Annotated in this window: 108 protein-coding genes, 1 tRNA gene, 1 pseudogene and 1 riboswitch (1 of these 111 cut by a window edge); of the genes and pseudogenes, 66 read left to right on the forward strand and 44 right to left on the reverse strand. The window is 66.5% G+C overall.

Features of this window, described 5'->3' with window-relative positions:
• Window positions 1–78: 78 nt before the first annotated feature.
• A complete protein-coding gene (locus tag QRN53_RS21795; RefSeq protein ID WP_350224171.1) occupies window positions 79–231 on the reverse strand; it encodes a hypothetical protein in 153 nt (50 codons plus the stop codon).
• Between the two features lie 14 nt (window positions 232–245).
• The gene (locus QRN53_RS12890) at window positions 246–752 is read right to left on the reverse strand and encodes a hypothetical protein (protein ID WP_350224172.1); all 507 of its coding nucleotides are present in this window, start codon (window positions 750–752) and stop codon (window positions 246–248) included.
• A gap of 202 nt (window positions 753–954) precedes the next feature.
• Here QRN53_RS12890 and QRN53_RS12895 point away from each other — a divergent pair, with 202 nt between their 5' ends.
• The 7 genes from QRN53_RS12895 (at window position 955) to QRN53_RS12925 (ending at window position 11972) form a co-directional block, all read left to right on the forward strand.
• Window positions 955–2091, forward strand: coding sequence for a GuaB3 family IMP dehydrogenase-related protein (locus QRN53_RS12895; RefSeq protein ID WP_285244241.1), 1137 nt, complete (start codon window positions 955–957; stop codon window positions 2089–2091).
• Window positions 2092–2192: 101 nt separating this feature from the next.
• Entirely contained in the window at window positions 2193–3932 is a 1740-nt protein-coding gene (locus QRN53_RS12900; RefSeq protein WP_285244242.1) for a glycerol-3-phosphate dehydrogenase/oxidase, read from the forward strand.
• Between the two features lie 40 nt (window positions 3933–3972).
• On the forward strand, window positions 3973–4461 hold the full coding sequence (locus tag QRN53_RS12905) for a PTS sugar transporter subunit IIA (protein ID WP_285244243.1): 489 nt from the start codon (window positions 3973–3975) through the stop codon (window positions 4459–4461).
• 77 nt (window positions 4462–4538) lie between these two features.
• A complete protein-coding gene (locus QRN53_RS12910) occupies window positions 4539–5417 on the forward strand; it encodes an SURF1 family protein (protein WP_285244244.1) in 879 nt (292 codons plus the stop codon).
• Window positions 5414–5923 (forward strand): DUF3817 domain-containing protein, encoded by a 510-nt coding sequence (locus tag QRN53_RS12915; RefSeq protein ID WP_285244245.1) that lies wholly within the window; start codon window positions 5414–5416, stop codon window positions 5921–5923. Before QRN53_RS12910 ends, QRN53_RS12915 begins: the two co-directional genes overlap by 4 nt.
• Before the next feature lie 86 nt (window positions 5924–6009).
• On the forward strand, window positions 6010–7599 hold the full coding sequence (gene guaA / locus QRN53_RS12920) for a glutamine-hydrolyzing GMP synthase (RefSeq protein WP_285244246.1): 1590 nt from the start codon (window positions 6010–6012) through the stop codon (window positions 7597–7599).
• A gap of 128 nt (window positions 7600–7727) precedes the next feature.
• Window positions 7728–11972 (forward strand): AAA family ATPase, encoded by a 4245-nt coding sequence (locus QRN53_RS12925; protein ID WP_285244247.1) that lies wholly within the window; start codon window positions 7728–7730, stop codon window positions 11970–11972.
• Between the two features lie 62 nt (window positions 11973–12034).
• Here the strand turns inward: QRN53_RS12925 and QRN53_RS12930 are convergent, their stop codons facing one another.
• The 3 genes from QRN53_RS12930 to QRN53_RS12940 all read right to left on the reverse strand — a co-directional run bounded on the left by QRN53_RS12930 (window position 12035) and on the right by QRN53_RS12940 (window position 13862).
• Entirely contained in the window at window positions 12035–12766 is a 732-nt protein-coding gene (locus tag QRN53_RS12930) for an RcpC/CpaB family pilus assembly protein (RefSeq protein ID WP_285244248.1), read from the reverse strand.
• A 111-nt stretch (window positions 12767–12877) separates the two neighbouring features.
• Complete coding sequence (locus QRN53_RS12935; RefSeq protein ID WP_285244249.1) at window positions 12878–13129, reverse strand: FmdB family zinc ribbon protein; 252 nt, start codon at window positions 13127–13129, stop codon at window positions 12878–12880.
• 112 nt (window positions 13130–13241) lie between these two features.
• Window positions 13242–13862, reverse strand: coding sequence for a 5-formyltetrahydrofolate cyclo-ligase (locus QRN53_RS12940; RefSeq protein WP_285244250.1), 621 nt, complete (start codon window positions 13860–13862; stop codon window positions 13242–13244).
• A gap of 104 nt (window positions 13863–13966) precedes the next feature.
• Here QRN53_RS12940 and galU point away from each other — a divergent pair, with 104 nt between their 5' ends.
• From galU to QRN53_RS12985, 9 genes and pseudogenes are all read left to right on the forward strand, one after another.
• The gene (gene galU / locus QRN53_RS12945) at window positions 13967–14872 is read left to right on the forward strand and encodes a UTP--glucose-1-phosphate uridylyltransferase GalU (RefSeq protein ID WP_285244251.1); all 906 of its coding nucleotides are present in this window, start codon (window positions 13967–13969) and stop codon (window positions 14870–14872) included.
• A 4-nt stretch (window positions 14873–14876) separates the two neighbouring features.
• Entirely contained in the window at window positions 14877–15497 is a 621-nt protein-coding gene (locus tag QRN53_RS12950; protein WP_285244252.1) for a GNAT family N-acetyltransferase, read from the forward strand.
• 105 nt (window positions 15498–15602) lie between these two features.
• Window positions 15603–16517: a hypothetical protein gene (locus tag QRN53_RS12955; RefSeq protein ID WP_285244342.1), complete on the forward strand. Its 915-nt coding sequence runs from the start codon at window positions 15603–15605 to the stop codon at window positions 16515–16517.
• A 131-nt stretch (window positions 16518–16648) separates the two neighbouring features.
• A tRNA-Ala gene (locus tag QRN53_RS12960) sits at window positions 16649–16721 on the forward strand.
• Between the two features lie 329 nt (window positions 16722–17050).
• Window positions 17051–17332, forward strand: coding sequence for a hypothetical protein (locus tag QRN53_RS12965; RefSeq protein ID WP_285244253.1), 282 nt, complete (start codon window positions 17051–17053; stop codon window positions 17330–17332).
• A 211-nt stretch (window positions 17333–17543) separates the two neighbouring features.
• Window positions 17544–18206 (forward strand): nicotinamide riboside transporter PnuC, encoded by a 663-nt coding sequence (gene pnuC / locus QRN53_RS12970; protein ID WP_285244254.1) that lies wholly within the window; start codon window positions 17544–17546, stop codon window positions 18204–18206.
• Window positions 18207–18468: 262 nt separating this feature from the next.
• Window positions 18469–19314 (forward strand): annotated as a pseudogene (locus QRN53_RS12975) (AAA family ATPase).
• The gene (locus QRN53_RS12980; protein WP_285244255.1) at window positions 19311–20060 is read left to right on the forward strand and encodes an NUDIX hydrolase; all 750 of its coding nucleotides are present in this window, start codon (window positions 19311–19313) and stop codon (window positions 20058–20060) included. Before QRN53_RS12975 ends, QRN53_RS12980 begins: the two are co-directional and overlap by 4 nt.
• Before the next feature lie 102 nt (window positions 20061–20162).
• Window positions 20163–20315 (forward strand): hypothetical protein, encoded by a 153-nt coding sequence (locus QRN53_RS12985; RefSeq protein WP_285244256.1) that lies wholly within the window; start codon window positions 20163–20165, stop codon window positions 20313–20315.
• A gap of 78 nt (window positions 20316–20393) precedes the next feature.
• On the opposite strand, the gene corA is transcribed toward QRN53_RS12985, so the two are convergent.
• A complete protein-coding gene (corA, locus tag QRN53_RS12990) occupies window positions 20394–21389 on the reverse strand; it encodes a magnesium/cobalt transporter CorA (RefSeq protein WP_285244257.1) in 996 nt (331 codons plus the stop codon).
• Window positions 21390–21884: an Lrp/AsnC family transcriptional regulator gene (locus QRN53_RS12995; protein WP_285244258.1), complete on the reverse strand. Its 495-nt coding sequence runs from the start codon at window positions 21882–21884 to the stop codon at window positions 21390–21392.
• A 170-nt stretch (window positions 21885–22054) separates the two neighbouring features.
• On the opposite strand from QRN53_RS12995, the gene QRN53_RS13000 reads away from it, so the two are divergent.
• A complete protein-coding gene (locus QRN53_RS13000; protein ID WP_285244259.1) occupies window positions 22055–23302 on the forward strand; it encodes an MFS transporter in 1248 nt (415 codons plus the stop codon).
• 42 nt (window positions 23303–23344) lie between these two features.
• Here the strand turns inward: QRN53_RS13000 and QRN53_RS13005 are convergent, their stop codons facing one another.
• On the reverse strand, window positions 23345–23848 hold the full coding sequence (locus tag QRN53_RS13005; protein ID WP_018760349.1) for an Lrp/AsnC family transcriptional regulator: 504 nt from the start codon (window positions 23846–23848) through the stop codon (window positions 23345–23347).
• A gap of 140 nt (window positions 23849–23988) precedes the next feature.
• Complete coding sequence (locus QRN53_RS13010; RefSeq protein WP_285244260.1) at window positions 23989–25227, reverse strand: MFS transporter; 1239 nt, start codon at window positions 25225–25227, stop codon at window positions 23989–23991.
• A gap of 155 nt (window positions 25228–25382) precedes the next feature.
• Here QRN53_RS13010 and QRN53_RS13015 point away from each other — a divergent pair, with 155 nt between their 5' ends.
• Both QRN53_RS13015 and QRN53_RS13020 read left to right on the forward strand, forming a co-directional pair.
• On the forward strand, window positions 25383–26357 hold the full coding sequence (locus QRN53_RS13015; RefSeq protein ID WP_285244343.1) for a LysR family transcriptional regulator: 975 nt from the start codon (window positions 25383–25385) through the stop codon (window positions 26355–26357).
• Window positions 26358–26453: 96 nt separating this feature from the next.
• Complete coding sequence (locus tag QRN53_RS13020) at window positions 26454–27401, forward strand: N-acetylglucosamine kinase (RefSeq protein ID WP_285244261.1); 948 nt, start codon at window positions 26454–26456, stop codon at window positions 27399–27401.
• On the opposite strand, the gene QRN53_RS13025 is transcribed toward QRN53_RS13020, so the two are convergent.
• Window positions 27398–28417, reverse strand: coding sequence for a pirin family protein (locus QRN53_RS13025; RefSeq protein WP_285244262.1), 1020 nt, complete (start codon window positions 28415–28417; stop codon window positions 27398–27400). The two genes, QRN53_RS13020 and QRN53_RS13025, sit on opposite strands and share 4 nt — an antisense overlap.
• Window positions 28418–28646: 229 nt before the next feature.
• Between QRN53_RS13025 and QRN53_RS13030 the strand changes: the two genes are divergently transcribed.
• The 6 genes from QRN53_RS13030 (at window position 28647) to QRN53_RS13055 (ending at window position 34446) form a co-directional block, all read left to right on the forward strand.
• Window positions 28647–29747 (forward strand): ABC transporter ATP-binding protein, encoded by a 1101-nt coding sequence (locus QRN53_RS13030; protein WP_285244263.1) that lies wholly within the window; start codon window positions 28647–28649, stop codon window positions 29745–29747.
• Window positions 29747–30472 carry an ABC transporter permease gene (locus QRN53_RS13035; protein ID WP_285244264.1) on the forward strand — a complete coding sequence of 242 codons (726 nt, stop codon included), beginning with the start codon at window positions 29747–29749 and terminating at the stop codon, window positions 30470–30472. The genes QRN53_RS13030 and QRN53_RS13035 overlap by 1 nt, the downstream gene beginning before the upstream one ends.
• On the forward strand, window positions 30469–31215 hold the full coding sequence (locus QRN53_RS13040; protein WP_285244265.1) for an ABC transporter permease: 747 nt from the start codon (window positions 30469–30471) through the stop codon (window positions 31213–31215). The genes QRN53_RS13035 and QRN53_RS13040 overlap by 4 nt, the downstream gene beginning before the upstream one ends.
• The gene (locus QRN53_RS13045; RefSeq protein ID WP_285244266.1) at window positions 31212–32174 is read left to right on the forward strand and encodes an ABC transporter substrate-binding protein; all 963 of its coding nucleotides are present in this window, start codon (window positions 31212–31214) and stop codon (window positions 32172–32174) included. Before QRN53_RS13040 ends, QRN53_RS13045 begins: the two co-directional genes overlap by 4 nt.
• Before the next feature lie 145 nt (window positions 32175–32319).
• Complete coding sequence (locus tag QRN53_RS13050; protein ID WP_285244267.1) at window positions 32320–33540, forward strand: pyridoxal phosphate-dependent aminotransferase; 1221 nt, start codon at window positions 32320–32322, stop codon at window positions 33538–33540.
• A gap of 51 nt (window positions 33541–33591) precedes the next feature.
• Window positions 33592–34446, forward strand: coding sequence for a polyphosphate kinase 2 family protein (locus QRN53_RS13055; RefSeq protein WP_285244268.1), 855 nt, complete (start codon window positions 33592–33594; stop codon window positions 34444–34446).
• A 35-nt stretch (window positions 34447–34481) separates the two neighbouring features.
• Here QRN53_RS13055 and QRN53_RS13060 read toward each other — a convergent pair whose 3' ends face one another.
• Window positions 34482–34718, reverse strand: a complete 237-nt coding sequence (locus QRN53_RS13060) for an exodeoxyribonuclease VII small subunit (protein WP_285244269.1) — start codon at window positions 34716–34718, stop codon at window positions 34482–34484.
• Entirely contained in the window at window positions 34715–36049 is a 1335-nt protein-coding gene (gene xseA / locus QRN53_RS13065) for an exodeoxyribonuclease VII large subunit (protein WP_285244270.1), read from the reverse strand. Before xseA ends, QRN53_RS13060 begins: the two co-directional genes overlap by 4 nt.
• Before the next feature lie 162 nt (window positions 36050–36211).
• On the opposite strand from xseA, the gene QRN53_RS13070 reads away from it, so the two are divergent.
• Together QRN53_RS13070 and QRN53_RS13075 are read left to right on the forward strand one after the other, a co-directional pair.
• Complete coding sequence (locus QRN53_RS13070) at window positions 36212–37063, forward strand: hypothetical protein (protein ID WP_285244271.1); 852 nt, start codon at window positions 36212–36214, stop codon at window positions 37061–37063.
• A gap of 9 nt (window positions 37064–37072) precedes the next feature.
• Window positions 37073–38152 carry a 4-hydroxy-3-methylbut-2-enyl diphosphate reductase gene (locus QRN53_RS13075; RefSeq protein WP_285244272.1) on the forward strand — a complete coding sequence of 360 codons (1080 nt, stop codon included), beginning with the start codon at window positions 37073–37075 and terminating at the stop codon, window positions 38150–38152.
• Between the two features lie 122 nt (window positions 38153–38274).
• Here the strand turns inward: QRN53_RS13075 and QRN53_RS13080 are convergent, their stop codons facing one another.
• A complete protein-coding gene (locus QRN53_RS13080; RefSeq protein WP_285244273.1) occupies window positions 38275–39501 on the reverse strand; it encodes a DNA recombination protein RmuC in 1227 nt (408 codons plus the stop codon).
• A 90-nt stretch (window positions 39502–39591) separates the two neighbouring features.
• Here QRN53_RS13080 and ychF point away from each other — a divergent pair, with 90 nt between their 5' ends.
• A complete protein-coding gene (gene ychF / locus QRN53_RS13085; RefSeq protein ID WP_285244274.1) occupies window positions 39592–40677 on the forward strand; it encodes a redox-regulated ATPase YchF in 1086 nt (361 codons plus the stop codon).
• Between the two features lie 105 nt (window positions 40678–40782).
• Here the strand turns inward: ychF and QRN53_RS13090 are convergent, their stop codons facing one another.
• The 4 genes from QRN53_RS13090 to QRN53_RS13105 form a co-directional block, all read right to left on the reverse strand.
• Window positions 40783–41547, reverse strand: a complete 765-nt coding sequence (locus QRN53_RS13090) for an SCO1664 family protein (RefSeq protein ID WP_285244275.1) — start codon at window positions 41545–41547, stop codon at window positions 40783–40785.
• Complete coding sequence (locus tag QRN53_RS13095) at window positions 41547–42092, reverse strand: DUF3090 domain-containing protein (protein WP_285244276.1); 546 nt, start codon at window positions 42090–42092, stop codon at window positions 41547–41549. The genes QRN53_RS13090 and QRN53_RS13095 overlap by 1 nt, the downstream gene beginning before the upstream one ends.
• A 24-nt stretch (window positions 42093–42116) precedes the next feature.
• Window positions 42117–42809, reverse strand: coding sequence for a histidine phosphatase family protein (locus tag QRN53_RS13100; RefSeq protein WP_285244277.1), 693 nt, complete (start codon window positions 42807–42809; stop codon window positions 42117–42119).
• Between the two features lie 115 nt (window positions 42810–42924).
• A complete protein-coding gene (locus tag QRN53_RS13105) occupies window positions 42925–43389 on the reverse strand; it encodes a hypothetical protein (protein WP_285244278.1) in 465 nt (154 codons plus the stop codon).
• An 86-nt stretch (window positions 43390–43475) separates the two neighbouring features.
• Here QRN53_RS13105 and QRN53_RS13110 point away from each other — a divergent pair, with 86 nt between their 5' ends.
• From QRN53_RS13110 to QRN53_RS13135, 6 genes are all read left to right on the forward strand, one after another.
• Complete coding sequence (locus QRN53_RS13110) at window positions 43476–45083, forward strand: cryptochrome/photolyase family protein (RefSeq protein ID WP_285244279.1); 1608 nt, start codon at window positions 43476–43478, stop codon at window positions 45081–45083.
• A gap of 116 nt (window positions 45084–45199) precedes the next feature.
• Complete coding sequence (locus QRN53_RS13115; RefSeq protein WP_285244280.1) at window positions 45200–46960, forward strand: ABC transporter family substrate-binding protein; 1761 nt, start codon at window positions 45200–45202, stop codon at window positions 46958–46960.
• 291 nt (window positions 46961–47251) lie between these two features.
• Window positions 47252–48934, forward strand: a complete 1683-nt coding sequence (locus QRN53_RS13120; RefSeq protein ID WP_285244281.1) for a peptide ABC transporter substrate-binding protein — start codon at window positions 47252–47254, stop codon at window positions 48932–48934.
• A gap of 124 nt (window positions 48935–49058) precedes the next feature.
• Complete coding sequence (locus tag QRN53_RS13125; RefSeq protein WP_018760325.1) at window positions 49059–49988, forward strand: ABC transporter permease; 930 nt, start codon at window positions 49059–49061, stop codon at window positions 49986–49988.
• Complete coding sequence (locus QRN53_RS13130; RefSeq protein ID WP_285244282.1) at window positions 49978–50922, forward strand: ABC transporter permease; 945 nt, start codon at window positions 49978–49980, stop codon at window positions 50920–50922. The genes QRN53_RS13125 and QRN53_RS13130 overlap by 11 nt, the downstream gene beginning before the upstream one ends.
• Before the next feature lie 11 nt (window positions 50923–50933).
• Complete coding sequence (locus QRN53_RS13135; RefSeq protein ID WP_285244283.1) at window positions 50934–52640, forward strand: dipeptide ABC transporter ATP-binding protein; 1707 nt, start codon at window positions 50934–50936, stop codon at window positions 52638–52640.
• A 61-nt stretch (window positions 52641–52701) separates the two neighbouring features.
• Here QRN53_RS13135 and QRN53_RS13140 read toward each other — a convergent pair whose 3' ends face one another.
• Entirely contained in the window at window positions 52702–53586 is an 885-nt protein-coding gene (locus QRN53_RS13140) for an SGNH/GDSL hydrolase family protein (protein WP_285244284.1), read from the reverse strand.
• A gap of 273 nt (window positions 53587–53859) precedes the next feature.
• Between QRN53_RS13140 and typA the strand changes: the two genes are divergently transcribed.
• Entirely contained in the window at window positions 53860–55788 is a 1929-nt protein-coding gene (typA, locus tag QRN53_RS13145) for a translational GTPase TypA (protein ID WP_285244285.1), read from the forward strand.
• Between the two features lie 147 nt (window positions 55789–55935).
• On the opposite strand, the gene QRN53_RS13150 is transcribed toward typA, so the two are convergent.
• Entirely contained in the window at window positions 55936–56175 is a 240-nt protein-coding gene (locus QRN53_RS13150; protein WP_285244286.1) for a putative acetyltransferase, read from the reverse strand.
• Between the two features lie 135 nt (window positions 56176–56310).
• On the opposite strand from QRN53_RS13150, the gene fdxA reads away from it, so the two are divergent.
• From fdxA to QRN53_RS13165, 3 genes are all read left to right on the forward strand, one after another.
• On the forward strand, window positions 56311–56637 hold the full coding sequence (gene fdxA / locus QRN53_RS13155) for a ferredoxin (RefSeq protein WP_009356972.1): 327 nt from the start codon (window positions 56311–56313) through the stop codon (window positions 56635–56637).
• Window positions 56638–56651: 14 nt separating this feature from the next.
• A complete protein-coding gene (gene dapC / locus QRN53_RS13160) occupies window positions 56652–57803 on the forward strand; it encodes a succinyldiaminopimelate transaminase (RefSeq protein WP_285244287.1) in 1152 nt (383 codons plus the stop codon).
• A 238-nt stretch (window positions 57804–58041) separates the two neighbouring features.
• Complete coding sequence (locus QRN53_RS13165) at window positions 58042–59328, forward strand: citrate synthase (RefSeq protein ID WP_056334606.1); 1287 nt, start codon at window positions 58042–58044, stop codon at window positions 59326–59328.
• Between the two features lie 167 nt (window positions 59329–59495).
• Here QRN53_RS13165 and galE read toward each other — a convergent pair whose 3' ends face one another.
• Entirely contained in the window at window positions 59496–60509 is a 1014-nt protein-coding gene (gene galE / locus QRN53_RS13170) for a UDP-glucose 4-epimerase GalE (RefSeq protein ID WP_285244288.1), read from the reverse strand.
• A gap of 101 nt (window positions 60510–60610) precedes the next feature.
• Here galE and QRN53_RS13175 point away from each other — a divergent pair, with 101 nt between their 5' ends.
• Both QRN53_RS13175 and QRN53_RS13180 read left to right on the forward strand, forming a co-directional pair.
• On the forward strand, window positions 60611–61216 hold the full coding sequence (locus QRN53_RS13175) for a TetR/AcrR family transcriptional regulator (protein WP_285244344.1): 606 nt from the start codon (window positions 60611–60613) through the stop codon (window positions 61214–61216).
• 120 nt (window positions 61217–61336) lie between these two features.
• Window positions 61337–61948, forward strand: coding sequence for a hypothetical protein (locus tag QRN53_RS13180; RefSeq protein WP_285244289.1), 612 nt, complete (start codon window positions 61337–61339; stop codon window positions 61946–61948).
• A gap of 10 nt (window positions 61949–61958) precedes the next feature.
• Here the strand turns inward: QRN53_RS13180 and QRN53_RS13185 are convergent, their stop codons facing one another.
• Window positions 61959–62816, reverse strand: coding sequence for a hypothetical protein (locus tag QRN53_RS13185; RefSeq protein ID WP_285244345.1), 858 nt, complete (start codon window positions 62814–62816; stop codon window positions 61959–61961).
• Window positions 62817–62838: 22 nt separating this feature from the next.
• Complete coding sequence (gene dapD, locus QRN53_RS13190) at window positions 62839–63861, reverse strand: 2,3,4,5-tetrahydropyridine-2,6-dicarboxylate N-succinyltransferase (RefSeq protein WP_285244290.1); 1023 nt, start codon at window positions 63859–63861, stop codon at window positions 62839–62841.
• A gap of 51 nt (window positions 63862–63912) precedes the next feature.
• On the opposite strand from dapD, the gene dapE reads away from it, so the two are divergent.
• Window positions 63913–65049 (forward strand): succinyl-diaminopimelate desuccinylase, encoded by a 1137-nt coding sequence (dapE, locus tag QRN53_RS13195; protein ID WP_285244291.1) that lies wholly within the window; start codon window positions 63913–63915, stop codon window positions 65047–65049.
• A gap of 102 nt (window positions 65050–65151) precedes the next feature.
• Here the strand turns inward: dapE and QRN53_RS13200 are convergent, their stop codons facing one another.
• The 4 genes from QRN53_RS13200 to QRN53_RS13215 all read right to left on the reverse strand — a co-directional run bounded on the left by QRN53_RS13200 (window position 65152) and on the right by QRN53_RS13215 (window position 68421).
• Window positions 65152–66003 carry an amino acid ABC transporter permease gene (locus tag QRN53_RS13200; protein WP_285244292.1) on the reverse strand — a complete coding sequence of 284 codons (852 nt, stop codon included), beginning with the start codon at window positions 66001–66003 and terminating at the stop codon, window positions 65152–65154.
• Window positions 66000–66647: an amino acid ABC transporter permease gene (locus QRN53_RS13205; RefSeq protein ID WP_285244293.1), complete on the reverse strand. Its 648-nt coding sequence runs from the start codon at window positions 66645–66647 to the stop codon at window positions 66000–66002. Before QRN53_RS13205 ends, QRN53_RS13200 begins: the two co-directional genes overlap by 4 nt.
• Window positions 66648–66709: 62 nt before the next feature.
• Window positions 66710–67612, reverse strand: coding sequence for a glutamate ABC transporter substrate-binding protein (locus QRN53_RS13210; RefSeq protein WP_285244294.1), 903 nt, complete (start codon window positions 67610–67612; stop codon window positions 66710–66712).
• Between the two features lie 53 nt (window positions 67613–67665).
• Window positions 67666–68421, reverse strand: a complete 756-nt coding sequence (locus QRN53_RS13215; RefSeq protein WP_285244295.1) for an amino acid ABC transporter ATP-binding protein — start codon at window positions 68419–68421, stop codon at window positions 67666–67668.
• A 104-nt stretch (window positions 68422–68525) separates the two neighbouring features.
• Between QRN53_RS13215 and QRN53_RS13220 the strand changes: the two genes are divergently transcribed.
• The 4 genes from QRN53_RS13220 to QRN53_RS13235 all read left to right on the forward strand — a co-directional run bounded on the left by QRN53_RS13220 (window position 68526) and on the right by QRN53_RS13235 (window position 71493).
• Complete coding sequence (locus QRN53_RS13220; protein ID WP_285244296.1) at window positions 68526–69308, forward strand: LOG family protein; 783 nt, start codon at window positions 68526–68528, stop codon at window positions 69306–69308.
• Between the two features lie 73 nt (window positions 69309–69381).
• Entirely contained in the window at window positions 69382–69831 is a 450-nt protein-coding gene (locus QRN53_RS13225; protein ID WP_285244297.1) for a DivIVA domain-containing protein, read from the forward strand.
• Window positions 69828–71093, forward strand: coding sequence for a putative hexosyltransferase (locus tag QRN53_RS13230; RefSeq protein WP_285244298.1), 1266 nt, complete (start codon window positions 69828–69830; stop codon window positions 71091–71093). The genes QRN53_RS13225 and QRN53_RS13230 overlap by 4 nt, the downstream gene beginning before the upstream one ends.
• Before the next feature lie 232 nt (window positions 71094–71325).
• On the forward strand, window positions 71326–71493 hold the full coding sequence (locus QRN53_RS13235) for a DUF3117 domain-containing protein (RefSeq protein WP_009357720.1): 168 nt from the start codon (window positions 71326–71328) through the stop codon (window positions 71491–71493).
• Window positions 71494–71547: 54 nt separating this feature from the next.
• On the opposite strand, the gene QRN53_RS13240 is transcribed toward QRN53_RS13235, so the two are convergent.
• Window positions 71548–72180, reverse strand: a complete 633-nt coding sequence (locus QRN53_RS13240; protein ID WP_285244299.1) for an O-methyltransferase — start codon at window positions 72178–72180, stop codon at window positions 71548–71550.
• Window positions 72181–72409: 229 nt separating this feature from the next.
• On the opposite strand from QRN53_RS13240, the gene sigE reads away from it, so the two are divergent.
• The 3 genes from sigE (at window position 72410) to QRN53_RS13255 (ending at window position 74342) form a co-directional block, all read left to right on the forward strand.
• Window positions 72410–73024, forward strand: a complete 615-nt coding sequence (gene sigE, locus QRN53_RS13245; protein WP_285244300.1) for an RNA polymerase sigma factor SigE — start codon at window positions 72410–72412, stop codon at window positions 73022–73024.
• 7 nt (window positions 73025–73031) lie between these two features.
• Window positions 73032–73868 (forward strand): anti-sigma factor, encoded by an 837-nt coding sequence (locus QRN53_RS13250; protein WP_285244301.1) that lies wholly within the window; start codon window positions 73032–73034, stop codon window positions 73866–73868.
• Window positions 73869–73937: 69 nt separating this feature from the next.
• Window positions 73938–74342 (forward strand): twin-arginine translocase TatA/TatE family subunit, encoded by a 405-nt coding sequence (locus QRN53_RS13255; RefSeq protein ID WP_285244302.1) that lies wholly within the window; start codon window positions 73938–73940, stop codon window positions 74340–74342.
• A gap of 9 nt (window positions 74343–74351) precedes the next feature.
• Here QRN53_RS13255 and QRN53_RS13260 read toward each other — a convergent pair whose 3' ends face one another.
• From QRN53_RS13260 to QRN53_RS13270, 3 genes are read right to left on the reverse strand one after another with little or no spacing between them, the layout of a single operon-like run.
• Complete coding sequence (locus tag QRN53_RS13260; protein ID WP_285244303.1) at window positions 74352–75509, reverse strand: Mrp/NBP35 family ATP-binding protein; 1158 nt, start codon at window positions 75507–75509, stop codon at window positions 74352–74354.
• A gap of 57 nt (window positions 75510–75566) precedes the next feature.
• Window positions 75567–76265, reverse strand: coding sequence for a DUF1003 domain-containing protein (locus tag QRN53_RS13265; protein WP_285244304.1), 699 nt, complete (start codon window positions 76263–76265; stop codon window positions 75567–75569).
• Window positions 76249–77532: a magnesium transporter MgtE N-terminal domain-containing protein gene (locus tag QRN53_RS13270; RefSeq protein WP_285244305.1), complete on the reverse strand. Its 1284-nt coding sequence runs from the start codon at window positions 77530–77532 to the stop codon at window positions 76249–76251. The genes QRN53_RS13265 and QRN53_RS13270 overlap by 17 nt, the downstream gene beginning before the upstream one ends.
• A gap of 77 nt (window positions 77533–77609) precedes the next feature.
• On the opposite strand from QRN53_RS13270, the gene QRN53_RS13275 reads away from it, so the two are divergent.
• A complete protein-coding gene (locus QRN53_RS13275) occupies window positions 77610–78590 on the forward strand; it encodes a YflT domain-containing protein (protein WP_285244306.1) in 981 nt (326 codons plus the stop codon).
• Between the two features lie 122 nt (window positions 78591–78712).
• Here QRN53_RS13275 and QRN53_RS13280 read toward each other — a convergent pair whose 3' ends face one another.
• Window positions 78713–80287: an aminopeptidase P family protein gene (locus QRN53_RS13280; protein ID WP_285244307.1), complete on the reverse strand. Its 1575-nt coding sequence runs from the start codon at window positions 80285–80287 to the stop codon at window positions 78713–78715.
• A gap of 79 nt (window positions 80288–80366) precedes the next feature.
• Here QRN53_RS13280 and QRN53_RS13285 point away from each other — a divergent pair, with 79 nt between their 5' ends.
• Window positions 80367–81215 (forward strand): PHP domain-containing protein, encoded by an 849-nt coding sequence (locus QRN53_RS13285; protein WP_285244308.1) that lies wholly within the window; start codon window positions 80367–80369, stop codon window positions 81213–81215.
• On the opposite strand, the gene QRN53_RS13290 is transcribed toward QRN53_RS13285, so the two are convergent.
• From QRN53_RS13290 to thiE, 4 genes are all read right to left on the reverse strand, one after another.
• Complete coding sequence (locus QRN53_RS13290) at window positions 81212–82084, reverse strand: DNA-methyltransferase (protein ID WP_285244309.1); 873 nt, start codon at window positions 82082–82084, stop codon at window positions 81212–81214. The two genes, QRN53_RS13285 and QRN53_RS13290, sit on opposite strands and share 4 nt — an antisense overlap.
• Before the next feature lie 8 nt (window positions 82085–82092).
• Window positions 82093–83784 carry a DEAD/DEAH box helicase gene (locus QRN53_RS13295; RefSeq protein WP_285244310.1) on the reverse strand — a complete coding sequence of 564 codons (1692 nt, stop codon included), beginning with the start codon at window positions 83782–83784 and terminating at the stop codon, window positions 82093–82095.
• A 290-nt stretch (window positions 83785–84074) separates the two neighbouring features.
• Window positions 84075–85553: an RNB domain-containing ribonuclease gene (locus QRN53_RS13300; RefSeq protein ID WP_285244311.1), complete on the reverse strand. Its 1479-nt coding sequence runs from the start codon at window positions 85551–85553 to the stop codon at window positions 84075–84077.
• Window positions 85554–85582: 29 nt separating this feature from the next.
• Window positions 85583–86275, reverse strand: a complete 693-nt coding sequence (gene thiE, locus QRN53_RS13305; protein ID WP_502934846.1) for a thiamine phosphate synthase — start codon at window positions 86273–86275, stop codon at window positions 85583–85585.
• 27 nt (window positions 86276–86302) lie between these two features.
• Window positions 86303–86422, forward strand: a riboswitch (TPP riboswitch).
• On the opposite strand from thiE, the gene thiO reads away from it, so the two are divergent.
• The 3 genes from thiO (at window position 86417) to QRN53_RS13320 (ending at window position 88756) form a co-directional block, all read left to right on the forward strand.
• Complete coding sequence (gene thiO / locus QRN53_RS13310; RefSeq protein ID WP_285244312.1) at window positions 86417–87706, forward strand: glycine oxidase ThiO; 1290 nt, start codon at window positions 86417–86419, stop codon at window positions 87704–87706. It overlaps the preceding riboswitch by 6 nt.
• The gene (thiS, locus tag QRN53_RS13315; RefSeq protein WP_285244313.1) at window positions 87703–87939 is read left to right on the forward strand and encodes a sulfur carrier protein ThiS; all 237 of its coding nucleotides are present in this window, start codon (window positions 87703–87705) and stop codon (window positions 87937–87939) included. The genes thiO and thiS overlap by 4 nt, the downstream gene beginning before the upstream one ends.
• A 4-nt stretch (window positions 87940–87943) precedes the next feature.
• Window positions 87944–88756: a thiazole synthase gene (locus QRN53_RS13320; RefSeq protein ID WP_285244314.1), complete on the forward strand. Its 813-nt coding sequence runs from the start codon at window positions 87944–87946 to the stop codon at window positions 88754–88756.
• 67 nt (window positions 88757–88823) lie between these two features.
• On the opposite strand, the gene QRN53_RS13325 is transcribed toward QRN53_RS13320, so the two are convergent.
• Genes QRN53_RS13325 through QRN53_RS13335 form a run of 3 tightly spaced genes read right to left on the reverse strand, consistent with a single transcriptional unit; the run spans window position 88824 to window position 90088 of the window.
• Window positions 88824–89126 (reverse strand): hypothetical protein, encoded by a 303-nt coding sequence (locus QRN53_RS13325; protein ID WP_285244315.1) that lies wholly within the window; start codon window positions 89124–89126, stop codon window positions 88824–88826.
• A gap of 27 nt (window positions 89127–89153) precedes the next feature.
• Window positions 89154–89378, reverse strand: coding sequence for a DUF3107 domain-containing protein (locus QRN53_RS13330; protein ID WP_285244316.1), 225 nt, complete (start codon window positions 89376–89378; stop codon window positions 89154–89156).
• 44 nt (window positions 89379–89422) lie between these two features.
• The gene (locus tag QRN53_RS13335; RefSeq protein ID WP_285244317.1) at window positions 89423–90088 is read right to left on the reverse strand and encodes a TetR/AcrR family transcriptional regulator; all 666 of its coding nucleotides are present in this window, start codon (window positions 90086–90088) and stop codon (window positions 89423–89425) included.
• An 84-nt stretch (window positions 90089–90172) separates the two neighbouring features.
• Between QRN53_RS13335 and moeB the strand changes: the two genes are divergently transcribed.
• Window positions 90173–91372 (forward strand): molybdopterin-synthase adenylyltransferase MoeB, encoded by a 1200-nt coding sequence (gene moeB / locus QRN53_RS13340; RefSeq protein ID WP_285244318.1) that lies wholly within the window; start codon window positions 90173–90175, stop codon window positions 91370–91372.
• A 246-nt stretch (window positions 91373–91618) separates the two neighbouring features.
• On the opposite strand, the gene QRN53_RS13345 is transcribed toward moeB, so the two are convergent.
• Window positions 91619–92947, reverse strand: a complete 1329-nt coding sequence (locus tag QRN53_RS13345) for a glutamyl-tRNA reductase (protein WP_285244319.1) — start codon at window positions 92945–92947, stop codon at window positions 91619–91621.
• A gap of 158 nt (window positions 92948–93105) precedes the next feature.
• Between QRN53_RS13345 and hemE the strand changes: the two genes are divergently transcribed.
• Complete coding sequence (gene hemE / locus QRN53_RS13350) at window positions 93106–94200, forward strand: uroporphyrinogen decarboxylase (protein ID WP_285244320.1); 1095 nt, start codon at window positions 93106–93108, stop codon at window positions 94198–94200.
• A 2-nt stretch (window positions 94201–94202) separates the two neighbouring features.
• Complete coding sequence (gene hemG, locus QRN53_RS13355) at window positions 94203–95651, forward strand: protoporphyrinogen oxidase (protein ID WP_285244321.1); 1449 nt, start codon at window positions 94203–94205, stop codon at window positions 95649–95651.
• A gap of 116 nt (window positions 95652–95767) precedes the next feature.
• Here the strand turns inward: hemG and QRN53_RS13360 are convergent, their stop codons facing one another.
• Window positions 95768–96454 (reverse strand): hypothetical protein, encoded by a 687-nt coding sequence (locus QRN53_RS13360; RefSeq protein ID WP_285244322.1) that lies wholly within the window; start codon window positions 96452–96454, stop codon window positions 95768–95770.
• Window positions 96455–96671: 217 nt separating this feature from the next.
• On the opposite strand from QRN53_RS13360, the gene hemQ reads away from it, so the two are divergent.
• The 7 genes from hemQ to hemL are packed head-to-tail and all read left to right on the forward strand — an operon-like array spanning window position 96672 to window position 103972.
• Complete coding sequence (hemQ, locus tag QRN53_RS13365; RefSeq protein WP_285244323.1) at window positions 96672–97373, forward strand: hydrogen peroxide-dependent heme synthase; 702 nt, start codon at window positions 96672–96674, stop codon at window positions 97371–97373.
• Window positions 97370–98611 (forward strand): ferrochelatase, encoded by a 1242-nt coding sequence (locus tag QRN53_RS13370; protein WP_285244324.1) that lies wholly within the window; start codon window positions 97370–97372, stop codon window positions 98609–98611. Before hemQ ends, QRN53_RS13370 begins: the two co-directional genes overlap by 4 nt.
• Window positions 98608–99606: a hydroxymethylbilane synthase gene (gene hemC, locus QRN53_RS13375; protein ID WP_285244325.1), complete on the forward strand. Its 999-nt coding sequence runs from the start codon at window positions 98608–98610 to the stop codon at window positions 99604–99606. Before QRN53_RS13370 ends, hemC begins: the two co-directional genes overlap by 4 nt.
• A 7-nt stretch (window positions 99607–99613) precedes the next feature.
• The gene (locus QRN53_RS13380; RefSeq protein WP_285244326.1) at window positions 99614–100507 is read left to right on the forward strand and encodes a uroporphyrinogen-III synthase; all 894 of its coding nucleotides are present in this window, start codon (window positions 99614–99616) and stop codon (window positions 100505–100507) included.
• A 59-nt stretch (window positions 100508–100566) separates the two neighbouring features.
• Window positions 100567–101550: a porphobilinogen synthase gene (gene hemB / locus QRN53_RS13385; protein ID WP_285244327.1), complete on the forward strand. Its 984-nt coding sequence runs from the start codon at window positions 100567–100569 to the stop codon at window positions 101548–101550.
• Window positions 101547–102623, forward strand: a complete 1077-nt coding sequence (locus tag QRN53_RS13390) for an LLM class flavin-dependent oxidoreductase (RefSeq protein WP_285244328.1) — start codon at window positions 101547–101549, stop codon at window positions 102621–102623. Before hemB ends, QRN53_RS13390 begins: the two co-directional genes overlap by 4 nt.
• Before the next feature lie 17 nt (window positions 102624–102640).
• The gene (gene hemL / locus QRN53_RS13395) at window positions 102641–103972 is read left to right on the forward strand and encodes a glutamate-1-semialdehyde 2,1-aminomutase (RefSeq protein WP_285244329.1); all 1332 of its coding nucleotides are present in this window, start codon (window positions 102641–102643) and stop codon (window positions 103970–103972) included.
• A 74-nt stretch (window positions 103973–104046) separates the two neighbouring features.
• Here the strand turns inward: hemL and QRN53_RS13400 are convergent, their stop codons facing one another.
• The 4 genes from QRN53_RS13400 to QRN53_RS13415 all read right to left on the reverse strand — a co-directional run bounded on the left by QRN53_RS13400 (window position 104047) and on the right by QRN53_RS13415 (window position 107546).
• The gene (locus QRN53_RS13400) at window positions 104047–104784 is read right to left on the reverse strand and encodes an amino acid ABC transporter ATP-binding protein (RefSeq protein WP_285244330.1); all 738 of its coding nucleotides are present in this window, start codon (window positions 104782–104784) and stop codon (window positions 104047–104049) included.
• Window positions 104781–105545 (reverse strand): amino acid ABC transporter permease, encoded by a 765-nt coding sequence (locus tag QRN53_RS13405; protein ID WP_285244331.1) that lies wholly within the window; start codon window positions 105543–105545, stop codon window positions 104781–104783. Before QRN53_RS13405 ends, QRN53_RS13400 begins: the two co-directional genes overlap by 4 nt.
• Before the next feature lie 12 nt (window positions 105546–105557).
• Window positions 105558–106505: an ABC transporter substrate-binding protein gene (locus QRN53_RS13410; protein ID WP_285244332.1), complete on the reverse strand. Its 948-nt coding sequence runs from the start codon at window positions 106503–106505 to the stop codon at window positions 105558–105560.
• Window positions 106506–106835: 330 nt separating this feature from the next.
• Entirely contained in the window at window positions 106836–107546 is a 711-nt protein-coding gene (locus QRN53_RS13415; protein ID WP_285244333.1) for a 3'-5' exonuclease, read from the reverse strand.
• 63 nt (window positions 107547–107609) lie between these two features.
• Between QRN53_RS13415 and QRN53_RS13420 the strand changes: the two genes are divergently transcribed.
• The 3 genes in view from QRN53_RS13420 to QRN53_RS13430 are tightly spaced (at most 26 nt apart) and all read left to right on the forward strand, a layout consistent with a single transcriptional unit that may run on beyond the window.
• Window positions 107610–108026, forward strand: coding sequence for an MGMT family protein (locus tag QRN53_RS13420; RefSeq protein ID WP_285244334.1), 417 nt, complete (start codon window positions 107610–107612; stop codon window positions 108024–108026).
• A 26-nt stretch (window positions 108027–108052) separates the two neighbouring features.
• Window positions 108053–111352 carry an ATP-dependent helicase gene (locus QRN53_RS13425; RefSeq protein WP_285244347.1) on the forward strand — a complete coding sequence of 1100 codons (3300 nt, stop codon included), beginning with the start codon at window positions 108053–108055 and terminating at the stop codon, window positions 111350–111352.
• Window positions 111349–113509: the 5' portion of an ATP-dependent helicase gene (locus QRN53_RS13430; protein WP_285244335.1), read on the forward strand. 1358 nt of this gene lie beyond the right edge of the window; 2161 of the gene's 3519 nt are visible here — the first part of the coding sequence; it begins with the start codon at window positions 111349–111351; its stop codon lies beyond the right edge, outside the window. The genes QRN53_RS13425 and QRN53_RS13430 overlap by 4 nt, the downstream gene beginning before the upstream one ends.

Here is a 113509-nt window from a genome sequence, read left to right on the forward strand (position 1 = left end):
CTCGCCTTTTTACTTCAGGCCACGCTCACAATCTCCGTGGGAAGAACACCTAGGCATCGGCTGCGGCGATGGGGAGTTCTATCGGGCATCCGTGCCGCCCACGATGGTGGTTCGCACGCGTGCCACACTTGGCCGCGGCGGCACGCTGCTGAAGCCGAACGTGACGGCGGGCCGGATGGGGGCCAGCGCCCCGGTGTCCGCCCCATGCCAGCTGACGACGGCGGACGCCACGTGGTGCAGGTCCGTCAGCCCATAGAACTCCGACCTTCCACTGCCGGCAGTTCCGTACGTGCGGGCGCCGGGTGCCGCGAGGGCAGCGAACGGATTGACCGCGGCGAGCCAGCGGGGATGGACGGCAAGGCGCCTGGGTACTGCCGCAAGGCTGTTCCCAGCAGGGTCCTCGCACCGGTGACGGCCCGAATTGCCAGCGGACCGGCGTCGACCGTCAACGTCTGCTCGGTGAGCGAGGCAGCAACGTCCAGCACCCGCACTTCATCAAAGGTGTAGGTGGCGGCAATGAAGCCGGCCACCTCGGGTGTTGGTGCCAGCAGCAGCCGGTGTCCCGAAGGCTGTTGCACCATGACATCTGCGAACGACCCAAAAGGGGACTCCTGCCACATGCCCACGACGGCGCGCAGCCCGGAGGAAGTGCCAATCCCGGCAATGTGCCCGTCAAATGTCCAGCGGCTGCCCATCAGGCCACTGTAGCGGGAAGGGTGCGCCTCACAGGCGTCCGTAAGACGCGGTGCCATTAGGGTCACGCCACCTGGCCAGGTCTTCCTCAAGAGCCTTGCGGAGAGCGGGATGAACGCCGACGCGCCGCCTGAATGATTCCCTTGCCCGGCCCAGGACCGTGGATGGGACAACGATGCACGCGACCAGGTGGGGAGTGGCGGGTAGGGCGCCACTCCCGTCCCGGCCTGTACAGGATGCCTGCTGGGATAACCTAGAGCAGTGACTTATGAGATCGAGATCGGCCGTGGCAAGCGTGGGCGTCGTGCCTACTCCCTGGATGACATTGCAATCGTCCCCAACCGTCGCACCCGTGACCCCAAGGATGTCTCGGTCTCCTGGCAGATCGACGCGTACCAGTTCGACATGCCGGTGATCGCAGCGCCGATGGATTCGGCCATGTCCCCGGCCACTGCAATTGCCCTGGGCAAGCTGGGCGGCCTCGGCGTGCTGGACCTCGAAGGCCTGTGGACCCGCTATGAGGATCCGCAGCCGGTCCTCGACGAGATCGCTGCCCTGGAGGATGAAACCAACAGCCCGGCCGTGACCGGACGGATGCAGGAACTGTACCTCGCACCCATCCAGCCCGAGCTCATCACGTCCCGCCTGGCCGAGATGCGCGAAGCCGGTGTCACCGTGGCCGGGTCCCTGACCCCGCAGCGCACCCAGGAACACTACAAGACAGTCGTGGCCGCCGGCGTCGACATCTTCGTCATCCGCGGGACCACCGTGTCCGCCGAGCATGTCTCCAAGAACCACGAGCCGCTGAACCTGAAGCAGTTCATCTATGAACTCGACGTCCCCGTCATCGTCGGCGGCGCCGCCGGCTACACGCCCGCCCTGCACCTGATGCGCACCGGTGCGGCCGGTGTGCTGGTGGGCTTCGGCGGCGGCGCCACCACCACCACGCGGCGCGCCCTGGGCATCCACTCGCCCATGGCGTCAGCCATCTCCGACGTCGCTGCCGCCCGCCGTGACTACATGGACGAGTCCGGCGGCCGCTACGTGCACGTGATTGCCGACGGCGGGATGGGCACCTCGGGTGACATCGTCAAGGCCATCGCGATGGGCGCCGACGCCGTCATGCTGGGCAGCGCACTGGCCCGGGCGGAGGAAGCACCAGGCAAGGGATGGCACTGGGGCCAGGAAGCGCACCACACGGAACTGCCCCGCGGCGACCGCGCCAACGTCGGCACCGTGGGCCCGCTCGAGGAAGTCCTCTTCGGCCCGGGCCACCACACCAACGGCACGTCAAACCTCATCGGTGCGCTGCGGCGCTCCATGGCGACCACCGGCTACTCGGACCTGAAGGAATTCCAGCGGGTCGACGTCGTCGTGTCGCCTTACGAGGGAAACTGACCCGGAGGCAGGGCAGCGCGGTCCGCGCTGCCCTGCCCAAAGGACGCCGGTTGCAAGTAGTGTGGGCTTACTGGCGGCACTAGAGGCACTGGAGGCGTTCAATGAAGAGTGTTCCTGTAAACGGCGGGGTCCTCGGACCGGAAGCCCGGGAAGCGGCGATCGAGCGGCTGCGGGCCACCACCGAACCGGGTCGGGAACTGGACATCCTGATCGTCGGCGGCGGCATCGTCGGCACCGGAGCAGCGCTGGACGCCGTGACGCGAGGACTGAGCGTTGGCATCGTCGAGGCGAGCGACTGGGCGGCCGGCACCTCTTCGCGCTCTTCAAAACTGATCCACGGTGGCCTGAGGTACCTGGAAATGCTGGACTTCGCCCTGGTCAAGGAAGCCCTGCAGGAACGCGGACTCCTGCTGTCCGAGATTGCTCCCCACCTTGCCCGGCCGGTGCCCTTCCTGTATCCGCTCACCAAGCCGTTCATCGAGCGTCCCTACGTGGGCGCGGGCATCGCCCTGTACGACGTGATGTCAGTTTCCGCCGGCCACAGCCGGGGGGTGCCGTTCCACAAGCACCTGAGCCGCCGCGGTACCCTGCGCGCCGCCCCCAGCCTGAAGGATGACGCCTTCGTGGGGTCCATCCGTTACTACGACGGCCAGGTGGATGACGCCAAATACTGCGCCAATCTGGTCCGCACGGCTGCCTACTATGGCGCCCATGCCGTGAACCAGATGAAAGTGGTGGACTTCCTCCGCGAAGGTGAACGGGTAGTGGGCGCCAAGGTGGAAAACCGGGAGGATGGGACGCAATTCAGCATCCGCGCCAAGCAGGTTATCAACGCCACCGGCGTGTGGACTGACGAAACCCAGGCCATGGTCACCGACCGCGGCCAGCTGAAAGTCCGCGCCTCCAAAGGCATCCACCTGGTGGTTCCCCGCGACCGCTTCCAGTCCACGGTGGGTCTGATCCTTCGGACGGAGAAATCTGTCCTGTTCGTCATCCCGTGGGGACGGCACTGGATCATCGGCACCACGGACACTGACTGGCACCTGGACAAGGCCCACCCGGCCGCCTCAAGCAAGGACATCGACTACATCCTCGAACACGTCAACAAGGTGCTCAAGCGGCCGTTGACCAGGGAAGACGTTGAAGGGGTCTACGCCGGACTGCGGCCGCTGCTGGCCGGAGAGAACGACTCCACCGCCAAGCTCTCCCGCGAACACGTGGTGGCGCACCCTGTTCCCGGGCTGGTGGTGGTGGCCGGCGGCAAGTGGACCACGTACCGGGTCATGGCCAAGGACGCCGTGGACGAGGCCACCCGCACCATGGATGAACGGGTTCCGCCCAGCTGCACCGAAACCATTCCGCTCCTTGGTGCCAGCGGCTTCCGGGCCGCCTGGAACCGGCGGAACCGCACCGCCGAGGAATCGGACGTGCACGTGGCCCGGATCGAACACCTCCTCAACCGGTACGGGTCGATGGCACCCGAGGTCCTGGCCATCATCGAGCAGGACAAGGAGTTGGCCGAACCCATCCCCGGGGCCGATGACTACCTCCAGGCCGAAGCCGTTTACGCCGCCACCCACGAGGGCGCCCGGCACGTACAGGACGTCCTGACCCGCCGTACGCGGATTTCGATCGAGGCGTGGGACCGGGGCGTGTCCGCTGCCCCCGTTGTCGCTAAACTGATGGGTGACGTTCTTGGCTGGAGTGACGCGCAGCGCGAAAACGAAGTCCGCCACTACATTGCCAGGGTGGAGGCCGAGCGCCTCAGCCAGCAACAGCCGGACGACGAATCCGCGGACGCCGCCCGCTTGGGCGTGGAAGACATCGTGCCCTTGCGCTGAGGGGCCGTTCACCCCGCACTGCTGACTGAAGGGATACGCCTTGGCGGAACCACTTGACCCGTATGACGCCGAACTCACCACCCCCGAGATGGTGATCCTGGAGCTGGAGGCGACGGATAAGACCGACGCCACCAACCAGTTGGCCGAACGGCTCTACGCCGCCGGGCGGATTTCCGACCTCGACGGATTCCTCAAGAACGTCAACGCCCGCGAGCACCAGCTGGCAACCGGCCTTCCCGGCGGGGTCGGCCTGCCGCACGCCCGCAGTGAGTTCGTCTCCCGCACGTCGATCGCCGTCGGAATCACCAAGTACGGCCATGCCCTGGACTTCGGCGCCACGGACGGTCCGGCCACCGTCATCCTGCTGATCGCCACCCCCGCCAGTTCGTTCTCGGACCACTTGGAGGTGCTGGCAACGCTGGCCCGGTCGCTGTCCAAAGAATCCTTCCGGGAATCCCTGAGGCGGGCCTACGACGCAGAAGTCATCGCCGAGCTCATCAATTCCAGCCTGGTGTTCTTCGACCACTAGGACGGCCCGGACCCCCGCAGCAACCGGACCCACCAGGCGTTTAGTTGTTCTACAGAAGTACGAAGTACGGTTAAGACGTGTGGAAAACAGCCCTTAAACCCCGATGGATCGCAGGCTTCATCTTCGCGATCGCACTCTCCGGGGTCTTCGTGCTGCTCAGCCAGTGGCAGTTCGGCCGTTCCACCCAGCCCGAAGCGCCGGTCAACCCCGCCAGTGAACAGGTCCAGCCGCTCACCGGCACCCTCCAGCCCGGGGAGTTCTTCCACGGCAGCGCCTCAGACCAGATGGTCACCGCCCAAGGAACCTACAGTCCCGACAAGCAGGTGCTCGTCCCCGGCCGGCTCCATGACGGAAAAACCGGATACTGGGTCGTTTCCGCTTTCGCCGTCAACGGCGCCCCCACCCTGACGGGCGCGGCTGCGTCCCCGCAAACCTGGATCCCGGTGGCACGAGGCTGGGTCGCGGACCCTGCCGACGCGGCAGCCCCGCCGTCGGGCCTTGTGGAACTGACCGGACGCCTGATTCCCTCTGAAGCGCCGGTTCCCGGGAAGGCTCCCAAAGCCGGGGAGGCCTCGGCAGTTTCTGTCGCAGAACTCATCAATTACTGGGGCGTCAGCAGCTACCCTGGCTTCGTCTCGGCCACGGCCGAGGTGGTGGGCGGCAAGGATGTCAGCGCCGCGTCAGTGCCCGGCAGCCTGCTGCCGCTGAACATCGGCCCGCAGCCGCCGTCGCAGCAGATCAACTGGCTGAATCTCTTCTACTCCATCGAGTGGGTGGTTTTTGCCGGTTTCGCCATCTTCATCTGGTGGCGGCTGGTCAAGGACGACTACCACCGGGACCTTGAAGAAGCCCTCGACGACGCCGAGGACTCCGATGCCCCGGACCAGCACCAGAACGACCAGCAGCAGAACGAACAGCAGCAACCTGATCAGCACCAGCAGAAGGTACAGCCATGATTGATCCGAAACCGGCCACCCCCTCGCCGCAGGCCACCGGCGCCAAGACAACCGGCAAGAAGCGCCGTTTCGGCGGCACCGAAGCGCAGATCCGGTCGGCCCTGAAGTTCTACAAGGTCATGGCCTACCTGACCGGCACCATGCTGCTCCTGCTGTGTGCGGAACTGGTGGTCCGATACGGCTTCGGACAGTACCTGTTCGCCGGCGGCACCAGCGCACTCACCGGCCAGCCCTTCGGTTTCGGATTCGCCGACGCCGAACCGCCCGCCGTCCTGAACGGTGTCAACATCTCCGTCACGGTCCTGATCGTGCACGGCTGGATGTACGTGGTGTACCTGATCTCCAACTTCCGGCTCTGGTCCCTCATGCGCTGGCCGTTCCTGAAGCTGGTCCTGCTGGCCCTCGGCGGCGTGGTGCCGTTCCTGTCCTTCATTGTCGAGAAGAAGTTCCACGCAGAGGTGGAGGCCGAACTCGCCGCCAACCCGCAGGCGCCGCAGCGCTATTAGGAGTTTCGGCCCTTAAGGACGTCTGCTCCGTCACAGGGAGGCTTCTCAAGGTGCGTCGGTGCAACGGCGCAAAGTAGGCTATTACGGTGACTACTCCCACTGCATCCCAGACTTCCCAGAAGCCGGTGCTGGTTGTTGATTACGGTGCCCAGTACGCGCAGCTCATTGCCCGCCGCGTCCGGGAAGCGAATGTGTATTCGGAAGTGGTTCCGCATACCTACACCACCGAGCAGCTACTGGCCAAGAATCCCGCCGCCATCATCCTGTCCGGTGGCCCCTCCAGCGTCTATGCCGACGGCGCTCCGAGCGTCGGTGCCGACCTCTTCGAAGCGGGTGTGCCCGTCTTCGGCATCTGCTACGGCTTCCAGGCCATGGCCAACGCCCTGGGCGGCAAGGTGGACAAGACCGGGCTGCGGGAGTACGGATCCACCGAAACCACCATCCTGGGCGACGGTCGCTCCGTGCTGGAAGGCATGCCGCAGCACCAAAAGACCTGGATGAGTCACGGCGACTCCGTCCACGAGGCTCCCGAAGGCTTCGACGTCCTGGCCACGACCGCCGGCGCGGAAGTCGCGGCGTTCGCCAATGAGGAAAAGTGCCTGTACGGCGTGCAGTGGCACCCGGAGGTCAAGCACTCTGCCTACGGCCAGCAGGTCCTGGAGAACTTCCTTTTCAAGGGCGCCAAGCTGGAACCCAACTGGACCACCGGCAACATCCTCGAAGAGCAGGTGGAACGCATCCGCCAGCAGGTGGGGGACGCCCGGGTCATTTGCGGCCTTTCCGGCGGCGTCGACTCCGCCGTGGCCGCTGCCCTGGTGCAGCGCGCCGTGGGCGATCAGCTCACCTGCGTCTTCGTTGACCACGGCCTGCTGCGCGAAGGCGAAGCAGAGCAGGTGGAGCGCGACTTTGTCGCCGCCACCGGCGTGAAGCTGTACGTCGCCAACGAACAGGAGCGTTTCCTTTCGGCGCTGGCGGGCGTCAGCGATCCCGAAACCAAGCGCAAGATCATTGGCCGTGAATTTATCCGCGCCTTTGAGGAAGCGGAACTGGCCATCATCGCCGAGGCAGCCGCCCATGGCGAGAAGATCAAATTCCTGGTCCAGGGCACCCTGTACCCGGACGTCGTCGAATCCGGCGGCGGCGAAGGTGCTGCCAACATCAAGAGCCACCACAACGTGGGCGGCCTGCCGGAGGACCTGCAGTTCGAGCTCGTTGAACCGCTCCGCGCCCTGTTCAAGGACGAGGTCCGTGCCGTGGGCGCGCAGCTCGGACTGCCGCAGGAGATCGTCGGCCGCCAGCCGTTCCCGGGCCCCGGCCTGGGTATCCGGATCGTCGGCGACATCACCAAGGAACGGCTGGACCTGCTGCGCAAGGCGGACGCCATCGCGCGTGCCGAACTGACCGCCGCCGGACTGGACGACGAGGTCTGGCAGATGCCCGTGGTGCTGCTTGCCGACGTCCGCAGTGTCGGCGTGATGGGCGACGGCCGCACCTACGGCCACCCGATCGTGCTCCGTCCCGTATCCTCCGAGGACGCGATGACGGCGGACTGGTCGCGCCTGCCCTACGACCTCCTGGCCCGGATCTCCAATCGGATCACCAACGAGGTGGACGGCGTCAACAGGGTGGTGCTGGACGTCACCAGCAAGCCGCCGGGAACCATCGAATGGGAATAGCCCCTTGAGTGGCCGGCCTCCGCCAGCGGAGGCCGGCCACTGTTTTTCCCGGGAGAATCCCCCCAATTTCCTGTGCTCCAGTGTTGCGGTCGCCAAAGTCCGGCACCAGAGCGGCTACTCTCGAATCTATGCCGGTATGGTCCAGGACGTCACGTGCAAACGCAGAAAAGAAGGCAGAAGTGTCAGTTGGTCAAGGCCACCCGGAAGGCTCGGAAGAGCTTCGCAAATGGCTGTCCGGGCTTAAACCCGTCACTGGCGCGGACACGATGCTGCGCTTCACGAAGACTCCCGAAGGCTCCATCGACCTCACATCGGCGCATCCCTCGGGCCTCGCCCAACTCATGGCAGGGCGCCGCACACGCCTGTCCACGCTGATCCGGGACCGCCAGCAGTACGTGGTCGCGGCCAGGGCATCGCGCAACATCCGGTCAAAGATTTTCGAGCTCTCCAACGACCGCGGCATCGACGCCGGATACCTGTCCGCAGGCACCGTCGTGTGGACGTCCGCCGTCGGGGGCAAGCCCCAGCGTGTGTCCGCCCCCGTCATGCTGACCGCCATCTCCCTCACCGTCCGTCCGGGGGAGGACGACTTCGAGCTGCAGCTCACCGAGCAGGCGCACATCAACCCTGCCCTGGTGCGGCACTTGAAGAACATCCACGGGATCGTCTTTGACGTCAACGCCGTAACTCGCCTCGCCTACAGCACCGCCCGGTTCGACCCCCAGCCCGTCCTGGACCGGCTGGCCGCGCTGATCCGGCCCATCCACGGTGCCGAAACCCAGCACAACCTGCTTGTCTCGACCTTCGCCGATCTCTCCGGCAACCTGGACGACCCCTGGATCAACGACTCCCACCCCATCGTGTCCGCGTTGGCCACTGCGGCCGGGGGCGAGGTGGTGGACGTCCAGGATCCGGACCCCTCGCGTTTCCCGCACCTGGACAACAGGCATCCCAAGGATGAGCTGCTGCTGCTGGACGCGGACACGGACCAGCAATATGTGATCGATGCTGCCCGTGCCGGGGACTCCCTCGTGGTCAGCGCCCCGCCGGGTACCGGCCAGACCCAGACCGCCATCAACACCATCGGTGCCCTGGTGGACGCCGGGAAGACGGTACTGGTGGTGGGTGACCGCCGGGCCAGCTTGAATGAGGTCTCCGGCCAGCTGGAATCCTTGGGGCTGGAGTCCATCCTGTTCCAGCTCACCGGGAACGTCACTGCCCAGCAGCTGAAGGGGCAACTGGTGCGGGCGATCGTCCGCAACGAAAAGTCGCTGGAACCGCAGCTTGGCAACCTCCACACCACGCTGACCGGGCACCGGCATGCACTCATGGACCACGTGGCGTCGCTCCACAACGTCCGCGAGCGATGGGGCTGCTCGCCCTACCAGGCCATGCAATCACTCGCGGAGCTCACCTCAATCCACCCGGCACCTGCCACCACCGTCCGGTTGAAGCGAAGTGTCCTGGACAGCATCCGGGACCGGGAGGAGCTGGCCGGCAGGCTGCGCCGTGCCGCCGAACTGGGAAGCTTCAGCAAGGCCGCCACTACCAGCCCATGGCATGGAGCGCGGTTGCTGACCCGCAAGGAAACCGAGGAAGCCCAGGACCTGGTCCGCTCCGTTGCCAAGAGCCTCCCGGCCTTGCGCGAGCGGATGGATGCCGTTGCCGAGCACGCCGAAATCCGCCTGGGGGAGTCCTTTGCCGAATGGGGTGAGCAGCTGGAGCTGCTGGTTGCCGTCCGCGGAAGCCTGGACAAGTTCACGCCGGACATCTTTGACCGGCCCGTGACGGACCTGATTTCCGCCACGGCCCCGTCGGCGTGGCGCCGTGAACGCGGCATCGAGATGACCTCGATGCAGCGCTCCAGGCTTCGCCGGGTGGCCAAGGAATATGTCCGCCCGGGCGTGCACATCGCGGACCTGCACACCTCCCTGGTCCTGGTTCAGGAGCAACGCGCCCTCTGGGCGGGGTACGCCACCACCCAACGCCATCCCGCAGTACCGTCCGGCCTGGCCGAAATGAACGCCATGTACCGGTCGCTGGACGGGGAGCTGGCGCAGTTGGGACAGGCACTCCGGCACACGGAAGCCGGCGGATCCCTCGCCGCTGCGCCGTACGGGCAGTTGATGGACCGGCTGGAACGCCTTGTGGCGGACACCGACACCCTCAAGACGCTGCCGGAACGTACCCTCCTGATCGAAAACATGCGTGAGCACGGCCTCGGTGAACTCCTCGCCGACCTCGCGGAGCGGGAAGTCCCGGAACGGTCCGTTGCCGCCGAACTGGAACTGGCCTGGTGGCAGTCCGCGCTGGAGGCAATGATCAGCGGCGATGACTACCTGGCCATGTCCGACGGCGACGCCCTCCGCCAGCTCGAAGCCGAGTTCCGGTTGGCGGACAACGCCCACATCGCCAGCGGCGCCGCGCGCCTCCGCTGGGACCTGGCGGAACGCTGGCGCGGAGCCATCGCCGAACAGCCGCGCCAGGCCGGTCTGTTGCGCAGCCTGCTCAAGGACGGCCGGGTATCGCTTCCGTCCCTGACCGCCCAGGCCCCTGACCTGATCGGCACGCTGGTTCCGGTGTGGTCTGTCAGCCCCTACCTGATGACCGGGCTGCTCCCGGCGGAACAGCACTTCGACGCCGTCGTGATCCTCGATGCCGAGGCCACGTCGCTGCAGGCCGTCCTGCCGTCCATCGCCCGCGCACGCCAGGTGATTGCGTTCGGCGACCCGCGCATCGCGTCGCCCCGGACCTTTACCGTCGGTGTGGAGCGCCTCGCCGCCGGTGAGTCCGCCCATCACCGGGTGGAGAGCGCGTTCACCGCCCTCTCTGCGGTGCTTCCGGTATGGCGGCTCAACGTGGTGTACCGGGCTGTGGACGAGGACCTCGTCCTGCAGTTGAGCAAGAATTTTTACGACGGCGGCCTGCGCCGGCTCCCGGAAGGCCAGTCGGCCACGGGCCTGGACCGGTCGCTGCTCGTGGAGTACCTGCCCGACGGTACCGGCCTGCCCAGCGCTGACCACGAAGGCGTGGAGTCCGTAGTGGCTGAGGTCAACCGGGTGGTTGAGCTCGTATTCGAACACGCCCGGCTGCGTCCGCGTACCTCGCTTGCCGTGGTCACCGCCAGCCTGCGGCACGCCGCCAGGATCGGCGAGTCCATCCGCCTTCAGCTGTCCAACCAGCCCGGGATGGCGGGGTTCTTCGGTGCCGGCCCTGAGTCCTTCAGGGTTGTGGATCTGGAACGGGCCCAAGGGTTGGTCCGCGATCACGTTATTTTCTCGCCAGGCTTCGGACGCACCCCGCACGGCCGGGCGCTCCACAACTTCGGTCCGCTCTCCGCGGAAGGTGGCCGGGAGAAGTTCGCCCTGGCCATGACGCGGGCGCGCCGGTCCATGCACGTGCTCACCTGCTTCCGGCCTGAGGACCTGGACCACACCAGGCTCACTCACGGGGCGGTGGACCTGTACACGCTGCTGAACCGCGAAATTTCCGGTAACACCGACCTGGGCACACCGGCGTCCCGGGCCGCCGCCAGCGAACAGGCGCTCGGTGCGGACCCCCTGGTCGCCGACCTGGGCGACCGGTTACGCGCCCGCGGTGCCCGGGTTTGGCACCAGTACGACGGCGCCATCGACGTGGTGGCCGCGGCTGACCCGCTGAACACCATGGGCAAGGACGAAGCCGACCTGCCACGCCCCGTGGCCATCGAGTCAGACGGCACCGGGCAGTACCGCACCATGAGCGTGCGGGAACGCAGCAGGCTGCGTCCGCAATTGCTGGAACGCCTGGGATGGCGTTATATGCCGTTGTGGACCATCGAGGTGTTCACCGACCCGTCGTCCTGTGCCGACCGTATTGCCGGGTACCTCGGCCTCGAGAACCTGGTGCTGCCGGGCAGGGCCGCCAACTCGGCCGGATTCCTTGACGACGACGTTGACCAGGCGCTCAATGGTATCGATGCAGCTCCGGTCAGCGGGATTTCTTACCTGCCCGGGAACGGCATTGGCGGGAACCGGTACGACGCCGGTGACCCCGCCGAGGGCGTCCGCCCAAGCCAGGGCCGGCGTTCCGTTGGCCTGGATACCAACGAGGCTGACGGCGTGGACGTGGAAGACAGTGTTGCCAAGGAGGAGGGGCCCGTGGAAGATCGGGCCGGGGAAGACATGAGCGAGAACAAGAAGTCCGAAACGGCAGCTGACGAAGCGAGTCCGGCAGGTATTCCGCAGCCAGCTCCGGCGGCGGCGCGGGCAACCGCGGGCACCGAAGGTATCCTGCCCAGCAAGGCCGCGGAAGATGACGCCCGCAGCTGGGGTGACCGTGAGGACGACCACGACGCGTGGTTGAAGGAACAGAAACCGCCGCACTGGGGCTGACCGGCAGGATTGCCTCCGGGCCGAGGGCAATCCCGGGGTGTCCGGGAACCCCGGCGGTGGCGTCACTGCGGACCGACCAGCACGAAGAAGAGCCGGCCCTGCGTTGAAGCTCCAGCCAGCCGGGATGATTGTTCTGCGTTTGCCGCTACCACGATCAACCCGTCGGTCTCTGCCGTCCCAAGCCACTGTCCGCTCTGGCCACCCTTGTTCGAGGTCCACAGTACTGGGACAGCAGCTGCCAGCACCTCGGAAGGACCCTGCTGGTCGAACCCGTTGGCCGAGGTGAGCACGACGTTGACCAACTGGCCGGGTGAGACCAGCTGGATGGATGACGGGTCCGCCATCCGCAGCGGAACCGCGGCCGAGCCCGGAGGTGTCCCTGTGAGGAGGCCCGGGCCCAGGAGCTGTGCGTCCGTAATGAGCTGGCCTCCTCGCACCGGTGCCGCGAGTTGTTTGCCGGCGGCCGCTGCGGTGTCTTGGAGGAAGCCTTCTGCCACCATTCCGGGCGGCACCTGGACGCTGGCCAGGTCTGACGCCGTTAGGGCGGTACCGGCCGGCAGATCCCGTGCGGCAGCCAGGGCGGTCACGGTGGAGAGCGGGGCGGGTGTCAGTTGATTGACCGTGATGGCCGCAGCTGCGCACAGCAGCAGGGCGGCGGCCAGGCGGCGGTTGCGGCCCAACCAAAGGGCCAGCCGTACCGGGATACGTTGGTTCGCCCTGGGGGGACGGGCGGCGTTGCGGGTGCTCGTGGGACTTCGGAGGCTGTCGCGGCCGCGGCGGGGATATGCAGGCATACGGCCACGCTATTGGTGGCCAAAGCGCCGGGACAGTGGGGGCGGCGGCTATGTGGACAACGACGGCCGGCACCACAAGGCGCCGGCCGTCGTCGTTATCAGTGCTTGGGGCTAGTTGGCCGCAGCAGCCGGGGCGGGCGCCGCTGGTGCCGCAGCCGGAGCGGGGGACACGGAGCTGCCCTTGGAATCGCGGGAGTCGGTGCGGTAGAAACCTGAGCCCTTGAAAACCACGCCCACACTGTTGAACTTCTTGCGCAGCGTGCCCTCGCATTCGGGGCAGGATGTCAGGCTGCTGTCCGAAAACGACTGGACGATTTCGAAGGCGTGGCCGCAATCCTTGCAGGCGTAAGCATATGTTGGCACTGGTGCTCCTCCTCTTGGGCAAACGAGAGGTCCCGTGCTGCCATCCGGTAGTCCGTTAGCAGTCGCAGGGCCTGAGTGCTAATTCTATCACTGCGCCCGGTGGGGACCGGGCTCAGTTGCCACCCGACAGGCGACGGTACCCGGACGGCAGCAAGACGCCCGGGACAGTGCGGTCGAATTCCTCGGCAGGAATCCGGCCCGCGGGAAGCAGTTCATCGTCGTAGATAACAGCGGCCAGCGGTATTTCCTTCCCGACGGCGGAGAGATGGCCCAGGAAGGTGTCGTAGTAGCCGCCACCCTGGCCGATCCTGTTGCCGGACAGGTCCACGGCAGTGGCGGGAATGATGAGCGCCGAGGCGGCGCCCGCCACCTCGCGCCCGTGCCGCCGCCCGGTGGGTTCCAGGATGGGCGCGTAGCTGCTGCGTTCGAAGCCGGTGTCCGGGGTCCAGAACACCCAGCTCAGCTCACGGCCCGGCTCGCACACGGGCAGCAGGATCTCGTGGCCGCTCCCGTGCAGCGCCTTGACCAGCGGCATAGTGGGAGGTTCTTTCCCGACACCCAGGTAGACGCATACGGTGCCAGGCTGCCCTGCAGTGACGGATGCTGCCCATGCCTCCCCGTGGCGGGCCAGGGCCGAGCCGGCGGCTTCCAGCTCAGCCTCCGTCCGTAGGGCCCGCCGGCGCCGGTGGGCTGTCCGGATATCTTCCTTGGAGGGATTCGTCTCCTGCGGCATGGTGTCCTTCCTTGGTGCCCCGCGTTCAATGGCGTCACAGGCGGATGAGGGCCCGCGGGGCCAATGGTTACTGAAATGCTTGACGCTGACGTTAGATTAGTCCGGTGACTACCAGTAACCCCAGAGTCCGCAAAGCCGTCATCCCCGCAGCGGGCCTGGGCACCAGGTTCTTGCCGGCCACCAAGGCAATGCCGAAGGAAATGCTCCCCGTGGTGGACAAACCTGCCATCCAGTATGTGGTGGAGGAAGCCGTCCATGTTGGCCTGAACGACATCCTCATGATTACGGGCCGTAACAAACGTGCACTGGAAGACCACTTCGACCGGGTGCCCTCGCTTGAATCGACGCTCGCCGACAAGGGGGACACTGAAAAGCTTGCCTCCATCCAGGCGGCCAGCAAGTTGGGCGACATCCACTATGTCCGACAAGGCGACCCCCACGGCCTGGGCCACGCCGTACTCCGCGCCAAACAACACGTTGGCGACGAAGCCTTCGCTGTCCTGCTGGGAGATGACCTCATCGACGCCCGCGACGAACTGCTCAGCACCATGATCGATGTGCAGTCGAAGACTGGTGGCTCCGTGGTCGCCCTGATTGAAGTGGAGCCCGCACAGATCAGTGCCTATGGCTGCGCCGATGTCCAGGAACTGGACGGCGAGGACTATGTCCGCGTCAACCGGCTCGTGGAGAAGCCATCAGCTGAGGAAGCGCCGTCCAACCTGGCGCTGATCGGCCGTTACGTCCTGCACCCCGCCGTCTTCGATGTCCTCGAGCACACCGCACCGGGCCGCGGCGGCGAGATCCAGCTGACCGATGCCTTGCAGGAACTCGCTTCGGGAGACGGTGAGGGCTACGGGGTCTACGGCGTGGTGTTCCGCGGCCGGCGCTACGACACCGGGGACAAGCTCAGCTACCTGAAGGCCTGCGTCCAGCTGGCCGTGGACAGCGATGACCTGGGCCCCGGCCTGCGGGAATGGCTGCCCGGTTTCACTGCCGGTCTTTCCAGCTAGCGCCGTGCGTACCGGTCCCATCTGGCCGGTCACCCTCGAATGCGGTGACCTTGTCCTGCGGCCCATCCGCTACCGCGACAAAACGGAATGGACCGAGGTGCGGTCCCGGAACAGTGAGTGGCTGGCGCCCTGGGAAGCCTCCAACCCGGAACCGGGAGGCGGGCTGCCCGACTACCGGCACATGGTGCGCTCACTGAACGCGCAGGCGGCCCAGTCAACAGCGCTTCCCTTCGTCATCACCGAGCGGACGCCGGGGCTCCGGAACCCTGCGATCGTGGGGCAGTTGACGGTTTCATCGATTGTCTGGGGTTCGGCCATGATGGCCACGCTGGGGTACTGGGTGGACCAAGGCCGGGCCGGCCGGGGGATCGCGCCCACCTCCGTGGCCTTGGTGACTGACCATTGTTTCCGGACCCTTGGCCTGCACCGGATGGAAATCAACATCCGGCCGGAGAATGGGCCCAGCCTGCGCGTGGTGGAGAAGCTGGGATTCCGGGATGAGGGATACCGGCCTCGTTTCCTGCACATCAACGGCCGGTGGGCGGACCACCGCTCGTTTGCCTTGACCTCGGAAGAAGTCCCGGAGGGACTGCTGGCCCCCTGGCTGGCGTCCCGCCGGTCATAAATCCATCGGTTTGTGGACAGGGGTACGACACACCGGGGCTAATGCGGCCTGAGCAGGCATGATGCTCATACGGTTTTGAGTGTGGACTTCCCCCTTAGCAGCTCAGTGATCCTCGTGGTTGCCGTCGTGCTCTGGATCCTTTGGGTAGCCCCATACGTCCTCCGGAACCGCAGGAGCCAGGTCCAGGCCGTCGGCGACTTCCTTCCAGAGGTCCCCGCCGATGACAGGCCGGACCAGCCCGCCGGCAAGGTCCTGAACGTCGCCGCCCAGCAGGAGAAAGCCATGGAACCCAGGAAGAGTGCCGCAGGCGCTGCCAGCACCCCGTCCCCGGCCCGGTTCCGCATCCGGTACGGCCGGACCGCCGTGGCCCTTGCGGGCATGCTGTGCCTGGTGACCGCCTTCATCTCAGGTGTGCTCCTTCCCTTCGGTGTGGGATCGGCCGTCCTTCCCCTCACCACTTTTGCGGTGGCCGCCGGATCGGTGGCACTTGTCCGGTGGCTGGCCGTCCGGGACCGCAAAGCGAAGGTAGACGCTGCCTTCCGGTCCGCCATGAGTGCGCCTGCCCGGCACCAGGAGGCGGACCCCGTCATTCCGCCCAAGCCCGAAGCCGCTCCGGTCCGGCCCGACAGTCCTCTGTTTGACGCAGAAGCGGGCGAGGCCAAGGCGAAGCCGCTCACTGCCGTGGAGCTGCGTGAGGCGGCCCTCGCCGTCGCCGTAGCCGCCGGTGACACCAGCGCGGCAGCGGCCGCAGCAGGTGCTCCCGCCGGCACCCCGTGGGAGCCCGTTGAAGTTCCCAAGCCGACGTACGTTGAAGCTGCCAAGGCTGAGCGTCCCGAGCCCCTGCCGCTGGAACTCCCGGAAGCTCCCAAAGCAGTTGGCAAGCCGTCGCTGAAGCAGGGGGCTGCAGCCGGTGCCGAAACCCCGGAGACCGCGTCCCAGCCTGTCGGTTCCCCGCAGTTGACCAAGGCGCAGAGTGCCTTGAGCAACCTCGACGACGTCCTCCAGCGCCGCCGCGCCTAGGCGGCTGGAAAGCGTTGCCGCCGCTTTGCCGGTCCTGGCGCGCCAATTTGGTGTTGGGCGCCGATTATTTGTAGCCTAAGGACACCGGTTCCGCACCGGCTTGGAGCACCACGCAGGTTGCGGACAATCCCGGGGCTATAGCTCAGTTGGTAGAGCGCTTCGTTCGCATCGAAGAGGTCAGGAGTTCGAATCTCCTTAGCTCCACAGTTTGTAAGGTTCTATGCCTGCCGGCAGTCCCCGATAGACACTTTGCGCCAGATCTCTGACTGACCACGGGCTTATGCCTGAGTTCCCATGGGTTCCAGAAAAGCCATACCCCGAAGTTACGCGGCTCCCAAATATGCCGGTCCCCAGCGCGGCGCCAGCAAGTCCCACACCGTCACCAACACGGGCTGTCGCCCGCCTTCGGCCGCGCGTCCGGATGGCCGGCCAGCAGAGCAGGCGGCGAGGCCGGATTCCGGTCATGCGGTTATCGCCGCGGGGTGCGTCCCCGCAGTAGACTCGGCCCCAATCGACGAAGGGTGGGGGGACCCATGGAAACGACAGCTGCAGCGCGGACGAACAAGGTCAACGGAATGTCGGTGGTTTCGCTCGCTTGCGCGGTCGTCGCCGTGGCCGGGCTCGTTTTCATGGGCCTGGCGCTTCTGGCGGTGTTCGCCGTCGGCGCCGGCCACGTGGCACTGCACCGCATCGAGAAGGACGGCAGCCGCGGCAGGCTCGCAGCGATGTCGGCCCTGGCCCTCGGCTACGCCGTCGGTGTCTTCGGTCTGGCCACCAGCCTCTGGCTCGTCTTCAGCCTGGCCACCCACTCGTGAAGCCGCTCATCCTGCTCGACATCGACGGGGTCCTCAACCCCAAGCGCCTCCGCGACACGGCATCACGCGTACGCCGCTGATTCAATGTGGCCATCCAGGGAACCGGTGCCCCGCCGAGGCAGGACTGCTGCTGCAAGCGTGGTTTTTATCAAACTGATAATTAACCTGTAGCTTGTAATTGTCAGCTTGATAATTACGAAATGGAATGACGATGACAACGCTGCTCGACTGGATGAACTCCCCGGCAATCCCCAACCTGCTCGGCGCCCCCGTGAGCTGGATCGAGGTCATCGGCTTCGTTACCGGCGGGGCATGCGTCTATGGAGTGGCCCGGCAGAAGCTCTGGAACTGGCCCATCGGCATCCTGAACAACATCGCGTTCATCATCCTGTTCCTCGGCGCCGGACTCTACGGTGAAACCATCCTTCAAGTGATCTTCGCGGCTGTCGCCATTTACGGCTGGATCAACTGGATCCGCGGTAACGCCGACACGGCCGCCAAGGACGACCTGCCCATCCGGGACGCCGGCGGCAAAGAAGCCCTCCTGGGCATCGCCGCAACCCTCGTTGGCACGGCCGCCATCGCCATGGTCCTCACCCACGGCACCAATTCCCAGGTGCCTTGGCCCGACGCCTTCGTCCTGACCGCGTCCCTGCTGGCCACCTACGGCCAGGCCAAGAAGATCTTCCAGCACTGGTACGTCTGGATCCTCATCGACGTTGTCTCCATTCCGCTTTACTTCAGTCGCGGATTGGCCCTGACCGGCATCCTGTACATCGGCTTCCTGGCCCTCTGCATCTACGGCCTCATCGACTGGAAGCGAACCCGCACCACTGAGACCATCGCCCCCACCACCGTCCCGGCAGGAGCCTGACATGTTCACCCAGTCCATGGTCATCGGCAAGTTCTGCCCGCCGCACGCCGGCCACGCCCACCTGATCGCCGCTGCCGCCGCGCAGTCCACCAAGGTTGCCGTCCTCGTTCTGGGCAACCGGTTCGAATCCATCACCGTCACCGAACGGGCCGAATGGCTGGCCGCCGAATTCCAGGACACCAACGTCCAGGTGATCGCCATGCCGAACGACTGCCCCGAGGACTACCACTCCGAGGAAATCTGGAAGGCCCAGAACGAGCTCATGCGCCTGGCCCTGAAATCCCACGGGATTACCAGCATCGACGCAGTCTTCAGTTCCGAGGAATACGGCGCCCAGCTCGCCGGCTACTTCAGCGCCGAGCACGTCCTCGTGGACCTGACCCGGGCCACCTACCCGGTCAGCGGCACGTTCTGCCGCGACGACCTGGGCGCAGCCTGGCCGTACGTGATCGCCCCGGCCCGGCAGGCGCTGGCCACCCGCATCATCATCGTCGGCGCCGAATCCACCGGCACCACCACCCTCACCAAAGCCCTCATGGAGCATTACCGCCCCCGGTTCCCCCGAATCGCCGACGTCCCGGAATACGGCCGGGACTACACCTACGAAAAGTTCTACGCACTCCGCGCCCAACACCCGGATGCCGAGCTGGCGGACATGGAATGGACCGCCCAGGACTTCAGCGTCATCGCCACCCGCTAGAACCAGATGGAGAATGAAGCGGCCGATGCCTGCCCGCTGGTCATCGCCGACACCGACTCCCTCGCCACCACCTTGTGGGAACGGTTCTACCTGGGGGAGCGCAGCCACGGCTCCTACAACGCCATGGACCACCTGCCCCGCCGGGACCTCTACCTCGTCACCGACCACGACGGCGTCGATTTTGAAGACGACGGGTGGCGCGAGGGGGAGCACCGACGGGCCGGGATGACCGAATGGTTCAAGCAGACCCTCACCGAGGAAGGCCACTCGTGGATACTGGTCACTGGTGAGCACAGCCGTCGGATGAAGACCGCCACCGAGATCATTGACCTGGTCCTCGCCCAGCGGAACGGCTTCACCTCCCCACCTTGGGCTACCCGGACCGTCCTGGAAGGAACCACTGCATGAACGGCTCGGAGGCCGAGAAGGACTACCTCCAGTCCTACCAGCCGGGTGATTACCCGTCGGTCGCTCTGACCGCTGACCTGGTGGTCTTCGCGGTCAGCGGCGGCGTGCTCCAGGTGGCTTTGGTGCGCCGCGGCAGCCACCCCTTCAAGGGCCAGCTGGCTCTGCCCGGTGGGTTCGTCGGCCCCATGGAATCCGCAGACGACGCCGCACACCGGGAACTGGCCGAGGAAACAGGGCTGGATTTGGGGCACCTCCCGGTCCACATCGAACAGTTGGCGACCTACAGCGCTCCGCTCCGAGACCCGCGCATGCGTGTGGTCTCCGTCGCCCACCTGGTCCTGCTGGCCACCGACGGCACGCTGCCCGACGTTACCGGGGGGAGCGACGCGGCCGACGCCGGCTGGTATCCGGTCTATGAAATCCTCACCGGAAAGCGCACCTCCCTGGCCTTTGACCACTCCCTGATCCTGCTCGAGGGCCTGAACCGGCTGGCCGGCAAGATGGAATACACCACTGTGGGCAGCCAGCTGCTGCCCGGGGAGTTCACACTGACGCAGTTGCGCACCGTCTACGAGGCAGTCTGGAACGCACCGATGGCACCCGGGAATTTCACCCGGAAGATGACACCCCAGCTGGAGGACACTGGGAAGAAGACCAGGGCCGCGGCCGGGGGAGCGCCGGCTGCCCTGTTCCGGGCCACCGAGGGGCATATCCACCCGCCCCTGGCTCGACCTCGGGGCCAATAAGCAGCTGCGTGCAACCGTGGCGGCCCTTGCCGCAGCAGGTTGATGGGCGAAACGCAGTCGAATGCCCGGTCCGCTGCAGCCGGCCGGGCCTAGAGTGGCCCCATGGGAATAATCATCGGACTTCTTGTCATTTGGCTCATTCTGTCAATCCTCGGCTTCGTCGTGAAGGGCCTGCTCTGGCTCGCCATCATCGGCCTGGTCCTGTTCGTCGCAACGGGCGTCTGGGGTTGGCTCAAGCGCAGGACCAACGCCTGACCTGACCGCGGCCGGCCACAACGCATTTCCCGCCCGGGGCAGCGCCTTCCACGAAAGGTGCGGCCCCGGGCGTCCGGCTTAAATCCAGCCCTTTTTCTTGAAGACTCCATACATGAGTGCCGCAACGGCCACCATCAGGCCCAGCGCCATCGGGTAGCCCGCGGGCCAGTGCAGTTCGGGCATGTTGTCGAAGTTCATGCCATAGATGCCGGCAACGAACGACGGTGCGAACAGGATGGCCGCCCACGATGAGATCTTCTTGACCTGTTCGTTCTGCTCGGCGCTGGCCTCGTTCTGCCGGTTGGCCGTCAGCGTTCCATCCAGGGTCAGGGCGTTCTGCAACAGATCGCGGAAGGAGTCTGCCCGGGAGATAACCCGTTCAACGTGGTCTTCAACGTCCCGCAGGCTGTGCCGCAGGTCGGTCTCCACCCCGTACTTCTCGAAACCGCGCTTCAGCTGGTCCATCATCTCCGGCAGCGGGTGGATGGCGCGCTGGAACTGGATGACTTCCCGGGCCAGTTCGTAAATCCGGCGGGATACCGAGGCGTCTCCGCCAAACAGCTGGTCCTCGATCTCGTCTATGTCGTTCTCGAGTCCGGCCACCACCGGTGCATAATCGTCCACCACCCGGTCCAGGAGGGCATACAGCACCGCTTCGGGCCCATGCTGCAGGAGGTCGGGCCGTGCCTCAAGCCGTTGCCGCACCCTGGCGACTCCGGCCGTTTCGGCGTGCCGCACCGTCACCACGAAGTTCTTGCCGGTGAAGACGTGGAGCTCACCAAACTCCACTGTTTCGTCGGCGTCCACGTAGCGGGCAGGGCGCAGCACGGTGAAGAGATTGTCGTCGTACCGCTCCAGTTTGGGCCTTTGGTGGGCTGAGACTGCATCCTCCACCGCCAGGCCGTGCAGTCCGAATTCCGCCGCCACAGCCGCCATTTCTTCCGCTGTGGGCCGGTAGAGCCCGATCCACGCCATGCCACCGTGCCGGGCGAGTGTTTCAAAGGTCTGCTCCAGGCTTTCGGGCTCCGCGTGGCGGACGCCGTTGACGTAGACGGCGTTATCGATGATGGTCATTCAGGAAATCCTAGTCGTCGCGGATGCGGCGTTGCTGAGGCCGCTGATGAGGGGCTCGGTCCGGTACGGGATATGGGTGTGCAGGGCCAGTACCGTCTCGGTCCGAATGACCCCCTTGATCCTCAGGACCTGGCGCAGGGAGGCCTGGAGATTGTGCGTATCCGTGGCCACCACCCGGCACCAGACGTCCCCGCGGCCGGAGATTTCATGGACCTCCAGGACCTGCGGGATGAGCCGCAGCGCTGCCACCACCCCGTCGAGTTCGCGGTGGGAGACTTCGATGGTCACGAAGGCCACCACGTCGTAGCCCACGGCATCAAGGTCCACCTCGCGCCCGCCCGGACGCAGGACCCCTGCGCGGAGCAGGCGACGCACCCGGGACTGGGCAGTATTCCTTGCGATGCCCAGGGATTCGCTGAGTTCGCCGATTTGTGCCCGCGGATCCCTGATGAGGGCCAGGAGGATCTTCAGGTCTGTGGGGTCCAACTTGTTCACGATCGTCACTCTCCAGCACATTTGGAGCCGATATTTGATGATTATGCTCAATTATCCATTGATGAACTGTTTGATCACGCAATCCTGCCCCACTCTTGAAGCATCACAGTTGTATCCGCGCCCGGCGTCCCACAAGGACTGTCCGCCGCGGCGATCCCTAAGGCGGCACGATGACGGTTTTCAGTGAACTGCGCATGCGCCCGGCAGCGGCCACGAGCGCCGGGTGGAATGCCTCCACCACGGCCCGGCTGGTTATTTCGGGCGCGGTCATTTTCATGCTCCTCGTGGGCGCCAACCTGGCCACGCCGCTGTACCCCCTCCTGCAGTCCCGCCTTGGACTCTCAAGCCTGGATGTCACTGCAGCGTTTGCCAGCTACGTCCTTGCGCTGGTGGGCACATTGCTGCTGGCCGGCCACTGGTCGGACCACATTGGCCGGCGGGCAGCCCTACTGGTGGCTGTGTTGACAGGCCTGGCCGGCGGCTGGATCTTCGCGGAAGCGCAGACGCTCGCCGGGCTCTGCGCCGGGAGGGCCCTGCAGGGAACTGCTGTGGCCCTTGCCACCGGAGCCAGTGCCGCCGCCCTGCGGGAGCTGCTTCCGTCCCGGCCGGAGTGGGCATCCCGCTTCACGCTCCTGGCGTCCTCGGGGGGCGTCGCGGCAGGCCCGGTCATCGGCGGCCTGCTGTCGCTGCTTCCCGGCGCCACCACGGCCCCGTACGTCGTCCACTCCCTGCTGCTCGCCGGGCTCCTCGTTCCGCTGTACCTGATCCGCGCACGCCCTGCCATCTTGGCCCCAGCCCCGACCCGTCCGCTTCACGCCCTGGCGCCCCGGCGCCCTTCCGTTTCACGCCAGGCGCGCGGAGCCTTCTGGCTGGCATCCGGCGTCGGCTTCCTCAGCTTCGCCGTGTTCGGCTTCAGTCTCTCGCTGGCTCCGGGCTACTTCGCCCAGGTCCTTGCCACGAATTCCAGGCCGCTGATCGGCATCCTGGCAGGGTTGCCCCTGGGGGCTTCGGCCTTGAGCCAACTGGTCACGGTGCGAAGCCGGTTCACGGTTCCGGCAGGCCTTGCCGTCCTTGGCGTTTCGGTAGTGATGCTGGGAGCAGCCGGTGCCTGGCACAGCCCTGTGCTGCTGGTGGCCGCTGCGGTCGCCGCCGGTGTGGGGCAGGGGCTGGCGTTCCGGACCGTGTTCAATGACGTCGCGGCCAGGGTGGAGCCGGCCAGGCACGCCCAGATCATCAGCACCGTCTACGTCATTACCTATTTGGGCAGCGCGGTCCCGGTCCTTGGCCTGGGGTGGGCCAGCGCAGCGATCGGGATGGGCGCTGCGGTCCAGGGCTTCGTACTGGTATGCGGCGCTGCGGCGCTGGCACTCTCTGCCACGACGTTCGTCCAGTCTGTCAGGCGGCGGTCCGCCGCCTGACAGACGGCATCACCAGGTAAGTCCGTTCCCGGCCCGGTGCCGCTATTCCGGGAGCGGCCCGTGGTTGCCCTGGATGTGCTCGAAGACCAGGGTGGTTTCGGTATGTCCCACGACGGGGTCGGTGGCCAGGTTGTCCAGTACCCAGTCCCTCAGGTCTTCGGTGCTGCCGACGGCGATGTGCAGCAGGTAGTCCACGGAGCCGGAGGTGTGGAAGGTGGAAAGGACTGCCGGCAGGTGCGGTACGCGGGCAGTGAAACGGTCGATCTGGTCCCGGTCGTGCGCCCGGAGCCGCACCGCTACCAGCGCCTGCACTGACCTGCCGATCGCCGAGAGGCTCAACTTTGCCTCGTAACCCTGCACAATGCCCCGCTCGGACAAGGCGCGCGTGCGCATCAGGGCTGTCGACGGCGCAATTCCCACCATTTCAGCGAGTTGCTTGTTGGAGATCCGGGCATCGGCCACCAGGGCTGCCAGGAGCCTCTCGTCAATGGCATCCAAGGGTTCCAGGTGCGCCCCCGGCCTGATGTTCCTGGCATTCGTGCTCACTGCGTGTCCTTCCAAAGGGTCCTCAGTTCATCCTAGACCGCAGAAACGCCGTCATCCGCGTTGCCGGAGCACGCCCCGCCGAAGATTCAGGCTGCCCGGCGGTTCCTTGGAGCCTGTTAATTCGGGTGGGGTCTGGGCCGTCAGGATGCGGCGGCATCTGTTCCGGGATGGACGACGGCGACAGTTGCGGCCGTCAGGCAGGCCAGGACGATCACGGCTCCTGCCAGGGCGTTCCAGCCCCACGCCTGGAAGACCAGGCCGCCGGCCCAGCCAAGCAGGCTGGAGCCAAGATAGTAAGCCAGGTTGTACAGGGACGCCGCCTGCGCCCGGCCGCTGCTGGCTATGGCGCCGGTCCAGCCGGAGCCGATGCTGTGGGCCGCGAAGAAGCCGCCCGTAAACAGCACCAGGCCGGCCAGGATCAGCACCAGGTTCGAGGTCAGGGTCAGGGCGAGTCCGGCCATGGCGAGGACAAGCCCTGCGAGGAGGACGTTGCGACGCCCGAAGCGGGTGGTCATGGTGGCAGCCCAGCGCGATGAGAAGGTCCCGGACAGGTACGCCAGGAAGATCAGGCTGATGAGCGTGGCCGGGAGGCCGAAGGGCGCGCCTGACAAGCGGAAACCCAGATAGTTGTAGACGGCCACGAAACCGCCCATCATCAGGAAGGCCTGCGCATAGATGGCCAGCAACCGGACATTGCGCAGGTGGCCGCCGAGGGTCCGCAGGGCTCCGCGGAGTCCTGACATCTGGGCGGGGACGAAGCCCTGCGCCCTGGGCACGAGGACCAGGAACGCGACGGCGGCGGCTGTCGCAAGCAGGGAAACGGCCAAGGCCGCGGCCCGCCATCCCCAGAGCTCGCCCACCGGTCCCGCCACGAGCCGTCCGGACAATCCGCCCAAGGTGGTCCCGGCTACGTAGCTTCCTGCCGCGAGCGCTGCGTGGGCCTTGCTTACCTCCTCGTTGAGATAGGCGATGGCAATCGCGGGGATGCCGCCCAGGGCCATTCCTTCCAGTAGTCGCAAAACCAGCAGCATCGCGAACCCGGTGGACAGCGGCACCAGCAGTCCCAGGACGGTGGCCGCGGAAATGCCCCACATCATGGCTTTGACCCGGCCAATCCGGTCTGCCAGGAATGACCAGGGAATGACGGTGGCGGCCAGGCCAACGGTGGCCAGCGAGATGGTGAGGGCGGCTTCGGCGGCGGTGACCTGCAGGTCGGATGCAAGGAGCGGAAGGACAGCCTGCGTGGAGTAGAGCTGGGCGAACGTGGCCACACCGGCGCAGGACAGTCCGGCGAGGATGCGCCCGTAGGCCCTGGATCCTTTGGCGTGGCCGGTCCAGCGTGGGGGAGTGGCCGTGCCGATGCGCTGAGTCTGTGGCATCCTGCCAGCGTAGTCCCGGCGCAACTGATGCATCCAATGCATGTTTTGTGTAAAACTCATAGCAAAATCGAATCAATTGGCTGTGTGCGCCACCGGCTGTCCACATGGACACCCGAGGCAGGTGCTCCCTGGCCGGCGAGGTAGGAATCGGGGCAGTGAAACCGGACCGCAACCAACTGGCACAGCTCCTTCCGCTCCTTCCGGTGCTGGCCGAACTCGGCCGGACCGAGCACGTTACGGAAACCGCTGAGCTGTTGGGCGTACCCCAGTCAACCGTGAGCCGTGCGCTGGCGCGGGCCAGCGCCGCAGTCGGTACCGAGCTCCTGGTGAGGGACGGCCGTGGGGTCCGCCTGACCCCTGCCGGCCGGAGACTGCTGCCCTACATCCAGCAAGCGCTCGCGGAGTTCCAGGCCGGACTGGACCTGGTGCGCACTGAGTCAGAGGTGGTTCGCGGTACGGTTTCCGTATCCTTCCAGCACACTTTCGGCGAGGCCACGCTGCCCCTGTTGATCAGCACTTTCCGCGCCCGGCACCCCGCTACCGGGTTTCGGCTGAGCCAAGGCGCCAGGGATGCATGCCTTGAGGAGCTGGCATCAGGGGAAGCCGACCTGGCCCTGACGGCCCCGGTTGCCGCCCCCGGAGGCACGTTCGATTCGGCGCCGCTCTACAGTGAGCCGCTCCGGCTGGTGGTCCACCATGCCCACCCGCTGGCGCGGCAGCGGATGGCCCGGCTCGCGGACATCCGGACCGAGCCATTCGTGGCACTCGGTCCAGGCTATGGACTGCGTTCCCTGACCGACGCCCTGTTCCGGGACGCCGGGTTCCGGCCGCGCATCGCCTTCGAAAGCCAGGACTCCCACACAGTCCGCGGGCTCGTCTCGGCGGGCCTCGGCGTCGGCATCCTGCCGCCCGCCGCAGGTACACCGGGCCGGAGCGGGCGCTCGGGAACAGGAAACCTCGGCTGGGTGGAAGTACCGCTGGATTCCCGCTTGGCGTTCCGCGAGGTCGGTGTCAGCTGGCGGCGCCGGAAACCCGGCGCCGAGCCTGCGCCGGCGCGGTTGTTCCGCGAGCTGGTGGTGGCCGAAGGTCCGGGCCTGGTGGCAGGCCTGGCCGGCCAGGCAGGCCGCTGACGGCCGCGAAGGGGAGTCCGGCCGTCCGCGCCGCGCTCCAGGAGTCGCTGAACGGCGACGGCGTCGCCCGCTGTCCGGGCCAAGTACCCTTGTGACGTGACGAACACCCAGAACCCCTCCACCACCCACGATGGGCAGGCTGCAGGTACCGCCAATCCACTGCACGGCATCACGATCGGGCTGGACATCGGCGGTACCAAGACGCACGGCGTCCGCTTCGAAGACGGAATCCCCGTCGCCGATGAATCCGCCGGAAGTTCCAACGTTCAAAACGTCACCCGGGACGAAGCAGCCCACAACCTGGCGGACCTCTTCGCGCGGATCGGCGCCGGCCCCGTGGCACGGGTATATGCCGGATCCGGTGGAATCGACACCGACGAGGACGCTGCCGCCCTTGCCGGGCTGATCCAGCCCCTCGTCCCGGGCGCCACGGTCACCGTTGTGCACGACTCGCGCCTGCTGCTTGCCGCTGGACGGGCCGGGACAGGCGTGGCGGTCATTGCGGGCACAGGATCGGCTGCCTGGGGACGCAACGCCGACGGCGGCGAGGCCAGGGCAGGCGGTTGGGGCTACCTCCTGGGGGATGAAGGCAGCGGTTATTGGTTGGGCAGGGAAGCCGTCCGGCACAGCCTTCGCCGGATGAACCAAGGACTCCCGGTCGATCCGCTCACCTCGGCCCTGCTCAAAAGCTGCGGCCTGGACCACCCGAACAAGCTCATTGCGCTGTTCCACTCGCCCGACACGGGAAGGCGGTTCTGGGCGCAGCAGGCCAGGCACGTCGTGGCGGCGGCTGCAGCCGGACACGCGGACAGTGCAGCCCTGCTGGACCAGGCCGGAAAGGACCTTGCCGGCCTCGCCGCGCAAGTACTGGGACAGCTGGGACTCGACGGGCCGGTGATCCTGGGCGGCGGCCTTGGCATGAACGTGGCGCCCCTGCAGGAATCCTTCCGCCGGAACCTGGCCGACGCAGGCATCACCGACGTCAGGGTCCTGGACCAGGAACCCGTCTTCGGTGTGCTGGAACTGGTGGCTGGGTCCGCCTAGTCCACGGTGCGCTTCCTGGGGGTCAGCCGGACCCCCGGAAGCGGCGGTGCCGGAATGCGGCCGGCTTCCGCTCCGGCGTTGGGCCCGTGACCGCGCACCAGGCCGTAACGGGTGCCGGCGGCCATGGCATCGGTAAGGGCTGCCTGTGCCTCCCAGTCCTCGCGGGCCTGTTCCACTTCCTCGTGCGTGCGGCCAACAAAGTTCCACCACATCAACAGTTCCTCTCCGAACGGCTCACCGCCGATCAGCAGGAACCGGGTGCCCGGGCGTGCCTGAACCGTCAACTCGCTCCGGCCTGCGCCCAGGTAGCCCAGTGGTCCCGCAGGCAGATCCTGCCCGTCCACCTCCAGGCCGCCGTCGAGCACCAGGACCCCGTGCTCAAAGTCCGGGTTCAGGGGCAGCACCGCGTCCCCTTCGCAGGAGACGTCGGCGCCCACGATCGGTGAGTACATCGTGGCGGGGGACACCACGCCGCCAAACTCACCCACCATCACGGTGGCGGCGAACCCCCTGCCACGCGCCACCGGCAACTCCCGGTGCTGTTCGAAGGCGGGCTCCCGGTGCCGGTCGGCGTCGGGAAGGGCAACCCAGAGCTGCAGGCCCCGCTGGAGCGGCAACTCGCCTCCCTGCGCAGGAAGCACTGCGAACTCCGAGTGCGACACGCCGTGCCCGGCAGTCATGATGTTCAGTTCTCCGGGCCGCACCACTACGTCGCTGCCCACGCTGTCCCGGTGGCGGATATTTCCCGCCAGGGGCCAGGTCACGGTCTGCAGGCCGATGTGGGGATGGGGCAGGACAGACATCGCTGTCCGGTCCGGACCAAAGCTGTCCAGGAAGCACCAGGCCCCGATCGTCGGCAACCCGCGCTGGGGCAACGTGCGCTTGACGTTCATGGCGCGCACCCCGCCCAAGGGCACTTCACGTTCCGGCCACAACTGCAGGCAGGGCCCGGACCTCCCTTCCGCCGGGGACGGGGGACAGATTTCCTGCTGCGGTGAAACTTCCAAGTTGGTCACGCCTCCACTTTAGGCGGGCTCCGTCCGGCCGGATATGTACGTTTCCCCGCCGGGCACCCATCCGCGCCGGCAGGGGCACCGAATGGTCACAGTAGGGATTCCTTTGCGGGGTTTGGGGCCAGATCTGGTGAAGCCGGCCCCTGATTGGGTTACCGTAACTATCAGCGTGCTGATGGCAATGTCGCGGTGCTGGGATCAGCCCGTCCGAGAGAACAGGTAAGTCCGCACCATGGACCAGGCGATGATCGAATTCCAGAGCGTTACCAAGCAGTACCCTGGCGGCCAGCCTGCCGTGGACGGGTTGTCCATGTCCATCGCCAAGGGCACCATAACCGTCTTCGTCGGTCCCTCCGGCTGCGGAAAGACAACGTCCCTGCGGATGATCAACCGAATGGTGGAACCAACCTCCGGAACCATCACGGTGGACGGCAAGGACGTCACCTCCGTGCCTGCCGCGGAACTGCGCCGCTCCATGGGCTACGTCATGCAGTCCGCGGGACTCCTGCCGCACCGCTCGGTGCTGGACAACATCGCCACCGTGCCCCGGCTGAACGGTGTCTCCAGGGCTGATGCCCGCAAACGCGCCGAGGAACTCCTGGACGTGGTGGGCCTGGCATCCTCCCTCGGCAGGCGCTACCCCTCCCAGCTCTCCGGCGGCCAGCAGCAGCGCGTCGGCGTGGCCCGCGCCCTCGCAGCAGACCCGCCCGTGCTGCTTATGGACGAGCCGTTCAGCGCCGTGGACCCCGTTGTCCGTGACGAACTCCAGCAGGAGCTGCTGCGCCTGCAGAAGGACCTCGCCAAGACCATCGTCTTCGTCACCCACGATATTGACGAAGCCACCATCCTGGGGGACAAGGTGGCTGTCTTTGCCACCGGCGGCAAACTGGCCCAGTACGCCACGCCCGAGGAGATCCTGCGGGCGCCCGCCAACAATTTCGTCGCCTCCTTCGTGGGGCGCGACCGCGGCTTCCGCCACCTCGGGTTCACACCGTCCGACGGCGTGGTCCTGCACCCGGTGCCCACGATCATCCGCGGCGCCGGCGGGAACGTGTCGGACCACAGCGCCGCCGCGGGCTGGCAGCTCGTGGTGGATGCGGACAAGCGGCCGCTGGGCTGGTCGGCGCCCGGCACCGAAACTGAACTTGTTCCCGGCGGGTCCCTGTTCCGTCCCGGGGAGAGCCTGCGGCGGGCCTTGGACGCCGCCCTGTCATCGCCGTCGGGCCTTGGCGTTGCCGTTGACCCCGAGGGCCGGGTACTGGGGGTAGTCCGCGGCGGCGAGGTCCTGGCATTGATCGAGGAAGCGCGGCAGCTGCGGCAGGCGGCACTCTGATGGAGTGGTTCCTGGCCAACAGCGGAATGGTCTTCGAGCGCGGCGGCCAGCACCTGGTGCTTGCGCTCGTTCCCATGGTCCTGGGCCTGGTGATTTCCATCCCGCTCGCCCAACTGGCCCGCCGGAATGGTGCCCTGCGCTCCGTGGTGCTGACGGCGTCGTCCCTCCTGTACACCATCCCCTCGCTGGCCCTGTTCATCATCCTCCCCACCGTCCTGGGCACCCGCATCCTGGATCCACTGAACGTGGTGGTGGCGCTGACTATCTACGCTGTCGCCCTGCTGGTCCGTGCAGCCCTGGATGCCTTCGATTCCGTCGACGCCGACGTCAGCCAGGCCGCCCAGGCCATGGGATTCAAACCGTTGGCACGGTTCCTGCAGGTGGACCTCCCGCTGTCCCTGCCGGTCCTGTTCGCCGGGCTGCGTGTGGTATCGGTCAGTAACATCTCGCTGGTCAGTGTGGCGGCCCTCCTTGGCGTGGGCAACCTGGGCATGCTCTTCACCGACGGGCTCCAGCGCGACTTCGTCACCGAGGTGGTGGTGGGGATTATCGCCATCCTGGTCCTGGCGTTGCTGATGGACGCCCTCCTCGTCGTGCTGGAACGCATCCTCACGCCCTGGGAACGGACGGGAAAACGGCGTGAACGAGAGGACGCCGCCGGCACGGCCCCCGCGCCCGCCGCTGCAGGATCCCTCGCCGCAAGCGGCACGGGAGGGGCAGCATGAGCAACGTCGTCTCCGATACTTTTGCCTGGCTGGCCGATCCAACGCACTGGGCCGGGAGCATGGGCATTCCCACCCGGCTGGGGGAGCACCTGCAGTACACCGGTCTGGTCATGCTGATCGCCACCGCGATTGCCGTGCCTGTCGGATTGTTTGTGGGCCACACCGGGAGGGGGAGGGTGGCTGTGGTGGCCTTGGCGGGTGCACTGCGCGCCCTGCCCACCCTGGGCCTGCTGATCCTGTTCGTGCTGCTCGCCGGCATTGGACTGATGCCCCCGATCTGGGCCCTCGTGATCCTCACCGTTCCACCGCTCCTGGCCGGGACCTACGCCGGTATTTCCAGCGTGGACCGGAATGTGGTGGACGCCGCCCGTGCCGTGGGCATGACCGAACTGCAGGTTCTGTTCCGGGCTGAGCTGCCCAACGCCCTGACGGTCATGTTCGGCGGTTTCCGGACCGGCGTGCTGCAGGTGATCGCCACCGTCTCCGTGGTGGCCTACACCAACCTCGGCGGCCTGGGCCGCTACCTCTTCGACGGCCTGGCCCTCAGCGACTTTCCCCAGATGCTGGGCGGTTCGCTGCTCATTGCCTTGCTGGCCATCGCCGCGGACCTGGTCCTGTCCCTATTCCAGAGGCTGTTCCTGGCAACAGGCGCCTCGACGCAGTCCCACCGCAGCCAGGAGGCTGCGGTTGATCTCACAGACCCCGTGGTTGCGGAGACTGTTGTACAAGGAGGTAAGTCATGAAAGATAGCCGTCCCCCACGCCTCGGCAGGCGGGCCTTCGGCGGACTGGCCGCCGGGCTTGGCCTGGCCGTGGCGCTGTCCGCCTGCGGTGGCTCGTCCAATCCGCTGAGCAACGCACCGGCCTCCAGCGGCGGCGCCTCCGGTGAGGCAACGTCACTGGTGGTGGGCTCCGCCGATTTCCCGGAGAGCCAAATCGTCGCCGAACTGTATGCCGGCGCTCTGAACGCGAATGGAATCACCGCCACTACCAAACCGAACATCGGCTCCCGCGAGGTCTACTTCAAGGCCGTCCAGGATGGTTCGGTGGACGTGGTGCCGGACTACAGCGGCAACCTGCTGCTGTACGTCAACAAGGACGCCACCGAGGTTTCCGCCGGCGACATCGCCAAGGCCCTCCCGGGCAAGCTCCCGGACGGCCTGGCCGTGCTGGATGCGTCCAAGGCAGAGGACAAGGACGCCATGGTGGTCACCAAGGCGACCGCTGAGAAGTACCAGCTGAAGTCCATCGAGGACCTGGCCAAGGTTTGCAGCGACATCGTGGTAGGCGCCCCCGCCACGTTCGGTGAGCGCGCCTACGGCCTGCCGGGCCTGAAGAAGAACTACAACTGCGTGCCCAAGAAGCTGGAGCCCTTCAGCGACGGCGGCGGCCCCGTGACCCTCAAGGCGCTCCTGCAGGACCAGGTACAGGTGGCGGACATTTACACCACCACGCCTTCCATCGCCGACAACGACCTGGTGGTCCTGGACGATCCGAAGAACAATTTCATCGCCCAGCAGGTCCTGCCGCTGTACAACAAGGCGAAGATGACGGACAAGGCCAAGCAGGCCCTGAACTCCGTGTCCAGTATCCTCACCACCGATGACCTCATCAACCTCAACCGGGCTGTCAGCGGCAGCCAGAAGCAGGACGCCAAGACGGCAGCAGCCGCCTGGCTCAAGGACAAGGGGATCGTCAAGTAACAGGTCCATTTCCCGCCTGCGCGGGCCACGGATCAACAGTTGATCACGACGGCGGCTGCCGGACTTCCAAACGTCCGGCAGCCGCCGTCGCACGTGTGGCGGAGGTCTCAACGGAGATGCATCCTTCCTGTGGCATATTTGAGGGATGGCAGAATTCAGGCAGTCCACAAAGCTCAACAACGTCCTGTATGACATCCGTGGACCCATCCTGCAGGCCGCCCAGCAAATGGAAGCGGAGGGCCACCGGATCCTCAAGCTGAACATCGGCAACCCCGCTCCGTTCGGATTCGAGGCGCCCGACGCCATCCTCGTGGACATGATCCGGCACCTGCCACACGCCCAGGGCTACAGTGACTCCCGCGGCATCTTCTCCGCACGCACCGCAGTGTCGCAGTACTACCAGACCCGCGGCATCCAGAACATCCACGTCGACGACATCTACCTGGGCAACGGTGTCAGCGAGCTCATCACCATGTCCCTGATGGCGTTGCTCGATTCCGGTGACGAGGTCCTCATCCCCACACCGGACTACCCGCTCTGGACAGCATCCGTGGCGCTCGCCGGCGGCAAGCCGGTCCACTACCTGTGCGATGAGGAAAGCGGCTGGCAGCCGGACCTTGAGGACATGGAAGCGAAGATCACGCCCCACACCAAGGGAATCGTTGTCATCAACCCCAACAACCCCACCGGGGCCGTCTACCCCGAAGCCACACTCAAACGCATCGTGGAGCTGGCCGAGAAGCACGGGCTGGTGATTTTTGCCGATGAGATCTACGAGAAGATCCTCTACGAGGACGCCGTCCACGTGAACCTCGCCAAGCTCACCGGCGACGACGTCCTCTGCCTGACCTTCAGTGGCCTTTCCAAGGCTTACAGGGTGTGCGGCTACCGGGCCGGCTGGATGGCCATCTCCGGGCCAAAGAAGGATGCCGCCGACTACCTCGAAGGCATCAACCTCCTGGCCAACATGCGCCTGTGCGCCAACGTCCCGGCCCAGCACGCCATCCAGACGGCCCTCGGCGGCTACCAGAGCATCACCGACCTCATCCTTCCTGGCGGCCGCTTGCTGGAGCAGCGCAACAAGGCCTATGACATGCTGAACGCCATTCCCGGCGTCAGCACGCAGCAGGCCCGGGGCGCCCTGTACCTGTTCCCCCGTCTTGACCCGGAGGTCTACCACATCAGGGACGACGAGAAGTTTGTCCTTGACCTCCTGCGGGACCAGAAGATCCTGGTCTCGCACGGCCGTGCGTTCAACTGGGTGCGGCCGGACCACTTCCGCATGGTCACCCTGCCGAACGTCAAGGACATTGAGGAAGCCATCGGCCGGATGGGGGACTTCCTAAGCCGGTACCAGGGGAACTAGCCTGTGGTCACGGGCGAGCCCCGTCCGTGACCCTCCCGTGGAAGGACCCCCGTGGCCAGCATTGTCGGTTTCGAACAGCACCCCTCTGAGACCCTGCTCGTTGGCAAAGGATTTTCCCTGGCCGCGGTGGACCCCGACGCCACTCCGGGGTACAGCGGCAACAAAGCTGACGGCGAAGCGCTCCTGGCTGACCTGGACGGCAAGCTCACGGAGATGCAGGAGAAGCTCTTCGCAGAGTCACGGTTCGGCGGGAAGAAGCGGATCCTCCTGGTCCTGCAGGCCATGGATACCGCCGGCAAAGGCGGCATCGTCAACCACGTCATGGCCACCATGGACCCCCAAGGCGTGCAGTTCAAGGCATTCAAGGCCCCCACTGAGCAGGAGAAGTCCTACGATTTCCTCTGGCGCATCGAGAAGGAGGTGCCGGCAGCCGGAATGGTGGGGATCTTCGACCGCTCCCACTACGAAGACGTCCTCATCCACCGGGTCCACAATTGGGCGACGCCGGACGAAATCACCCGACGCTACCGGGCCATCAACGAATTCGAAGCACGCCAGACCGACGCCGGCACCAGGATCGTCAAAGTGATGCTCAACATCAGCAGGGATGAGCAGAAATCCCGCCTGTTGGCACGCCTGGACAATCCTGCCAAGCACTGGAAATACAGCAGCGGCGACCTGAAGGAGCGGGCCTTCTGGGACGACTACATGGCGGCCTACCAGGCTGCCTTTGACCAAACCAGCACCGCCGCGGCCCCCTGGTACGTGGTTCCGGCCAACAAGAAGTGGTACGCCCGGATCGCCGTGCAGCAGTTGGTGATGGCGGCATTGTCCGATGTTCGCCTGGCGTGGCCCAACGCCGAGTTCGACGTGGACATTGAACGGGAACTGGTAGCCCGGTCCTGACCTGTCCCGGCCTGGCCCCGGGAGCCGTCTCGGGGTCAACGCCCGGGGTCAATACCCGCCTTAGAGCCCGGGGCGGCGGCCAACCTCTTGCGGGCGCCCTCCAGCCATTCCTCGCAGCGTGCCGCCAGTGCCTCACCGCGTTCCCATAACGCCAGGGATTCCTCAAGGCTCGCCCCGCCTGCCTCCAGCCTGCCCACCACGGCGATGAGCTGCTCCCGGGCCTCCTCGTAGCTCAGACCTGCGACGTCTGCCTCCGGTTTTTGTTCGGTCATGCCTTCTCTTCCAATCCCTGGTGATGGTCTGGGTTACCTGGTTGCAGCACCCCGGTGGACGTGGCGCCAAAACGGCCCTCCGCCACCCGGACGGACAAAGCGGTGCCCGCCGGGGCCTCGGCCGGTCGGCGGACAACGGCGTGCCCGGATGCTGCAATCCGGGCGCTCTGGTCACCTGCCAGTTCGACGACGGCGTACCCCCGGTCGAGCGTCTTCTGCGGGGACAGCGCGCGTACTTGGGCCTTCAGGTGCTCCAGCTGGTCCGCAGCGCGGACCACAGTGGAATTCACGGCTGCCGAAGAGCGCCGCAGCAGCCGCTCCATTTCCTCGGCGCGGACGGAAACCATGCCCTCGGGTGCTGCCATGACTGGCCGTGAGTGGAGCGCCGCAAGGCGGTCCGACTCGCGGTCCACCAGCCGTTCCATGCAGCGTCGCAGCTGCTCCCGTGCCTGGCGGACGCCTGCCAGCTCTTCGGAGACTTCCGGTACGATCCGCTTGGCGGCGTCCGTAGGGGTGGAGGCCCGAAGATCGGCAACGTAGTCCAGCAACGGACGGTCGGCCTCATGTCCGATCGCACTGACCACAGGGGTGGCCGCCGCAGCCACAGCCCGGACCAGGTCCTCGCTGTTGAACGGCAGGAGGTCCTCCAAGGCCCCACCGCCCCGCGCAATGACAATGACGTCAACCTCCGGCAGCCCGTCCAGTTCACGCAGGGCGCGGACCACTTGGGACACGGCAGTATTGCCCTGTACAGCCACTTCGCGGATCTCAAACTCCACGGCCGGCCACCGCAATGCTGCATTGCGCAGGATGTCTTTCTTCGCGTCCGAGTCGCGGCCGGTGATCAGCCCGATTCGATGAGGGAGCAACGGCAGCGGCTTCTTCCGGGAGTCGGCGAACAGGCCCTCCGCCGCGAGGGCCTGGCGCAGCCGTTCGATCCTGGCCAGAAGATCTCCCAGGCCGACGGGCCGGATATCGCGCACCAGCATGTTCAACCGGCCGGTCTTCATCCAGAACTCGGGCTTCAGCAGTGCCACCACCCGTGAGCCGCGCTCCAGCGGCAGGTTCTGCCGCTCCAGCACTTTCGTCCAGACGGAAGCAGGCAGCGATACTTCCGCATCAACGTCTCGAAGGGTGATGTATGCGTTGGTGCCGCGGCGGTTCAGCTCGATGACCTGGCCTTCCACCCACGCCGAGGGGGTCCGGTCGATATGCGCCTTCAGCTTCTGCGACAACAGCTGCAGCGGCCAGGGATTATCCGGGCTGGTCTCCGCTGCCGTGGCCGGCAACGTGGTGGGCGCATTATCCGGAAGGGACGCCTGGTCAGGCATGCGGACGCCGTTGCGGGGCTGGTGCTGCGGGCATGGTGTCCTTCAACTGTTGAGGGCGGTCAATCAACCTTATCCATAAGGTGTAGCACCCGGGGCTGACAGGGACTGCCGCTCAGGCCTGCCTAGGATGGAGTGAGGCCCCCAACCCCCGAAGGACCTGCTGTGCGCACTTTCATCTCCGCCCTTGCCACCGTGCTGGGCATCCTCCTGGCATCCGTTGCCGTACCCGCCATGTGGGTGGACCGGAACATCATCCAGGAAGACGGATTCGTCCGGCTTGCGGCGCCCCTCGGCAAGAACGCGGAGTTCCAGAAGAAACTCGCGGGCGCGGCCGTGGGAACGATCGATACCGGCTCGGTCCCCGGCGCCCTGTCGGGGCTGGTCGACTCGGTCCTGGAGAAGGCCGCGGAGTCACTGACCCAGCTCCCCGGCTACCCCGCAGCATGGGAGGAAACCCTCCGCAGGAGCCACCGCCTGAACTTCGCAAGCCCCGCGGGGGAGTCCTCCGGCAACGCCCCGGCGTCCTCGCTGACCCTTGACGTGACCCCGTTGGTTGCCCTCGGTTCGGAGGAAATCTCCCGCGCCACCCGGCTTCCCCTCAACCCGCCGGACCAAACGCTGATCAACGTCGGCCAGCCCGCTCAGCGCGAGTGGGCGGAGCGGCTGGCCACCTACGCGCCGATGGGCTACATCGCTGCCATCGGTTCCGGCATTGCGTTCCTCTTGGCACTCGTGGCGGCCCGCCGCCGCTGGACCGTGCTGTTCGTTGCAGGACTTGGCGGCCTGGCCCTCGCCGGACTCTGGTCGCTCGGACTGCAGCTGGGATCGGCCCGCGCCTGGGCCACGGACACCGGCAACGCGGTGGCCAACATGTTCCGCGACGAATTCGTGGGCGCAGCGGCGGCAGACTTCCAATCCTGGATCGCAGCCACGGCCGTGACAGGCGGCGTCCTGGCGGCAGCGGGGATTGTGACGTTGTTCGCGTCCCGGAAACGGGTGCGGGCCAGCCGGTAGCATGGAGGGATGACCACCTCGGCTGTACCCCTTTCGATGCCAACTGTTCCGCGCCGGCGCCGCTCGCCCCAGGAAGTGGCGGCGGCGGCCCCCGTGAACGGAACCAAAAAGGTGCTGCTGGCCGCGCCGCGCGGCTACTGCGCCGGTGTTGACCGGGCAGTGATTGCCGTCGAGAAGGCGCTGGAACACTACGGGCCGCCCGTGTACGTCCGCAAGCAGATCGTCCACAACGTCCACGTGGTCAGCTCGCTCGAGGAAAAGGGCGCCATCTTCGTTGACGAGACTGACGAAGTGCCGGAGGGCGCGCTGGTCATCTTCTCGGCCCATGGCGTGTCACCTGCCGTCGTCGAATCCGCTGAGAACCGCGGACTGCGCACCATCGATGCCACCTGCCCCCTGGTCACCAAGGTGCACAAGGAAGCCGTCCGCTTCGCCAAGGACGACTTCGACATCCTCCTGATCGGCCACGACGGCCACGAGGAAGTGGAAGGCACCTCCGGCGAAGCGCCGGACCACATCCAGATCATCAATGGACCCCACGAAGTGGACAAGGTGACCGTCCGCGATCCGGAGAAGGTCATCTGGCTGTCCCAGACCACCCTCAGCGTCGACGAAACCATGGAAACGGTCCGGCTGCTCAAAGACCGGTTCCCCACCCTGCAGGACCCGCCCAGCGACGACATCTGCTACGCCACCACCAACCGTCAGGTGGCCATCAAGAAGATCGCGCCAAAAGCGGACCTGGTGATCGTGGTGGGTTCGGCCAACTCTTCAAACTCGGTCCGGCTGGTGGAGGTAGCGCTGGAATACGGCGCCAAGGCCTCGTACCGGGTGGACTTCGCGAACGAGGTTGACGAAGCCTGGTTTGAAGGCGTGGCCACCGTGGGCGTCACCTCGGGCGCCTCTGTGCCGGAGGTCCTGGTGCAGGACGTGCTGCGGCTGCTGGCCGACTACGGCTACGGAGCGGTGGAAGAAGTGGTTACTGCCGAGGAGGACCTGCTGTTTTCCCTGCCCAAAGAGCTCCGCGCAACCCTGAAGGAAGCCGGCGACGTCAGCCGCGCCCTGGGTGGCCGCCGGAGCCGCAGCTGACCGCCACCGCAGCTGGGGACTTGTCCCAGTAGGCGGGACAGCAACAAGCAAGCGTGAAAAGGAAGGGCCGGCCAGTTCAAATCACTGAACTGGCCGGCCCTTCCTGCATCCAGGGACAGTCCTCAGGCCGCTTCGTCGTCGCCCTGGAGTTCGGGGGCCACCAGCGCGCGCGGTGTTGCCTCCACCAGGGCCGGCGTGACGAGGCCTGAGTCTTCCAAAGTGTTGAGTTTCCGGGCCGTGGGCAGGATCCGGGCTTCCAGGGTGCCCACCATGGCGTTGTAGCGGTCCACCGACGACTTCAGGGACGATCCGAGTTTCCCGACGTTCTCGCCCAGCGTCCCCATCCGTTCGTACAGCTGCCGCGCGAGCTCGAACAGTTCGCGGGCGTTGTCCGTCAGGACATCCTGGCGCCAAGTGAACGCCACGGACTTCAGCACCGCGAGCAGGGTACTGGGCGAGGCAAGGACCACATTGCGCGACAACGCATGGTCCAGGAGGCCGGCGTCTGCCGTGAGCGCCGCCGCAAGGATGGATTCTGCCGGAATAAAGCAGACCACCAGCTCCGGGGAGTTTCCCGGAATGTCCCAGTACTTCTTGGTGCCCAAGGCATCCACATGTGCCCTTAAGGCCTTGGCGTGCGCCGCCAACAAGGCTTGGCTGCGGGCCTCATTCCCGGACCGTGCCCCGGACGGCAGGGCTGTGCGGGGATCCGCCACACCGAGATCCTGTGCCTCCAGGTAGGACGACAGCGGCACTTTGGCGTCCACCACCAGTTGTTTCCCGCCCGGCAGCTGCACCACCAGATCGGGGCGGACGGAAGAGTCGTGGCCCGCACTGTGGACCTGCTCCACGAAGTCCACGTGGCGGAGCATCCCCGCGGCCTCCACGACCCGCCGAAGCTGTACCTCGCCCCATTGGCCCCTGGCGCTGTTTGACCGCAAAGCCGATTCCAGGGCGTGCGTGGAGCGGATCAGCTGTTCGTCGGACAGCCTGGCTTCCTGCAGTTGCTGTGCCAGCTGGCCGTACTGTTCCACCCGGTCCCGTTCCAGGAGCCCCACCTGCTGCTGGACCGCGGAGAGTTTTTCGGCCACCGGTGCCAAGGCGCGCAGCACGCTGCCGTCCTGTGTCCGCGCCTCACCCAGCTCACGGTTCTGGGCAGCCAAAAGCCGCCGCTCGGCGTCGGCCGCTGCCAGCTGGGCGGTCACCTCGGAAAGCCGGGACGAGACTCCGTCAAAGTCCGCCTCCAGTCCGCGTGAGTTCCTGCGCAGCAGGACGTACGTGGCAGCGGCACCGGCGAGTGCGCCCAGCAGCAACATCAGAAAGGCCAAAATCAAGGCAAAAGCATCCATGGGTTCACTGTTGCACGGGGCTCTGACAATCACGGCCAGTGACATCCCCGGGTACTGGCCGCAGTGGCCCGGCGGGTAGAATCAATGCTCGTGGCTCTTACTATTGGCATCGTCGGACTGCCCAACGTCGGCAAATCAACCCTTTTCAACGCACTGACCCGCAACCAGGTGCTCGCGGCGAACTACCCGTTCGCCACGATCGAGCCCAACGTCGGCGTGGTCAACCTGCCGGACCCGCGGCTGGAGAAGCTGGCTGCCATCTTCGGATCCCAGCGCGTGCTTCCCGCCGCCGTGTCCTTCGTTGATATCGCCGGCATCGTCAAGGGCGCCTCGGAAGGCGAAGGGTTGGGCAACCAGTTCCTGGCCAACATCCGTGAGGCTGAGGCCATCGCCCAGGTAGTCCGCGTGTTTGATGATCCCGACGTCATCCACGTCGACGGCAAGGTGGACCCCCGTTCCGACATGGAGACGATCAACACCGAGCTGATCCTCGCGGACCTGCAGACGATCGAAAAAGCCGTACCGCGGATCGAAAAAGAAGTCAAGATCAAGAAGCGCGAGGCCGCCGAACTGGCCGCCGTCAAGGCCGCCCAGGCGGTACTGGAACGCGGCGACACAATCTTTTCCTCGATCAAGAGCGACAAGCTCGAGATGGAGCACCTGAAGGAGCTCGGCCTGCTGACAGCCAAGCCTTTCATCTACGTCTTCAATGCGGACGAGGGAATCCTCGGCAGCCCCGAGAAGCAGGCGGAGTTGCGCGACCTGGTGGCCCCGGCAGACTGCATCTTCCTCGACGCGAAGCTGGAATCGGACCTCGTTGAACTGGACGAGGAAGAAGCCCGCGAAATGCTCGAGATGAACGGCCAGGACGAATCCGGCCTGGACCAACTGGCCCGGGTTGGCTTCCATACCCTGGGGCTCCAGACGTACCTCACCGCCGGGCCGAAAGAAACCCGGGCCTGGACCATCAGGCAGGGCGATACCGCGCCGCAGGCTGCCGGTGTCATCCACTCCGACTTCCAGCGCGGGTTCATCAAGGCCGAGGTGGTGTCCTTCAACGACCTCGTTGAAGCAGGTTCCATGGCCGAGGCAAAGTCCCGCGGCAAGGTCCGCATCGAAGGCAAGGAATACGTCATGGCCGACGGCGACGTGGTGGAGTTCCGCTTCAACGTCTAGTTCCAGGCCCGGAGACCAGAGGCGACAGCCGCCAGGACGCGAGTTCCTGGCGGCTGTTGCGTTGTGTCACCAGTTGCCGAAGTCCCCTTAGAACACTCAGTCCCCTTAGAACAGCGGCCAGGGAACCGCGGACATCCGGCCGCCGGGAGCCGGGAACTGGCCGGTGCGGCGCAGCCGGGCGCAGCGTGCCGCCAGGGACTCGATTTCTTCGCCGGTCACCAGCTCTGCCAGGTCGCTGCCCAGCCTGCCGTCCAGGGCCTGGCTGACGTGGTCGACGCCTTCAAGCTCCTCGGCGGTCAGGTCTTCTCCCAGCCATCCCCACAGCACCGTGCGCAGTTTGTGCTCGCTGTGGAAGGTGAGGCCATGGTCCACGCCGTGGCGGTGGCCCCCGGGCATGGCGAGGATGTGGTTGCCCTTGCGGTCGGCGTTGTTGACGATGATGTCGAACACCGCCATGCGCCGCAGCGCCGGTGTGTCTTCGTGGACCAGGGCTACCGTGCGCCCCGTCTCGTCCTGTCCCTCAAGGACCTGCTTCCACCCGTCGGAGACCTGCTCTGCCGGGACCAGGTCCACCGGATTCGCGGCAGGGTCCTTCTCCTGCCACAGCTGGACCATTCCTTCGCCCAGCGGGCCATCGCGCAACCACGTGAGGGGAACGATGTTCCAGCCGAGGACCTCCGACACCAGGTAGGCCGCCACTTCCCGGTGTGCCAGTGTTCCGTCCGGGAAATCCCACAAGGGGCTCTCCCCGGCGATCGGTTTGTAGACCACGGCCACATCGCCGATGCCGCCCAGGAACGTTGCGTTCGAGGCCGTCGTAATCCGGCCGGTCAAGGTCAGCCCGGCGGCCACCAGGTCCGGCGCCGGCATCAGGCCTCGGGAAGGGTGCAGGTGTGTCCGTCGGCGTCCATAGGGTAGCCGCAAAGCGGGCACGCTGGACGCCCTGCGCCTACGATCTCACGGGTACGTTTGGCGAAGGCACGTGCCGTGCCGACAGGCATCCGCACCACCAGCATTTCCGACTCGTCGGAGTCCTCCTCAAGCAACTCGTCGTCGTCATCAGCATCGGTGAGGGGATGCGCCTCGATGACCACCTGCGCCGTGGCGGGGTCCCACCCCAGGCTCATCGCCCCGGTTCGGAACTGTTCCCGGACGTCCTCAAGCTGGTCGTTATCAACCAGTTCGGGGGGAGTGCCTGTGGGAACGCTGAACGGGTTGTTCTCCACGGTCCTGAGCTGATCGAGGAGTTCGTCGATCTTCTCCGCCAGCAGGGCGGACTGCTGCTTCTCCATGGCGATACTCACCAGCTGCGATCCTGCGCGCACCTGAAGGTAGAACGTACGCGCCCCCGGCAGGCCAATGGTGCCGACAACCACCCGGTCAGGCCAGTCGAACTCGTGAACACGTGTAGGCATGTCAGTATTCTAGGCACATGAGGTTCACGGCGCCTTGTGCCCTGCGCCGCCGCCCACCGGCGCATCGCCGGAGTCCACGCCTTTCGACAACCACGACAGGTCACCTGCATCGGAGTTGGTTGCGTAGACGCTCGGCCTGTTGGCCCCGTAGCGCACGATCGATACGGACGCGGGGCCGACGTTAATCCGCTGGAACAGGTCAAGGTGCATGCCCAGGGCGTCAGCGAGGATTGACTTGATAATGTCGCCGTGGCTCACGGCCGCCCACACGGCCCCGGGCCCGTGCTCGGCTTCGAAGGCCGCGTCGTGGCGTCGAACAGCCGCCACAGACCGGGCCTGCATCGCGGCCATGGATTCACCGCCAGGAAAGACGACGGCGGATGGTTGGGACTGCACCACAGGCCACAGGGCCTCTGTCGCGAGGTCGCTGAGCAGGCGCCCCTGCCATTGGCCGTAATCGCACTCGGTGAGATCGGGATCGATCGGCGCGTGCGGCGCGCCGGCCTGGCGATCCAGGATGAGCCTGGCGGTCTGCAGGCACCGCTCGAGGGGACTGGACACCACGCCGACCAACGGCACAGACGCGAGCCGGTCCCCGGTCAGTGCCGCCTGGTCCCGTCCGACCTGGTCCAGGTCTACGCCGGCGGTCCGGCCGGCCAGCAGCCCAGTGGCATTGGCTGTGGTGCGGCCGTGCCGCACAAGAATAACGGTCGCCATGCAACCAGCCTAACCACCCTGCGCACACTTCATGAGCACTGGCCGTCCGGGAGTTCCGCTGCAATGCCTGACCGCACCGTGGCGGCCCGGCACCGAAGGGCGGCCGCCTTGGCGGTCATCTTGCCTTGGCATCCCTCACGAGCAGGGCCAGGGCAGGTACCCCGGCGAGCAGGGCAGAAGCCAGCAGCAGCACGCCGTACTCGGGAACCAGGGCAGACGCGGCGCCTGAAACCATGCACGCCGTCAGGGCGGCATAGAGGGACAACCGCAGCGGCTTGCGCTCATCCCTTGGGTTGAAGAACCTGAACCCTCCGAGGCCGGCCGTGACAACAGCGCAGGCAATAATGACTACCGACACGACCCCCGCGGGTCCGGGAGAATCCTTGAGCCGGTCGATGAGGACGACCGGGACTGCGAGCATCCAGCAGCCGAGCAGCACTGCCAGGATGCAACCGGCGAGCCGCCCCTTCGGCACCGGATCCAGGACGTACAACTGTTGTACTGGCAGGTCCGCCTGCTGCGCGCGGCGATGGGCTGCAGGTGGTGGCGGCTGTGACGGCCGTGCGGTGTTTTCAAGCATTTCTTCCCCCGAATGTCATTGCCTGATGTCCGTCCACCCTACCTCCGCCGGGCCCAGCCGCAACCGAGGCACCATATGGTTGCCGTATGACCGATGGACCACGCCTGCGCCTCGTCCTGCCCCATCAACTCTTCGAGAAGCACTGGCAAGAGACGGGGACGGACACCGCCTTCGTGCTCATCGAGCATGACCTCTACTTCCGCCAGTACTCCTTCCATTCCCACAAGCTGGTCCTGCACCGCGCGTCCATGGCACGGTTCGCCAGCCGGCTGCGCGGGCTCGGCTATGAGGTGGTTGTCCTCGCAAGCGACCGGGACCGGACGTCCCGTGCCCAGCTTGCTGAGCTGGTCAGGCAACGGCGCCCGCGGTCGGTGACCTGCTTCGACGTCGTCGACGACTGGCTGGAGCAGGACCTGACCGCAGGCCTGGCCGACGGCGGTTACCGGCTGCGCACGGAGGACGTGCTCGAGACGCCGAACTTCCTGACCACGCGCAGGCAGGTGGAAGAATGGTTCACCCACAACCGGCCACGGATGCAGGACTTCTACGTCTGGCAGCGCCGGCGGCTGGACATCCTGGTTGACAACGGCGAACCCGTCGGCGGCAAATGGTCCTTCGACGCGGAGAACCGCAGGAAGCTTCCCCGGGGGCATGTGCCACCCACTATCAGCCGCTTCAAGGACCATCCCGCTCGCCAGCAGCAGGGCGCGTTCGATCTGGAGCCGCTGACTGACTCTTCCCGCCCGGCCGGAGAGGGTTATGGCGACGAACCGTCCCGCGAGGTCGGCCTCGCGATTGAATGGGTGGCCCGGGAATTCCCGGAGGCCCCGGGGGAACCCAGTCTCTTCGCGTGGCCCACTTCCTCCCGTGAGGCCCGGGAACATCTGAAGGAATTCGTCGCGGAGCGCCTGGACGGATTCGGGCCCTACGAAGACGCGATCTCCGCCGAGCATCCGTTCATCAACCACGGCCTTCTCACGCCGGTCCTGAACATAGGCCTGCTGGATCCGCGAGAAGTCCTGCAGGCTGCCCTGGACGGCGCCGGTGACAACACGCCGCTGGCCTCCCTTGAAGGGTTCGTGCGGCAGGTGATCGGCTGGCGCGAGTACATGCGGGCCACGTACCGGTTGAGGGGGCGCCGGATGCGCACGGCCAACCTGCTCAACCACCGAAACCGGCTGGGTGCGGGCTGGTGGGACGCCCGTACCGGGCTGGCCCCGGTGGACATGGTCATATCGCGTGTCCTGGCCACCGGTTATGCCCACCACATAGAACGGCTGATGGTGCTGGGCAACGCCATGTCGCTGCTGCGGATCCACCCTGACGATGTCTATGAGTGGTTCATGGAAATGTTCATCGACGCCTATGACTGGGTGATGGTCCCCAATGTCTATGCCATGAGCCAGTTCGCTGCGGGAGCCGACATCACCACCAAACCCTACGTCTCAGGCAGCAACTACCTGCGGAAGATGTCGGACCTGCCGGCGGGGGAGTGGATGGCGGACTGGGACGGGTTGTACTGGGCGTTCATCGATGACCACCGCCCCGTTTTTGAGCGGAATCCGCGCTCGCGGATGGCCGTGGCCTTGTGGGACAGGATGGATCCGGCGGCCAGGGACAGCCACCGCGGCCGTGCCCGGGCGCTGCAGGACGGGCACGGCCGCGGACGCCTGTTGCGGGAGCCCCCCGTTTGACGGGAAGGGGGGACAGGATTCGATGACTGGGCAGTGGCACCGCGTATCCTGATTCCACCGGGCCTGTTCATGGCGGCCCGTCCCCCTCCGGAGAGGGAAAACACAAAGGAGACGGCATGCCGGTCAGGCGCCTGTTGCAACGGCTCACTGCTGCAGTGGCGGCTGCCCTGGTGCTGTCCGGATGTTCCGGTGGCGGCGCGCCGTCGGTCGTAGTCGGGGAAGCCAAGCGGGGCGGCAGCGTCACTGTTGCGGAGGTCAACGCCTTCTCTTCCTTCAACCCTTACAGCGCCAACGGAAATACAGACATCAATACGAAGATCGGCGCTATTACGCACTCCGGCTTCTTCTTCCTCGATGACAGTTCCAAGGTGGTCCGGAACGACAAGTTCGGGCACTACGAAAAAGTCTCGGACCAGCCCCTCAAAGTGAAATACACCGTCAACGAGGGAGTGAAGTGGTCCGACGGGGCTCCCGTGGGCGCAGCCGACCTGCTGCTGAGCTGGGCCGCCGGATCCGGCTATTTCGACGACGTCGATCCCGGTACCGGGAAAGGCACCAAATACTTTGCAACCGCCTCCAACGCCACCGGCCTGGCAGGCACCGTCTTTCCGGAACTCGGTTCGGACGGGAGATCCATCACCATCGAGTACGCCGCACCGTACGCCGACTGGGAAGTGGCGTTCGACGTCGGTCTCCCGGCCCACGTCGTAGCGGCCAAGAGCGGGCTCAGTGACGAAAAGGACCTGGTCAACCTCCTCAAGGACACACCGCGCGGCAATCCTGAGAAGCCCGTGACCATCCCGGCGCTCAAGAAGGTCAGCGACTTCTGGAACACCGGCTTCGACACGAAGAAGATCCCGGATGATCCGGCGCTCTACCTCTCCAACGGCCCTTACATCGTCCGGGACATCGTCCCGGAAGTCTCCATGAAACTGGTCCGGAACCGGGATTACACGTGGGGCCAGGAACCCTGGCTGGACGAGATCAACGTCCGGTTCACCGGGGCCGTGCCCGCCGCAGTCGATGCCTTGCGCAACGGGCAGGCGGACATCATCTCGCCCCAGCCCTCCGCCGCCACCGACGCGCTGCTCGCAGGCCTGTCCGGGCAGGGCATCACCGTGCAACGCTACAAACAGGCCGGCTATGACCACCTGGACCTGAACTTTGCCGGGCCGTTCAAGGACAAGGACGTTCGCGAGGCCTTCCTCAAAACGGTTCCCCGGCAGGACATCGTGGATGCCGTGCTGGGCGGACAGGCGCCGGACAACAAGCCACTGGATTCGCAGGTCTTCCTTCCGGACCAGCCCAAATACGCCGACACCGTGAAGAAGAACGGTTCCTCGGATTACGCCGCAGTGGACATCGACGGCGCCCGGAGCCTCCTGAAGGGGGCCACGCCCACCGTCCGGATCCTGTACAACCGGGACAACCCCAACCGCGCCAAGGCCTTCACCCTGATCCGGGACTCGGCCCAACGTGCGGGCTTCCGCGTCGAAGACGGCGGCCAGGCCAGCGCAGACTGGGCCGCAGCGCTCAGCCGCGGCGGCTATGACGCGGCGTTGTCCGGGTGGATCGGCACCGAGGCCGGAGTCAGCCGGGTGCCGCAGATCTTCCGCACCGGGGGCGGCAGCAACTTCACGGGCTACTCCGACGCCGATGCCGACAAGGTGATGGCGCAATTGGCCGTGACCACTGACCTTGGCAAACAGGACGAACTCCTGGCCGACATCGACAAACACGTCTGGGAGGACGCCTACGGCCTTCCGCTGTACCAAACCCTGGGCACCACGGCGTTCAGCTCCCGGGTGGCCGGCGTGAAAACCAGCCCCGGCCCGGTGGGCGTCTGGTGGAACGTCTGGGACTGGCGTCTGGCCTAGGCCCTGAAGCCCCCACGCGGCGGACCGGCACGCCGGAACGTGAACGATCACGGCGCCAATTCGCCGTCTGGCGTACCGGCGAGTAGCATGTGACGTGCGTAACTGCCCATCACTCGACGGGGTATTTGACTGCTCCGGTCACGGTTTGGCAACGGAGTACCAGTATCCGGACTTCGTGCGGTTAGGCTAACCCGTATATGTAGGTTTCGTCACAGCGGTCAGCTGTGTCCAGCCTGCGGGGAAGCACAAGATTTCCCCAATATCTCTCTCCCACAACTCATAGGAGGCGGAATGCGTTTTACGCGCACTTCCAAAGCACTGGGCATCGTGGCAATAGCCGCGCTTGCCCTGACCGGGTGCGGCGGCGGCGGCAGCACTGGCGGGTCCAGCACTGCTGCCGGCGATCCGAACAAGGTCATCACCGCTTACAGCAATGAGCCACAAAACCCGTTGCTGCCGGCAAACACCAATGAGGTCTACGGCGGCCGCGTCGTAAACTTGCTGTTCGAAGGCCTTCGCAGCTACGACGCCAACGGCAAGGCAGTGAACGCACTGGCCGATTCCATCGAGTCCTCCGACGCCCAGAACTGGACCATCAAGGTCAAGCAGGGCCAGAAGTTCACCAACGGGGAAGCCATCACGGCCAAGACTTTCGTTGACTCCTGGAACTTCGCCGCGAACTCCAAGAACCTGCAGAACAACGGCTTCTTCTTCGAGTCCATCGCCGGCTACGACGACGTCTCGGCCGTGAACTCGGTGAAGGGTGCTGACGGCAAGACCACCACCACGCCGGCTCCCAAGGCCGACACGATGTCCGGGCTGCAGGCAACCGATGATTCGACCATCACGGTCAAGCTCGCCCAGCCTGAGGCCGACTGGTCCCTGCGCCTTGGCTACTCCGCCTTCTACCCGCTTCCTTCCGCCGCCTTGGCTGACCCCAAGACCTACGGTGAAAACCCGGTGGGCAACGGACCCTACAAGTTCGAAAAGCAGGGTTCCTGGGTCCACGACCAGTCCATCACCCTGGTGAAGAACGCAGACTACAAAGGCACCCGCGAGGCCAAGAACGGCGGCGTGACCTTCAAGTTCTACACCGATCCGGGCCCCGCATACACGGACCTGCAGTCGGACAACCTGGACATCACTGACGTCCTGCCGTCCAACGCGCTGAAGACCTACGTCAACGACTTCCCGGACCGCAACGCCACCAAGGCTGTTGCTACCGACTCCACCCTGAACATCCCGGGCTACAACCCGAACTTCCAGGGTGAAGCCGGCAAGCTGCGCCGCCAGGCCCTGTCCTACGCCATCAACCGCGAGGAAATCGCCAAGGTTGTCTTCAACGGCACCCGCACCCCGGCCAAGGCGTTCGCTCCGCCCGTCATCGACGGCTTCAAGGAAGGCATCAAGGGCAGCGAAGTCCTGAACTTCGATCCCGCGAAGGCCAAGGACCTGTGGGCCCAGGCCGACAAGATCCAGCCTTACGATGCCTCCAAGCCCCTCCAGATTGCCTCCAACACTGACGGTGGCAACAAGGAATGGATCGACGCTGTTGCCAACGGCTTCAAGAACAACCTCGGCATCCAGGCTGAAATCCAGCCGTTCGCCAAGTTTGCAGAGGTCCTCAACCTGCGCAAGTCCCAGCAGCTGCCGGGCCTGACCCGCGCAGGCTGGCAGGGTGACTACCCGTCGCTCTACAACTTCCTGGGGCCGGTATGGGCCACGGGCGCTTCCTCCAACTACGAGAAGTACTCCAACCCGGAGTTCGACAAGCTGCTGAAGGAAGGCCTGGCAGCCAAGAGCACGGACGAGGCCAACGCCAAGTTCAACCAGGCCCAGGAGATCCTGTTCCAGGACCTGCCCGGCCTGCCGCTCTGGGACCAGGCACGTCCGATCGTGTGGAGCAACAACATTGTGAAGGCCGAGACCGGCTGGAACGGTGAAATCCTCTACTACGGCATCACCGCCAAGTAGGCCCAGATCTAACTTGCCGAAGGCTGATGGGGGTTCCGGTTACGTCCGGGCCCCCATTGGCTTGCAACCGGCAGGAAGGCATTCATGAACGCGTTTTTCCCTTTACCGGAAGGCAGGTGACCCTGTGATCCGGTTTATCCTGCGCCGACTTCTGCAGGTGATCCCTGTATTCCTCGGCACTACCCTCCTGGTGTACTACATGGTGTTCGCCCTGCCCGGCGATCCCATCGCCGCGCTCTTCGGCGACCGCCAGCCCCCGCAGGCAGTTATTGACACCCTGCGCAGCCAGTACCACCTGGACCAGCCATTCTGGGTCCAATACGGCTTGTTCCTCAAGAACCTCTTCACCTTCAACCTCGGCAACGACTTCACCGGCCAGCCCATCGCGGCAAGCCTTGCCCGGGTCTTTCCCGTGACGGCCATGCTGGCCGTCGAGGCGCTGGCCATCCAGGCCATCTTTGGCGTCGCTTTCGGAGTGTTTGCGGGCCTGCGCCGCGGCGGCTGGTTCGACTCCACGGTCCTGGTGGCCTCGCTGGTGGTCATCGCCGTTCCGACGTTTGTTTTGGGTTTCGTTTTCCAGCTCGTCTTTGGCGTAAAGCTCGGCTGGGCAAAACCCACTGTGGGCGCCAACGCCGACTGGGTGACCCTGCTGCTGCCGGCAGTGGTCCTGGGGCTCGTCTCCTTTGCCTACGTTCTCCGCCTGACGCGTGCGTCAGTGAGCGAGAACATGAACGCCGACTACGTGCGGACGGCTACCGCCAAGGGTCTCTCGCGGCCCAGGGTGGTCCTGGCGCACATCCTGCGCAACTCGCTCATTCCGGTGGTTACCTACCTCGGCGCCAACCTTGGCGGCCTGATGGGCGGTGCCATCGTTACGGAGGGCATCTTCAACGTTCCCGGCGTGGGCAACAAGCTCTACCAGGCAGTCCTCCGCAGTGAAGGCCCCACCATCGTCTCCATCGTCAGCGTGCTGGTGCTGGTGTTCGTGGTGGCCAACCTGCTTGTCGATCTCCTGTACGCCTGGCTTGACCCGAGGATCCGCTATGACCAGTAATAACAGCCACTTTGTGGCCCCCATTGAAGAGACGCCGCTGCAGGCAACGGACACCGTCAAGACTGACCAGGCGCCCCTCAGCCTGTGGGCTGACGCCTGGCGCAAGCTCCGCCGTCGTCCGCTGTTCATTATTTCGTCAGTGCTGATCCTCGCCCTGATCGTCATCGCGCTGTTCCCGGGCCTGTTCACTTCTACACCTCCCAACGACTTCTGCGAGCTTTCGAACTCCGAGGGCGCGCCCACTGCCGGCCACCCTTTCGGATTCACCTTCCAAGGCTGCGACGTCTACTCCAGGGTCATCCACGGCACGCAGGCCTCGCTTTCCGTGGGCCTGCTCTCGGTCCTCTGCGTCTTGGTCATCGGTGTGACACTCGGCGCCCTCGCCGGCTACTACGGTGGCTGGATCGATGCTGTGCTCGCACGCCTTGGCGACATCTTCTTCGCCCTGCCGCTGGTCCTGGGTGCGCTGGTCATCACCCAGCTTCCGTTGTTCCGCGAGAACAAGAGCGTGTGGACCGTTGTGTTCGTCATATCGCTCCTCGCATGGCCGCAGATGGCCCGTATTACCCGCGGCGCAGTGATTGAGGTGCGCAACTCGGACTTCGTCACGGCGGCACGCGCGTTGGGTGTGTCCAAGTTCGGGGCACTCATCCGCCACGTCCTGCCGAACGCCCTGGCACCGATCATCGTCCTGGCCACCTTGGAACTGGGCGTGTTCATCGTGGCAGAAGCAACCCTGTCCTTCCTGGGTATCGGCCTGCCGCAGAGCATCATGTCCTGGGGCAACGACATCGCCGGTGCGCAGGCATCGATCAGGACGCGGCCGGAAATCATGCTCTACCCGGCCGCTGCGCTGTCCATCACGGTGCTGAGCTTCATCATGCTGGGCGACGCCGTGCGCGACGCCCTCGACCCGAAGAGCCGTCAGCGATGAGAGATAAAGAGATGACAACTCCAGACGTCCGCATTGATGAGGCCGGCACCACCGGGATCAGGCCGCTGCTCGAAATCCGCGACCTCGCCATCACCTTCAAGACAGGCGGCGGTGAAGTCAAGGCCGTACGGGACGCCCACCTGACCATCATGCCCGGTGAAACCGTGGCCATCGTGGGGGAGTCCGGCTCCGGCAAGTCCACCACCGCGTTGGCGGCCATCGGCCTCCTGCCCAACAACGGCAAGGTATCCGGCGGCCAGATCCTTCTCGACGGGGAGGACATCGCCCACGCCAGTGAGCAGCGCATGATCGAACTGCGCGGCAACACCATCGGCATGGTCCCGCAGGACCCCATGTCCAACCTGAACCCGGTCTGGAAGATCGGTTACCAGGTCCGGGAAACACTGCGTGCGAACGGCCGGCCCAGCGGGCCGGACGACATCGCCAAGGTGCTTTCGCAGGCAGGGTTGCCCGACGCCAAGCGCCGGGCCAACCAGTATCCGCACGAGTTCTCGGGCGGCATGCGCCAGCGTGCCCTGATCGCCATCGGACTGTCCTGCCAGCCTCGCCTGCTGATTGCCGATGAGCCGACGTCGGCCCTTGACGTCACGGTCCAGCGGCAGATCCTGGACCACCTGGAAACCATGACCAACGAGCTGGGCACCTCCGTCCTGCTGATCACCCACGACCTCGGCCTCGCCGCCGAGCGTGCGGACAAGGTCGTTGTCATGTACCAGGGCCGGGTGGTTGAAGCGGGACCCTCGCTCGAGCTGCTCCGCAACCCGCAGCACCCGTACACCAAGCGGCTCGTGGAGTCTGCCCCGTCCCTTGCCAGCCGCCGTATCCAGGTGGCCAAGGAACAGGGCGTGGAGACAACCGACCTTCTGGCGCCTGCTGCCGAAACGGCGAAGTCCGATACCTTCCTGCAGATCCAGGACCTGCGGAAGGTGTACAAGCTCCGCCAGGGACTGGGCAAGGCAACGGACTTCGCGGCGGTCGACGGCGTTAGCTTCGACGTCCGCCGCGGAACCACGACGGCGATCGTGGGAGAGTCGGGGTCCGGCAAGTCAACGGTGGCCAAGATGGTCCTCCAGCTGGAGAAGCCGACGGACGGGAAGATCCTGTTCGACGGCGTCGACACCTCCGTGCTGAAACCTGCTGAACTGTTCAAGTTCCGCAGGCGGGTCCAGCCGATTTTCCAGGACCCGTACGGTTCCCTCGATCCGATGTACAACATCTACCGCACGATCGAAGAACCGCTGCGGGTCCACAAGATCGGGGACCAGGCCAGCCGGGAGAAGAAAGTCCGGACCCTGCTGGACCAGGTGGCTCTGCCCCAGTCCGCCATGCAGCGGTACCCGAACGAGCTCTCCGGCGGCCAGCGGCAACGTGTGGCAATCGCCCGGGCCCTGGCGCTGGATCCGGAGGTCATCATCTGTGATGAGGCCGTGTCCGCGCTCGACGTCCTGGTGCAGGCGCAGGTCCTTAACCTGCTCGCCGACCTCCAGGCCAACCTTGGGCTGACCTACCTGTTCATCACCCACGACCTCGCCGTGGTGCGGCAGATTGCCGACCACGTGTGCGTGATGGAAAAGGGACGGTTGGTGGAAACCGGTTCAACGGACGCTGTGTTTGAATCGCCCCAGCAGGATTACACCAAGGCGCTGCTCAACGCCATCCCCGGTGCGAAGCTGATGCTTCCGCCTGAGGTGGCATAGGACACAGCCTGCCAAACAGCTGGAGCCGGGACCGTAGGTCCCGGCTCCAGCTGTTTAACCGTCAGTCCTGCAGCCCGCCGGTGCCGCCGGGGACTGCCGCCAGGGAGCCCTGGTCTGCAGCCGACGTCCGGTCCAGCTTCAACTCGCGGAGCCGGCGCTCAAGGATCCCGCCCAGTGCCACGCGGCCTGCGGCGTTCATGTGGACCGCATCGGCCAGGTCCTTGGCCAGGCCGTACCGGGTGAGCCAATCGCCGGCGGAAACAAAAGACAGGCCGTGGGCGGCGGCCACGGACCCCACCAGGGTGTCCACTTCGCTGCGGCGGCCGCCGCCGTCGTTCGCGCCGCGTGCCAAGGTTCCGATCATCGCCACCCGGGTAGCGGGGTAGCGGGTTTTGAGATCGGCGATCAGCCGCTCGGCATTGCGGACAATCTGGGCGTCGGTTGCGCCGGTGGCGGCGTCATTGCCGCCGCCTTCGATGACGATCAGCGCCGGCGTGCCGGCGGGAAGCAGCCAGTCTCCGCGCTCCATGGCGTCAACATAGTTGCCGGTGGCACCGTTGGCCGCGACATACCCTGTCCCTCCGCGGCCGCAAAAATATACGTCGTACCCGGCAGCGGCGAGGCCAAGGCGCGGCCAGCCGTCCAGGGGCTCGGACTGGGAATCACCAATCAGCAGGACAGTCCTGCTGATGTCCGGCACCACCGCTTCAAGCCTTCCGTTTCCGGCATTCAGGAGCCGGGACGTGGCTGCCACGTTGGTCTTCACAGCGGTGGCCGGCACCGGTCCACCGGACGCCGCGGCCCGCGACAGGACGCTGGCGCCATTTTCGGCGGGCGACCCGCACCCGGCCAGCCCCAGGACCGCGGATGCTGCCAGCAGTGCCGATGCCATGACGGCGGCGGCCCGGGCGGCTCCGCTGGGCGTGATGGCCGTGGCACGGGGCATCGTTGTCTCCGACTTGCTCTGAAGGGTGGGCGCTGAGTCACAGCAATCATGCCACGCCGGCACATGTGCCAGTGAATTTCGTCACACTCTGCAGCGCCGAGCCCCGCGGGAAGCAGCCGGCGGGGCGCCCGGTCCCGCCGGATTTTAGGCCAATAAATGGCTCACCGGCTAGAATAGATGCAGGCGCCCTGTGCCAAGGGCCTTGTCCGTCGTGCGTTCCAGTTGGAAATGTCGCGATACAACAGCTGACTCCACTGAATCGAGCTTTTACGCATGTCTGAAACCACCACCAACACCGCGGTAGCCACTGCCTCGCGCAGTGACCTCCGCAACGTCGCGATTGTGGCCCACGTTGACCACGGCAAGACCACTTTGGTCGACGCCATGCTCAAGCAGACCAACTCCTTTGCCGAGCACAACCACCTCGAAGACCGCGTGATGGACTCCGGTGACCTTGAGCGCGAAAAGGGCATCACCATCCTGGCTAAGAACACCACGGTGGCCTACAATGGTCCGTCTTCGAACGGCGAGACCATCACCATCAACGTCATTGACACCCCCGGCCACGCCGACTTCGGTGGCGAGGTAGAGCGCGGCCTGTCCATGGTCGACGGCGTCGTCCTCCTCGTTGACGCATCCGAGGGTCCGCTGCCCCAGACCCGCTTCGTCCTCCGCAAGGCCCTGGCCGCGCACCTGCCCGTCATCCTGCTGGTCAACAAGACCGACCGTCCCGATGCCCGCATCGAGGAAGTCGTTCACGAGTCCATGGACCTGCTCCTGGGCCTGGCCTCCGACCTGGCCGACGAGGTTCCCGACCTCGACCTGGACAAGATCCTCGAAGTTCCTGTCGTTTACGCCGCAGCCAAGGTTGGCCGCGCCTCCCTCGAGCAGCCCGCTGACGGCACCGCCCCGGAGAACGAGGACCTGGAGCCGCTGTTCAAGACCATCGTCGAGCACATCCCGGCCCCCACGTACAACCCAGAGGGCGTCCTGCAGGCACACGTCACCAACCTGGACGCGTCCCCGTTCCTGGGTCGCCTCGCGCTGCTCCGCATCTACAACGGCACCCTCCGCAAGGGCCAGACCGTAGCTTGGGCCCGCGCGAACGGTGAGCTGAAGAACGTCAAGATCACCGAACTGCTTGCCACCAAGGCACTTGACCGCGTTCCGGCCGAATCCGCAGGCCCCGGCGAGATCGTCGCCGTCGCCGGCATCGAGGACATCACCATCGGTGAGACCCTCACCGACGCCGAGAACCCGCAGCCGCTGCCGCTGATCACGGTGGACGATCCTGCGATCTCCATGACCATCGGTATCAACACCTCCCCGCTGGCCGGCAAGGTCAAGGGTGCCAAGGTCACCGCGCGCCAGGTAAAGGACCGCCTGGACAAGGAACTGATCGGTAACGTCTCGATCAAGGTACTCCCCACCGAGCGTCCCGACGCCTGGGAAGTCCAGGGCCGTGGCGAGCTGGCGCTGGCCATCCTGGTTGAGCAGATGCGCCGTGAAGGTTTCGAACTGACCGTGGGCAAGCCGCAGGTTGTCACCAAGATCGTTGACGGCAAGGTCCACGAGCCGATGGAGCACATGACCATCGACGTGCCCGAGGAGTACCTGGGCGCAGTCACCCAGCTCATGGCTGCCCGCAAGGGCCGGATGACCAACATGGCCAACCACGGTACCGGCTGGTGCCGCATGGAGTTCATCGTTCCGGCCCGCGGCCTGATCGGTTTCCGCACGCGGTTCCTGACGGACACCCGCGGTGCAGGCATCGCAGCGTCCATCTCCGAAGGCTACGAGCCGTGGGCCGGTCCCATCGAGTACCGCACCAACGGTTCGATGATCGCCGACCGCGCCGGTGTCGTGACGCCGTTCGCGATGATCAACCTGCAGGAGCGTGGCTCGTTCTTCGTCAAGCCCACCTCTGAGGTTTACGAGGGCATGATCGTCGGCGAGAACTCCCGCGCCGACGACATGGATGTCAACATCACCAAGGAAAAGAAGCTCACCAACATGCGTGCGGCTTCCTCCGACACCTTCGAGAACCTGACCCCGCCGCGCGACCTGACCCTCGAAGAGTCACTCGAATTCGCCCGCGAAGACGAGTGCGTCGAGGTGACACCGGATGCCATCCGTATCCGCAAGGTCATCCTTGACACCAACGAGCGCTCCAAGGCCAACCGCGCCCGCGCCAAGGCATAACGACGCCCTGAACGCACAGAACGCCACCGGTACTTCACCGGTGGCGTTCTGCATTTAAGGCAATGGGACGCCTCGTCACCCCGCGCCGAAGCCTTGAGCCGGGAGTGGCTGCGCGCGGACAGTCCCCGCGCAGTGTGGGGCGTTGTTTCAGTGTGCAGCCTGGCGCCGCGGGGGAGCGGGCGGGACCTCTTTGGCCGCCACCACGTGTTCCAGGGAAATGACGACGTCGGACCGGCGGGTGCGCACGGTGCAGGAACCGGCGTCGCACTCCAGCAAGTGGCCCAGGGCATCGGTGAAGCCGCCTTCGATCCGATAGCGAACCACCACCCGGGTCCCGGGCTCAGCCGCTGCAAGGAACCGGGCGGGCGCAGGCACTGGCAGACTCACCAGTTCATACTAGGCCGCCGGCTAGGTTCGCGGGAACGGGCTGGGAGATAATAGGCTCGGATGTCAAGAGTCCGGCCGTGCTGCCGGATGCAAGAGCCGGCGGGTCGCCGGAACCAACGTGGAGAGGCCAGGGACGTGACGTACGTAATCGCGCAGCCGTGTGTGGATGTTAAGGACAAGGCATGCATCGAAGAATGCCCCGTGGACTGCATCTATGAGGGCGAGCGTTCGCTGTACATCCATCCGGACGAGTGCGTCGACTGCGGCGCCTGCGAACCCGTCTGCCCGGTGGAAGCCATCTACTACGAGGATGACACCCCGGACGAGTGGGCTGACTACTACAAGGCGAACGTCGAGTTCTTCGATGACCTCGGATCCCCGGGCGGCGCAGCCAAGATCGGCAACACGGGCAAGGACCACCCCATGATCGCCGCCCTCCCGCCGCAGAACCAAGACCACTGACCCGGACGAGCGCCGTGACAGCAGCAGTGAACTCGTTTGGCCTGGCCCTGCCCGACTATCCGTGGGAGGCCATGGCTCCGTATGTGGCCAAGGCGTCCGGGCACCCCGGCGGGGCCGTCAACCTTTCAATCGGCACCCCGGTGGATCCCACGCCGAAATTGGTCCAGGACGCCCTGAAGGCCGCCGCGGACGCCCCGGGCTATCCCACCGTGCACGGCACCCCGGCGCTCCGGGAGGCCATCGCAGGCTGGTTCGAGCGCCGGCGCGGAGTGTCCGGCCTGGACCCCCGCAACATCATGCCCACGGTGGGTTCGAAGGAACTCGTGGCGTGGCTTCCGCTGCTGCTGGGCCTCAAGCCCGGCGACGTCGTCGTACGCCCCAAGGTGGCCTACCCCACCTACGATATCGGCGCGACCCTTGCCGGTGTCACCTCGGTGGCCACGGACAACCTGGACGAGCTCGATGACGCCACCCGCGCCCGGGTGCGCCTGATCTGGGTCAATTCTCCCGGCAACCCCACCGGCAGCGTGCGGGATGCGGAGTCTCTCAGGGCGCTGGTGGTCCAGGCCCGTGAAATCGGCGCCGTGGTGGCCTCGGACGAATGCTATGCGGAGCTCGGCTGGGGCGACTGGGACGTCCAGCGCGGCGGCCGTCGCGTCCCCAGCATCCTGGATCCCCGTGTGGCGGGCGGCTCGCACCAGGGCCTGCTGGCGGTCTACTCAATGAGCAAGCAGTCCAACCTGGCCGGCTACCGTGCGGCCTTCGTCGCCGGCGACCCGGACCTGATGCCCAACCTGGTCAACAGCCGCAAGCATGCGGGCATGATCGTCCCCTACCCGGTCCAGGAGGCCATGCGCGTGGCCCTGGGCGACGACGCGCACGTTGAGGCGCAGAAGGACCTCTACCGGGGCCGGCGCGAACGGCTGGTGCCGGCGCTGCAAGAGTTCGGCCTGGAGATCAAGGAATCCGACGCCGGACTGTACCTCTGGTCCACTGCCGGGGAGGAAACCTGGGATACGGTGGACCGCCTGGCGGACCGGGGCATCGTGGTGGGGCCCGGCGTCTTCTACGGTGATGCCGGTAACGGCTTTGTCCGGGTCGCCCTCACCGGCACTGACGAACGCATCGACGCAGCGGTGGCCAGGCTGGCGGGAGCGGGCTCCTAGCAGCACGTCATATTCGTGTGACTCGCCCCACATCCGGTGCATTTTAGGCCGTCGTGGAAGGCTGCGGATTAGTGACACCCGCCAAGGAGCGGTACTTTTTAAGTGACGATCAATGGTGGCTTTCTACAAGAAGGCAGCCCGGGTGTTGGAACCTGTCTTCTCAGGCTCAGTGCACGGCTCACCTGATATTGGATCAAGCTTTCGACAGAGGCCGAAGACGCCTCATGAAGGGGACTCCATGACTGAGACCAACAATGCTGCGACCCTGCTCCATGCAGGTGGCGAGCTGAAGCTCCCGCGCATCCAGGTTGTTGAAGGGAACGAAGGTTACGACGTCTCCAAGCTGCTGAAGCAGACCGGCGCCGTCACGTTCGACCCCGGCTTCATGAACACCGCAGCAACCACCTCCGCCATCACCTACATCGACGGCGATGCCGGCATCCTGCGCTACCGCGGATACCCCATCGAGCAGCTGGCGCAGCACTCCAGCTTCCTTGAGGTGTCCTACCTGCTGATCTACGGCAACCTGCCCACTCCCACCGAGCTGGACGAGTTCGACCAGAAGATCCGGCGCCACACCCTGCTGCACGAGGAGCTCAAAGGCTTCTTCGGCGGCTTCCCCCGCGACGCGCACCCCATGCCGGTGCTGTCCTCCGCAGTGTCCGCGTTGTCCACGTTCTACCAGGACTCGCTGGACCCCTTCAACGCCGAGCAGGTGGAGGTATCCACCATCCGCCTGATGGCCAAGCTGCCGGTCATCGCCGCCTACGCGCACAAGAAGTCCATCGGCCAGCCCATGCTGTACCCGGACAACTCGATGAACCTCGTGGAGAACTTCCTGCGCCTCAGCTTCGGCCTGCCGGCCGAGCAGTACGAGCTGGACCCGGTCATCGTCAAGGCACTGGACCTGCTCCTGATCCTGCACGCGGACCACGAGCAGAACTGCTCCACCTCCACGGTGCGCCTGGTTGGCTCCTCCAACGCCAACCTTTTCGCTTCCGTTTCTGCCGGCATCAACGCCCTCTTCGGCCCTGCCCACGGCGGCGCCAATGAGGCCGTACTGAAGATGCTCCGCCAGATCCAGGCCGAAGGCCTCAAGCCCGAGGACTACATGGAGAAGGTCAAGAACAAGGAAGACGGGGTCCGGCTCATGGGCTTCGGACACCGCGTCTACAAGAACTACGATCCGCGCGCCAAGATCGTCAAGGCCACGGCCCACGAGATCCTCAGCAAGCTCGGCGGCAACGACGAACTGCTGGACATCGCCATGCGCCTGGAAGAGAAGGCGTTGAGCGATGACTACTTCATCCAGCGCAAGCTCTACCCGAACGTGGACTTCTACACCGGCCTGATCTACAAGGCCATGGGCTTCCCCGAGAAGATGTTTACCGTTCTGTTCGCCATCGGCCGCCTGCCGGGCTGGATTGCCCAGTGGCGCGAAATGATCAGCGACCCGAACACCAAGATCGGCCGCCCGCGCCAGCTGTACATCGGCGAGCCCGAGCGCGACTACCCGGCCCGCTAAGGCCCACCCGCTTAACCGCGGCAAGTACGACGACGGCCGCCCACCTTCCTAAGGTGGGCGGCCGTTTCGCGTTAATCACCATCGATTGCTCCGTACTTGTCGTTTTGACGGCCCAAAACGACAAGTACGGAGCAATCGATGGGGAGGGCGGGGTCAGGAGGGCAGGGTCAGGAGGCGTAGCCCTGGGGGTTGTTCTTCTGCCAGCGCCAGTGGTCCTCGCACATCTGGTCCACGGTCTTCGTGGTGGACCAGCTCAGGTCCGCCAGCGCGGACGTGGCATCGGCCCAGAAGGCGGGCAGGTCTCCCGCGCGGCGGCCGGTGATCTCGTAGGGGATCGGCTTGCCGACGGCCTTTTCGAAGGAGCGCAGGACCTCCAGGACGGAGGAGCCCTTGCCAGAGCCCAGGTTCCAGCGGAAGACGCCGGTGCGGGCGGCAATGTGGTTCAGTGCCGCCACGTGCCCTTCCGCCAGGTCGACGACGTGGATGTAGTCCCGCAGGCAGGTTCCGTCCGGGGTGTCGTAGTCACCGCCGAACACCATTAGTTTCTCGCGGCGGCCCACTGCCACCTGGGCGATGAACGGAACCAGGTTGTTGGGAATGCCCTGGGGGTCTTCGCCGATCCGGCCGGACGGGTGCGCGCCCACCGGGTTGAAGTAGCGCAGGAGTGCTATGTGCCACCGGGAGTCGGCGGCGCCGAGGTCCGAGAGGATGTCCTCGATCTGCTCCTTGGTCCGCCCGTACGGGTTGTTGGCGCCGATCTCCATCTTCTCCACGTACGGAATGGGGTTGTGCTCGCCGTAGACCGTGGCCGAGGAGCTGAACACGATGGACCGGACGTCGTGCCGGTCCATGACGCGGATCAGGTTCAGGGTGCCTACCAGGTTGTTGTAGTAGTAGTTCAGCGGCTCCCGCACCGACTCACCGACGGCCTTGAGGCCGGCGAAGTGGATCACGGCGTCGATGGCGCTGCCGGCAAAGACCTTTTCGACGGCGGCCTCGTCCACCAGGTCGACGTGGTGGAACTCGGCGGCCTTTCCGCTGAGTTCGGCAACCCGCCGCAGCGACTCTTCGCTCGAGTTGACCAGGTTGTCGATGACGACGACCTCGTGGCCGGCTTCCTGCAGGGAAAGAACAGTGTGGGAACCGATGTAGCCGGTGCCACCTGTAACCAAGATTTTCATGCCTCAACGCTATCCCACGGCAGGCACAGGCCGCCCCTGCTTTCCGGATGGCGGGCGTGATGTGACACCCGAAAAGAAGCACAAGTGTGCTAATAAGGATGGTGCCCAAAATTGTTGATGCAGGTGCCAGGCGGCAGGACGTGGTCGAAGCCGTTCTCCGGATTATCGCCGTTGACGGGCTCGAGCGCGCTTCCCTGCGCGAAGTCGCTGACGAGGCCGGCCTTGCGGTCGGTTCCGTCCGGCACTACTTCGCGGGCAGCGAGGAACTTCTGGCCTTCACGTTCGGGGAAGTAGTGGACCGCATCGTCAGCCGTCTCCAACGGCTGCTTCCCGCGGTGGACGGAGCACTTCCGGGCAGCCCGGAACACCGACGCGCCGTTTTAACCCTGCTGGGCGGATTGCTGCCCCTGGACCAGGACAGCGCGGTGGAAGCCTGCGCATGGCTGGCTTTCAAGAACGCGGCCCGGATCAGGCCATTCCTTGCAGCCGTTGCGGACCGCAGCCACCGTGAGGTCGCGGCCGTCGTCGGGAGCGTGGTCGCCTCCCTGCTGCCGAACGAACCGCAGGAGATCCTGGTGGTGGAGGCGGAACGCCTGTTGGCCACGCTGGACGGCCTGTGCATGCACGCGTTGCTGCAACCGGGCTGGATGACTGCACAGATGTGCGGCGACGTCCTGGAGCGGCACCTGGACGGGCTGGGACGGTGAGCAGGCGGCAGCTTGAGCATGTCCGGCACTACCGCGGATGGCCTGCGGGAATAGACTGAAGGCCGGTACGCCGGGCTCCAGCACGAGGCCCGGCGGAAGTCGGCCAGGGAAGGACTTTGAATGCACCACGCAAGCGGTTCAGGATGGCAGATCACCACGGATACGTCCGGGCCGATGATGATTGCGCTCTACGTCCGTGACGCGGCCGGCCTGAACGGAGTGGGCCGACCGATGCTGTCCCATGCGGCCCCCAAAGTCAGGCCCGCCGACCACACCCACCTGACCGCAGAGGTTGGTGGGCTCAGCGCCCTGAAGACCGAATGGGAGGCCTGGTGGGAGCAACTCCTCAAGGCGCACCCGCAGACGGCGCCCGAGCTCTCTCCGCCGGACTTTGAGGCCTTCGGCAATTCCCCGGCCCTGCAGCGGGTCCTGCAGGCGCACTTCGGCTCCGCCTTGACGTGGGCCAGGGAACGCAGGAGCGAGTATGCGGAGCTGGAAGGGGAACGGGGCGCCAGCGGAACGGACCAGCTGCTTGCGGACATGGTGGATGACAGGTTGATGGAAATCGGCCGGGACTCGCGCGACTTCCGCCTCACCATCATCGAATTGCCGCTGGAGGAGCAGCGGGCGTGGTACCTGGAACCGGACAAGATCATCATGAGCCAGGAACTGATGGGCCAGCCCGAACTGTTCCGCAGCTACGTCCAGCCGGTGCTGGAAATCCTGGTCTGACCCGGCAGCCTCAACTGCCGGCGTCGTTCTGCCGCACCGTGATGCGTACCTGCCGGTCTGCCGTGGTGGCATCCTGCCAGCCGTTGCCACCCGAACGCTGCCATGCGCGTCCGGCGACATCAACCCGGGTCACCGACAAGTCCTTGGCGTTGGCAACTGCCCACTGGGCGATGGACCATGCCATCGGGCCGTCGGCTTGCACCACCAAAGTGGCACCGTCAGCCGTTGAATCCACGCCGCCGTAGGCCTGCTCCAGTTCGCCGGCCACCGCGGCCGCGTCCCCTGCGGCGGTGGCCGAGCGCAGCGTGCACCGTACGCCCTCCGGTGTCTGGCCGGTCAGGCCGGAGGCGAACGCCCGCCCCATGTCCTCGTGTTGGGCATAGGCCTCGGGATGGGCAGAGCGCTGGACCTGCTGGGCGGCGTCCGTGATGTCGAGTGTTTCGTACCCCGGAATCTTCACCAGTGCGTCGTAGAAGGCATTAACGGCGTAGTAGGGATCCATGATTTGCGCCTCGGTGCCCCAGCCCTGGGACGGCCGCTGCTGGAACAGCCCCCGCGAATCCGGTCCGGCCTGGTCGCCGTGGCCGATGTTGCGGAGCTTTGATTCCTGCATGGCGGTGGCAATGGCGATGGTGGCCGCCCTGGCCGGCAATCCACGCCGCACGGCCACAGCGGTGATGAGGGCGGCGTTGGCCGCCTGGTCCGGCGCCAGTTCGCCAGTGCGGTTGCCGGCAGAGGCGGTGCAGCGTTCCGAAACCAGGGTTTCGGAACGCTGCACGAAGTACACCGCGGTATAGACGCCGCCGACTGCCAGCGCGAGGGCAAGCAACAGCACCGCAAGGCGGCGCAGGCCGCGCCTGCGCGCCACAGACAAGGGTGCCACGGATCAACTAGTTGGCGTGCAGGGCGTCGTTCAACTCAACGGTCTGGCCGGCACGGGGGAGTGCCTCGACGGCACCGGTGGTCGAGTTGCGGCGGAACAGCAGGTTGGGTACGCCCGAGAGTTCGGCGGCCTTGACGATCTTGGTGGTATCTTCGCCGACCTCGTCCTTGGGGCCGGGGATGCGTACCCGGGTGCCCGCCGTGACGTAGAGGCCGGCTTCGACGACGGAGTCGTCACCGATGCTGATACCCACGCCGGAGTTGGCACCGAGCAGTACACGCTCACCGATGGTGATCTTCTCCTTGCCGCCTCCGGACAAAGTGCCCATGATGGACGCTCCGCCGCCAACATCGCTGCCGTCGCCGGCGACGACGCCGGCCGAAATGCGGCCCTCCACCATGGAGGTCCCCAGGGTTCCGGCGTTGAAATTGACGAAGCCTTCGTGCATGACGGTGGTGCCGGCGGCCAGGTGCGCGCCAAGGCGGACCCTGTCGGCGTCGGCAATCCGCACACCGGTGGGCACCACGTAGTCCACCATGCGCGGGAACTTGTCGATGCCGTAGACCGTGACGGCGCCGCGGCGCCGCAGCTTGGCACGGGTCAGTTCGAAGCCTTCGACGGCGGCGGGACCGAAGTTGGTCCACACCACGTTGGGGAGCCTGCCGAAGATGCCGTCCAGGTTGATGGTGTTGGGCTTGACGAGCCGGTGCGAGAGGAGGTGCAGGCGCAGGTAGGCGTCAGCGGTGTCGGCGGGGGCTTCATCGAGGTTGATCTGGACGAAGACCACCTTCTGTTCGGTACCGCGGTCCTCGTCTGCGCCGTTCTCGGCAATGCGGGTCAGGACTTCGTCTGCGTGCTCCACCGAACGGAGGTTCTCGGCGGCGACACCAAGCGCCGGTGCCGGGAACCAGACGTCCAGGACGCTTGCATCGCCAGTGGCGATGGTGGCAACGCCAAAGCCGTGGGCGGAACGGTCATCGGTGTCAGGGGTGAGGGTCTCGGGCACGGCAGAGGAAGCAGTCTCAGTCATGTGCTCCAGTCTATCGAGGGGCGGGCAGGCGGTTCGAACTAGACTGGCTTCGTGACTGCTGAAACCGCCCCCGATTCGTCCCTGTCCATCCTTGACCTGAACCAGGACGTGGCGCTGCTGACCGCAGCAGTGATGGACATCAACAGCGTGTCCGGCAACGAGAAGCAGCTCGCGGACGCCGTGGAGGCCGCCCTGGCGGAGATCCCCCGGTTGAGGGTGGTCCGCGATGGCGACGCCATTATCGCCCGCACCGAACTCGGCCTGGGCGAGCGCGTAATCCTGGCCGGCCACCTGGACACCGTCCCGCTGCCCCTCACTGAGGGCTCCCGCGGCACGGTGCCCTCCACGTGGGACTCCGGAGTTCCGGGCGAGGGCGTCCTCTACGGCCGGGGAGCCACGGACATGAAGGGCGGCGTGGCGGTCCAGCTGGCCCTGGCGGCGAGCTTGTTCGACGGCGGCAGGCAGCCCAAGCGGGATGTCACCTTTGTGTTCTATGACCACGAAGAAGTGGAAGCCGTAAAGAGCGGGCTGGGACGCCTGGTCCGGAACCACGGCGACCTGTTGCAGGGCGACTTCGCGATCCTGCTGGAGCCGACAGACGGCACGGTGGAAGGCGGCTGCAACGGGACCAGCCGGTTCGAAGCCACCACGGTGGGGGAAGCTGCCCACTCGGCCCGCGCATGGATGGGCAGCAACGCCATTCACGCAGCGGCGCCCATCCTTGCCCGCCTTGCCGACTATGAGCCACGTACCGTCAACGTTGACGGCCTCGATTACCGCGAAAGCCTTAATGCGGTCAAGATCAACGGCGGGACTGCCGGCAACGTCATCCCCGACCGCTGCGTGGTGGAGATCAACTACCGGTTCGCCCCGGACAAGTCCCCGGACCAGGCGGAGGCCCACGTACGGGAGTTGCTGGCCGGCTTCGACGTGGTCCGCACCGATGCCGCCGCCGGTGCGAGGCCCGGCCTTCAGCACCCTGCTGCCGCCTCCTTTGTTGCCGCCGTGGGTGCGGAGCCCAAGCCAAAATACGGCTGGACCGACGTCGCGCGTTTCAGCGAGCTGGGGATCCCTGCGGTGAACTTCGGCCCTGGCGATCCGTTGCTGGCACACAAGGACAACGAACACGTCTCGGCCGACGCGATCCGTACCTGCCTCCGCGCCCTGGAGGGGTGGCTCGCCGGCTAATCCGCACTGCTGCCCAGGAGGCGCGTGGCCGGACACGAAACGCACGAAGGGCCCGGAACCTGACGGTTCCGGGCCCTTCGCGTCGGCGGCGCTGCCGGGTTGCTACACCTCGGCAGGAACAGCAGCGGCCGGGGTGACCGCTGCGCCGGGCTTGCGGGAAAGCCTGCGCTCCAGCCACTTGGCGAAAGCCGCCAGGATCAGGCACATCCCCACGTAGAGCACGGCGGCCACGATGGCTGCCGGGATGATCGGGGACCCATACTGAATCTGGCTGCCAAAGTACTTCGCCTGGAAGAGGATCTCGTTGTAGGTCACGATGAACCCGAGGGCGGTGTCCTTCAGGATGACCACCAGCTGGGAAATGATGACCGGAAGCATGGACCGGACCGCCTGCGGCAGCAGGATGCTGGTCATGACCTTGCTCTTGGGCAGGCCGATCGCGTAGCCGGCCTCGCTCTGGCCGCGCGGCAGCGACTCGATGCCGGCGCGGAACACCTCGGCCAGGACCGATCCGTTGTACAGCACCAGCCCGGCGACCACCGCGGTGAAGGGCGTGATGCCCTGGACTCCGACGGTGGGCAGGCCGTAGTAGAAGATCATCATGAGGATCAGCAGCGGAACGGCGCGGAACAGTTCCGTGAAGCCGTAGCAGGGAGCGCTGATCCAGCGACGGTCGGACAACCGGCCAAAGGCCAGGAGTACGCCCAGGACCAGGCTCAGTACCGCTGCGGTGGCGAAAGCGGAGAGCGTGGCTCCGACCGACTGGGCGATGGTCTGCTGCACCAGCGGGAAGGTGAACAACTGCCACTTCTTCGCCTCGAACTGGCCGCTTTGGGCGAAGCGCAGGACGACGAATCCGACGATCAGCAGGATCACCAGGGCGGTGACGACACCAAGAATCCGGTACCGGGACCGTGCCTTGGGGCCGGGAGCGTCAAAAAGGATTGAACTCATCGTGAAACCTTCCACTTTTGTTCAAGCTTTCGCTGCAGCGCGGAAAGGATGAAGACAAGGATGATGAACACCAGGGCGACCCAGAGCAGACCCGTCAGCGCGGGCTCGCCACGCTCGGAGAGGTTTGCGCGGATGGCACCGGCTTCAAAGACGGAGAAACCGGCGGCGACGGTGGTGTTCTTGAGCAGGGCGATGAACACGCTGAACATCGGCGGGATGACAGCGCGGAAAGCCTGCGGCAGGATCACGAGGGTCAGTGTCTGGGTGAACGGCAGGCCGATGGCCCGGGCAGCCTCGGCCTGGCCTACCGGCACCGTGTTGATGCCGGAGCGGACCGCTTCGGCCACGTAGGTGGCGGTGTACAGGCTCAGGCCAATGATGGCGGCAGTGGTGAAGTCGATCGGCACCAGGCCCAGCTTCGGGTACCCGAGGGCAAAGAAGAACAGAACCAGCGTCAGCGGGGTGTTGCGCACTATGTTGACATAGAGCGTTGCCGTGGCGCGCATGGCCGGGACGGGGGAGACCCGGAGTGCCGCAACGACGGTGCCGAGGACCAGGGCGAAAATCGCCGAGAAGAAGAAAAGTATGAGCGTGTTCCGGAAGCCCGTAATGAAGAGATCCGAATTGTTCAGCAGCGTATTCACAGAATCGTCGCTTTCGACAGTGGAAGAGGGGGCGGCTGCATGGCCGCCCCCTCAACTTTGGTTTAGTAGTTCTCTACCTTGGGCTGTTCGACCTTCGTGCCCGACTGGCCCAGCGTCTGGTCGTAGATCTTCTGCCACACAGAGTTACCGTCGGTGAACGTCTTGTTCATGAACTGACGCAGCGCGGTGTCGCCCTTCTTCAGGCCGACGCCGTACTTCTCGGTGGTGAACGGCTGGCCGACAACCTTCAGGCTGTCCGGTTCCTGGGCGGCGTAGCCGAGCAGGATGGCCTGGTCCGTGGTGACCGCGTCGACCTGGCCGCTCTTGAGCGCCTCGACGCACTGCGAGTAGGTATCGAACTCAGTGGTCTTGGTGTCCGGGAAGTTTGCCTTGATGTTCTGGATCGGGGTGGACCCCGTGGCCGAGCAGACGTTCTTCCCCGAAAGGTCCTTCTCGCTGTTGATGCTGGAGTTGTCCTTCTTCACCAGCAGGCCCTGCCCGGTGACGAAGTAGGGTCCGGCGAAATCGATCAGCTGCTTGCGCTTGTCCGTGATGGAGTAGGTGCCCACGTAGTAGTCGATGTCACCGTTGGTGATGGCGGACTCGCGGTTGGCGGACGGGATCGGCTTGAACTCGATCTTGTCCTTGCTGACGCCCAGGGACGCTGCCATCCACTTCGCGATTTCGATGTCGAAGCCGGTGTATTCACCGGTGGCTGCGTCCTTGAAGCCGAGGCCGGGCTGATCCTGCTTGACGCCGATGCGGATCTTGCCGCTGGACTTGATCGCGTCGTAGGTGGGGCTGCCCGTGAGGGTGACGTTGTCGGCAACCTTGTACGGGGCCTCGTCCGTGCCGGAGGAAGCCGTGCCGCCGCTTCCGGAACCACCACAAGCGCTGAGGGAAAGAGCCAGCGCCGCGGTTGCCGCGACGAGCAGTGGCTTCTTTCGGGTAAAGAGGTTCTTCATCAAATACCTTTCATTGGCCGGCCGCCCGCGGCGGCCGGAGGGGTGCGGTGTGCTTAGTGGGTGAGGAGCTTGGACAGGAAGTCCTTGGCGCGGTCGCTCTTGGGGTTGGTGAAGAATTCCTCCGGCGACTCGTCTTCGACGATCTGGCCGTCCGCCATGAAGACCACGCGGTCGGCAGCCTTGCGGGCGAAGCCCATCTCGTGGGTAACCACGATCATGGTCATGCCTTCCTTGGCCAGCTGGACCATGACGTCCAGCACCTCGTTGATCATCTCGGGGTCGAGCGCGGAGGTGGGCTCGTCGAACAGCATCACCTTTGGCTTCATTGCCAAGGCACGGGCAATTGCGACGCGCTGCTGCTGGCCGCCGGAGAGCTGGGCGGGAAGCTTGGGCGCCTGCTGGCCGACGCCGACGCGCTCCAGGAGGGCCATTGCTTCCTTTTCAGCCGCCGCCTTGGACACGCCCTTGACCTTGATGGGGCCAAGCGTGACGTTTTCAAGGATGGTCTTGTGGGCGAACAGGTTGAAGGACTGGAAAACCATTCCGACGTCGGCGCGGAGCTTGGCCAGCTCCTTGCCTTCTTCCGGCAGGACCTTCCCGTCGATGCTGATGGTTCCGCCCTCAATGGTCTCCAGGCGGTTGATCGCCCGGCAGAGGGTGGACTTACCGGAGCCCGAAGGTCCGATGACCACAACAACCTCGCCCTTGCGGACCTGGAGGTTGATGTCCTTCAGAACGTGCAGCTGGCCGTAATGCTTATTAACGGCGTTCAGGGTGACGAGAGCATCGCCGGGCACATGAGTAGTCATAGGAACGAATCTAGCGAACAACGGTGGGTTATGACGCCAATCACCCCAAGATGGCGCCGATCGTGATTCAAGAGATACCTGGAGTTGGAGGTTAGCCTAGGGGAATGAGTACCAACGCTGATCCGGCCAAGATGTCCCAGCCACGCCGCAAAGGGCCCTTGGAGCTGCGCCGCAAGCAGGCCGCCGTGGAAATGTCCGACCAGCATCTGCTCGACACCAAAGGCCCCGGCCAATTCGTCCATACCGACCCCTGGCGGGTCCTGCGGATCCAAAGTGAATTCGTCGAAGGATTTGGTGCCCTGGCGGACATCGGGAAGGCCGTCAGCGTTTTTGGTTCGGCCCGGACAAAACCCGGCAGCAAGTACTACGAAATGGGCGTGGAGGTGGGGCGCAAGCTCGCCGAGGCCGGCGTTGCAGTCATTACCGGCGGCGGACCCGGGTCCATGGAGGCGGCCAACCGCGGAACGGTGGAAGGCAACGGCGTGTCCGTGGGCCTCGGCATCGAACTGCCCTTCGAACAGGGCCTGAACCAGTGGGTGGACCTGGGCATAAACTTCCGTTATTTCTTTGCCCGCAAGACCATGTTCGTCAAGTACGCGCAGGGTTTCATCGTGCTGCCGGGCGGCCTGGGCACCCTGGACGAGCTGTTCGAAGCCATGGTCCTGGTCCAGACGCGGAAGGTGACATCATTCCCGATCGTGCTCCTCGGCGTCGAATTTTGGGGGCCGATGATCGAATGGATCCGGAGCACCCTGGTGGCCGAAGGAATGGTCTCGGAGAAGGACCTGGACCTGATCCAGCTCGTCGACGACCCCGCCGAAGCGGTGGACCGCGTGCTTCATGTCGCCGTGACTCCGTCGCTGAACGGTGAGCAGCGCCCGGAGTAAGCCCGGGACCCGGTCGGGCGGATCCGGGCCGTGGGCCACCGGCCCGGCACGCTGGATCTGGCACGATGGGACTGTGAGTTTCTTTCTGGTATTCCTCGCCGTCGTCCTGGTGGCAGCGGTCCTGTGGGTCGGCCTGGGCCGGCGCTCCCGCGGCGCCGGGCTGCCTTCCCTGCTGGCCGGCGGGCTTGAGGACCCGCCCGCAAACCTCCCGCCCGTGCTGTTGCCCGAACAGGCCGGACCGGAGGATGTGAATCAGCTGCGGTTCTCGCTGGGCCTGCGCGGCTACCGGATGGACCAAGTTGACCAGGTCCTGGAGGACCTGCGGGACCAGCTCGCCGCCAGGGACAGGGACGTGGCGGAGCTCCGCAGCCGGCTCGCAGCGATCGAACACGGCAAGACGGATCAGGATTCCGACGCCGGGCCGGCCGCCCCCGCAGACCCGGAACGGGCTGACCCGGGCACCGCCGGCGCTGCGGCCTCAGAGGCCCGCGGCACCGCCGTGCCGGGGACGGGCGGCCTGTGAGCACGGTGGACCGCCGCAGCCCGCTGGCCTCTGCCAACGACGCCGTCCACCGGGCTGCCTCCGCCGTCCGCGCGTGGCCATGGTGGATCCAGGCCACTGTCCTGTACGCCGCCAGCCGAGTGGTTTCAGCCTGTATCTTCATGGCGGCCGCGCTGCACCAGGGCGTCAACCCCTGGTTCCCGCCGAAGCCGGACTACTGGAACTTCATCAACATCTGGGATGCCCGCTGGTACGCCCAAGTCATCTCCAACGGCTACCCCTCCGTGCTTCCCACCGACACCGCCGGAAACGTCCAGGAAAACACCTGGGCCTTCTACCCGCTCTTTCCTGCCCTGGCCGGGGGGCTCAGCCGCCTCACCGGCATGAATTCCGCTGCCTCCCTCACCCTGATCGCCATGCTGGCCGGCTGGGGAGCCGCACTGCTGGCCTACCTGCTCTTCCGGCAGAAAGCCGGCCACAGCCAGGCAATGTGGGGTGTCGCGTTCTTCTCGACCTTCCCCGTATCAGCCGTGCTGCAGGTGCCGTACGCCGAACCCTTGTCCCTCCTGCTGCTCGTATGGGCCCTGCTGCTGGTGCTGCGCCGGCAATACCTGTGGGCCATGCCCGTGGTATTCCTGCTGTGCCTTTCCCGGCCCGTCGGGGTTCCTTTCGCGGCCATGGTGGGTCTGCTGCTGGTGGTCCGGGCGGTGACCCACATCCGCGGTGGCCGCCGCGGCGCCGTGCCCGGTACGGATGAAGACTCCCACTCGGTGCGGGACTTTGCAGCACTGACCGGACTCACCGCCGTCGCAGGTGTATCCGCCCTGATCTGGCCCGCGGCGGCGTGGGCCGCGACGGGTGACCCGCAGGCCTACACCAAGACCGAAACCGTGTGGCGGGGGCAGGACCTGGTGCCGTTCAAGCCCTGGTTCGATACCGGCGTCGAACTTTTCGGCCCCGTCCTGGGGCTGCTGGCGCCGCTGGTCTTCGTGGCACTGTTCGGCGCGATGCTGTTCCTTCCCCCGGTGGTGCGGCTCGGTGCGGAACTCCGGCTGTGGTGTGCCTGCTATATGGGATACCTGCTGATGTTCCTCCACCCGCAAACCAGCACCTTCAGAATGCTGCTGCCACTGTTTCCGCTGGCCCTGGGAGCCGTCTTCCTGTCCCGGTCCAGGGCATACCGCGGAACCGTGGTGGCCATGTTCCTGCTGCTGCAGATCGTGTGGATCGTGTGGCTTTGGGCATGGGCCCAGCTGCCCGGGGGCGGCGATTATCCACCCTGACAAAAGAGGCTTCCGTGCAGGTCAGGCCGGAAATGCCCGTTGCCCGGAAATGTCCATCGATTAGCTACGTGCGGGTAATTCCGCGATAATAATAAGTAAGCAAGGACACAAGCATCCAGAAAACGTGCAGCCTCGGCGGTGGAACTCCACCTCGCCACAGCGGCCTGATCGACATGCGGACACAGCCCGCCCGGGCTGATTAGTCCTGGAACAAAATGGAGGGGAATTCCTCATGGCGGCTATGAAACCACGCACCGGCGACGGCCCAATGGAAGTCACCAAGGAGGGCCGCAGCCTGATCATGCGCGTCCCGCTCGAAGGCGGCGGGCGCCTCGTGGTCGAACTGAACGCTGCCGAAGCAGCCAACCTCAAGGAATGCCTGGTAGGCGTTACCGAATAGTCGTGCCGGACGGGGTCCGTGGCCTGGTGCCACGGGCCCTGTCCTGTTTCCGGCCTACTTCTTGACTGCCACCAGGAGGCCGTCGCCGGTGGGAAGCATCGCTGAGGCCAGCCGGTCGTCGTCGCGGATGGCCCTGCCCACCTGGCGCAGCACCACGGTGCTGGCCTCGCGGCCGGCCGGGTTGGCCACCTTGTCCTTGTCCAGGGCGTCGTTGATGATCAGCAGCCCGGACCTCTTGAGGAGGCGGATGGCCTGCTCCACGTACCCGGGCAGTCCGGGCTTGTCAGCGTCGATGAACACGAGGTCGTAAGCGCCATCGGTGAGGCGCGGAAGGACATCGCCGGCACGGCCGGAGATGGTGCGCGTTCGATTGGCCGGACTGCCGGATTCGGTGAACGCTTCACGGGCCGCGCGCAGGTGTTCGACGTCCACATCAATGGTGGTCAGGACAGCCTGCGGGCCAAGGCCCCGCAGGAGGCAGACGCCCGAGACGCCGGCGCCGGTGCCGATCTCGACGGCTGTCTGTGCCTTGGACGCGGCGGCCAGGACCGTGAGGACGGCGCCGACGCCGGGGCTGATGGCGCTGACGCCCAATTCGAATGAACGTTCCCGGGCCCGCAGCATGACCTCATCCTCAGCGGGCAGATCTTCTGCATAGGACCAGCTGCTGGACTTGTCGGCGCTCATGAATTATCGCTTTCTGGGCGTGTTGGGGGAGTGTCCCCTTTAGCCTACTGTGTCCGGCCCTCCCGGCCGGGAAAGAAGCTGTTGCGCCGAAGGCTGAAGTTTCCCTGCGATCAGGAATTTCCCAGCCAAGTTTGACATGATTGGTATCCGCTCATCCAAAAGGTGACCGGCGCCGAATCAGAGATGTCAACAGTATCCGGGCGTTAGTATTCCACGAGGGGAGTGGACGATGTCATCTTCAGTTGTGGCACCTGTCCCTGCAGTCAACAATCCCGATGATGAGTGGGTCCGGCCCACCTGGGAAGAAGTGGTCACCAATCACTCCGCGAAGGTCTACCGGCTGGCTTACCGCCTGACCGGGAACAAGTTCGACGCCGAGGACCTGACCCAGGAGGTGTTCGTCCGCGTCTTCCGTTCACTGGAAAACTTCAAGCCGGGCACCCTCGACGGCTGGCTGCACCGCATCACCACCAACCTGTTCCTCGACCAGGCGCGCCGGAAGACGCGCATCCGGTTCGACGCCCTGGCAGAGGACGCAGAGTCCCGGCTGCCCGGACGCGAGCCCGGCCCCGAGCAGAGCTTCGAGCTGAACAACCTTGACCTCGATGTCCAGGCGGCCCTGGAGGAACTTCCGCCGGACTTCCGTGCCGCGGTGGTCCTGTGCGACCTCGAAGGCCTGTCCTACGACGAAGTGGCCGAGGCGCTCGGAGTTAAACTCGGCACCGTCCGTTCCCGTATCCACCGCGGCAGGACCATGCTCCGGGAAAAGCTGGCACACCGTGACCCGCGCCCGCAGCAGGGCCGCCGCAAGCTCTCCATGCCGCGCATCGCGGGCATCCTCTGAACGGCGCATGAGGTCCCAGTTTCCCTTCGGCGGCAAGCACCAGCGCTCCGGCAGCCACCTCGAGGCATGCCAGGAGTGTGCTGCCACCGTCCGCCGGGAACAGCAGTACCTTGAGCGCCTCCGCCAGGCGCCCGTCCCGCCCGCCAGCCAAGACCTGACGGCGCGGCTGCTGGCACGCACCCACGAACTCGCGGCGCAGCCCGAGCCCCCCGTGAGCCCGGGCGGAAGCCGGCTGGCCGCGCGCGCGCTCGCATTCACCGCAGGGGGGACCATGGCAGCGGCCGGTGTCCTTGCTGTGGGGGCCTTCACCGCAGCCGGGGATCCCGTGGCGGGCGAGCCAACCGGAACGGAAGCAGCGTTCTCCCACGTCTCCTCGCAGACCCCGGCGAACGGCCGCCCGCTGGATCCGGCCCAACTTGCTTCGCTGCGTTCCGAAGGCTGGGCCTGCCCGGAACTGCAGGCCATGGGATTCCACCTCGAAGACGCCCGGGCGATGCTGGTGGAAGGGCAGCCTGCGGTGGAGCTGCGCCTGACCGATGGCCCCCACCATGCCACCGTCACCGAACAGCACCCCGCCAGCCAGGACGCCGCCCCGACCCAGGCCTGGTCCACCTCTCCGTCCTCCGCAACCTACCGGACGGCCGGCCTGACCATCACCTACCGTTCGGACCTTCCCGCCGGGCAGGCCGACGACGCCCTGCCGATCCTCAAGCACGTCGCCGATGCCGCCGCCGAGGGCGTCGCGGCGGCCGTTCCCGAGCCGGCCGCAGGGGAGTCCGCCGAACCGCTGGAGTCGCGGCTCGAGCGTGGCATCAACAAGATCGCAGCTCTGTTCACCCCGTGATGGGGACTGTTTCCCCGTCCGCCGGACGGGAATCGTCACTGGCAGCCCGGAGAGGGTAATCTTCCTAAAGTGTTTGGTATCAACGGCCCGGAATTCATTATTCTGCTGATCATCGGTGTTCTCGTGATCGGGCCCCAACGGCTGCCCGAATATACCCAGAAGCTTGCAAACCTGGTCAAGGAAGTCCGCCGGATGGCCTCCGGGGCCCGAGAGCAAATCAAGGAAGAAGTCGGCATCGACATCGACGATGTCGACTGGAAGAAGTACGATCCCCGCCAGTACGATCCCCGCCGCATCATCAAGGAAGCACTGTTCGACGACGACACCAAGCCCGTCAGCGCCGGTGCACCTGCCGCCGTGGCTGCGGTTTCCGGTGCGGCGGCCGTCGCCGGCTCGGCTCCCGAGCGGCCCGAGCGGATCGTGCAGCGGTTGGCCCCCGGCGAAACCGCACCGTTCGATACCGAAGCCACCTAGGACGCCGGCTCAGCGCGGCTGGAGGCCCAGCTTCATCCCGGCAAGGCCACGCGGTGTGGCAGCAAGCTGCGCTGCGATACCCGCCAGCGCGACCCCTGCCGCGGAATCGGGCTTGCCAAGCACGATGGGAACCCCCGCGTCCCCGCCTTCGCGGAGCTGGATGTCCAGCGGAATCTGGCCCAGCAATGGCACCGGCACGCCCAGCGTGCTGCTGAGCCGCCCGGTGAGGACTGACCCTCCGCCGCTTCCAAACAATTCCATCCGGCCGCCGTCGGGCATGTCCAGGTACGACATGTTCTCAATGACACCGGCGATCTTCTGGCCCGTCTGGGTGGCGATCGCACCGGCGCGTTCGGCTACGTCCGCCGCCGCCGCCTGGGGCGTGGTGACCACCAGGATCTCGGCCTTGGGCAGCAGTTGGGCCACCGAAATGGCAATGTCTCCGGTCCCGGGAGGAAGGTCCAGGAACAGGGCGTCCAGGTCCCCGAAGTAGACGTCGGTGAGGAACTGTTCCAACGCCCGGTGCAGCATGGGTCCCCGCCAGGCCACCGGCTGGTTGCCGGTGACAAACATGCCGATGGAGATGACCTTCACCCCGTAGGCAACCGGGGGGAGGATCATGTCATCCACCTGGGTGGGGGCCTGGGTGATGCCCATCAGTGCGGGCACGGAGAAACCATAGACGTCGGCGTCCACGATGCCTACGCGCAGGCCGCGGGCGGCCAGGGCGGTCGCCAGGTTCACGGTGACGGATGATTTACCCACGCCGCCCTTGCCGCTGGCCACCGCATAGACCTTGGTCAGCGACTCAGGCTGGTTGAACGGGATGGTGCGGGCGCCGCCTGGGCCGCGCAGCTTCTCCTTCAGGGCGTCGCGCTGGGCCTGGTCCATGACTTTGAGGTCCACGTCGACGGCGGTGACGCCGGGGACTGCCGTCAAGGCCTTGCGGGCGTCGGCGGTGATCGTGTCCCGCAGCGGGCAACCCGCGATGGTGAGCAGGACTGCCACGGTGACCCGGCCGTCGTCGGACACCTGGACGGAGTCCACCATGCCCAGTTCTGTGATGGGGCGGCGGAGCTCAGGATCGATGACCGTTCCCAAGGCGGTGGTGACGGCCTGGAGCAGCGGCGGGTTGTTGGCTGGTGCCTGGTCCTTGGGGGCGCTCACGGCAGGGGCCTCGGCTTTCGTGCTGGTGCGGCGAAGGAACGGCTGGTCAGGGCCGACCTAGCGTTCATTGGCGGAATGGCCGGGTTTGACCCGGGGAATTTGCTGGGTGCGCGGGCCGCGTTGCCGGTCCCGCTGCTCACGCAGCTTGTCCTTGACCTTGTCCCGCGGCGACTCGTGGGACCCGGGGCCGGAGTCGTCGTGCGTCCTGAGTTCTTCCTGGGCCTCCAGCATGTCCTCAAGGAGGGAGCGCAGCTCCGCCCTGACGTAGTCGCGGGTTGCGACCTCGCGCAGCGCGATCCGCAGGGAAGCCAGTTCCCGGGTGAGGTATTCCGTGTCGGAGAGGTTCCGTTCAGCGCGCTGCCGGTCCTGCTGCAGCGACACGCGGTCACGGTCGTCCTGCCGGTTCTGGGCCAGCAGCAGCAGGGGCGCCGCATAGGAGGCCTGGAGCGAGAGCATCAGGGTCAGCAGGGTGAAGCCGAGGTCCCTTGAGTCGAACTGCCACTCCGTGGGGGCCCAGGTGTTCCAGCCCAGCCAGAAGATGCAGAAGATGGTCATGTACACCAGGAACTGCGGCGTACCCATGAACCGGGCGAAGGCCTCGGTGGCGTGCCCGAAGGCGTCGGGATCCGGACGGAACGTCGGCAGGATCCGCTGCCGGCCGCTCAGTGGCGTGTCGAGACTGCCTTTTGTGTCCGCTTTGGCCAGGTTCCGCTGGATGGGGTTCTTCGGAGCGCTGTTATCAGCCAATGCGGCCACCGAGCTTCCTTATCGGGGCTTCGCCATCATGGGCGCGCCAGTCGTCCGGCAACAAGTGATCCAATACGTCATCAACAGTCACCGCCCCCACAAGCCGGCCGGCGTCATTAACCACCGGGAGGGAGTTCAGGTTATAGGTAGCCAGGGTCCGGGCCACCTCACTGATGTGGGCCTGGTCCGACAACGGCTCAAGGTTCTTGTCCACGAGGTTTCCCAAGGCTTCGAACGGCGGGAAACGTAGCAGCTGCTGGATGTGCACCACGCCCAGGAATCTGCCAGTGGGCGTTTCCAGCGGCGGCCGGGCAATAAAGATCGACGACGCCAAGGCGGGGGAGAGCTCCTCACGCCGGACGTGGGCCAGGGCTTCGGCGACAGTGGCTTCCGGCGGGAGGATCACGGGCACGGGCGTCATCAGGCCACCCGCGGTGTCTTCGTCGTATTCGAGCAGGCGGCGGACGTCCTCGGCGCCTTCGGGTTCCATCAGCTGGAGCAGTTCCTCGGCCTGGGCGGAGGGGAGTTCGCCCAGGAGATCGGCGGCGTCGTCGGGATCCATCTCTTCGAGGACGTCGGCGGCGCGCTGGACATCCAGTGCGGAGAGGATCTCCACCTGGTCGTCCTCCGGCAGCTCCTGGAGGACGTCTGCCAGCCGCTCGTCCTGCAGTTCGCTCGCCACCTCGAAGCGGCGTTTGTCGCTCATCTCCTGGAGGGCCTCGGCGAAGTCGGCAGGCTTCAGGTCCTCGTGGTTGGCAACGAACTGGGTGGCCGCCTGCGGCTCGGTACGCGGACCCTGCTGGGCGTCCGCCCAGTCAATGATCAGGGTCTCATTGCGGCGCAGCCGGCTGAGCGGGGACAGCGAGTGGCCGCGGCGGACAAAGAGCTTGCTGACGAACCAGTCGCGGGACCTGTGCTGGTCCATCGCGATGTCCTCGATGGTGGCGTCGCCGCTGCCGTCCCGCAGCGTGACCCGGCGGTCGAACATTTCGGCCACTACAAGGGTCTCCGCACCGCGCTGTTCAAACCGGCGCAGGTTGACCAGGCCGGTGCAGATCACCTGCGTCTGGTCGATGGAGGTGATCCGCGTCATGGGCACGAAGACGCGTTTCTTCCCCGGGACTTCCACGACGATACCCACCACGTGCGGCGCCCCCTGGGTGCCCCGGGACAGAACAACAACGTCGCGCAGCCGGCCCAGGCGGTCGCCCAAGGGGTCGAAGACGTCCAGGCCCAGGAGGCGTGCCACGAAGACACGGGTAGGTGTTGTGCTCACCACTACAGGCTACCGAGTCTGCTCTCTTTTAGCTGAATTTACAGGCACCACCCATCTTGATGGGCAAGAATGGGTGTATGTCCAACATTTTTGGTGCTCCCAAGACCGGCGGCCCCACCGGACCGGATGACGCCCGGGCCGTACCCACCGGTGACACCGTAGGGTCCTACACCTCCTACCTCGACGCCCAGAAGGCGGTTGACTACCTGGCGGACCAGCAGTTCCCGGTCCAGATGGTGTCCATCGTGGGCAACGAACTGAAGATGGTGGAGCGGGTGACCGGGCGCCTGAGCTACCCCCGGGTGGCCCTTTCGGGAGCACTGAGCGGCATGTGGTTCGGCCTCTTCGTCGGCGTCATGCTGTCCTTCTTCGCTCCCTCGCCCGGCTACTTTTCGATCATGACGTCGGTGCTGATGGGTGCGGCCTTCTTCATGCTCTTCGGCATCGTCACCTACGCCATGCAGCGCGGCAAGCGGGACTTCACCTCCACCAGCCAGGTAGTGGCGACGAACTACGACGTCATCGTGGCCCCCGAGGCCGCGCACGAGGCCCGGCGCCTGCTGCAGCAGCTGCCGATGTCCCGCTCCGACGCAGCGTCCGGACACGGCCCGTACACGCAGCATGACTACTACAATCAGCCGAACCAGCAGCAGCACCAGCCGGGGCAGGAACAGTATCCGGGCCAGGGCCCGGCCCGTCCAGCGGGCTGGAATGACCCCTACGGCCAGCGCCCGTCCGCGCCTCCGGCGCAGGAAGGCCACGGGTACCCCGGCGCCGGAAGCCAGGAGCAGGCCGGGCAACAGTACGACGACGGGCAGCAGCAGCAGCCGGCGCAGCCGGTCCGCTCCGTGCGGTACCCCGACCTGCCCGACGGCCGGCCGCAGTACGGAGTCCGCCTCCCGCAAAGCTCCGGGGCCGACACTGCGCAACACGGTGCAGCCGCTCCGGACCATGCCCACGAACCGGCCGCCCATTCCGCCACGGGACACACCCCGGAGCACAATGCCGGGCAGTACGGGCCGGACGAGGAGCAGCACCGCGGCGGCAACGGACAATAGCCCCGCCGGGCCGGCAATGCCTGCCGACCCCTGACGGCACCCCAACGTTGAGGGCCATCAAAAAGAGCGTGGCCACCGGACCCAGAGTCCGGTGGCCACGCTCTTTTTTGCGTGTGCCGGTGTCAGGCCTCTTCGGTCCGGTAGATGCCGGCCATCCAGTCTTCGACGTCATCAACCTTGCGGGGCAGCGCGGCGCTGAGGTTGACGGGGCCGGCAGCGGTCATGAGGATGTCGTCTTCGATCCGCACGCCGATGCCGCGGAATTCCTCGGGGATCGCCAGGTCCTCCTCCTTGAAGTAGAGGCCCGGTTCAATGGTGAAGACCATGCCTTCGGTGAGGATGCCATCGAGGTAGAGTTCCCGCTTGGCTTGGGCACAGTCGTGCACGTCCAGGCCCAGATGATGGCTGGTGCCGTGCGGCATCCAGCGCCGGTGCTGCTGGCCCTCCGGGCTGATCGCTTCTTCCACGCTGACCGGCAGCAGGCCCCATTCGGCGAGGCGCTCGGCCAGGACCGTGGTGGCGGCGGTGTGGATGTCCCGGAATTTGATCCCGGGCTGCGCGGCGGCGAAGCCGGCGTCCGCGGCGTCCAGGACGGCCTCGTACACCTTGCGTTGGATTTCGGAGAAGGTGCCGTTGGCCGGCAAGGTGCGGGTGACGTCGGCGGTGTAGAGCGAGTCGGCCTCAACGCCGGCGTCCAGCAGCAGCAGTTCGCCGGCGTTGACCCTGCCGGTGTTCCGGGTCCAGTGCAGCACGGTGGCGTTGTTGCCGGACGCGGCGATGGTGTCGTAGCCCAGTTCGTTGCCCACCTCGCGGGCGCGGGCGAAGAACGCACCCTCCACCACACGTTCGCCGCGGGCATGCGTCAGCGCGCGGGGGAGGGCCTTCACAACCTCTTCGAACCCCTCCACCGTGGCGGACACGGCAATCTTCATCTGTTCGATCTCCCACTCGTCCTTGAGCAGGCGCAGTTCGGAGAGCGCTTCGCTGAGCTTCTCGTCCAGGGCGTCCAGGGCCTCAAGGTCCAGGTTCTCCGGGTCCTTCGCGGTGTTATACCGGGCCGTGTCCACCAGGGCGTCAATGTTTTCGTCCACCTTGCGGACCAGCCGGATGGAAATGCCACCGATCTCCGGAGCACCCACGTCCTTGGTGATCGCCGTCTCGAGCTGGTCGATGTGGGCCGTGGGGAGCCCCAGGCGGGCTTGGAACTCTTCCAGGGTGGGGCGTGCACCGATCCAGAACTCCCCGGAGCGGGAGTCCGCGTAGAACTGTTCGGTGTCCCTGCCGGCCAGCGGCCGGAAGTACAGCGTGGCGCGGTGGTTGCCGCCGTCGTCGCCCTTTCCGTCCCCCACCGGGTCCAGGATCAGGACGGCGTCAGGCTCGTGGTCGAGGCCCAGGCCGGTAAGGTGTGCGAAACCTGAATGCGGGCGGAAGCGGTAGTCGCAGTCATTGGAGCGGACTTTGGGCGGCCCGGCGGGGATGACCAGCCGCTCGCCCTTGAATTGGGCGGAGATTGCCTTGCGCCGGGTTGCGGCGTAGCGGGCGACGGCGTCACGCTGGGGAAGTTCCTGGCTGGACGGCGCCCAGTTGCTGGCCATGAAGGCCTTGAAAGCGCTGGAACTGGGCCGCTGCGAGCGGTTGTTGACGCGCTCCTCCAGCGGCTGGGAAGCAGAATTTTGGGTGTTATCGGCATCGTTCACGGCACCATCGTCTCACCAGCTTCCCGGCGAAGCGAACAGGCTCCGGTGCCGGAGGGGCGGGGTCCACTAGTCTGGACAAGTGAGGATTGACCTGCATGCCCACTCCAACGTCTCCGATGGTACGGAGCCGCCCGCCGACGTCATGGCCGCGGCCGCCCGTGCGGGCCTGGACGTTGTGGCCCTGACCGACCATGATTCCACTGCGGGTTGGGCCGAGGCGGCCGCGGCCGCCGTCACGCACGGTGTGGCCTTGGTCCCCGGCATGGAAGTTTCCTGCCGGACCGCCGAAGGCATCAGTGTCCACCTGCTGAGCTACCTGCACGACCCCACCCATCCGGGCCTGTTGGAGGAAATCACCAAGGCCAAGGACTCCCGGCTGACCCGGGCGGAGCGGATGGTCACCATCCTGGCGGAGGACTACCCGCTGACGTGGGACGACGTGATCCATCATGTGGCCCCGGGCGCCACCCTGGGCCGGCCGCACATCGCCGATGCCCTGGTGGCTGCGGGCGTGGTGGAGGACCGCTCCGAGGCTTTCGCATCGATCCTGACCTCCCGGTCCCGGTACTTCATCCCGCACTACGCGCCTGACCCGGCCACCGCCGTCGAACTCGTCCGTGCTGCCGGCGGCGTGCCCGTGTTTGCCCACCCCGTGGCGTCTGCCCGGGGCCGGATCGTGGGGGAGCGCACCTACCGGGAGATGATCGATGCCGGCCTGGCGGGACTGGAAATCGACCACCGGGACAATCCGGAAGAGGGGCGGGACTTCCTCCGCCGGCTCGCCGCCAAGCATGGCCTGGTGATCACCGGTTCCTCCGACTACCACGGCACGGGCAAGCCCAACCTGCTCGGCGAAAATGTCACGTCCCCGGATATGCTGGCACGGATCGAGGAGCTGGGGACCGGAACCGCGGTGGTGCGCCCTTAGTTGGGCTGGAACGCCGTGAAGTCGGCGTGCGCACCCAGGCGCTTGGCCATGATGTCGATGGCCGGCTGGTTCTGGTCCACGCACACGAATTTGCGGCCAAGTTTTGCGGCCACTGCGCCGAGGGTGCCGGATCCTGCGAAGAAATCAAGGCACCAGTCACCGGGCCTGGAGGAGGCAGCGACCACGCGGCGGACCAGGCCCTCCGGTTTCTGCGTGGGGTAGCCGGTCTTTTCCTTGCCGGTGGGCGACACGATGGTATGCCACCAGACGTCGGTGGGCAGCTTGCCCAGTTCCCGCTTGGCAGGGGTCACCAGGCCCGGCGCCATATACGGTTCGCGGTCCACCTCGGCACTGTCGAAGTGGTACTTAGAGGGGTTCTTCACGTACACCAAGATGTTGTCGTGCTTGGTGGGCCACCGGTTCTTCGCCCGGGCACCGTAGTCATACGCCCATATGATCTCGTTCAGGAAGCATTCCCTGCCGAAGATGGCGTCCAGCATCACTTTGGCGTAGTGCACCTCGCGGTAATCCAGGTGCAGGTACAGGGTGCCGTCGTCGGCCAGGAGGCGCCAGGCCTCCACGAGCCGGGGTTCCAGGAAGGACCAGTAGTCGCTGAACGCATCATCGTAGCGGTGCAGGGCACCCTTGATGGTGTCGTAGGAGCGGCCCTTGAAGCCCACCCGGTCCCCGCTTCCGCCGGCGTTGGCCACCATCCGCGTTTCCTGGCGCTGCTGCGGACGGCCCGTGTTGAAGGGCGGGTCCACGTAGATCAGCGTGAAGGCGCCGTCCGGCAGCGTGGGGAGGTACACCGCGTTGTCCGCGTGCACCACCAGGCTGCTGCCGTCCGGCGCCCAAACAGTGTCAGTCATCAGGGCAGTTAAGCCTCGGAGGTGCCAGGCTGGCTGCCGTTGTCCGCCCCGGCCACCACTTCGCCGTTGCGGCGGCGGGTGCGGGTGCGGGTCCGGCGGGCGCGGTTGGGCTTTTCGGCGTCGGTTGCGGGCGCTGCAGCTTCAGCGGCAGGCGCGGCTTCCGTCGTTGAGGTACGACGGCGGCGCTCACCCTGGCGGCCCGCGGAGTCATTGCGGCCGGCGTCGCGGCTGCCGCCCTTCCCGGCGTCGGAATTTCCGCGGCCCCGACCATCCCGGTCGCGTGAGCGGCCTGCATCGCGACCACCGCGGCTGTTCTTCTTGCCGGTCTCGCCGAGGTCCTCGAGGACTTCGGCGTCGACGCCTGCAAGGGTCCGCTTGTCACGCGGCAAGCGGCCCTTGGTGCCCTCGGGGATGTCAAGGTCACTGTAGAGGTGCGGCGAGGAGGAGTAGGTTTCCACCGGTTCGGGGACGCTCAGGCCCAAGGCCTTGTTGATCAGCGCCCAGCGCGGCATGTCGTCCCAGTCGACGAATGTGACGGCAGTGCCCTTGTTGCCGGCGCGGCCGGTGCGGCCCACGCGGTGCAGGTAGATCTTCTCGTCCTCGACGCACTGGTAGTTGATCACGTGGGTGACATCGTCCACGTCGATGCCGCGGGCAGCGACGTCCGTTGCCACCAGCACATCCACCTTGTTGTTACGGAACGCCCGGAGCGCCTGCTCGCGGGCACCCTGGCCCAGGTCGCCGTGGATGGCGGCGGCCGCGAAGCCGCGGTCCACCAGTTCCTCGGCCACCTTGGCGGCGGTGCGCTTGGTCTTGGTAAAGATGATGGTCCGGCCACGCCCCCGGGCCTGCAGGATGCGTGCCACCACCTCGGTCTTGTCCATGCTGTGTGCACGGTAGATGAGCTGGCGGATGTCCCGCTTGGTGAGGCCTTCATCATCCGGATCAGCTGCCCGGATGTGGGTGGGCTGGGTCATGTAGCGGCGCGCCATCGCGATGACAGGGCCGGGCATCGTTGCCGAGAACAGGAGCGTCTGGCGAACGGCCGGGGTTCCGGCGATGAGGGTCTCAACGTCCGGCAGGAAGCCAAGGTCCAGCATTTCGTCGGCCTCGTCGAGCACCACGAGCTTCACGTTCTTCAGGCTCAGGTGCTTCTGCTTGTACAGGTCGATCAGGCGCCCGGGGGTGCCCACCACTACTTCGACGCCCTGCTGGAGTGCTTCAACCTGGGGCTCGTAGGCGCGGCCACCGTAGATGGTGGTGATCCTGGCGTTGCGCTTGCGCGAAGCCGTCTCAAGGTCGCTGGCCACCTGAACGGCCAATTCGCGGGTGGGGACAATGACCAGGGCCTGCGGGGCGCCCGGTACAGCCAAATTGGCGTAGCCGGGGTCGTCCTGGCCGATGACCCGCTGCAGCGCCGGGATGCCGAAGCCCAGGGTCTTGCCGGTACCGGTCTTGGCCTGGCCAATGATGTCGTGGCCTGCCAGCGCCACCGGCAGGGTCATGGCCTGGATGGGGAAGGGGTGGGTGATCCCTGCGTCGGCCAGGGATTCGACAATGTCCGCGCGGACGTTGTAGTCGGCGAAGGACTTCTCCGCGATCTCGTGCGGGGTCTCATCGGAAATGATGGTTTCTTCCGGCTCGATGGTTTCCGTGCCGGACTCATCGCTCAGGAGCTGGTGGGTATGCAATTCACTCACAGGGGAGTTTCCTTATTCATTTGGGCAATGGCGCTGCCTGCTCAACGGGCCGGCCAAGGCTGGCCGCTCCGGAGCACGCTCAGGCGCGCAAGCGATTCCAGTGGAAGCCGATCGCGGGCTATCTAATGCTGGCACTGGTGACCAACGGGTACATCTCAAGATCGCGTAGGGGCGGGCTTGTTGGTTTCAAATCAAGGAAATCAACGACCGGGCATCCAGTTCTACCTTCCCAGTCTAGCCGCACGGGGCCGGAATCCCCGTCTTGCCCCGTCCTGCCGCGTCCGCGGCCCCTACGGAATGAGCTCGAAGTGCATCTGCCGGGTGGTGATGTCGGAGGACAGCAGCCGGACGCGCACCTTGGTACCGGACGTGAGCTCGCCGGCGCAGCGGGCGGTGACAGCCGGTTCGGCGATCTGGATGATCCCGGAACTGCCGTTCCCGTTGCCGTTCTTCGCGGTTCCGTTGCCATTCCCGTTCTGGGGTTTGGACCCGGAAATCACGATTGCATCGAATTCCTGGCCGATGTGGTTCAGCAGCAGCGCCGCCTCTACCGTGTCCAGCGCCATCCGCTCCATCCGCGACGCCAGCTGGTCCGAACCGGCCATGATCCCCGGGAGCAGTGGCAGCGCCTCCCGTGCCCAGCCCGGAACCTCCCCGCCGTTGCTGAGGGCCTCGCAGATCACCAGCACGAAACGGTCCACCAGCCGCCGCAGCGGGGCGGTGGTGTGGGCGTAGGCGGCACCGATGGCGGACTGGATGCCGTCCCCGGGGACGGTGCCGTCAAACGCCGTATAGGAAGCACCGCGGAACAGCATCCCGGCCGAATGCATTATGGCCAGCTGGCGGGGATCGGTGGGGTCCAGCGACCGCAGGTACTCGCCGTAGCTGACCTCGCCGTCCCACGGCCGGCCCAGTACCTCGGTCTGCAGCCGGAAATGCCTCAGCGAACGCTCGTCCGGGGCCGGCATGGTGCGCAGGATGCCCACCTTCCCTTCCAGCATGAGCCGGGCGGCGGCCATTCCCGTCATCAGCGAAATCTGCGCGTTCCAGTCCTCCACGGGAAGCTGCGGGGCGGCGTCGATCCGGTAGCCGCCGTCGGGCAGTTGCACGATCTCCTGCTCAGGCATGTTGAGGCTCGCGCCCCCGCGCGCCCGCTCCAGCGCCACCCGTTTCAGCCCTACCTCCCGGAGGAGTTCCAGGACGCGAGGAGCGGTGCCGGCATCGAGGGCGGCCTGCGCACCCTTGTAGCTGAGCTTGTCGCGGCTGCGGATCCGCGCCCGCCTGACGCCGACGGAATTGACCCCGGCGTCGGCGTCGAGCGTGAAATCCCAGACGAACGCCGAGCACTCTTGGCCCGGCAGCAGGCTGCCGGCCCCTTCGCTGATCACTTCCGGGTGCAGCGGGATACGGCCGTCGGGAGCGTAGAAGGTTTGTCCGCGGCGCCTGGTTTCGGCATCCAGCGGACCACCGGGTGCCACGAAGGCCGGAACATCGGCGATCGCGTACATCACCCGGTAGCCGTCCCCGTCCGGCTCGATGAACACGGCCTGGTCCAGATCCGTGGACGAGGCGGGGTCGATGGTCACGAACGCAACGGCAGTCAGGTCATAGGAAGGCAGCTTCAGCGAGGCCACGGCGGCACGGGCGTCGTCCACGGCTGCCGCCGGATAAGGTCCTGGCAGTTCGAGTTCGGTCCGCAACGCGCTGAGCGCCTCTTCCAGGGCGTTTCGATGGTCGCGGACATGGGGAGCCAACCGATGATGTGACACAAAAGTCAGCGTAACTCCAAGTCCTGGGATTACGCAGGCCCGGGGCCCGCGGCGTCCAGTGCGTCAAGCAGCGAGGCGGCGGCGGCAGCGGGATCCGCTGCCTCGGTAATGGCACGGACCACCACGATCCTTCGTGCACCCGCCTCCGCCACCTGGTGCACGTTCGCGTGGTCGACGCCCCCGATGGCAAACCACGGCACGGGGTTGGATGCCTCCGCGGAGGCACTGGCGGCGTACTTCACCAGGTCAAGGCCGACGGCGGTCCGGCCGGGTTTGGTGGGCGTGGCCCAGACAGGTCCCACGCAGAAGTAGTCCAAGTGGGAAGGCCCGGCGACCGCGGCGAGGGCGGCATCAACCTGCTCCGGGCTGTGGCTGGACAGCCCGATGGCCGCGTTGCCGTTCACCAGCGTGCGGGCCGCAGCCAACGGAAGGTCCTTCTGGCCGATGTGGAACACCGGTGCCCCGGACAAGACTGCGATGTCCGCGCGGTCATTGACGGCCCACAGCCGCCCGTGGCGCACCGCGGTTTCCTTCAAGACCGACAGCAGGTCCAATTCCTCGGCAGCCTCGATGGTCTTGTCGCGCAACTGGATGATGTCCACGCCCCCGGCGAACGCCGCGTCCACGAACTCGGCAAAGTCGCCGCGATCCCGGCGCGCATCCGTGCAGAGGTACAGGCGGGCCGCCCCAAGGGCAGGAAAGGAGGAGAGGGACATATTCATGCCTGCCAGCCTAGTTCCTCTAAACTGGGCTGGTACTGCGGGAGCCCGCGGCAGCTGTAACAAAGCGCCGGGCTGAGAGGGCGTCAGAGCCGACCGCTTGACCTGATCCGGCTAATACCGGCGTAGGGAAGGAACCACACCATGCCTACCTCCACGAACTCCCTTCCCGGGCCCGCCGGCGAGGCCATCACGGCCGACGTCGCCGTCATCGGCGCGGGAGTGGTTGGCCACGGAATCGCCTGGGAAATCCAGCGGTCCGGGCGGTCCGTCGTGCTCATCGATGATGCGCCCGGCGCCGGCGCCAGTTGGGCCGCTGCCGGCATGCTGGCCCCCGTCAGCGAGCTGCACTACCAGGAAGAGGACCTCCTGGACCTGATGCTCGACGCATCATCCCGATGGCCAGGGTTCGCTGCCGGCGTCGCCGCCGCGGCCGGTGCCGGGACCGGGTACCTCTCGACGCCCACCCTCGCTGTCGGTGTGGACGCCGCCGACCGGCGGGCGCTGATGGACCTGCGCGCCGTGCAGCAGGCCAGCGGTCTGGTGGTGGAACCACTGACCGTGCGCGAAGCCCGCGGCCGTGAACCCCTGCTGAGTCCGGCGATCTCCTGCGCGCTGGACACCCCGGCCGATCACCAGGTGGACCCGAGGAAGCTGATAGCGGCCCTCCGGCTGGCCCTCGCCGGAGCAGCACGCGAAAACCCGGAATTGACGGTTGGCGGTGCCGTTGACGGGTTTGCCGTAGCGGAGCACGCAACCGGACTGCTCTGGAAAGACGGGGTGGTGGCCGGAGTACGCCTGGGGAGCGGCGGCACCGTCCTGGCGCAGGAAACGGTGGTGGCCAACGGCCTGCAGGCGGGGTCCCTTGACGGCTTGCCCTGCGGCCTTGAACTGCCGCTGCGGCCGGTGCACGGGGACATCCTGCGGCTTTCCGTGCCGCAGCGTCTTCGCCCGCTGGTGACCGCCACGGTGCGCGGGCTGGTCCATGGGATCCCGGTGTACATCGTTCCGAGGGAGGACGGCACGGTGGTGATCGGTGCTTCCCAGCGGGAGGACGCGCTCTCCGACGCCGTGAGCGCCGGCAGTGTGTACCAGCTGCTCCGGGACGCCCAGGCGCTTGTTCCCGCCGTCGCCGAACTCGAACTCCTCGAATGCACCGCCAGGGCTCGCCCCGGGACCCCCGACAACGCGCCCCTGCTGGGCCGGGTTGCGGTGTCCCCGGGGTCCGGGGAGCCGGGGGACGGAAGCGTGCCGGGGCTGATCATCGCCACGGGGTTCTTCCGGCACGGGGTACTGCTCACGCCCGGCGCCGCGGCGATCTGCGCAGCGTTGCTGGACGGTGCAACCGATCCCCGCTGGGCGCCGTTCCGCCCGGACCGTTTTTCCAGGCCTGCCGCGGCCACCCCAAGCCCCTACATGAAGGAGACAGCGTGAACATCACCCTCAACGGAAACCCGCACACGGTGGCCGACGGCGCCTCCATCACCACGATCGTCAGCCAGGTCACCGGGCGGCCCTTGGCTCCCAACGGACAGGCGACGGACGGCAGGAAACTGGGCGTCGCCGTCGCGCACAACGCCCAGGTGGTGCCGCGCAGCCAATGGTTCGGTACCGCGCTCGCCGACGGCGACGACATCGAACTCGTCACAGCAGTACAGGGAGGCTGACACTATGACCGAAACCGGCACCATCCACACCGCAAGCCACGCCGACAACGACACACTGGTGATCGACGGCGTCGCCCTCGGATCCCGGCTCATCATGGGCACCGGCGGTGCGCCCAGCCTGGACGGCCTGGGCGCGGCGCTGCTGGCCTCCGGCACGGCGCTGACCACGGTGGCCATGCGGCGCTACTCAACGGCGGAAACCGGCTCCCTGTTCCAGCTGCTGGTGGACCACGGGATCAAGGTCCTGCCCAACACCGCAGGCTGCTTCACCGCCCGCGACGCTGTCCTCACCGCCGAACTGGCCCGGGAAGCCCTCGAAACCGACTGGGTGAAGCTGGAGGTCATCGCCGACGAACAGACCCTCCTGCCGGACGCCGTGGAACTCGTGGACGCCGCCGAGCAGCTGGTCAACCGCGGCTTCAAGGTCTTCGCCTACACCAACGACGACCCCGTGCTGGCCCTGCGGCTCGAGAACCTTGGCGCCACCGCCGTGATGCCCCTTGGCGCACCGATTGGCACCGGACTGGGGATCCTGAACCCGCACAACATCGAGCTCATCGTGTCCCGGGCCTCGGTACCCGTGGTCCTCGATGCCGGGATTGGCACAGCCTCCGACGCCGCCCTGGCCATGGAGCTGGGCTGCGACGCCGTACTGCTGGCCACCGCTGTGACGCGGGCGCAGAATCCGGCGCTGATGGGCGAAGCGTTCAAGCACGCCGTGGTTGCGGGCAGGCTGGCCAGGGCTGCCGGACGCATCCCGCGCCGGGAACACGCCCTGGCCTCGTCGGCGATGGAGGGCCGGGCAGAGTTCCTCTAGGCCGTTAATGAGTTGTGGCCACCACCCGTGCGGGTGGTGGCCACAACTTTAAGCATGCGGGATCCTTTCAGCTCCGCAGGACCGCGTTCAGCCGCTCTGTATCGTGGCGTGTCCGGGTGCGGCCCAGGTAGACGACGGCGGCAATGGCCGCGGCGGTGCCCAGGACGATGGGCAGGACCCACGGAAGCCAGGTCAGCCCCGGAAGGTAGCCGAAGCCGGCCGTCATGAGGATGATCCACGCCATCGCCGCGACACCCACCGCGATACCGGCCGGCACGCCCGCGCCGTATCTGGAATGGCGTTTGTCATTGGCCCAGACGATGAACCCGGCGGCGAGCGTGGCCAGAACCACGATGGTCAGCGACAGCATGGATCTCCTCGGAACGGTGCGGGCGGCCTAGAACTGGCCGAAACCTACGCGGCGGACCTCTTCGGCGCCGATTTCCACGTAGGCCAGTGCGCTGCCGGGAACAATGATCAGGCGTCCCTTGTCATCCTTCAGGCGCAACTGGGTGCCTTCGTTGATGGCTTCACCAACAGTCTTGGCCACCGTCTCGGCATCCTGGGCTGATTCGAGCACAATTTCGCGGCCAACGTTTTGAACGCCGATCTTAATTTCCAAGGGGGCCTCCCAGCCTTGTTCAACGATGATGTCTTATTTGTAGTCTAGGACTCTTTGGGGAAGCGAGAGATTCCGCGCCAAGCTAAACGGTAGATGAGGTCGCTGGCCACGTTGAGGTCCAGGTTGCCGTCCGTTTCCAGCCAATACCGGGCGCTGACCTGGGCCATACCGGCAAGGCCGCGGCCCAGGAGTTCCGCCTCCAGGTGGGGGAGCTTGGTGTCATCGGCAATGACCCGGGCGATGGCGTCGGCGAAGGTCCGGTTGAAGGTCTCCAGCCTGGAGCTGACATCGGGATCGTTGATCAGGTCCGATTCGAACACCAGCCGGTGCGCCTGGTCGTCGTTGGCGATGAAGTGGAAGTAGGCGCGCATGACGGCCTGCACGCGTTCGTCGTTGTCAGTGGTGGAGTTCAACGCGCCCAGCATCAGCTCGGTCAGCGACGTCAGGTGGCTTTCCAGCAAAGCCAGGTACAGCTCACGCTTGGACGGGAAGTGCTGGTACAGCACGGGCTTGCTCACATGGGCAGTCTCCGCAATTTCGTCCATCGCGGCCCCGTGGTAGCCGTTGGCAACGAAAACTTCCTGGGCGGCGGCAAGCAACTGCGCACGGCGCTCGTCCCGAGGCAACCGGGCGGACCGTTGGCCTGCGGGTCGGGAGGGAGTTTGCGGTTCGGCCGCGGGCGGGCGGTCAGCCCGTGCTTCAGGGACCACAGTTGTCCTTCTTTCCATTGCAGTTACATTCACTTTACTGCGGGGTAATATGACCCGGCGGTATCCCGGGGCATACATTGAAGTATGGCTTCGACGTTCACCGCAAATGTTTCAACCCATTCGCTGGATCCGCTGGTGGAACCGGCTGCCGGCCTGACGCCCGCCGAGGTGGAACGCTACTCCCGGCACCTGATCATTCCCGAGATCGGTGCACTGGGACAGCGGCGGCTTAAGAACGCCAAAGTGCTGGTCATCGGGGCAGGCGGCCTCGGTTCACCGGCGCTGCTGTACTTGGCCGCGGCAGGGGTGGGAACGCTGGGCATCATCGACGACGACGTGGTGGACCTGAGCAACCTGCAGCGCCAGGTCATCCACGGCGTCGAGGATGTGGGAAGGTCCAAGATCGAGTCGGCCAGCGATGCCATCGCCGCGCTGAACCCGCTGGTGGATGTCCGGCTTCACAACGTGCGCCTGGACTCGGGCAACGCGCTTGAACTGTTCGCGGACTACGACCTCATCCTCGACGGCGCCGACAACTTCGCCACCAGGTACCTGGTAAACGATGCCGCCGCCATCCTGGGCAAGCCCTACGTATGGGGCTCCATCTTCCGTTTCGACGGGCAGGTAAGCGTCTTCTGGGAGAAGCACGGCCCCACCTATCGCGATCTCTACCCCGAGGCACCTCCCGCCGGTTCCGTGCCGTCCTGCGGTGAGGGCGGCGTCTTTGGGATGCTGTGCGCCGCCGTGGGCTCGCTGATGGTCACCGAGGCAGTGAAGCTGATTACCGGCGTCGGACGTTCCCTGCTGGGCCGCGTGGCGCTGTTCGATGCCCTGGGCGGCAGTTGGCGGGAGATCCGGGTGTCCAAGGACCCCGCGGCGGAGCCCATCACCGAACTCACCGACTACGAGGCGTTCTGCGGTATCGCTCCGGCGTCCCCCGCAGACACCGAGCACACCATCACCGCGACCCAGTTGGCCACCATGCTGGCGTCGCGGAAGGCCGGGCTCAAGGACTTCGAACTGGTGGATGTGAGGGAGGCCGGAGAGTACGACATCGTCCGGATCGACGGAGCAAAACTGATCCCGCAGGGACGGATCCTGGCGGGAGAGGCGTGGAGTGAACTCCCGCAGGACCGGGACATCGTGTTCCACTGCAAGGCCGGGACGCGCTCGGCGAACGTACTCGCGGCGGCGCGCCAGGCAGGCTACCAGCGGGTCAGCCACCTCGACGGCGGCATCCTGGCCTGGGTGCGGGACGTGGAACCCGAAAAGCCCGTCTACTGACCGGACGCCCCATCACATCCCGTCCATTCCTCGAGAACGCCCCATCACGTTCCGTGCTCTAACTGAGGACGCCCCATCACTTTCCCAACGAATGTGATGGGGCGTTGCGCCGAAGGGCGCGGGAAGTGGTGGGTCGTTGCGCCGAAAGGGGCGGGAAGTGATGGGGCGTTGCGTCGAAGGGCGCGGAAAGTGATGGGGCGTTGTGCCGAAAGGGGCAGAAAGTGATGGGGCGTTGCCGCGGGGAGGTCAGGCGGTTTCGCGGCCGGTGTGGTCCACCGGGCATTCGGCCTCGGTGGCTGCGGGCGCCCGAGCGGCCCCCGGCTGCTCGACCGAGATGCCGTAAAGGGCTTCCAAGGCGGCCACGTAATCATCCTGCTGCCCGTTGGCGGCAAGTTCGCGGGCGCGGACAGTGGGAACGTGCAGCAGCTGCTTGACCATGCGGCGGAGCGCGAACTCGACTTCTTCCGCGGCAGCGGTGCAACCGTGGCGGGCCCGGACCTTTTCCATCTCCGCATCCAGCACGTTCATGGTGTGCCGGCGGAGGGCAACAATGGCGGAGTCCACCGAGCGGGCTTCGCGTTCCTGTTCGAACGCGCGGGCGGCCCCGTTGACGATGCCACTTGCCTGGGTCAGCGACTCGGCCTGCTCCTGCGGGGCCGCGAGGCGCACCGACTCCAGGGTGAGCAGCTCGACGCCGTCCAGTTCGCCGACGGCGGGGTCGAAGTCGTGGGTGAGGGCGAGGTCGATGGCGATCAGGGGCTGCGGGGAATCCGCGCGGACCTGGGCCAGTTCATCGGCTTCCACCCGGGTGTCCGAGCCGCTGCAGCCGATCATGACGTCAGCAGCAGCCACCGCCGGGCGCAGGGATTCGACGTCCAGCGCCCGGCCGCCGCGCGTAGCCACGAACCCTTCGGCCCGCCCGGAAGATGAGTAGACGCTGATGTCGGAGCAGCCGCGTTCGCGGAGGAGGGCCATGGTGGCGCCGGCGTAGGCGCCGGTTCCGAAGAGCACCACCTTCTTGGCGGTCCAGTCCGGGCTTTCGGAAAGGTCGGTGGCAAGGTCCAGCGCGACCGAGACGATGGAGAGGCCCCGGGAACCCAAGGCGGTCTGGGCGCCAACGTCCTTGGCGGTCTTGGACGCTGCCTGGAAGAGCCGCACCAGTCCGGCGCTTGCGGTGCCGTCGTGCTGGGCGGTGATCAGCGCCCGGCGTACCTGCCCGGCAATTTCGCGTTCACCGACGACGGCGGAGTCCAGGCCGGCGCTCACGGCGAACAGGTGCTGGGTCACCTCCGGCCCGGTGCGGGTGTTGAAGGAGCGCGACACGAGGGGTTCAGCCAGGCCGCTGGCCTCGCTGATCCGGGCGACCAGGGCGGCGCGGGCGGCCTCGACGTCGGCGGCATTGGGGGCTTCGCCGTAAATTTCGAAGCGGTTGCAGGTGGCCAGGACCACGGCGCCAGCCACGGCGGGGGATTCGATGAGGGTGGACGCGGCAATCCCTGAGGAACCGTTGCTCAGCTGAGCGACGGTTTCAAGATCGATGTCGGCGTGTGTAGCCACCAATGAGAAAAGAACCACAGCAGACCAATCATAGCTTTTTCGTTGCCCGGTAGAACAACTACCGGAAAGGATAGTGGCCACACGGGGCAGTGATCCCCGCCACGTCGCCCTCGACGGTACGGCTGGCGACAGGTTGTCGTTATCTTTTGCAGCTCTTTTTGGGCACAATCAAAAGCATGACTCCTAGCCCTGCCGTCTCCGCTGCCGGCGCCCTCGCCGCAGACCATCCACTGATGGACGGCCGCACAGCGGACTCGCCGCTGATCACGGCCTACCGCGGAGGCAAACCCTCCCGCCGTCCCGTCTGGTTCATGCGGCAGGCGGGCCGGTCGCTGCCGGAATACCTCAAGGTGCGTGAAGGCATCGCCATGCTGGACTCCTGCCTCCGGCCCGAGCTGGCCTCGGAGATCACGCTCCAGCCCGTACGCCGCCACGACGTCGATGCAGGCATTTTCTTCTCCGACATTGTCATTCCGCTGAAGCTGGCCGGCGTCGGCGTTGACATCGTGCCCGGGGTGGGGCCGGTCCTGGACAAGCCCGTGCGGACTGCCGCCGACGTTGCCGCCCTGCCGCAGCTGACCTGGGAGGCGCTGGAGCCCATCCGCGAAGCCGTCCGCCTGACCGTGGCTGAACTGGGCAAGACGCCCCTCATTGGTTTCGCCGGTGCCCCCTTCACGCTGGCCGCGTACATGGTGGAAGGAAAGCCGTCCCGCGACCACCTTGGCCCGCGCACCATGATGCACGCCGACCCCGAAACCTGGACCGCGCTGGCCAACTGGGCCGCCGACGCCTCCGGCATGTTCCTCCAGGCGCAGCTGGAGGCCGGCGCCTCCGCCGCGCAGCTCTTCGACTCCTGGGCCGGCTCGCTGGGACTTGCCGACTACACCAAATACGTTGCACCGGCGTCGTCCCGCGCCCTGGACCATGTCCGGCACCTTGGTGCCCCGCTCATCCACTTCGGTACCGGCACCTCCGAACTCCTGGTGGCCATGCGCAACGTGGGCGTGGACGTCGTGGGGGTGGACTACCGGCTGCCGCTCGATGAGGCGAACCGCCGGCTGGGCGGAACGGTTCCGCTGCAGGGGAACATCGACCCCGCGCTGCTGTCAGCTCCCTGGAACATCCTCGAAGCCCATGTCCGGGAAGTCATCGCGGCAGGTTCCACCGCCCCCGGCCACGTCCTGAACCTCGGACACGGTGTGCCGCCGGAAACGGATCCTGACGTCCTGACCCGGGTGGTGGAGCTCATCCACTCCATCCCGCCGGCATAACCATGGGCAGTTCTGCGGCGAAGCCCGGCACGGCGCTGGTGGTGGGCGGCGGGATATCCGGGCTGCTGTCCGCACGGGAACTGGCCGCGGCCGGCCACGACGTGACCGTACTCGAGGCCGGTGACTCCTGGGGAGGCTGCGTTGGCAGCCACACCGTAGCCGGCCTCACGCTGGACAGCGGCGCCGAGTCCTTTGCCACCAGGTCCGACGCCGTCGCACGCCTTGCCACCGAACTGGGACTGGGCGGGCGGATCGTTTCCCCACGCCCGGGCGGTGCCTGGGTCCAGCTTCCCGGCGGCCCCCGCGAATTGCCCAAAACCGGCGTGCTGGGCATCCCGGCCCACCCCTGGGACCCGGAGGTCCGGCGCACCCTGGGCACCTGGGGCTCCCTCCGCGCCTCGCTGGACCGGCTCCTGCCGGCTTCGGTGGGCGCCGGTGCCGGAGTGACCAGCGTGGCCGCCCTCGTCCGGGCGCGGATGGGTGCCCGGGTGCTTGAACGGCTGGTTTCGCCCGTCGTAGGCGGAGTCCACTCCGCAGATCCCGGGCTGCTCGACGTCGACATGGTGGCGCCGGGCCTCCGCGCCGGACTGCGCAAACACGGTTCCCTCGCTGCCGCAGTGGCAGCGCAGCGACGGACCGCCGGCGCTGCGGGAATGTCCAGTCCAAGCCGGCCCGCCAAGGCAGGGTCCGCCGTCGCCGGCCTCGAAGGGGGCATGCACACCCTGGTGGATGCCTTGGTGGCCGATCTCCGGCGCCGGGGAGTGAACCTTGTGGCAGGCGCGGCCGTGACAGCTGTCAACCGCACTTCCGATGGCTGGCGCGTCGACACCGCCGCGGCGCCCTTCAGGGGCGACCTGCTGGTCATGGCCGTTGACGGTCCCGCCGCCGTCGGACTCCTTGAAGCCGCGGTACCGGCTATCAACGGGAAGCAGCCGGCCGCAGGCCCTGACGTCAAACTTGTCACCCTGGTGCTGGACCAGCCGGACCTCGACCGGCGGCCCCGCGGAACCGGGATCCTGGTGGCCCCGCAAACCCCCGGCATCGAGGCGAAAGCACTGACCCACGCCACCGGCAAGTGGGACTGGCTCGCCGCCGCTGCCGGCGCCGGGCGGCACGTGGTGCGGCTGTCCTACGGCCGAGTGGACGGTGCCTCAGCGCAGCCGGGCGGCCCGGACTCAGACGACGAACTCTTCGCAGCGGCGCTTCGCGACGCCTCGGCACTGCTGAACGTTCCCATCACGGCCGGCGACATCCGGGATTGGGATGTGGTCCGGTGGCGCGGATCCCTGCCGTTCGCCGCGGTGGGACACCGGGCGCGGGCGGCAGCCATCCGGCAGGCGTGCACGGCAGCCGGCGGCCTGGCCGTCGTGGGTGGCTGGGTGGCCGGGAACGGCCTGGCAGCCGTTGTGGCCGATACCCGGGAACAAATTGGCCAACTGACCGGCGCCTGACTATCGCTGCTGGTCAGCGGCCTGGGGCTCGTTTACTGCTCTTTCCAGGACCTGCATGCCTGGCGCTCCCGGTTTTCAATCGGGCCCGCGTTCTGGTTAGGGTCGATGACTATGGTTCAACACAGGTCCGAGCTTTCAATGTCCCGGACCGGTATCCATGGGGGACTCCGGCGAGGTGCCGCAGCAGCGGCCGTCGGAGCGGTACTGGTTCTCTCCACCGGCGTCCAGGCGTCCTTGGCCGATGAGGCAGTCCCGCCCCAGGATCCCACGGCACAAACGTCGCTGAGTGCCGGTGCGTCCGCATCCGTCACGACCGGATCCACGCTTTCCTCCCTTCTTCCAAGTCTTCCGCTGCCCACCTCCGGGACCGCCTCGTCCACCGCTCCGCAGACGCCCGCGCCGGCCACCCCTGCGCCGGCGACTTCTCCGTCATCTGCTTCTCCAGCACCCTCGCCGGCCTCCGCGGCAGCGGCGTCGAGTGCCGCCCCGGCGTCCGGGACCGCCACCGCACCACGCACACCGGCCCCCGCCGCCCCTGCTGCGCAAGGGATCAGCGGGCCAGGGACCAGCGGGGCAGCCGCCGGATCCGGTGCGCCGGCAAATTCTGCCGCCACCGCGGCGGCCGCGCCTGCCGGGTCCCCGGAAGCGGCGGCGCCTGGCCCGGAACCTGCCGGGCACACGGCCCAGCCCGCGGGCGGGCAGCCCGGCGCCGCTGCGCAGCCGTCAGCCCTGCCGTCCACTACGGGCCGCACCGCACAGGCGGCCGGAGTGCCGGCAAGTCCGAGCCGCCCTGTTTCTTCCATTGAGGCCCTCCCGGGTGTCCCTGATGCCATGGTGTGGCTGGGCGTTGGGCTCGTTGGGGTGGGGACAGCGGCCGGCCTCGTGTTCCTGCGCATGCGCCGGTTGTAATGGCCGATTACGGCGACCCGCGGCGCGGGATAATGTGACATTGCTCACTTCTACGAGTTGTAGAACTCTTCGGTTTCCACTTGGTGGCGGTGAAGGGGCAAACTGGTAACCATGAGCCACACTTCTGCCGAATCTGTCACTAAAACCGAAGAATCAGCCGAGCAGTTCTTTACCCTCTGGACGGTCTTCAAGCGTTCGGGGTCCGTGGTCCGCAGCGCAGACGCTGCCGCCGACTTCGAAGCCCTGCTGGAGCGGCTCGCCGAGGCGGGCGTGACGCACCGGGGCAGTTACGACGTCTCCGCCATGCGCGCCGATGCCGACGTGATGGTGTGGCTCCACGGCTCCAAGCCCGAGGCGCTGCAGCAGGCCATCCGCGACATCCGCCGCAGCTCCCTCTTTGCCGGCACTGAAATCGTCTGGTCCGCCATGGGTGTCCACCGCGAGGCCGAGTTCGCCAAGAACCACACGCCTGCCTACTCGCGCGGGGTCGCGCCGGCGGAATGGCTGTGCGTCTACCCGTTCGTCCGGTCCTACGAGTGGTACATCCTGCCGGAGGCCGAGCGCGGGAAGATGCTCCGCGACCACGGACTGCTGGGACGTGACTTCCCGCAGGTCATCTCCAACACCGTCTCCTCCTTCGCCCTCGGCGACTGGGAATGGATCCTCGGGCTGGAAGCTCCCGAACTGGTTGACCTGGTGGACCTGATGCGCCACCTGCGCGCCACTGAGGCACGCAACCACGTCCGCGAAGAAGTCCCCTTCTACACCGGCCGCCGCATTTCCGCCGACGAAGTTGCCGAGGTGCTGGCATGAGCCCCGAACAGCAGGCCACCGTCGTCAACCCCGTCACCGAGGCCGGACGCATGGCGCCGAAGAACTACGATGCCGTCCTGCTCGCCTCCTTCGGTGGCCCCGAGGGCCAGGATGACGTCATCCCGTTCCTCCGCAACGTCACCCGCGGCCGCGGGATCCCTGACGAGCGGCTCGAGGAGGTTTCGCACCACTACCGCGCCAACGGCGGCGTCAGCCCCATCAACCAGCAGAACCGCGAGCTCAAGGCGGCGCTGGAAGCCGAACTCGCTGCCCGCGGCATCGAGCTGCCCGTGCTGTGGGGCAACCGCAACTGGGCACCTTACATTCCGGAGACCCTCCAGGAAGCGTACGACGCCGGCCACCGCCGGGTGCTGATGCTCACCACCAGTGCCTACTCCTGTTACTCCAGCTGCCGCCAGTACCGCGAGGACATCGGCATGGCCCTGACCGAGACCGGCCTGGACGGCAAGCTCGAGGTGGACAAGGTCCGCCAGTACTTCGACCACCCCGGCTTCGTGGAGCCATTCGTTGAGGGCACCTCCGCCGGCTTGGCGGACGTCCTGGACAAACTGGCTACCGCAGGAACCCCGGAGGCTCCCGTCCACGTCCTGTTCGCCACCCACTCCATCCCCACCCGGGACGCTGAGGCTGCAGGCCGGTCCGAGGGCGAACCACGGGAGTTCGAGGAAGGCTCGGCGTACGTGGCCCAGCACCTGGCCAACGCGGCCGCCGTCATGGACCGGGTCAAAGCGGAGTCCGGCCTGGCCGCTCCGTGGTCCCTGGTGTACCAGTCCCGTTCCGGCGCCCCGCACGTTCCGTGGCTGGAGCCGGACATCAACGACGCCATCGAAGAACTGGCAGGCCAGGGCGTCAAGGGAATCGTCATCGTTCCCCTGGGCTTCGTCAGCGACCACATGGAAGTCGTCTGGGACCTGGACACGGAAGCCATGGAAACCTGCGCCAACCTTGGCCTGGCCGCCACCCGTGTTCCCACTCCCGGGACGCACCGCGCGTTCGTCGACGGCCTGGTGGACCTCATCTGCGAGCGGACCGTGGCGAACAACATCAGCGACCGCCCCGCCTTGACCGATCTTGGTCCCTGGTACGACGTGTGCCGCCCCGGCTGCTGCGCCAACTTCCGTGGCGAGAAGCCCACCATTTCCGGTGCCGATACCACTGTGGGAACCGGGCACGACCCCTATCCCTCAGGGACGGCCGGGGAAACGGCGGAGCAGTGACTGTCCGGATCGGAACCCGCGCCAGCAAGCTGGCGCTCACCCAGACTCAGCAGACGGCGGACCAGCTGGCTGCCGTCGGGGGCTTCCCGGTGGAACTGGTGCACATCAGGACCGACGGTGACGTCCTCACGGGATCGTTGTCGCAAATGGGCGGCACCGGCGTGTTTGTCGCAGCATTGCGTGATGCCTTGCTGCGCGATGAGTGCGACGTCGCCGTCCACTCCCTCAAGGACCTGCCCACCGGAGCGGCCGTGGGGCTGAGCCTGGCCGCGACACCGCGGCGGGTGGACGTGCGGGATGTCCTGTGCGCCCGCGACGGACTCAAGCTGGCTGACCTGCCCGCCGGCGCCCGGGTGGGCACCGGGTCGCCCCGCAGGGCGGCGCAGTTGCGTGCCGCCCGGCCCGACCTGGACATCATCGATATCCGCGGCAACGTGGACACCCGCCTGGGCCGAGTGCCCGGTCTGGCCGGCAACTCCACTGACCAGGTGGTCCCCGGAAAATCCTGCGACCTCGATGCCGTGGTCCTCGCCGCCGCCGGACTGGAACGCATCGGCAGGCTGGAGACCGTCAGCGAGTACCTCGAAACGGACGTGATGCTGCCAGCAGCCGGGCAGGGATCACTGGCCATCGAGTGCCGCACGGCCGATGCCCCGCCGAAACCGGGTTCCACCGAAGGATCACGCGAGGTGCTTGCCCAGGCGCTTGCGGCCCTGGATGACCCGGACACCCGCCTGGCGGTCACCGCTGAGCGGGCCCTCCTGGCCCGGCTCGAAGCGGGCTGCGCCGCACCGGTTGGGGCATACGCCTACCGCAAAGGCAGCATGCTGCACCTGGAAGCGGTGGTGTGCGCCGTGGACGGCACCGCCACGGTCCGCGACAAGCGCGCCACGGATGGGCTGACGGAAGTCGGCGCCACGTTGCTGGGCATTGAACTGGCCGAAGTCCTGCTCGCCGCCGGAGCGGCCGACATCGCAGACCTGCAGGCGTCCTGACCTGGCAATGACGCAGCCCTCGCCCAGCTCCGGACCGGACAAACCGCCCAGCGGTCACCAGTCCGGCCAGCCCCTGGCCGGTACAAGGGTGCTTGTCACCCGGAGCCCGGAGCGCGCCACCGCCCTCGTGGACGCGCTCGAACGGGCAGGCGCGTCAACGGTGCTGCTGCCGCTGATCGACTTCGAACGGGCACCGGACCAGCACGCGCTGGACGTCAACTGCGACGCCCTGGCCGCCGGCGCGTTTGACTGGCTGGTCGTCAGCAGTGCCACCACCGTGCACGTCCTGCTGGAAAAAGCCGCCGACCGCGGCCTCGGCCTGGACGCGCTGATCCCCGCCGGAACGCGCATCGCGGCCATCGGGCCGGCGACGCGCAGGCTCCTGGAATCCGGTGGGCTCACGGTTGCCCTCGTCCCTGCCGCCGAGCAGTCGGCAGCGGGCTTGCTCGACGCTTGGCCAGGAGGCGGCAGGATCCTGCTGCCGCAGGCCGACATCGCAGCTCCCACACTGGCCGACGGCCTGCGGGCGGCAGGGGGCGACGTCACAACGGTCACTGCCTACTGCACCGTGGATTACCCGGCGGCAGCGGAGCGCAGGCTCGCCGTGCAACCGCAGGACGGCGGCACAGCCCGGCAGCCGCCGTCGTACTCCCTCCTGACGCCGGAAGCCGCCGCGGCGGATATGGCGGCAGGGCGCATCGACGCGGCCATTGCCGCCTCGCCCAGCGCTGTGCGCCGGCTCTCAGCCCTCACGCCCGGCCCGGCCTGCCGGCTGGTGGTGATAGGCCGGTCGACGGCGGACCAGGCCGCGGCACTTGGCCTTGACGTGGCTGCCGTTGCGGACCAGCCCACCCCTGAAGGGCTGGTTGCCGCAGTGGCCAAAGCCCTCAACCCGCCCTGACGGCCGGCACGCCTCCAGCTCCCCAGACAGCCTGACGAAACACGCGAAGGACAGGACCCATGACTTTCCCCAATCAACGCCCCCGCCGCCTGCGCACCACCCCCGCCATGCGCCGGTTGACCGCCGAAACCCGCCTCGCCCCGGCCGAACTCATTCTTCCGGCCTTCATCCGGGAAGGCCTCACCGAACCCAACCCCATCACCTCCATGCCGGGCGTGGTCCAGCACACCACCGACACCCTGAAGCGCGCCGCCGCGGAAGCGGTGGAGCTCGGACTGGGCGGCATCATGCTCTTCGGCATCCCCGAAACCCGCGACGCCGAAGGCTCGGCATCCCTTGACCCGGACGGCGTACTGAACAAGGCCATCCGCGACGTCCGGGCCGAAGTAGGCGACGACCTGGTGATCATGAGCGACGTCTGCCTGGACGAGTTCACCGACCACGGACATTGTGGCGTGCTCGACGTCGACGGGTACGCGGACAATGACCGCACCGTGGAAATATACGCGCGGATGGCCGTGGCACAGGCCGACGCCGGAGCCCACATGCTGGGCCCCTCGGGCATGATGGACGGCCAGATCGCCGCCATTCGCTCCGCCCTCGACGAAGCCGGCCACCTCAATACCTCCGTGATCGCCTACGCCGCCAAGTATGCGTCGGCCTTCTACGGACCGTTCCGGGAAGCCGTTGACTCCCAGCTCAAGGGAGACCGGCGGACCTACCAGATGGACGCCGGCAACCGCACCGAAGCCATCCGCGAAGTGGAACTGGACCTCGCCGAAGGCGCTGACATCATCATGGTCAAACCGGCCATGAGCTACCTGGACATCGTGGCCGACGTTGCCGCCATGAGCCCCGTGCCTGTTTCGGCCTACCAGATCTCCGGCGAATACGCGATGATCGAGGCCGCCGCCGCCAACGGCTGGATCGACCGGCGCGCGGCCATCACCGAGTCCGTCCTCGGCATCCGCCGGGCCGGCGCCCACATGGTCCTGACGTACTGGGCCGCGGAACTGGCCGGCTGGCTGCAGGAATCCCGGTGACGGCCGAGCAGGCAGCGGGACCCACCGCGCCGGTGGGGGATGGCCGCATCCTCCTTGGCCTGAACACCTTCGGCGACGTCGGCGAGGCTCCCGACGGCAGCCCCCTGCCGCACGCCCAGGTCCTGCGCCAACTGCTGGAACAAGCCGAACTGGCGGACGCCGTCGGGCTCCACGCCTTTGGTGTGGGGGAGCACCACCGCAAGGACTACGCCGTGTCCGCCCCGGAAGTCTTCCTCGCTGCCGCTGCCGCAAGCACCTCCCGCATCCGTTTGGGCTCTGCCGTGACAGTCCTGAGCTCGGATGACCCCATCAGGGTGTTCCAGCGTTTCGCTACCGTGGACGCGGTCTCCAACGGCCGGGCGGAGGTCATGCTGGGGCGCGGATCATTCATCGAATCCTTCCCGCTGTTTGGCCTGGACCTGGCCGACTACGAAGTCCTGTTCGAAGAAAAACTCGAGCTGTTCAACGAGGTCCGCGCCCAGAAGCCAGTGCACTGGGAAGGCCGCACCCGCCCGGCCGTCGCCGGCCTCAGCGTCTACCCGCCACTGGAACACCACCTGCTGCCCACCTGGATCGGCGTGGGCGGCACGCCTGAATCAGTCCTGCGGTGCGCCCAGTACGGCTATCCCATCATCTTCGCCATCATCGGCGGCCAGCCGCGGGGCTTCCGGCCCCTCGCGGACCTCTACCGGGAGGCGATGGCCAAGTACGGCCACCCGATGCAACAGATGGCCACGCACTCGCCCGGCCATGTAGCCGACACCGATGAGCAGGCCCGGGAAGAGCTGTTCCCGCACTGGTTGAAGCTGCGCAACAAGCTCGGCGCCGAGCGCGGCTGGGGACCGGCCGGCCGCGGCGAGTTCGACGCCCTCTGTTCGGCCGAGGGCGCCCTCTACGTCGGCTCGCCGGAAACGGTGGCGCAGAAGATCGTCCGGCTGAAGCGGAACCTGGGTGTGGACCGTTTCGACCTGAAATACAGCAACGGGCCTCTGCCGCATGCGGCCATGATGCGCTCGATCGAATTGATGGGTACGGCGGTGGCGCCCCGCGTGGCCGAACTGCTCGCCGGCTAACTGAGAGAATAGGAACCATGACTTCCAGCAATCCTCGCAACGAGGCACTCTTCGACCGCGCCCGCCAGCTGATGCCGGGCGGCGTCAACTCGCCGGTCCGCGCCTTCGGCTCCGTCGGCGGCACGCCGCGGTTCATGGTCTCCGCCAAGGGCCCCTACCTGACTGATGCCGACGGCAAAGAGTACGTGGACCTGGTCTGCTCCTGGGGACCGGCGTTGCTGGGCCACGCCCACCCGGCCGTGCTGGATGCCGTCCATGCCGCTGTAGACCGCGGCCTCTCCTTCGGTGCGTCCACCCCTGATGAGGCAAACCTGGCGGCCATCGTCCAGGAGCGCGTGCCCGCCGTCGAACGCCTGCGCATGGTGTCCACCGGCACCGAGGCCACCATGACCGCGGTCCGGCTGGCCCGCGGCTTCACCGGCCGCAACCTCATCATCAAGTTCGCCGGCTGCTACCACGGCCACCTCGACGGACTGCTCGCTGCTGCAGGCTCCGGCCTGGCAACCCTTGCCCTGCCCGGGTCCGCCGGTGTCACCGAAGCAACTGCGGCGGAGACGCTGGTGCTGCCCTACAACGACCTCGCCGCCGTCAAGGAAGCCTTCGCCCTCCACGGCCCCAACATCGCGGCCGTCATCACCGAGGCGGCGCCGGCCAACATGGGCGTCGTCACCCCCGGCGAGGGCTTCAACCTGGGCCTTTCACGGATCACCCGCGAACACGGCGCGCTCCTCATCGTCGATGAGGTCCTGACGGGCTTCCGCACCGGCTACTCCGGCTACTGGGGCCTCACCGGCGGCGCCCCCGACGCCGAACAGCCGTGGACCCCGGACCTGCTCACCTTCGGCAAGGTCATCGGCGGCGGAATGCCGACGGCGGCCCTGGGCGGCCGTGCGGACGTCATGGACTACCTCGCACCCACCGGACCCGTGTACCAGGCAGGCACGCTGTCCGGAAACCCGGTGGCCATGGCGGCCGGCGTTGCCACCCTGACCCACGCCACCCGGGACGTCTATTCGTTCATCGACGTCCGTTCGCTGGAGCTCTCCTCAGCCCTCTCCACCGCACTGGACGCGGCCGGCGTGGACCACTCCATCCAGTTCGCCGGGAACCTCTTCTCGGTGGCCTTCGGCACGTCCGCGCACGGGGTCCACAACTATGCCGACGCCCAGGCACAGGAAACGTTCCGCTACGCGCCGTTCTTCCACTCCATGCTGGAATCCGGGGTCTACCTGCCGCCGTCGGTCTTCGAGGCCTGGTTCCTCTCGGCCGCGCACGACGACGACGCCATGAACAGGATCTACGACGCCCTCCCGGCCGCAGCCAAGGCCGCCGCAGCCGCCCAGGCCTAGCACCGGCGTCGTCCCATAACAAAGAAATCCCCGGCTGCAGGCTGCAGCCGGGGATTACTTTATGCCTCAGGTTGTCACAGGACGTCCGAGAGGAAGCCCTTGAGACGGTCGGTCCGTGGCTCGGTGAAGAGCTGCTCGGGCGGCCCGGACTCCACCACCACGCCGGCGTCCATGAACGTCACCACGTCCGAGACGTTGCGGGAGAAGCCCATCTCGTGGGTGACAACCACCATGGTCATCCCGCCCTTGGCGAGGTCCGTCATCAGTGCAAGCACGCCCTTGACCAGTTCGGGGTCCAGCGCGGACGTGGCCTCGTCGAAGAACATCACCTCCGGCTTCATGGCCAGAGCGCGGGCAATCGCGACGCGCTGCTGCTGCCCGCCGGACAGGTTGGCCGGGCGGGAATCGGCCTTGTGCTTCAACCCCACAAGATCCAACTGCTCGAGGGCCTCGGCCTGCGCTTCCTCCTTGGAAAGCTTGCGCAGTTTCCGCAAGGCGAGGGAGACGTTCTCCACCACCGTCTTATGCGGGAACAGGTTGAACTGCTGGAACACCATGCCGATCCGTCGCCGGAGTTCATCCGGGTTGTCCTTCAGGACCGAACGGCCGTCCAGCAGGATGTCGCCCTGGTCCGGTTCAATCAGCCGGTTCATGACCCGCAACAGGGTGGACTTGCCCGACCCCGACGGACCAATGACCGAGGCCGTAGTGCCCTGAGGCACATGCAGGTCGATGCCCCGCAGCACGTGGTTGCTGCCGAAGGAAAGGTGGATGTTCTTTGCGCTCAGCGTTCCGGACGTGAACTCGCTCATGCCTGGGCTCCCTTCCCGACGACAGCGGCCGCGTCATCCGGTTCTTTCTTTTCCGGCCTGCCGGTGCGCAGGCGCCGGTCGATCCAGTTCACGAAGTGGGTCAGTGGAACGGTCAAGGCCAGGTAGAACACCGCTGCAGCGACGTAGGGCGAGAGGTTGCCGCTGGTGGACGCCGCGTCCTTGCCGATCTGGAAAATCTCCCGTTCGCTGGCCAGCAGTCCGAGCATAAAGACCAGGGATGATTCCTTGATCAGGGCGATGAACTGGTTGACCAGGGCGGGAAGCACCCGCCGGACACCCTGGGGTACCACCACCAGGCGCATGGCCGGGCCGTAACCGAACCCCAGGGCCCGGGTGGCCTCGAGCTGGCCCTTGTCCACGCTCTGGATGCCGGAGCGGAAAATCTCGCCGATATAGGCGGCCGACATCAGGGACAGCGCGGCAATCGCCATGGGGTATGGGCTGGTGGATCCGGTCCACTGCCGGACGATCGGCCCGAACCCGAGTCCAATTACCAGGATGGTGAGGATGGGCGGCAGCCCGCGGAGCACATCCGTGTAGATGCGGGCGACCCAGCGGGCCCCGGCGTTCCGGGAGATCCCCATCAGGGCAAGCAGCATGCCAAGCACTGTTCCGATGACGCCGGAGGAGACGGCCAAAACGAGCGTATTCGGCAGCCCGACGGCGAACATTTTAGGCAGGACGGCGCCGATGGCCTTCCAGTCAAGGAAGGTGTCGGAGAGCAGTTTGAGGATGTCCATGGAACGTCCGGGTTACTTCGCGGGAACCTGGACGGCTTTGCTGCCCGGCTTCCAGCCCTGCGGGGTCTGCTCCTTGGCGGTGGGCCGGTCCGTGTACCACTGGGAGGTGAGCTTGGTCCAGGTGCCGTCAGCAATAACGGCATCCAGGCCGGCGTTCAGGGCATCAATCAGCGGCTTGTTGTCCTTGTTCACTGCATACGCGGTGAAGTTCTGGGTGTTCACAACCTTTTCGGCGATCTTGGTGTTGTCGCCGTCCTTGACCTGGCCGGTGGCCTGCTGGGAGGGTGCCACCCAGGCGTCGACCTGGCCGGACTTCACGTTGGCGTAGACGGTGTTGTAGTCCGGGAACCGGACCGGCTCGAGGCCCAGGGTGTTGGTGACGTAGTCGTCCTGCACGGTGCCCTGGACCACCCCGATACGCACGCCGTCCTTGAGGTCGGCGAAGCCGGCGACCTTGGAATCGGTCTTGGTGACGACGGCCATGTAGCCGAAGTCGTAGCCGTTGGTGAAACCGACCGTCTCACGGCGCTTGTCCGTGGTGGAGATGGAGGAGGACCCGACGTCGAACTGCTTGTTGGCCACCTGGGAGAGCAAGGCGGAGAAATCGGTGGAGGCGAACTCAACCTTCAGGCCCAGCTTGTCGCCGATGGCGCGCAGCAGCTCGTTGTCGTAGCCGGTGAACTTGCCGGAAGGATCAATGAAGATGTTGGGCGGGGCATCGGAGAGGGTGCCCACGCGCAGGGTGCCTTCGGTGATGAGGCCCAGCTTGGTCTTGTCGATCTTGTCGATCGGCGTGACGTCCGCAGTGGTGTACTTGTCCAGCGTCTGCTGGTCGCTGCCCTTCAGGGCGTCAGTGGGGGTGCCGCTCGGCTGGGAAGAGCCGCCGCACGCCGCGAGCGAAACAGCCAGGGCGAGGGCAACGGGAGCGGTTGTGAGCCACTTCATCGCTTTGATTTTCATCAGGTTGTCACTTTCATTGTGTCCTAAGTCGACCGGGCCGCAGGGCTGCTTTGTGGCGCCTAATACCTGCTCCGGCGATGGTCCAGCCGGGCTGGGCGGGCGGTGGCCGCAAAACTTTATTGTCTCACCAGCGCCAATGCAGGCTGTGAGCTGAAGAAAGTGACCCTCAGGGAGCCGTTGGTCGAATATTAGCCAGTGCTCTGAGGAATTGCGGAGTGACCCGAAGCGGCTGACGGCCGTCGTGTCGAATCATCCGTCGACCTGGGGGGTGACTTTCATTAAGCAACGTGACTGTGACATGCCTCCCAATCCGGCGCGGGACAGGGAACCCTAGAAGCCGCCAGCGGTGGCGTCCTGCGGCGGCAGCACCGGCCAGTCGCCCTCGATCACCGCGGCCGGCTTGGTCTTTCGAAGGTAGTTCTGGAAGTCGGCGGCCTGGGACGTGGCCCATTCGATCTGCAACTGGTGCAGGTTGCCTGCCGGCATCTGCAGTTTGGGGAACTTCCCGGCCATAGCGTCCAGGACACGCAGGGTGGCGAGAGCATCGGCGGCGGAGGTGTGCGCATTGTCCAGGTTCACGCCGTACTCCTCGCAGAGGGCCGTGAGCGTGCGTTTGCCCTTGCGGTACCGGTCCACCTGTTTGTTCATAATGTACGGGTCCAGGATTGGGAAGCGGTGGAGCTGCGGCACGCCGTACCGCGCCGATTCCGCCGCGAGGACCGTGAAGTCATAGCTGGCGTTGAAGGCGATGACCGGGATCTTCGAGTCGAACAGTTCCTGCAGGACGGCGGCCACCTCCCGGGTCACCTCATGGGCTGGCCGGCCGTCGCGCCGCGCCTGCTCGGTGGTGATGCCGTGGATGTCACTGGCCTCCGTAGGAATTTCCACACCCGGGTCAGCCAGCCACTCGTGCTCCTTGATGACCGCGCCTTTATGGTCCACCACGGTGATCGATGCCGTGACAATCCTGGCTGCACGCGAATTGCGGCCGGTGGTTTCAAGGTCGAATGCTGCGCGGGGGAGGGTATGCCAGGAGCTCATGGTTCAACGCTAAGGGGACCCGCCGACAATTTAGTGGAACGCCACTGCGGCTACATTGGATCAATGCGGAATGACTATGTCCAGGCGGTCCTTGCCGTCGTCAGGCTGGTCTCGCCGGGATCCGCAGTGTCCTACGGGGATATCGCCGAGCTCCTGGACTCCGGTGGACCCCGGCAGGTGGGGTCGGTGATGAGCCACTACGGAAACGGTGCGCCCTGGTGGCGTGTCCTGAAAGCGAGCGGGCATGCCCCCGAAGGCCACGAAGCCGAAGCCTTGCACCACTACCTCGAGGAGGGGACACCGCTCCGGGGGGACCATGCCGAATACCTGCGGACAGGGGAAGGCCGGTGGCGCGTGGATCTGACTGCGGCACGCTGGGCCCCCACCGAGGAGGATTTCGAGCGGATCGATGCCGCCGCCGGAGAGTTGGAGCGCCGGCTCCGCAGTTTGTCGGTGCCTGATGATGGAATGGCTTTGTGACGGTTGCAATCCCTTTGAACGGCTCCCTGGCCCCACGGCGAGAGCCGGAGGAAGGCCAGGAGGCAGCCCTCCCCGTTGCCGCTGCCCTTCGGCTGCTCCCGCCCCGCCGGGTACATGCGGAAGCAATCCAGCTGACGCCGGACCAGCAGGCGGCAGTGGATGTTCCGCAGGGCTCGGGGCCAGTCCTGGTGCCGGGCGCACCAGGCACAGGGAAGACCACCGTCCTGGTCGAGGCCGCGGTCCAGCGCGTCTTCCGTGACGGGGTGGATCCGGAGCGCATGCTGATCCTGGCACCCACCCGCCTTGCCGCGGACTTCCTGAGGGACCGCTTCACCGCCCGGCTGGACCGGAGCCTCAGCACCACTCCCGCCAGGACGTGGGCGTCCTATGCTTTCGACCTCATCCGGCGGGCCAAAGCCGAGGGCGTCATCCAGCTCTCGAGGCCACCCCGCCTGTTGTCCGGGCCGGAGCAGGACCTCATCATCAAGGAACTCCTGGAGGGGCACAGGATCCCCGGCCTGGAGCTGCCGTGGCCGGCCGATCTCGACCGTGCACTGGAGACCCGCGGTTTCCGCCAGGAGGTGCGCCAGCTTTTTGATCGCGTCATTGAATCCGGACGCACGGCCGAGGACCTCTTTCAGCTGGCGGACCAGTGCGGACGCCCGGACTGGAAAGCGGCGGCAGCACTCTACGCCGAGTACCGGGACGTCCTGGACCTGCGGATGCCTGAAGCGTTCGACCCCGCCGGTATCATCACAGCCGCCCGCCAGATCTTCCAGGACGCCCCCGATTTCCTTGCGGCCGAGCGCGACCGCCTGCAGGTGGTCCTGGTGGACGATATCCAGGAGGCCAACCCCGCCATCTTCGAACTGCTGGCCGATATCGTGGCCGGCAACGACTGCTATGTGACGTCCTGCCCGGACACCGTGGTCCAGGGATTCCGGGGCGCCAGGCCGGATCTCGTGGCTGAACTCCCCGGACTCCTGGCAGCCCAGGCGCCCGTCCTTGAACGCCCGCTCCGCTATGCCCACCGACTCGCCCCCGCCGTGGCCGAGTCATGGCTCAGCGTTGCCGGCCGCATTTCCCAGCGCGCCGGCGGCCGGCTGGCGCGGCGACTGGACCAGCCCAGCCGCCCGTCGTCGGAAGATGGTGCGGCGCCGGGTGGGAACGAGGTCCCGCCCGGCCGTGTGGAGGCCCACCTGGTCCCCACGCCGGTCCATGAACTGCGTTATGTTGCACAACGGATCCTGGACCAGCACATCAACCACAACCGCGGACTCGGAGACATGGCGGTGATCGTCCGCAACGGCGGCCAGGTCAGCGAACTGCAACGGTACCTGTCCGGACAGGGCATCCCGGTCCGGGTTCCCGTGGCTGAATCCGCGGTCCGGGACGAGGTAGCGGTCCGGCCGCTCCTGGATGCCTTCGCCATTGCCCTGGATCCTGCCCTGCTGACGCCGGAAGCGGCAGTGTCCCTCCTGACGTCCCGCATCGGGGGAGCCACGTCCATCGAGCTCCGCCGGCTGCGGCAATCGCTGCGCCGGGAGGAACTTCTGGGTGGCGGCGGCCGCGCCAGCGATGAACTCCTGGTCGAAGCCCTGCTTGAGCCCGGAGCGCTGGGTGCCCTGGGCATTGAAGGCCGGGCAGCGCGGCGAACCGCACGAATGATCCAGGCCGGCAGGGGGGCAGCCGCTTTGCCCGGCGCCAATGCCGAATCCGTGTTGTGGGCCCTGTGGAACTCCACCGGCCTTGCTTCAGCATGGACGGCAACGGCCTTGTCCGGCGGTCCGCACGGGGCCCGGGCCGACCGTGACCTCGACGCGATGATGGCCCTCTTCCACACCGCTGAACGCTACGTGGACCAGATGCCCGGCGCGGGTCCCGAGCAGTTCCTGGAATACCTGCTGAACCAGGAGCTCCCCATGGACACCCTCGCTGCACGCGCCCAGTTGGATGACGCCGTCGAACTGATGACGCCGGCCAGGGCCGCGGGCCGGGAATGGCCCGTCGTCATTATCGCCGGGCTGCAGGAAGGGGTGTGGCCCAACACCAGGCTCCGCGGCGAACTGCTCGGCAGCACGCTGTATGCCGACGCCGTGGAACACGGGCCGGAGTACGCGCTCCAGCGGGACCCGTTGAGCCGTCTGCGGGATATCCGCTATGACGAACTTCGCAGCTTCTCCACGGCGGTCTCGCGGGCACGCGAACTCCTGGTGTGCACGGCAGTCTCATCGGAAGACGACCAGCCATCATCCTTCCTGGACTTCGTCGCACCCCTGGAAGCCGGGCAGGAGGGGCGCGTTTTCACCCAGGTTGAACGCCCCATGACCCTGCGTGCCTTGGTGGCCGAACTCCGGCAACATGCCCAGTCCGAGGCCGCCGAGCCCGCACACAGGGAAGAAGCTGTCAGGGTGCTGGCGCACCTTGCCGCGGCGGAACCTGCGGTCGCCGGTGCCCACCCGGACAGCTGGTGGGGGCTGGCCCCGCTCACCTCCTCCGAGGCCGTGGTGCCACCGGGGTCAACCGTGTTCGTGTCCCCGTCCAAGGTGGAGACCGTGCAGAAGTCGCCCCTTGACTGGTTTGTCCAGGCAGCGGGCGGGGAGGCGGCCACCGACTTCGCCCGCAGCCTTGGCACCCTCGTGCACGCCATCGCCCAGGACATGCCGGAAGCGTCCGGTTCCGAGTATGTTGCAGAGCTGGTGAGGCGCTGGCCGGCGCTCGGGATGAAGGACAACTGGGAAGGCCGGCTGGATTTCCAGCGGGCCGAGTCCATGGTCCGGAAGCTGGCCCAGTATGTGGTGGCCATGAGGGCTGAAGGCCGCAGCCTGCTGGGCGTGGAAAAGGACTTCGACGTCGCCCTGGGGGCCGTGATGGTGGACGCCGCCGCGCCGCGCGATGCGGTCCTCCGCGGGCAGGTTGACCGGCTGGAGGTCGACGACGAGGGGCGGCTGGTGGTGGTGGACCTTAAAACAGGCAAACGGCAGCCCGGCAAGGGTGAGCTCTCCCGCCACCCCCAGCTTGGCGCCTACCAGGCGGCAGTGGTCGCCGGCGGGTTCGAGGCGGGTCCGAATGGCAGCGGCTCGTCCGGAGGTGCCGTGCTGGCGCAGCTCGGGACAGGGGCAAAGAACCCGTCCATCCAGCAGCAGGAACCTCTGGACCCGCAGGAGAATTGGGCGTTGGACATGGTCAAGGATGCGGCCGCCGTGATGGGCGGCAGCGAATTCGTCGCACGGCATGATCCCGCCAAAGGCAGCCACGGCGGCCATGGCTGCCGGCTTCCCGAAGTCTGCCCGCTGTGTGCGCGCGGAAGGCAGGTGACCGAATGAGCCACCCGCTGGAGGTCGGGACTCCGGGGGAGGCCACCCCCACACCCCGCTTCAGTCCCGAGGAACTGTCCGTCCTGCTCGGTGAAAAGAACATCCCGACGCCGGAACAGTCCGCCATTATCTCTTCACCCCTGGCGCCCCGGTTGGTGATCGCGGGGGCAGGCTCGGGAAAGACCGCCACCATGGCGGACCGGGTGGTATGGCTCGTGGCCAACGGCTGGGTCACGCCCGAGGAAGTCCTGGGTGTGACGTTCACCCGGAAGGCCGCCGGCGAGCTCGCCAGCCGGATCCGGTCGAAGCTCGTGGCCCTGCAGCGGCTTGCCGCCAAGGACTCCGGCGGCGGAATGTTTCCGGAGGGCCTGCGGAGCAGTGAAGCACTGGAACCCAAGGTGTCCACCTACCACTCCTTCGCCAGCGGCATCGTCTCCGACTATGGCCTCCGGCTGGGAGTGGAACGCGATGTGGTGCTGCTGGGCGGAGCGCAGGCGTGGCAGCTTGCCAGCGAGGTAGTTGAGGCCTACGACGGCGAATACGCCCACTTCCGTGCGGCAAAATCCACCCTGGTGAAGGCCGTCATCCAGCTGGCGGGGGAGTGCGCCGAACACCTCCAGGAACCCGAGGACGTCGAAGCCTGGTTGATGGCGCGACTCTCGGAGTTCGAGGCCCTCCCGTATCTGGCGGAGAAGAAGAAGAACCCGCCGCTGGCGGCGGCGGAGCTCGCCGGAATGTTGCGCACCAGGGCAAGCGTCGCTGACATGGTGGGCCGCTACGCTGCGGCGAAACGAGCCCGCGGCGCCCTCGATTTCGGGGACCTCGTGGCCCTCGCAGCGAAGGTGGCACGGGAAGTTCCCCTGGCGGCTGCGATGGAGAGGCAGCGGTACAAGGTTGTCCTGCTCGACGAGTTCCAGGACACGTCCTACGCGCAACTGGTACTCTTTTCCCGGCTTTTCGGCGGCGGACATGCGGTTACGGCAGTCGGCGACCCCAACCAGTCGATTTACGGGTTCCGCGGCGCCTCGGCCGGGCAGTTGTTCCACTTCGTCCGCGAATTTCCCGTCCGGACCGGTGAAACGGAGGAGGATACGGGCTCGGCGCCCGCCCCGACCTCCTACTTGACCACAGCCTGGCGGAACGGCCGCTCCATCCTTGCCGCCGCCAATGTCATGTCCCAGGCCCTTGGCCTGTCGGCTGCCAGGCGCGGCCCCGCCGGAGGCACGGCGGCCGCTGCCGAAGTGCCCCCGCTGCAACCGAGCCCCCATGCCGTCGATGGAGCAGTGGTCCTGGGACGTTTCGCCAGCGACGTCGACGAAGCCGCAGCGCTCGCCGAGGACGTCCTGCGGTACAAGGTGACGGATTTCGAAGCCAAAGCGGACGGAACGTCCGTTCCCCCTGCCTTGGCAGTCCTCTGCCGCAGGCGCGCCCAGATGGAGACCGTCCGGCGACAATTCGAAGCCCGTGGCATCGCTTACGAGATCGTGGGCCTCGGCGGCCTGCTGGATACGCCCGAGATCGTCGACCTCGTCGCCACCCTGCGGGTCCTTGCGGACCCGGGCCGTTCCGATGCCCTCATGCGGCTCCTGGCCGGCGCGCGGTGGCGCATAGGTCCCGCGGACCTGATGGCCTTGCGGGACTGGTCCAGCCACCTTGCGCGAAGCCGCGGCAAAGCCTCGGCCGGGCTCGACGCCGACATCGACGCCCCTGGCGCTGAGGTCGACGCCGGTGACGGGCCGGTCCTGGAAAGTGACCTGACCGACGCCGCCAGCCTGGTGGAAGCCCTGGACTTCCTGCCGCGCGAAGGATGGACGTCGTCGAACGGACGCAGCCTGGGTGGCCCGGCCCGTGCCCGTCTTGCCCGGTTAGCGGCGGAATTGCGGCAACTGCGCGGATACCTGGGAGATGACCTCACCACGCTCCTGGGCGAAGTGGAGCGGGCGATGCTCCTGGATATCGAGGTGGCGGCACGGCCGGGGATCAGCATTCACCAGGCCCGGCGCAACCTTGATGCCTTCCAGGACGCTGCCGCAGGATTCCTCCGAACCTCCCAACGGGTGGACATCCTTGCCTTCCTGTCATGGCTTGAGGCCGCCTCCGCCGAGGAGAACGGCCTGGAAGCTCCTGCGAGCGACGTGAACCGGGAAGCGGTCCAGTTGTTGACCG

Source organism: Pseudarthrobacter sp. fls2-241-R2A-127, assembly GCF_030209355.1.
Lineage (GTDB): Bacteria > Actinomycetota > Actinomycetes > Actinomycetales > Micrococcaceae > Arthrobacter.

What these genes read in the sequence shown, in the direction of transcription:
- thiE (WP_502934846.1), bottom strand. Translation starts at nt 86,275, where the DNA reads ATGAATATGTCCCTCTCCTCCTTTCCTGCCCTTGGGGCGGCCCGCCTG.
- QRN53_RS13180 (WP_285244289.1), top strand. Translation starts at nt 61,337, where the DNA reads ATGCACCACGCAAGCGGTTCAGGATGGCAGATCACCACGGATACGTCC.
- QRN53_RS13095 (WP_285244276.1), bottom strand. Translation starts at nt 42,092, where the DNA reads ATGCCTACACGTGTTCACGAGTTCGACTGGCCTGACCGGGTGGTTGTC.
- hemG (WP_285244321.1), top strand. Translation starts at nt 94,203, where the DNA reads ATGGGCAGTTCTGCGGCGAAGCCCGGCACGGCGCTGGTGGTGGGCGGC.
- QRN53_RS13215 (WP_285244295.1), bottom strand. Translation starts at nt 68,421, where the DNA reads ATGACTACTCATGTGCCCGGCGATGCTCTCGTCACCCTGAACGCCGTT.
- QRN53_RS13275 (WP_285244306.1), top strand. Translation starts at nt 77,610, where the DNA reads ATGTCCAACATTTTTGGTGCTCCCAAGACCGGCGGCCCCACCGGACCG.
- QRN53_RS12985 (WP_285244256.1), top strand. Translation starts at nt 20,163, where the DNA reads ATGGGAATAATCATCGGACTTCTTGTCATTTGGCTCATTCTGTCAATC.
- galE (WP_285244288.1), bottom strand. Translation starts at nt 60,509, where the DNA reads ATGAAAATCTTGGTTACAGGTGGCACCGGCTACATCGGTTCCCACACT.
- QRN53_RS13220 (WP_285244296.1), top strand. Translation starts at nt 68,526, where the DNA reads ATGAGTACCAACGCTGATCCGGCCAAGATGTCCCAGCCACGCCGCAAA.
- QRN53_RS13420 (WP_285244334.1), top strand. Translation starts at nt 107,610, where the DNA reads ATGCGGAATGACTATGTCCAGGCGGTCCTTGCCGTCGTCAGGCTGGTC.
- QRN53_RS13000 (WP_285244259.1), top strand. Translation starts at nt 22,055, where the DNA reads ATGACGGTTTTCAGTGAACTGCGCATGCGCCCGGCAGCGGCCACGAGC.
- QRN53_RS12965 (WP_285244253.1), top strand. Translation starts at nt 17,051, where the DNA reads ATGGAAACGACAGCTGCAGCGCGGACGAACAAGGTCAACGGAATGTCG.
- QRN53_RS13410 (WP_285244332.1), bottom strand. Translation starts at nt 106,505, where the DNA reads ATGAAAATCAAAGCGATGAAGTGGCTCACAACCGCTCCCGTTGCCCTC.
- QRN53_RS13140 (WP_285244284.1), bottom strand. Translation starts at nt 53,586, where the DNA reads ATGCCCCGTGCCACGGCCATCACGCCCAGCGGAGCCGCCCGGGCCGCC.
- QRN53_RS13115 (WP_285244280.1), top strand. Translation starts at nt 45,200, where the DNA reads ATGCCGGTCAGGCGCCTGTTGCAACGGCTCACTGCTGCAGTGGCGGCT.
- QRN53_RS13200 (WP_285244292.1), bottom strand. Translation starts at nt 66,003, where the DNA reads ATGAGTTCAATCCTTTTTGACGCTCCCGGCCCCAAGGCACGGTCCCGG.
- QRN53_RS13045 (WP_285244266.1), top strand. Translation starts at nt 31,212, where the DNA reads ATGAAAGATAGCCGTCCCCCACGCCTCGGCAGGCGGGCCTTCGGCGGA.
- QRN53_RS13130 (WP_285244282.1), top strand. Translation starts at nt 49,978, where the DNA reads ATGACCAGTAATAACAGCCACTTTGTGGCCCCCATTGAAGAGACGCCG.
- QRN53_RS13105 (WP_285244278.1), bottom strand. Translation starts at nt 43,389, where the DNA reads ATGCTTGAAAACACCGCACGGCCGTCACAGCCGCCACCACCTGCAGCC.
- QRN53_RS13250 (WP_285244301.1), top strand. Translation starts at nt 73,032, where the DNA reads ATGAGGTCCCAGTTTCCCTTCGGCGGCAAGCACCAGCGCTCCGGCAGC.
- QRN53_RS13010 (WP_285244260.1), bottom strand. Translation starts at nt 25,227, where the DNA reads ATGCCACAGACTCAGCGCATCGGCACGGCCACTCCCCCACGCTGGACC.
- QRN53_RS13100 (WP_285244277.1), bottom strand. Translation starts at nt 42,809, where the DNA reads ATGGCGACCGTTATTCTTGTGCGGCACGGCCGCACCACAGCCAATGCC.
- hemE (WP_285244320.1), top strand. Translation starts at nt 93,106, where the DNA reads ATGACTCCTAGCCCTGCCGTCTCCGCTGCCGGCGCCCTCGCCGCAGAC.
- QRN53_RS13405 (WP_285244331.1), bottom strand. Translation starts at nt 105,545, where the DNA reads ATGGACATCCTCAAACTGCTCTCCGACACCTTCCTTGACTGGAAGGCC.
- QRN53_RS12925 (WP_285244247.1), top strand. Translation starts at nt 7,728, where the DNA reads ATGCCGGTATGGTCCAGGACGTCACGTGCAAACGCAGAAAAGAAGGCA.
- moeB (WP_285244318.1), top strand. Translation starts at nt 90,173, where the DNA reads ATGGCTTCGACGTTCACCGCAAATGTTTCAACCCATTCGCTGGATCCG.
- corA (WP_285244257.1), bottom strand. Translation starts at nt 21,389, where the DNA reads ATGACCATCATCGATAACGCCGTCTACGTCAACGGCGTCCGCCACGCG.
- pnuC (WP_285244254.1), top strand. Translation starts at nt 17,544, where the DNA reads ATGACAACGCTGCTCGACTGGATGAACTCCCCGGCAATCCCCAACCTG.
- QRN53_RS13120 (WP_285244281.1), top strand. Translation starts at nt 47,252, where the DNA reads ATGCGTTTTACGCGCACTTCCAAAGCACTGGGCATCGTGGCAATAGCC.
- QRN53_RS13400 (WP_285244330.1), bottom strand. Translation starts at nt 104,784, where the DNA reads ATGAGCGAGTTCACGTCCGGAACGCTGAGCGCAAAGAACATCCACCTT.
- thiO (WP_285244312.1), top strand. Translation starts at nt 86,417, where the DNA reads ATGCCTACCTCCACGAACTCCCTTCCCGGGCCCGCCGGCGAGGCCATC.
- QRN53_RS12890 (WP_350224172.1), bottom strand. Translation starts at nt 752, where the DNA reads ATGGCACCGCGTCTTACGGACGCCTGTGAGGCGCACCCTTCCCGCTAC.
- QRN53_RS13060 (WP_285244269.1), bottom strand. Translation starts at nt 34,718, where the DNA reads ATGACCGAACAAAAACCGGAGGCAGACGTCGCAGGTCTGAGCTACGAG.
- hemQ (WP_285244323.1), top strand. Translation starts at nt 96,672, where the DNA reads ATGAGCCACACTTCTGCCGAATCTGTCACTAAAACCGAAGAATCAGCC.
- QRN53_RS12930 (WP_285244248.1), bottom strand. Translation starts at nt 12,766, where the DNA reads ATGCCTGCATATCCCCGCCGCGGCCGCGACAGCCTCCGAAGTCCCACG.
- QRN53_RS13040 (WP_285244265.1), top strand. Translation starts at nt 30,469, where the DNA reads ATGAGCAACGTCGTCTCCGATACTTTTGCCTGGCTGGCCGATCCAACG.
- QRN53_RS13325 (WP_285244315.1), bottom strand. Translation starts at nt 89,126, where the DNA reads ATGCTGTCGCTGACCATCGTGGTTCTGGCCACGCTCGCCGCCGGGTTC.
- QRN53_RS12980 (WP_285244255.1), top strand. Translation starts at nt 19,311, where the DNA reads ATGAACGGCTCGGAGGCCGAGAAGGACTACCTCCAGTCCTACCAGCCG.
- QRN53_RS13320 (WP_285244314.1), top strand. Translation starts at nt 87,944, where the DNA reads ATGACCGAAACCGGCACCATCCACACCGCAAGCCACGCCGACAACGAC.
- QRN53_RS13075 (WP_285244272.1), top strand. Translation starts at nt 37,073, where the DNA reads ATGACCACCTCGGCTGTACCCCTTTCGATGCCAACTGTTCCGCGCCGG.
- QRN53_RS13050 (WP_285244267.1), top strand. Translation starts at nt 32,320, where the DNA reads ATGGCAGAATTCAGGCAGTCCACAAAGCTCAACAACGTCCTGTATGAC.
- QRN53_RS13210 (WP_285244294.1), bottom strand. Translation starts at nt 67,612, where the DNA reads ATGAAGAACCTCTTTACCCGAAAGAAGCCACTGCTCGTCGCGGCAACC.
- QRN53_RS13135 (WP_285244283.1), top strand. Translation starts at nt 50,934, where the DNA reads ATGACAACTCCAGACGTCCGCATTGATGAGGCCGGCACCACCGGGATC.
- QRN53_RS13080 (WP_285244273.1), bottom strand. Translation starts at nt 39,501, where the DNA reads ATGGATGCTTTTGCCTTGATTTTGGCCTTTCTGATGTTGCTGCTGGGC.
- QRN53_RS12900 (WP_285244242.1), top strand. Translation starts at nt 2,193, where the DNA reads ATGAAGAGTGTTCCTGTAAACGGCGGGGTCCTCGGACCGGAAGCCCGG.
- QRN53_RS13380 (WP_285244326.1), top strand. Translation starts at nt 99,614, where the DNA reads ATGACGCAGCCCTCGCCCAGCTCCGGACCGGACAAACCGCCCAGCGGT.
- QRN53_RS13370 (WP_285244324.1), top strand. Translation starts at nt 97,370, where the DNA reads ATGAGCCCCGAACAGCAGGCCACCGTCGTCAACCCCGTCACCGAGGCC.
- QRN53_RS13035 (WP_285244264.1), top strand. Translation starts at nt 29,747, where the DNA reads ATGGAGTGGTTCCTGGCCAACAGCGGAATGGTCTTCGAGCGCGGCGGC.
- xseA (WP_285244270.1), bottom strand. Translation starts at nt 36,049, where the DNA reads ATGCCTGACCAGGCGTCCCTTCCGGATAATGCGCCCACCACGTTGCCG.
- hemL (WP_285244329.1), top strand. Translation starts at nt 102,641, where the DNA reads ATGACTTCCAGCAATCCTCGCAACGAGGCACTCTTCGACCGCGCCCGC.
- sigE (WP_285244300.1), top strand. Translation starts at nt 72,410, where the DNA reads ATGTCATCTTCAGTTGTGGCACCTGTCCCTGCAGTCAACAATCCCGAT.
- QRN53_RS13030 (WP_285244263.1), top strand. Translation starts at nt 28,647, where the DNA reads ATGGACCAGGCGATGATCGAATTCCAGAGCGTTACCAAGCAGTACCCT.
- QRN53_RS13415 (WP_285244333.1), bottom strand. Translation starts at nt 107,546, where the DNA reads ATGAGCTCCTGGCATACCCTCCCCCGCGCAGCATTCGACCTTGAAACC.
- QRN53_RS13110 (WP_285244279.1), top strand. Translation starts at nt 43,476, where the DNA reads ATGACCGATGGACCACGCCTGCGCCTCGTCCTGCCCCATCAACTCTTC.
- hemB (WP_285244327.1), top strand. Translation starts at nt 100,567, where the DNA reads ATGACTTTCCCCAATCAACGCCCCCGCCGCCTGCGCACCACCCCCGCC.
- QRN53_RS13235 (WP_009357720.1), top strand. Translation starts at nt 71,326, where the DNA reads ATGGCGGCTATGAAACCACGCACCGGCGACGGCCCAATGGAAGTCACC.
- QRN53_RS13240 (WP_285244299.1), bottom strand. Translation starts at nt 72,180, where the DNA reads ATGAGCGCCGACAAGTCCAGCAGCTGGTCCTATGCAGAAGATCTGCCC.
- QRN53_RS13165 (WP_056334606.1), top strand. Translation starts at nt 58,042, where the DNA reads ATGACTGAGACCAACAATGCTGCGACCCTGCTCCATGCAGGTGGCGAG.
- QRN53_RS12940 (WP_285244250.1), bottom strand. Translation starts at nt 13,862, where the DNA reads ATGCCGCAGGAGACGAATCCCTCCAAGGAAGATATCCGGACAGCCCAC.
- QRN53_RS13090 (WP_285244275.1), bottom strand. Translation starts at nt 41,547, where the DNA reads ATGCCGGCGCCGGACCTGGTGGCCGCCGGGCTGACCTTGACCGGCCGG.
- QRN53_RS13290 (WP_285244309.1), bottom strand. Translation starts at nt 82,084, where the DNA reads ATGACTGACACTGTTTGGGCGCCGGACGGCAGCAGCCTGGTGGTGCAC.
- typA (WP_285244285.1), top strand. Translation starts at nt 53,860, where the DNA reads ATGTCTGAAACCACCACCAACACCGCGGTAGCCACTGCCTCGCGCAGT.
- QRN53_RS12915 (WP_285244245.1), top strand. Translation starts at nt 5,414, where the DNA reads ATGATTGATCCGAAACCGGCCACCCCCTCGCCGCAGGCCACCGGCGCC.
- QRN53_RS13360 (WP_285244322.1), bottom strand. Translation starts at nt 96,454, where the DNA reads ATGGAAGAAACAGGGCGGCTCGGACTTGCCGGCACTCCGGCCGCCTGT.
- dapD (WP_285244290.1), bottom strand. Translation starts at nt 63,861, where the DNA reads ATGACTGAGACTGCTTCCTCTGCCGTGCCCGAGACCCTCACCCCTGAC.